This is a genomic window from Pseudomonas sp. BC42 (assembly GCF_021560055.1).
Classification (GTDB): Bacteria; Pseudomonadota; Gammaproteobacteria; order Pseudomonadales; family Pseudomonadaceae; genus Aquipseudomonas.
On the sequence record NZ_CP091067.1, the window covers coordinates 621465 to 734023 of the forward strand.

The 112559-nt window shown below is 59.4% G+C and carries 109 protein-coding genes, 6 tRNA genes and 3 rRNA genes (1 of these 118 only partly in view); 81 read left to right on the forward strand and 37 right to left on the reverse strand.

Annotated features, from left to right (window positions below; translation table 11 throughout):
* On the reverse strand, nt 1-1002 hold the 5' portion of the coding sequence (gene dnaG / locus L1O02_RS02875) for a DNA primase (protein WP_108545169.1). Its footprint begins 972 nt before the window's first position; 1002 of the gene's 1974 nt are visible here — the first part of the coding sequence; its start codon is at nt 1000-1002; its stop codon lies beyond the left edge, outside the window.
* Here dnaG and L1O02_RS02880 point away from each other — a divergent pair.
* Nucleotides 1001-1147, forward strand: coding sequence for a hypothetical protein (locus L1O02_RS02880; protein WP_159426288.1), 147 nt, complete (start codon nt 1001-1003; stop codon nt 1145-1147). The two genes, dnaG and L1O02_RS02880, sit on opposite strands and share 2 nt — an antisense overlap.
* A gap of 336 nt (nt 1148-1483) precedes the next feature.
* On the opposite strand, the gene rpsU is transcribed toward L1O02_RS02880, so the two are convergent.
* Nucleotides 1484-1699 (reverse strand): 30S ribosomal protein S21, encoded by a 216-nt coding sequence (rpsU, locus tag L1O02_RS02885; protein ID WP_002551877.1) that lies wholly within the window; start codon nt 1697-1699, stop codon nt 1484-1486.
* 200 nt (nt 1700-1899) lie between these two features.
* On the opposite strand from rpsU, the gene tsaD reads away from it, so the two are divergent.
* Nucleotides 1900-2925: a tRNA (adenosine(37)-N6)-threonylcarbamoyltransferase complex transferase subunit TsaD gene (gene tsaD, locus L1O02_RS02890; protein ID WP_060841382.1), complete on the forward strand. Its 1026-nt coding sequence runs from the start codon at nt 1900-1902 to the stop codon at nt 2923-2925.
* Between the two features lie 45 nt (nt 2926-2970).
* Here tsaD and plsY read toward each other — a convergent pair whose 3' ends face one another.
* Nucleotides 2971-3540, reverse strand: coding sequence for a glycerol-3-phosphate 1-O-acyltransferase PlsY (gene plsY / locus L1O02_RS02895; protein WP_060841381.1), 570 nt, complete (start codon nt 3538-3540; stop codon nt 2971-2973).
* 74 nt (nt 3541-3614) lie between these two features.
* Here plsY and folB point away from each other — a divergent pair, with 74 nt between their 5' ends.
* Both folB and folK read left to right on the forward strand, forming a co-directional pair.
* On the forward strand, nt 3615-3968 hold the full coding sequence (folB, locus tag L1O02_RS02900) for a dihydroneopterin aldolase (protein WP_060841380.1): 354 nt from the start codon (nt 3615-3617) through the stop codon (nt 3966-3968).
* Nucleotides 3959-4474: a 2-amino-4-hydroxy-6-hydroxymethyldihydropteridine diphosphokinase gene (gene folK / locus L1O02_RS02905; protein ID WP_060841379.1), complete on the forward strand. Its 516-nt coding sequence runs from the start codon at nt 3959-3961 to the stop codon at nt 4472-4474. Before folB ends, folK begins: the two co-directional genes overlap by 10 nt.
* Nucleotides 4475-4526: 52 nt before the next feature.
* Here the strand turns inward: folK and L1O02_RS02910 are convergent, their stop codons facing one another.
* The 11 genes from L1O02_RS02910 to L1O02_RS02960 all read right to left on the reverse strand — a co-directional run bounded on the left by L1O02_RS02910 (nt 4527) and on the right by L1O02_RS02960 (nt 18655).
* Nucleotides 4527-5756: a multifunctional CCA addition/repair protein gene (locus L1O02_RS02910; protein WP_060841378.1), complete on the reverse strand. Its 1230-nt coding sequence runs from the start codon at nt 5754-5756 to the stop codon at nt 4527-4529.
* A gap of 65 nt (nt 5757-5821) precedes the next feature.
* On the reverse strand, nt 5822-7384 hold the full coding sequence (locus L1O02_RS02915; protein WP_060841377.1) for a SpoVR family protein: 1563 nt from the start codon (nt 7382-7384) through the stop codon (nt 5822-5824).
* The gene (locus L1O02_RS02920; RefSeq protein WP_060841376.1) at nt 7381-8652 is read right to left on the reverse strand and encodes a YeaH/YhbH family protein; all 1272 of its coding nucleotides are present in this window, start codon (nt 8650-8652) and stop codon (nt 7381-7383) included. The genes L1O02_RS02915 and L1O02_RS02920 overlap by 4 nt, the downstream gene beginning before the upstream one ends.
* A gap of 118 nt (nt 8653-8770) precedes the next feature.
* Nucleotides 8771-10693 (reverse strand): PrkA family serine protein kinase, encoded by a 1923-nt coding sequence (locus L1O02_RS02925; protein WP_011063831.1) that lies wholly within the window; start codon nt 10691-10693, stop codon nt 8771-8773.
* 299 nt (nt 10694-10992) lie between these two features.
* Nucleotides 10993-11322 (reverse strand): thiosulfate sulfurtransferase GlpE, encoded by a 330-nt coding sequence (glpE, locus tag L1O02_RS02930; RefSeq protein WP_060841375.1) that lies wholly within the window; start codon nt 11320-11322, stop codon nt 10993-10995.
* A gap of 33 nt (nt 11323-11355) precedes the next feature.
* The gene (locus L1O02_RS02935; RefSeq protein ID WP_108545145.1) at nt 11356-12225 is read right to left on the reverse strand and encodes a symmetrical bis(5'-nucleosyl)-tetraphosphatase; all 870 of its coding nucleotides are present in this window, start codon (nt 12223-12225) and stop codon (nt 11356-11358) included.
* The gene (gene apaG, locus L1O02_RS02940; RefSeq protein WP_060841373.1) at nt 12225-12605 is read right to left on the reverse strand and encodes a Co2+/Mg2+ efflux protein ApaG; all 381 of its coding nucleotides are present in this window, start codon (nt 12603-12605) and stop codon (nt 12225-12227) included. The genes L1O02_RS02935 and apaG overlap by 1 nt, the downstream gene beginning before the upstream one ends.
* Before the next feature lie 126 nt (nt 12606-12731).
* Nucleotides 12732-13544, reverse strand: coding sequence for a 16S rRNA (adenine(1518)-N(6)/adenine(1519)-N(6))-dimethyltransferase RsmA (rsmA, locus tag L1O02_RS02945; RefSeq protein WP_108545146.1), 813 nt, complete (start codon nt 13542-13544; stop codon nt 12732-12734).
* Nucleotides 13541-14530 (reverse strand): 4-hydroxythreonine-4-phosphate dehydrogenase PdxA, encoded by a 990-nt coding sequence (gene pdxA, locus L1O02_RS02950; protein WP_235759520.1) that lies wholly within the window; start codon nt 14528-14530, stop codon nt 13541-13543. The genes rsmA and pdxA overlap by 4 nt, the downstream gene beginning before the upstream one ends.
* A complete protein-coding gene (gene surA / locus L1O02_RS02955; protein WP_042942111.1) occupies nt 14527-15843 on the reverse strand; it encodes a peptidylprolyl isomerase SurA in 1317 nt (438 codons plus the stop codon). Before surA ends, pdxA begins: the two co-directional genes overlap by 4 nt.
* Nucleotides 15824-18655, reverse strand: coding sequence for an LPS-assembly protein LptD (locus tag L1O02_RS02960; RefSeq protein WP_108545148.1), 2832 nt, complete (start codon nt 18653-18655; stop codon nt 15824-15826). Before L1O02_RS02960 ends, surA begins: the two co-directional genes overlap by 20 nt.
* Before the next feature lie 130 nt (nt 18656-18785).
* On the opposite strand from L1O02_RS02960, the gene L1O02_RS02965 reads away from it, so the two are divergent.
* The 3 genes from L1O02_RS02965 to L1O02_RS02975 are packed head-to-tail and all read left to right on the forward strand — an operon-like array spanning nt 18786 to nt 21251.
* Complete coding sequence (locus L1O02_RS02965) at nt 18786-19811, forward strand: phosphotransferase (RefSeq protein WP_108545149.1); 1026 nt, start codon at nt 18786-18788, stop codon at nt 19809-19811.
* The gene (gene murU / locus L1O02_RS02970; RefSeq protein ID WP_108545150.1) at nt 19808-20482 is read left to right on the forward strand and encodes an N-acetylmuramate alpha-1-phosphate uridylyltransferase MurU; all 675 of its coding nucleotides are present in this window, start codon (nt 19808-19810) and stop codon (nt 20480-20482) included. The genes L1O02_RS02965 and murU overlap by 4 nt, the downstream gene beginning before the upstream one ends.
* Nucleotide 20483: 1 nt before the next feature.
* A complete protein-coding gene (locus tag L1O02_RS02975) occupies nt 20484-21251 on the forward strand; it encodes a TerB family tellurite resistance protein (RefSeq protein ID WP_108545151.1) in 768 nt (255 codons plus the stop codon).
* A 60-nt stretch (nt 21252-21311) separates the two neighbouring features.
* Here L1O02_RS02975 and L1O02_RS02980 read toward each other — a convergent pair whose 3' ends face one another.
* Nucleotides 21312-22301 (reverse strand): alpha/beta hydrolase family protein, encoded by a 990-nt coding sequence (locus tag L1O02_RS02980; RefSeq protein ID WP_108545152.1) that lies wholly within the window; start codon nt 22299-22301, stop codon nt 21312-21314.
* Between the two features lie 74 nt (nt 22302-22375).
* Here L1O02_RS02980 and L1O02_RS02985 point away from each other — a divergent pair, with 74 nt between their 5' ends.
* The 14 genes from L1O02_RS02985 (at nt 22376) to L1O02_RS03050 (ending at nt 37812) form a co-directional block, all read left to right on the forward strand.
* On the forward strand, nt 22376-24775 hold the full coding sequence (locus L1O02_RS02985) for a sensor histidine kinase (protein WP_060841366.1): 2400 nt from the start codon (nt 22376-22378) through the stop codon (nt 24773-24775).
* 13 nt (nt 24776-24788) lie between these two features.
* Nucleotides 24789-25418 (forward strand): response regulator transcription factor, encoded by a 630-nt coding sequence (locus L1O02_RS02990; protein ID WP_060841365.1) that lies wholly within the window; start codon nt 24789-24791, stop codon nt 25416-25418.
* A 261-nt stretch (nt 25419-25679) separates the two neighbouring features.
* A complete protein-coding gene (locus L1O02_RS02995; RefSeq protein WP_060841364.1) occupies nt 25680-26804 on the forward strand; it encodes an ABC transporter ATP-binding protein in 1125 nt (374 codons plus the stop codon).
* Nucleotides 26805-26847: 43 nt separating this feature from the next.
* The gene (locus tag L1O02_RS03000; protein WP_060841363.1) at nt 26848-27891 is read left to right on the forward strand and encodes an ABC transporter substrate-binding protein; all 1044 of its coding nucleotides are present in this window, start codon (nt 26848-26850) and stop codon (nt 27889-27891) included.
* 148 nt (nt 27892-28039) lie between these two features.
* Nucleotides 28040-29287 carry an ABC transporter permease gene (locus L1O02_RS03005; RefSeq protein WP_060841362.1) on the forward strand — a complete coding sequence of 416 codons (1248 nt, stop codon included), beginning with the start codon at nt 28040-28042 and terminating at the stop codon, nt 29285-29287.
* A 13-nt stretch (nt 29288-29300) separates the two neighbouring features.
* Entirely contained in the window at nt 29301-30125 is an 825-nt protein-coding gene (locus tag L1O02_RS03010) for an ABC transporter permease (RefSeq protein WP_016963813.1), read from the forward strand.
* Nucleotides 30126-30267: 142 nt separating this feature from the next.
* Nucleotides 30268-31416, forward strand: a complete 1149-nt coding sequence (locus L1O02_RS03015) for an iron-containing alcohol dehydrogenase (RefSeq protein WP_108545153.1) — start codon at nt 30268-30270, stop codon at nt 31414-31416.
* An 80-nt stretch (nt 31417-31496) separates the two neighbouring features.
* A complete protein-coding gene (gene rpe / locus L1O02_RS03020; protein ID WP_060841360.1) occupies nt 31497-32171 on the forward strand; it encodes a ribulose-phosphate 3-epimerase in 675 nt (224 codons plus the stop codon).
* Entirely contained in the window at nt 32168-32986 is an 819-nt protein-coding gene (locus L1O02_RS03025) for a phosphoglycolate phosphatase (protein WP_060841359.1), read from the forward strand. Before rpe ends, L1O02_RS03025 begins: the two co-directional genes overlap by 4 nt.
* Nucleotides 32987-33057: 71 nt before the next feature.
* Nucleotides 33058-34545, forward strand: a complete 1488-nt coding sequence (gene trpE, locus L1O02_RS03030) for an anthranilate synthase component I (protein WP_108545154.1) — start codon at nt 33058-33060, stop codon at nt 34543-34545.
* Between the two features lie 12 nt (nt 34546-34557).
* Nucleotides 34558-35151: an aminodeoxychorismate/anthranilate synthase component II gene (locus L1O02_RS03035; RefSeq protein WP_060841357.1), complete on the forward strand. Its 594-nt coding sequence runs from the start codon at nt 34558-34560 to the stop codon at nt 35149-35151.
* 9 nt (nt 35152-35160) lie between these two features.
* Nucleotides 35161-36210 (forward strand): anthranilate phosphoribosyltransferase, encoded by a 1050-nt coding sequence (trpD, locus tag L1O02_RS03040; RefSeq protein ID WP_016963746.1) that lies wholly within the window; start codon nt 35161-35163, stop codon nt 36208-36210.
* Entirely contained in the window at nt 36207-37043 is an 837-nt protein-coding gene (trpC, locus tag L1O02_RS03045) for an indole-3-glycerol phosphate synthase TrpC (RefSeq protein WP_060841356.1), read from the forward strand. Before trpD ends, trpC begins: the two co-directional genes overlap by 4 nt.
* A 67-nt stretch (nt 37044-37110) precedes the next feature.
* Nucleotides 37111-37812 carry a lipoate--protein ligase family protein gene (locus L1O02_RS03050; RefSeq protein WP_108545155.1) on the forward strand — a complete coding sequence of 234 codons (702 nt, stop codon included), beginning with the start codon at nt 37111-37113 and terminating at the stop codon, nt 37810-37812.
* Here the strand turns inward: L1O02_RS03050 and crp are convergent.
* Complete coding sequence (gene crp, locus L1O02_RS03055) at nt 37809-38453, reverse strand: cAMP-activated global transcriptional regulator CRP (RefSeq protein WP_060841354.1); 645 nt, start codon at nt 38451-38453, stop codon at nt 37809-37811. The two genes, L1O02_RS03050 and crp, sit on opposite strands and share 4 nt — an antisense overlap.
* Nucleotides 38454-38687: 234 nt before the next feature.
* Between crp and L1O02_RS03060 the strand changes: the two genes are divergently transcribed.
* A complete protein-coding gene (locus L1O02_RS03060; protein ID WP_009045862.1) occupies nt 38688-39110 on the forward strand; it encodes an OsmC family protein in 423 nt (140 codons plus the stop codon).
* A 73-nt stretch (nt 39111-39183) separates the two neighbouring features.
* Here the strand turns inward: L1O02_RS03060 and coq7 are convergent, their stop codons facing one another.
* The 6 genes from coq7 to hemJ form a co-directional block, all read right to left on the reverse strand.
* Nucleotides 39184-39831, reverse strand: coding sequence for a 2-polyprenyl-3-methyl-6-methoxy-1,4-benzoquinone monooxygenase (coq7, locus tag L1O02_RS03065; RefSeq protein WP_011063796.1), 648 nt, complete (start codon nt 39829-39831; stop codon nt 39184-39186).
* Nucleotides 39832-39965: 134 nt separating this feature from the next.
* Complete coding sequence (locus L1O02_RS03070; protein ID WP_016963742.1) at nt 39966-40304, reverse strand: histidine triad nucleotide-binding protein; 339 nt, start codon at nt 40302-40304, stop codon at nt 39966-39968.
* A gap of 69 nt (nt 40305-40373) precedes the next feature.
* Nucleotides 40374-41162: an SDR family oxidoreductase gene (locus tag L1O02_RS03075; RefSeq protein WP_060844779.1), complete on the reverse strand. Its 789-nt coding sequence runs from the start codon at nt 41160-41162 to the stop codon at nt 40374-40376.
* A 61-nt stretch (nt 41163-41223) separates the two neighbouring features.
* The gene (locus L1O02_RS03080; protein ID WP_060841352.1) at nt 41224-42141 is read right to left on the reverse strand and encodes a DUF805 domain-containing protein; all 918 of its coding nucleotides are present in this window, start codon (nt 42139-42141) and stop codon (nt 41224-41226) included.
* 96 nt (nt 42142-42237) lie between these two features.
* Complete coding sequence (locus tag L1O02_RS03085) at nt 42238-43206, reverse strand: nitronate monooxygenase family protein (RefSeq protein WP_060841351.1); 969 nt, start codon at nt 43204-43206, stop codon at nt 42238-42240.
* Between the two features lie 32 nt (nt 43207-43238).
* Nucleotides 43239-43670, reverse strand: coding sequence for a protoporphyrinogen oxidase HemJ (gene hemJ / locus L1O02_RS03090; RefSeq protein ID WP_060841350.1), 432 nt, complete (start codon nt 43668-43670; stop codon nt 43239-43241).
* 135 nt (nt 43671-43805) lie between these two features.
* On the opposite strand from hemJ, the gene argC reads away from it, so the two are divergent.
* Together argC and erpA are read left to right on the forward strand one after the other, a co-directional pair.
* Nucleotides 43806-44840, forward strand: a complete 1035-nt coding sequence (gene argC / locus L1O02_RS03095) for an N-acetyl-gamma-glutamyl-phosphate reductase (RefSeq protein ID WP_108545156.1) — start codon at nt 43806-43808, stop codon at nt 44838-44840.
* Between the two features lie 169 nt (nt 44841-45009).
* On the forward strand, nt 45010-45360 hold the full coding sequence (erpA, locus tag L1O02_RS03100) for an iron-sulfur cluster insertion protein ErpA (RefSeq protein WP_011063789.1): 351 nt from the start codon (nt 45010-45012) through the stop codon (nt 45358-45360).
* A 70-nt stretch (nt 45361-45430) separates the two neighbouring features.
* Here the strand turns inward: erpA and L1O02_RS03105 are convergent, their stop codons facing one another.
* Together L1O02_RS03105 and L1O02_RS03110 are read right to left on the reverse strand one after the other, a co-directional pair.
* On the reverse strand, nt 45431-46522 hold the full coding sequence (locus tag L1O02_RS03105; RefSeq protein WP_235759522.1) for an anhydro-N-acetylmuramic acid kinase: 1092 nt from the start codon (nt 46520-46522) through the stop codon (nt 45431-45433).
* Nucleotides 46523-46525: 3 nt separating this feature from the next.
* Nucleotides 46526-47947, reverse strand: a complete 1422-nt coding sequence (locus L1O02_RS03110; RefSeq protein ID WP_060841347.1) for a peptidoglycan DD-metalloendopeptidase family protein — start codon at nt 47945-47947, stop codon at nt 46526-46528.
* Between the two features lie 209 nt (nt 47948-48156).
* Here L1O02_RS03110 and tyrS point away from each other — a divergent pair, with 209 nt between their 5' ends.
* The 55 genes from tyrS to bfr all read left to right on the forward strand — a co-directional run bounded on the left by tyrS (nt 48157) and on the right by bfr (nt 91162).
* Nucleotides 48157-49356, forward strand: coding sequence for a tyrosine--tRNA ligase (gene tyrS, locus L1O02_RS03115; protein WP_108545158.1), 1200 nt, complete (start codon nt 48157-48159; stop codon nt 49354-49356).
* 552 nt (nt 49357-49908) lie between these two features.
* A 16S ribosomal RNA gene (locus L1O02_RS03120) occupies nt 49909-51447 on the forward strand.
* Between the two features lie 123 nt (nt 51448-51570).
* Nucleotides 51571-51647, forward strand: a tRNA-Ile gene (locus L1O02_RS03125).
* Nucleotides 51648-51657: 10 nt separating this feature from the next.
* Nucleotides 51658-51733 (forward strand) — tRNA-Ala (locus tag L1O02_RS03130).
* Nucleotides 51734-51954: 221 nt separating this feature from the next.
* Nucleotides 51955-54846: ribosomal RNA gene (locus tag L1O02_RS03135) — 23S ribosomal RNA — on the forward strand.
* A 148-nt stretch (nt 54847-54994) separates the two neighbouring features.
* Nucleotides 54995-55110 (forward strand): 5S ribosomal RNA (gene rrf, locus L1O02_RS03140).
* Together the 16S, 23S and 5S rRNA genes with 2 tRNA genes alongside form the textbook arrangement of a ribosomal RNA operon.
* Before the next feature lie 205 nt (nt 55111-55315).
* Nucleotides 55316-56275, forward strand: coding sequence for a bifunctional biotin--[acetyl-CoA-carboxylase] ligase/biotin operon repressor BirA (birA, locus tag L1O02_RS03145; RefSeq protein ID WP_108546610.1), 960 nt, complete (start codon nt 55316-55318; stop codon nt 56273-56275).
* Nucleotides 56276-56331: 56 nt separating this feature from the next.
* Entirely contained in the window at nt 56332-56778 is a 447-nt protein-coding gene (locus L1O02_RS03150) for a hypothetical protein (protein WP_060841344.1), read from the forward strand.
* Between the two features lie 142 nt (nt 56779-56920).
* Nucleotides 56921-57005: transfer RNA gene (locus tag L1O02_RS03155), tRNA-Tyr, on the forward strand.
* A 24-nt stretch (nt 57006-57029) separates the two neighbouring features.
* Nucleotides 57030-57103 (forward strand) — tRNA-Gly (locus L1O02_RS03160).
* A gap of 26 nt (nt 57104-57129) precedes the next feature.
* Nucleotides 57130-57205: transfer RNA gene (locus L1O02_RS03165), tRNA-Thr, on the forward strand.
* Nucleotides 57206-57289: 84 nt separating this feature from the next.
* Entirely contained in the window at nt 57290-58483 is a 1194-nt protein-coding gene (gene tuf / locus L1O02_RS03170; RefSeq protein WP_060841339.1) for an elongation factor Tu, read from the forward strand.
* A gap of 54 nt (nt 58484-58537) precedes the next feature.
* Nucleotides 58538-58613: transfer RNA gene (locus L1O02_RS03175), tRNA-Trp, on the forward strand.
* Nucleotides 58614-58658: 45 nt separating this feature from the next.
* Nucleotides 58659-59027 carry a preprotein translocase subunit SecE gene (gene secE, locus L1O02_RS03180; RefSeq protein WP_016968680.1) on the forward strand — a complete coding sequence of 123 codons (369 nt, stop codon included), beginning with the start codon at nt 58659-58661 and terminating at the stop codon, nt 59025-59027.
* A gap of 9 nt (nt 59028-59036) precedes the next feature.
* Complete coding sequence (gene nusG, locus L1O02_RS03185; protein ID WP_002555501.1) at nt 59037-59570, forward strand: transcription termination/antitermination protein NusG; 534 nt, start codon at nt 59037-59039, stop codon at nt 59568-59570.
* 118 nt (nt 59571-59688) lie between these two features.
* On the forward strand, nt 59689-60120 hold the full coding sequence (gene rplK, locus L1O02_RS03190; protein WP_003176435.1) for a 50S ribosomal protein L11: 432 nt from the start codon (nt 59689-59691) through the stop codon (nt 60118-60120).
* Nucleotides 60120-60815: a 50S ribosomal protein L1 gene (gene rplA / locus L1O02_RS03195; protein ID WP_011063782.1), complete on the forward strand. Its 696-nt coding sequence runs from the start codon at nt 60120-60122 to the stop codon at nt 60813-60815. Before rplK ends, rplA begins: the two co-directional genes overlap by 1 nt.
* A gap of 198 nt (nt 60816-61013) precedes the next feature.
* Nucleotides 61014-61514, forward strand: coding sequence for a 50S ribosomal protein L10 (gene rplJ / locus L1O02_RS03200; protein ID WP_016968679.1), 501 nt, complete (start codon nt 61014-61016; stop codon nt 61512-61514).
* 80 nt (nt 61515-61594) lie between these two features.
* Complete coding sequence (gene rplL / locus L1O02_RS03205; RefSeq protein WP_060841342.1) at nt 61595-61960, forward strand: 50S ribosomal protein L7/L12; 366 nt, start codon at nt 61595-61597, stop codon at nt 61958-61960.
* Nucleotides 61961-62181: 221 nt separating this feature from the next.
* Nucleotides 62182-66255, forward strand: a complete 4074-nt coding sequence (gene rpoB / locus L1O02_RS03210) for a DNA-directed RNA polymerase subunit beta (protein ID WP_016968678.1) — start codon at nt 62182-62184, stop codon at nt 66253-66255.
* Nucleotides 66256-66319: 64 nt separating this feature from the next.
* Nucleotides 66320-70519, forward strand: coding sequence for a DNA-directed RNA polymerase subunit beta' (rpoC, locus tag L1O02_RS03215; RefSeq protein WP_060841341.1), 4200 nt, complete (start codon nt 66320-66322; stop codon nt 70517-70519).
* Between the two features lie 201 nt (nt 70520-70720).
* Entirely contained in the window at nt 70721-71092 is a 372-nt protein-coding gene (gene rpsL / locus L1O02_RS03220; protein ID WP_003186084.1) for a 30S ribosomal protein S12, read from the forward strand.
* Between the two features lie 111 nt (nt 71093-71203).
* Nucleotides 71204-71674, forward strand: a complete 471-nt coding sequence (gene rpsG, locus L1O02_RS03225; RefSeq protein WP_007925959.1) for a 30S ribosomal protein S7 — start codon at nt 71204-71206, stop codon at nt 71672-71674.
* 30 nt (nt 71675-71704) lie between these two features.
* Nucleotides 71705-73852 (forward strand): elongation factor G, encoded by a 2148-nt coding sequence (fusA, locus tag L1O02_RS03230; RefSeq protein WP_060841340.1) that lies wholly within the window; start codon nt 71705-71707, stop codon nt 73850-73852.
* Nucleotides 73853-73886: 34 nt separating this feature from the next.
* On the forward strand, nt 73887-75080 hold the full coding sequence (gene tuf / locus L1O02_RS03235) for an elongation factor Tu (RefSeq protein ID WP_060841339.1): 1194 nt from the start codon (nt 73887-73889) through the stop codon (nt 75078-75080).
* A 140-nt stretch (nt 75081-75220) separates the two neighbouring features.
* Nucleotides 75221-75532, forward strand: a complete 312-nt coding sequence (rpsJ, locus tag L1O02_RS03240) for a 30S ribosomal protein S10 (RefSeq protein WP_003186070.1) — start codon at nt 75221-75223, stop codon at nt 75530-75532.
* Between the two features lie 80 nt (nt 75533-75612).
* Nucleotides 75613-76248 (forward strand): 50S ribosomal protein L3, encoded by a 636-nt coding sequence (gene rplC, locus L1O02_RS03245; protein WP_007924205.1) that lies wholly within the window; start codon nt 75613-75615, stop codon nt 76246-76248.
* Between the two features lie 12 nt (nt 76249-76260).
* Nucleotides 76261-76863 (forward strand): 50S ribosomal protein L4, encoded by a 603-nt coding sequence (gene rplD / locus L1O02_RS03250; RefSeq protein ID WP_007924200.1) that lies wholly within the window; start codon nt 76261-76263, stop codon nt 76861-76863.
* Nucleotides 76860-77159: a 50S ribosomal protein L23 gene (gene rplW, locus L1O02_RS03255; protein WP_002555488.1), complete on the forward strand. Its 300-nt coding sequence runs from the start codon at nt 76860-76862 to the stop codon at nt 77157-77159. The genes rplD and rplW overlap by 4 nt, the downstream gene beginning before the upstream one ends.
* Before the next feature lie 14 nt (nt 77160-77173).
* Nucleotides 77174-77998, forward strand: a complete 825-nt coding sequence (gene rplB / locus L1O02_RS03260; RefSeq protein WP_011063775.1) for a 50S ribosomal protein L2 — start codon at nt 77174-77176, stop codon at nt 77996-77998.
* Between the two features lie 16 nt (nt 77999-78014).
* Nucleotides 78015-78290 (forward strand): 30S ribosomal protein S19, encoded by a 276-nt coding sequence (gene rpsS, locus L1O02_RS03265; RefSeq protein WP_002555486.1) that lies wholly within the window; start codon nt 78015-78017, stop codon nt 78288-78290.
* A 13-nt stretch (nt 78291-78303) separates the two neighbouring features.
* On the forward strand, nt 78304-78636 hold the full coding sequence (rplV, locus tag L1O02_RS03270; protein ID WP_003103908.1) for a 50S ribosomal protein L22: 333 nt from the start codon (nt 78304-78306) through the stop codon (nt 78634-78636).
* A gap of 13 nt (nt 78637-78649) precedes the next feature.
* The gene (gene rpsC, locus L1O02_RS03275) at nt 78650-79336 is read left to right on the forward strand and encodes a 30S ribosomal protein S3 (RefSeq protein WP_007924192.1); all 687 of its coding nucleotides are present in this window, start codon (nt 78650-78652) and stop codon (nt 79334-79336) included.
* A gap of 12 nt (nt 79337-79348) precedes the next feature.
* Complete coding sequence (gene rplP / locus L1O02_RS03280; protein WP_003228729.1) at nt 79349-79762, forward strand: 50S ribosomal protein L16; 414 nt, start codon at nt 79349-79351, stop codon at nt 79760-79762.
* The gene (gene rpmC, locus L1O02_RS03285; protein WP_002555481.1) at nt 79762-79953 is read left to right on the forward strand and encodes a 50S ribosomal protein L29; all 192 of its coding nucleotides are present in this window, start codon (nt 79762-79764) and stop codon (nt 79951-79953) included. The genes rplP and rpmC overlap by 1 nt, the downstream gene beginning before the upstream one ends.
* Before the next feature lie 2 nt (nt 79954-79955).
* A complete protein-coding gene (gene rpsQ, locus L1O02_RS03290) occupies nt 79956-80222 on the forward strand; it encodes a 30S ribosomal protein S17 (protein WP_003194644.1) in 267 nt (88 codons plus the stop codon).
* A gap of 23 nt (nt 80223-80245) precedes the next feature.
* Nucleotides 80246-80614, forward strand: coding sequence for a 50S ribosomal protein L14 (gene rplN / locus L1O02_RS03295; protein ID WP_002555479.1), 369 nt, complete (start codon nt 80246-80248; stop codon nt 80612-80614).
* Nucleotides 80615-80625: 11 nt separating this feature from the next.
* Nucleotides 80626-80940, forward strand: coding sequence for a 50S ribosomal protein L24 (rplX, locus tag L1O02_RS03300; RefSeq protein ID WP_007896770.1), 315 nt, complete (start codon nt 80626-80628; stop codon nt 80938-80940).
* A gap of 20 nt (nt 80941-80960) precedes the next feature.
* Nucleotides 80961-81500: a 50S ribosomal protein L5 gene (rplE, locus tag L1O02_RS03305; protein WP_003210069.1), complete on the forward strand. Its 540-nt coding sequence runs from the start codon at nt 80961-80963 to the stop codon at nt 81498-81500.
* 13 nt (nt 81501-81513) lie between these two features.
* Nucleotides 81514-81819: a 30S ribosomal protein S14 gene (gene rpsN / locus L1O02_RS03310; RefSeq protein ID WP_003228726.1), complete on the forward strand. Its 306-nt coding sequence runs from the start codon at nt 81514-81516 to the stop codon at nt 81817-81819.
* 208 nt (nt 81820-82027) lie between these two features.
* Nucleotides 82028-82420, forward strand: coding sequence for a 30S ribosomal protein S8 (gene rpsH / locus L1O02_RS03315; protein WP_011063773.1), 393 nt, complete (start codon nt 82028-82030; stop codon nt 82418-82420).
* Nucleotides 82421-82432: 12 nt separating this feature from the next.
* Nucleotides 82433-82966: a 50S ribosomal protein L6 gene (gene rplF / locus L1O02_RS03320; RefSeq protein WP_016966733.1), complete on the forward strand. Its 534-nt coding sequence runs from the start codon at nt 82433-82435 to the stop codon at nt 82964-82966.
* 10 nt (nt 82967-82976) lie between these two features.
* The gene (gene rplR / locus L1O02_RS03325; protein ID WP_003186037.1) at nt 82977-83327 is read left to right on the forward strand and encodes a 50S ribosomal protein L18; all 351 of its coding nucleotides are present in this window, start codon (nt 82977-82979) and stop codon (nt 83325-83327) included.
* Between the two features lie 3 nt (nt 83328-83330).
* The gene (rpsE, locus tag L1O02_RS03330; RefSeq protein WP_007924184.1) at nt 83331-83831 is read left to right on the forward strand and encodes a 30S ribosomal protein S5; all 501 of its coding nucleotides are present in this window, start codon (nt 83331-83333) and stop codon (nt 83829-83831) included.
* A 2-nt stretch (nt 83832-83833) separates the two neighbouring features.
* Nucleotides 83834-84010: a 50S ribosomal protein L30 gene (gene rpmD, locus L1O02_RS03335; RefSeq protein WP_003176408.1), complete on the forward strand. Its 177-nt coding sequence runs from the start codon at nt 83834-83836 to the stop codon at nt 84008-84010.
* Nucleotides 84011-84013: 3 nt separating this feature from the next.
* Nucleotides 84014-84448 (forward strand): 50S ribosomal protein L15, encoded by a 435-nt coding sequence (rplO, locus tag L1O02_RS03340; RefSeq protein ID WP_007924183.1) that lies wholly within the window; start codon nt 84014-84016, stop codon nt 84446-84448.
* Nucleotides 84449-85777, forward strand: a complete 1329-nt coding sequence (gene secY, locus L1O02_RS03345; protein WP_007924182.1) for a preprotein translocase subunit SecY — start codon at nt 84449-84451, stop codon at nt 85775-85777.
* A gap of 24 nt (nt 85778-85801) precedes the next feature.
* The gene (rpmJ, locus tag L1O02_RS03350) at nt 85802-85918 is read left to right on the forward strand and encodes a 50S ribosomal protein L36 (protein WP_002555468.1); all 117 of its coding nucleotides are present in this window, start codon (nt 85802-85804) and stop codon (nt 85916-85918) included.
* 130 nt (nt 85919-86048) lie between these two features.
* Complete coding sequence (gene rpsM / locus L1O02_RS03355) at nt 86049-86405, forward strand: 30S ribosomal protein S13 (protein ID WP_003186020.1); 357 nt, start codon at nt 86049-86051, stop codon at nt 86403-86405.
* A gap of 30 nt (nt 86406-86435) precedes the next feature.
* On the forward strand, nt 86436-86825 hold the full coding sequence (rpsK, locus tag L1O02_RS03360) for a 30S ribosomal protein S11 (RefSeq protein WP_007924177.1): 390 nt from the start codon (nt 86436-86438) through the stop codon (nt 86823-86825).
* Between the two features lie 18 nt (nt 86826-86843).
* Nucleotides 86844-87464, forward strand: a complete 621-nt coding sequence (rpsD, locus tag L1O02_RS03365) for a 30S ribosomal protein S4 (RefSeq protein WP_011063772.1) — start codon at nt 86844-86846, stop codon at nt 87462-87464.
* A 22-nt stretch (nt 87465-87486) separates the two neighbouring features.
* The gene (gene rpoA, locus L1O02_RS03370) at nt 87487-88488 is read left to right on the forward strand and encodes a DNA-directed RNA polymerase subunit alpha (RefSeq protein WP_007970428.1); all 1002 of its coding nucleotides are present in this window, start codon (nt 87487-87489) and stop codon (nt 88486-88488) included.
* A 42-nt stretch (nt 88489-88530) separates the two neighbouring features.
* Nucleotides 88531-88917 (forward strand): 50S ribosomal protein L17, encoded by a 387-nt coding sequence (gene rplQ / locus L1O02_RS03375; RefSeq protein ID WP_007924175.1) that lies wholly within the window; start codon nt 88531-88533, stop codon nt 88915-88917.
* A 176-nt stretch (nt 88918-89093) separates the two neighbouring features.
* The gene (locus L1O02_RS03380; RefSeq protein WP_016966732.1) at nt 89094-90542 is read left to right on the forward strand and encodes a catalase; all 1449 of its coding nucleotides are present in this window, start codon (nt 89094-89096) and stop codon (nt 90540-90542) included.
* 155 nt (nt 90543-90697) lie between these two features.
* Nucleotides 90698-91162, forward strand: coding sequence for a bacterioferritin (gene bfr / locus L1O02_RS03385; protein ID WP_060841335.1), 465 nt, complete (start codon nt 90698-90700; stop codon nt 91160-91162).
* Between the two features lie 116 nt (nt 91163-91278).
* Here bfr and uvrA read toward each other — a convergent pair whose 3' ends face one another.
* The gene (gene uvrA, locus L1O02_RS03390) at nt 91279-94113 is read right to left on the reverse strand and encodes an excinuclease ABC subunit UvrA (protein WP_060841334.1); all 2835 of its coding nucleotides are present in this window, start codon (nt 94111-94113) and stop codon (nt 91279-91281) included.
* A gap of 178 nt (nt 94114-94291) precedes the next feature.
* Between uvrA and L1O02_RS03395 the strand changes: the two genes are divergently transcribed.
* Together L1O02_RS03395 and L1O02_RS03400 are read left to right on the forward strand one after the other, a co-directional pair.
* Nucleotides 94292-95686 carry an MFS transporter gene (locus L1O02_RS03395; protein ID WP_060841333.1) on the forward strand — a complete coding sequence of 465 codons (1395 nt, stop codon included), beginning with the start codon at nt 94292-94294 and terminating at the stop codon, nt 95684-95686.
* A 9-nt stretch (nt 95687-95695) separates the two neighbouring features.
* A complete protein-coding gene (locus tag L1O02_RS03400; protein ID WP_011063767.1) occupies nt 95696-96205 on the forward strand; it encodes a single-stranded DNA-binding protein in 510 nt (169 codons plus the stop codon).
* An 83-nt stretch (nt 96206-96288) separates the two neighbouring features.
* On the opposite strand, the gene L1O02_RS03405 is transcribed toward L1O02_RS03400, so the two are convergent.
* The 12 genes from L1O02_RS03405 to L1O02_RS03460 form a co-directional block, all read right to left on the reverse strand.
* Nucleotides 96289-97341, reverse strand: a complete 1053-nt coding sequence (locus L1O02_RS03405; RefSeq protein ID WP_235759524.1) for a hypothetical protein — start codon at nt 97339-97341, stop codon at nt 96289-96291.
* Between the two features lie 14 nt (nt 97342-97355).
* A complete protein-coding gene (locus L1O02_RS03410; protein WP_060844768.1) occupies nt 97356-99182 on the reverse strand; it encodes a hypothetical protein in 1827 nt (608 codons plus the stop codon).
* A gap of 3 nt (nt 99183-99185) precedes the next feature.
* Nucleotides 99186-100472, reverse strand: coding sequence for a hypothetical protein (locus L1O02_RS03415; protein ID WP_108546128.1), 1287 nt, complete (start codon nt 100470-100472; stop codon nt 99186-99188).
* A gap of 13 nt (nt 100473-100485) precedes the next feature.
* Nucleotides 100486-101427, reverse strand: coding sequence for a hypothetical protein (locus L1O02_RS03420; RefSeq protein WP_108546129.1), 942 nt, complete (start codon nt 101425-101427; stop codon nt 100486-100488).
* Between the two features lie 66 nt (nt 101428-101493).
* Nucleotides 101494-103923 (reverse strand): hypothetical protein, encoded by a 2430-nt coding sequence (locus L1O02_RS03425; protein WP_060841328.1) that lies wholly within the window; start codon nt 103921-103923, stop codon nt 101494-101496.
* A gap of 11 nt (nt 103924-103934) precedes the next feature.
* The gene (locus tag L1O02_RS03430) at nt 103935-105122 is read right to left on the reverse strand and encodes a hypothetical protein (protein ID WP_060841327.1); all 1188 of its coding nucleotides are present in this window, start codon (nt 105120-105122) and stop codon (nt 103935-103937) included.
* Nucleotides 105101-106546, reverse strand: a complete 1446-nt coding sequence (locus L1O02_RS03435; RefSeq protein WP_060841326.1) for a nucleotide pyrophosphatase/phosphodiesterase family protein — start codon at nt 106544-106546, stop codon at nt 105101-105103. Before L1O02_RS03435 ends, L1O02_RS03430 begins: the two co-directional genes overlap by 22 nt.
* Nucleotides 106536-107774 (reverse strand): metabolite traffic protein EboE, encoded by a 1239-nt coding sequence (gene eboE / locus L1O02_RS03440; protein ID WP_060841325.1) that lies wholly within the window; start codon nt 107772-107774, stop codon nt 106536-106538. Before eboE ends, L1O02_RS03435 begins: the two co-directional genes overlap by 11 nt.
* Complete coding sequence (locus L1O02_RS03445; protein WP_060841324.1) at nt 107771-108655, reverse strand: TatD family hydrolase; 885 nt, start codon at nt 108653-108655, stop codon at nt 107771-107773. Before L1O02_RS03445 ends, eboE begins: the two co-directional genes overlap by 4 nt.
* A gap of 53 nt (nt 108656-108708) precedes the next feature.
* A complete protein-coding gene (locus L1O02_RS03450) occupies nt 108709-109476 on the reverse strand; it encodes an EboA domain-containing protein (protein ID WP_060844763.1) in 768 nt (255 codons plus the stop codon).
* Nucleotides 109473-110357, reverse strand: a complete 885-nt coding sequence (locus L1O02_RS03455) for a UbiA family prenyltransferase (RefSeq protein WP_060841322.1) — start codon at nt 110355-110357, stop codon at nt 109473-109475. Before L1O02_RS03455 ends, L1O02_RS03450 begins: the two co-directional genes overlap by 4 nt.
* Complete coding sequence (locus tag L1O02_RS03460; RefSeq protein WP_108546131.1) at nt 110354-112237, reverse strand: 3-dehydroquinate synthase; 1884 nt, start codon at nt 112235-112237, stop codon at nt 110354-110356. The genes L1O02_RS03455 and L1O02_RS03460 overlap by 4 nt, the downstream gene beginning before the upstream one ends.
* Nucleotides 112238-112559: the final 322 nt, after the last annotated feature.

The window sequence follows — 112559 nt, forward strand, 5'->3', positions numbered from 1 at the left end:
GTCCTGCAGGCAGCTCAGGGTGGCTTCCAGGGCGCGCCAGGCGGCCTTGCGTCCGGCCTGGTCGCCGTCGAAGCAGAACAGTACGTTGGGCACGATGCGGAACAGGCGCTTGAGGTGTTCCTCGCTGGTGGCGGTGCCCAGGGTCGCGACGGCATTGCGCAGCCCTTGCTGGGCCAGGGCAATCACGTCCATGTAGCCCTCGACGACGATGATTTCGTCGAGGTTGCGGTTGTTCTTGCGGGCCTCGTACAGGCCGTAGAGTTCCTGGCCTTTGTGAAACACCGGGGTTTCCGGGGAGTTCAGGTACTTGGGTTTGTCGTCCCCCAGCACCCGGCCGCCAAAGGCAATGATCCGGCCGCGGGTATCGCGGATGGGAAACATCACCCGGTCGCGAAAGCGGTCATAGCGTTTGCCGGTCTCGGCGTTTTCAATCAGCAGGCCGGCGTCGATCATGGCTTTTTGCTGCAGGGTGTCGCTGCTCAGATGCTTGAACAGGTTGTCCCAGCCGGGCGGGGCGAAGCCCAGGCCGAAGTCGCGGGCGATCTCGCCGGTGAGGCCACGTCCCTTGAGGTAGTCCACCGCCGCCTTGCGTGCCGGGTGGCTTTTCAGGGCCTGGCGATAGTAGTCGGCAGCGGCAGTGAGCAGGGGATAGAGCGGGGAGTCCGTGGGCTGTCGGGGTTTGCGCTGGCCGCGAGTGCTTTCCTCGCGGGGAATCTCCATGCCGGCGGCTTTCGCCAGTTCCTCGACGGCCTGGGGGAAGTCCAGGTTGTCGTGGTCCATGATGAAGCCGAGGGCGTTGCCGCCCGCGCCACAGCCGAAGCAGTAGTAGAACTGCTTGTCGGGGCTGACGCTGAAGGAAGGGGTCTTTTCCTTGTGGAACGGGCAACAGGCGGTGTAGTTCTTGCCGGCTTTCTTGATCTGCAGGCGCGAGCTGACGACATCGACGATGTCGGTGCGGTTCAGAAGGTCGTCAATAAAGCTCTGGGGAATGAGCCCGGCCATGGCGTTCTCGTCATCACTGCGGGAAAAAATAGCCCTGGCGACGCTGTCGAAAGACCGGATGCAGCGAGGCGTGAAGGTTGCGCGGCTCGGTCCGGGTTTTCGGCGTGATCGCAGTCGGGAAGTGTATCTGCCGAACGTCCACTGACGTTAGTTTCTATCAGTATTCGACTATTTGAAGGTATTGCGCTGAGTCCGACAGTGGCCTTTGGGTGGCCTCGGATAGCTCATTAAGCGGGCGCCGGAGAAGTGCGCCTTGGGCTGATCGTCTGTAGGAATCAGTAAGGGTGTGCTCGTCAGTAGCCTTGGAAGGCTCGTCAGAAAAGACGTGCACCGCTGGCAAGAGCCAGGTCTGACGTGGTGAAGCAGATTCGTCTGGGTCGCATGGGCGGCTTCGACGGTGAAGCATCAAGCGTATTCCGCAAATGCCATTAGCCCGGCTGAGGGCCGGGCTTGGCAGAAGCTTGCAGCGAACGTCTGTGTATTAGTACAGACGTACGGCGCGGCGCTGTTCGCGCTGAACTTTCTTGGCGTGACGCTTAACAGCAGCAGCTGCTTTGCGCTTACGCTCGGAAGTCGGCTTCTCGTAAAATTCGCGGCTACGAACTTCAGCCAGAACACCGGCTTTTTCGCAGGAGCGCTTGAAACGACGCAGAGCTACGTCGAAGGGTTCGTTCTCTTTAACTTTGACGGCTGGCATCCAGAGCTACCTTCATTCATTACCGGGGTCAACGTTCTCGTCGCAAAAATCGCGGCTGAGGTCGTCGGTTTTTAAGGGTTGCGGATGTTAACCCCTCAACGCTCGGAATGCAAAGCCTCTGATCGAAAACCGCTGGTCGGGCGCGGGAGTGGCGACTATTATGCGCGCCTTCGAATTCAGCCTCTACAAGGCGCAAACCCATGCTAGTACTGGGATTAGAAACCTCCTGCGACGAAACCGGCGTCGCGCTTTACGACAGCGAGCGCGGCCTTTTGGCCGATGCGCTGTTCAGCCAGATCGACCTGCACCGCGTCTACGGCGGCGTGGTGCCGGAGCTGGCTTCCCGTGATCACGTCAAGCGCATGCTGCCGCTGATCCGTCAGGTTCTGGCTGAGGCCGACTGTGTGCCCACCGAGATCGATGCCATTGCCTATACGGCCGGTCCCGGCTTGGTCGGCGCGCTGCTGGTCGGGGCTTCCTGCGCCCAGGCGCTGGCGTTCGCCTGGGGCATTCCAGCCCTGGGCGTGCATCACATGGAAGGTCACCTACTGGCGCCAATGCTGGAAGAGCAGCCACCGGAATTCCCGTTCGTCGCCTTGTTGGTGTCCGGCGGTCATACCCAGCTGGTTCGGGTCGATGGCATCGGCCAATACGAGCTGCTGGGCGAGACGCTGGATGATGCGGCGGGCGAGGCGTTCGACAAGACCGCGAAGATGATCGGTCTGAATTATCCCGGCGGCCCTGAAATTGCGCGCCTGGCCACTCAAGGCGTACCGGGGCGGTTTGTCTTCCCCCGGCCGATGACCGATCGTCCTGGCCTCGATTTCAGTTTCAGCGGCTTGAAGACCTTTGCCCTCAACACCTGGCAGCAGTGCGTCAGCGCTGGAGACGACGGTGAGCAAACCCGTTGCGACATCTCCCTCGCGTTCCAGCAGGCAGTGGTGGAGACTTTGACCATCAAGTGCAAGCGCGCACTGAAGCAGACCGGCCTCAAGCGCTTGGTGATCGCCGGGGGCGTGAGCGCGAACAAGGCCTTGCGCGAGGCTCTGGAAAAGATGCTCGCGGAGATGAGCGGCAATGTGTTCTATGCTCGCCCCCAGTTCTGCACCGATAACGGCGCGATGATCGCCTTTGCCGGTTGTCAGCGTTTGCAGGCCGGGCAGCAGGAAAGCCTGGCAATCACTGTGCAGGCGCGTTGGCCGATGGAGCAGTTGTCGGCCCTTTAGAGGGTGCGCGGCGGCGTAAGCTTGAGTCTTTTGATCGTCGAGGACTTAGAAATGCCGTTCGCGGCCGGCAAACAGGTCGCGTAGATTGCCGCGATGGCGCCAGACGATCAGCAGCGTCAGTACGCTCATCGGCAGCAGCGCTTCGGGCGCCTGCCAGGCCAGCAGCGGCAGGGTCAGGGGCGTGGCGATCAGGGCGGCCAGTGAGCTGGTACGGGTGAGGTAGAAGGTCAGCGCCCAGGCGGCGACGGCCAGCAGGGCGGCTGGAGGATAAAGCCCCAGCAGCATGCCGGCGGCGGTGGCGACACCTTTGCCGCCGCGAAAGCGGAAGTACAAAGGGAACAGGTGGCCAAGGACGGCGTAGAGTCCGACCCAGGCCTGTTGTTGCAGCGAGAGTCCCGCAAGGTGCGCGATCAGCACGGGCACCAAGCCCTTGCAGAGATCCCCCAGCAGGGTCAGGACTGCGAGTTTCTTGCCGGCCAGGCGCAGCATGTTGGTGGCGCCGGCATTACCCGAGCCACTCATTCGCGGATCGGGATTACCCGTCAGGCGGCTGAGCAAAATGGCGAAGGACAGAGAGCCAAGCAGGTAGGCGAGAATCGCCAGTAACCAAAACATGCTAACTATTCCGGGCGAGGACGCCCTGATTCTAACGGCGCATTGCGCCCTTGTCGTGCTGCGGAGAAGAGTGCTTGGACAGAGTGTTTATCGAAGGACTGGAAGTGGACACCGTGATTGGAGCCTACGACTGGGAGCGTGGCATCCGACAGTGCCTGCGTCTTGATCTGAGCTTTGCCTGGGATAATCGCCCGGCCGCCGCTGGGGATGATCTGACGCTGGCGCTGGATTACGCCAGCGTTTCCACGCGGATCCAGGCGTTTGCCGAGCAGGCCCAGTACCAGTTGGTGGAAACCTTTGCCGAGCGTCTTGCCGAAGTGCTGATGAGCGAATTCCATATTCCGTGGCTGCATTTGAAACTGACCAAGCCGGGTGCCGTTCCGGCTGCCGCGGGCGTGGGCGTGGAGATCGAGCGCGGATGTCGCTGACTCAGGTGTTTCTGGGGCTCGGTAGCAATATCGAGCGTGAAGTTCACCTGTGCGCCGGGCTTGATGCCCTGGCCGGCTTTCTGGTGGATATGCGTTGCTCGGCGGTGTTCGAGAGCCAGCCGGTGGGGATCAAGAGCGGCCCGTTCTTCAATCTGGTGGTGTCGGGCTATACCGATCTGCCGTTGATTGAACTGGATCGGCGCTTGAAGTTCATCGAGGCGGACAACGGCCGCTATGCTCCGGACCGCAAAGGCTTGCCGCTGGACATCGATGTGCTGCTGTATGGCGATCTGACCGGCAATTTCGATGGTCTGATCCTGCCTCGGGCAGAGATCCTGAAGAATGCCTTCGTGCTTTGGCCGTTGTCGCTGATGGCCCCTGAGCGAGTGCATCCGCTGGCCGGCAAGAGCCTGGCGGCGCTCTGGCATGAAGCGCAGATCGATCAGGTGTTGGCGCCGGTGCCGTTCGAATGGCGGGGCCGGCAACTGACGCCTCCCGGGCTTTAGTCCCCAGCCTCGGCTCGTGAGGCGGGCAAGGCTTGTGCCTTGCCCGCGGGGCTCAAGGTGTGGGCGGCTCCTTGTAGGCCTTGAGCGCTTTCAGTCGTTCCAGTCTCAGCGCTTCGCCCAGTGCCGGGCCTTTGAAGCCTTGCTCAAGCAACGGCTGGACCGCCACTGCCCGGGCCACATTGGCCGCGCCGCGCAGATAGTCCGCTTGGGGGTAGGGGCGCGACTCCAATCCCAACCGTCCGCGGGCATCCATCTCGCAAGCGGCAATGAACTCTTCGAAGCGCTGCGGGCGACGGAACACGTCAAAGCTTTGCAGCAGCTCTAGCAGTGTCGAGGCCTTCAGTTCCTGCGCCTTGTGGGCGTGGGTGTGGTACTGGCCTACCAGCAATGCCAGTTCCTGGCATTCCCGTGGCACCTTGAACCGCTCGCTGACGGCCTTGATCAGCTCCAGACCCTTGTGTTCGTGTCCGATGTGCCGTGGCCACTCCTGCTCGGGGGTAAGGCCTTTGCCCAGGTCGTGCAGCAGGCAGGCCCAGCGTACCGAGAGGGGCTGATGGTGCAGTGCCGCTTGCTGCAAAACGCTGAGGGTGTGCAGGCCGGTGTCTATCTCCGGATGGTGCGCGGCTGGCTGGGGAACGCCGAACAGGGCGTCGACCTCGGGCATCAGCACCGCCAGGGCACCGCAGTCCCGGAGCACCTGGATGAAGACCTGGGGCTGTTCTTCCATCAGGGCCCGGGAAATCTCCTTCCAGCTGCGCTCCGCGGTGAGGGCCTGCAGCTCGCCTGACTCACTGAGTTCTCGCATCAGTTCGAGCGTCTCTGCGGCCACCCTGAAACCCAGGCCGGCATAGCGCGCGGCGAATCGCGCTACCCGCAGTACTCGAAGGGGATCTTCGGCGAATGCCGGGGAAACATGACGTAACAGCCGTTCTTGAAGATCCTTCTGGCCGTTATATGGGTCGGTCACGACACCCTGATCATCCTCGGCCATGGCGTTGATCGTCAGGTCGCGGCGAATCAGGTCTTCTTCCAGGGTGACTTCCGGGCTGGCGTGGAAGGTGAATCCGCCGTAACCCCGTCCGCTCTTGCGCTCGGTTCGGGCCAGGGCGTATTCCTCGCCATTCTTGGGGTGCAGAAACACCGGAAAATCGGCGCCAACCGGGCGAAAGCCCTGAGCGATCATGTCTTCTGCGCTGGCACCGACTACCACCCAATCGATATCGGTGACCGGCCTGCCCAGCAAGCGATCGCGTACTGCGCCGCCGACTTTGTAAATCCGCATAAAAAACCTCCGTTAGCGCGACAGAATAACTCTTGTGTCGCGCTGACGGAGGACTGTTGTTGGACTCAGAGGTGGATGACTGCCAGGTCCAGCCGACCGTAGTCGTTTTCGTTGTGATCGCTTCTTGGCGGGACGTGATGGGTTTTCACCACTTGATCGCCCTGCAGGGTTTCCAGGTGAATGTCGAAGCCCCACAGGCGGTGCAGGTGCTTGAGTACCTCGTCGGTGGAGTCGCCAAGGGGTTTGCGATCATGTTGCTGGTGGCGCAGGGTCAGTGAGCGGTCGCCGCGGCGGTCGATGCTCCAGATCTGCACGTTGGGTTCCCGGTTGCCCAGGTTGTATTGCGCGGCCAGGGTTTCGCGGATGATCCGATAGCCGCTTTCGTCATGGATCGCCGGCACCAGCAGGTCGTCCTTCTGGTCGTCGTCCATGATGCTGAACAGCTTGAGATCACGGATCACCTTGGGTGACAGGTACTGCAGGATGAAGCTCTCGTCCTTGAAGCTGCTCATGGCGAATTTGATGCTCGACAGCCAGTCGGTGCCAGCCAGTTCCGGGAACCAGCGACGGTCCTCTTCCGTGGGTTCCTCGCATATGCGGCGGATGTCGCGGTACATGGCAAAGCCCAGGGCGTAGGGATTGATGCCGTTGTAGTAAGGACTGTCGAAGCCCGGCTGGTAAACCACGCTGGTATGGGAGGCGAGGAATTCCATCATGAAGCCGTCGGTCACTAGGCCTTCGTCATACAGGTCATTCATCAGGGTGTAGTGCCAGAAGGTTGCCCAGCCCTCGTTCATTACCTGGGTCTGGCGCTGCGGGTAGAAGTACTGGGCGATCTTGCGCACGATGCGCACGATCTCCCGCTGCCAGGGCTCCAGCAGGGGGGCGTGCTTTTCAATGAAGTACAGGATGTTTTCCTGAGGCTCGGCGGGGAAGCGAGCATTGTCCTTGTCGCTGTATTTGTCCGCGCCTTTGGGAATGGTGCGCCACAGATCGTTGATCTGTTTCTGCAGGTGCTCTTCCCGGTCCTTCTGGCGGCGCCGTTCTTCCTCGGCGGAGATCGGGTAAGGCCGCTTGTAGCGATCGACGCCGTAGTTCATCAGGGCATGGCAGGAGTCCAGCAGATCCTCCACGGCATCGATGCCATGGCGCTCCTCGCACTGCATGATGTACTGCTTGGCGAACACCAGGTAATCGATGATCGAGCTGGCATCGGTCCAGGTGCGGAACAGGTAGTTGCCCTTGAAGAAGCTGTTGTGGCCATAGCAGGCATGCGCAACGACCAGGGCCTGCATGCAGATGGTGTTCTCCTCCATCAGGTAGGCGATGCAAGGGTCTGAGTTGATCACGATCTCGTAGGCCAGTCCCATCTGCCCGCGGCTGTAGGACTTTTCGGTGCTGAGAAAGTGCTTGCCGTAGGACCAATGGTGATAACCCAAGGGCATGCCAACCGAGGCATAGGCATCCATCATCTGCTCGGCGGTGATCACTTCGATCTGGTTGGGGTAGGTATCCAGGGCATAGCGAGCCGCGATACGGCTGATTTCGCGGTCGTAGGCCTGGATCAGCTCGAACGTCCATTCCGAGCCGGTGGAGATAGGTTGGCGCTTCTGCTCTCTGGCGGTCATGTCACTAACCTGCGCTGGAAGAGTTCACGGAAGACCGGATAGATATCGCCGGCCGAAACCAATTGTTGCTGGGCGAACGTGTCGGAGAAGGCCTCGGCGATACGTTCGTATTCGAACCACAGGGCCTGGTGCTCTCGTGGAGTGATCTCCACGTAGGTGTAGTACTGCACGAAAGGCATGATCTGGTTGATCAGGATGTCGCGGCAGATGGGCGAGTCATCGTTCCAGTTGTCGCCGTCGGAAGCCTGTGCGGCGTAGATGTTCCATTCGTTGCTTGGATAGCGCTCGGCCATGATCTCCTGCATCAGTTTCAGGGCACTGGAGACAATGGTCCCGCCGGTTTCCCTGGAATAGAAGAACTCTTCCTCGTCCACTTCACGGGCACTGGTGTGATGGCGGATGAAAACCACGTCGATCTTGTCGTAGTTGCGCTTGAGGAACAGGTACAAAAGGATGAAGAAGCGTTTGGCAATGTCCTTGGTGGCCTGGGTCATGGAGCCGGAGACGTCCATCAGGCAGAACATCACCGCCTTGGAGCTGGGGTTGGGCTGTTTCACCAACAGGTTGTACTTGAGGTCGAAGGTGTCGAGAAAAGGCACGCGATGAATGCGCGCGCTAAGGCGTTCGATTTCTGCTTCAAGTTCCTGAATATCGCCGAAGTTGTCCGGTTCTTCGCGTTTCAGGCGTTCCAGCTCTTCTTTCACCTCCCGCAGCTTGGCCCGGCTGCTGCCGGACAGGGCAATGCGTCGGGCGTGGGCCGAGCGCAAGGTGCGGATGATGTTGATCCGCGACGGGTTGCCTTCGTTGCTGATCCCCGCTCTCACGGTCTTGAAGGTGTCGGTGCCGGTCAGGTTGCGTTTGACCAGGTTGGGCAGTTCCAGGTCTTCGAACATGAACTCGAGGAATTCTTCCTGGGTAATCTGGAAGACGAATTCGTCCATGCCTTCGCCGGAGTTGCCGGCCTTGCCGCGGCCGCCGCCACCGCCGCCGCCCTGAGGCCTGGCGATATGTTCGCCGGCGGTAAATTCCTTGTTCCCGGGATGGACCACGGTCTGCTTGCCGCCACGGCCGTGGTGCAGCACCGGTTCGTCGATATCCCGCCCGGGAATGCTGATTTGTTCGCCGTGCTCCATGTCGGTGATGGAGCGGCGGCTGACGGCCTCTTCGACGGCCTTTTTAATATGGTCACGGTAACGCCGCAGGAAGCGCTGGCGGTTCACCGTGCTCTTGTTCTTGCCGTTGAGACGTCGGTCGATCACATAGCTCATGGGCCCCTCCGGGGAGCTTCAAGACATAAGCCTCAAGCCGCAAGCGGCGTAGCGGCGGGGCCCGGGAGGGCTCCGCAGCATCGCGCTTGCAACTCGTAGCTAGAAGCTTGCAGCTGCATCACTGCGATTTTCTGACCCGCAGATACCATTCGGACAGCAGCCGAACCTGTTTGTCGGTGTAGCCGCGCTCGACCATTCGTGTGACGAAGTCGTTGTGTTTCTGTTGATCCTCCTTGCTGGCCTTGGCGTTGAAGCTGATGACCGGCAGCAGGTCCTCGGTGTTGGAGAACATTTTCTTCTCGATGACCACCCGCAGTTTTTCGTAGCTGAGCCAGGTGGGGTTCTTGCCGTTGTTGTTGGCCCGGGCACGCAGGACGAAGTTGACGATCTCGTTGCGGAAATCTTTCGGGTTGCTGATGCCGGCCGGTTTTTCGATCTTCTCCAGCTCCTCGTTGAGGGCCACGCGATTGAGGATCTCGCCGGTTTCCGGATCGCGGTATTCCTGATCCTGAATCCAGAAGTCTGCATAAAGCACGTAGCGGTCGAAGATGTTCTGGCCGTACTCGCTGTAGGACTCCAGGTAAGCGGTCTGGATCTCCTTGCCGATGAACTCGATATAGCGCGGCGCCAGGTATTCCTTGAGGAAACGCAGGTAACGCTCGCGGGTTTCCGCCTGGAACTGTTCCTGCTCGATCTGCTGTTCCAGCACGTACAGCAGGTGCACCGGGTTGGCCGCCACTTCATGGGGGTCGAAGTTGAAGACTTTCGACAGGATCTTGAAAGCGAACCGGGTCGACAGGCCATTCATCCCTTCATCTACGCCGGCGCTGTCGCGGTATTCCTGGATCGACTTGGCCTTGGGATCGGTGTCCTTCAGGTTTTCACCGTCATAGACCCGCATCTTCGAGTAGATGTTGGAGTTCTCCGGCTCCTTGAGGCGCGACAGCACAGTGAACTGCGCCAGCATTTTCAGGGTGTCGGGGGCGCAATGGGCCTTGGCCAGGGAGCTGTTGAACAGCAGCTTGTCGTAGATCTTCACCTCATCGGTGACGCGCAGGCAGTAAGGCACCTTGACGATATAGATCCGGTCGATGAAGGCTTCGTTGTTCTTGTTGTTGCGGAAGGTGTGCCACTCCGATTCGTTGGAGTGGGCCAGCAGGATGCCGGTGAAGGGGATCGCCCCCAGTCCCTCGGTGCTGTTGTAGTTGCCTTCCTGGGTGGCGGTCAGCAATGGGTGCAGCACCTTGATGGGGGCCTTGAACATCTCGACGAATTCCATCAGGCCCTGGTTGGCCCGGCACAGTGCCCCGGAGTAGCTGTAGGCATCGGCATCGTTCTGCGGGAATTCTTCCAGCTTGCGGATATCCACCTTGCCGACCAGTGCCGAAATGTCCTGGTTGTTCTCGTCCCCGGGCTCGGTCTTGGCCACGGCGATCTGGTTGAGAATCGACGGGTACAGCTTCACCACGCGGAACTGGCTGATGTCACCGCCAAACTCCGACAGGCGCTTGGTGGCCCAGGGCGACATGATGGTGTTGAGATAGCGCCGGGGAATGCCGAAGTCTTCTTCGAGAATCGCGCCATCTTCCGTGGCGTTGAACAGCCCCAGTGGCGATTCGAAGACCGGGGAACCCTTGATGGCGTAGAAGGGCACTTTTTCGATCAGTTGCTTGAGCTTCTCGGCCAGGGACGATTTACCACCGCCCACCGGACCCAGGAGGTAGAGGATCTGCTTCTTCTCTTCCAGGCCCTGAGCGGCATGTCGGAAGTAGGAGACGATCTGGTCGATGCATTCTTCCATGCCATGGAAGTCTTCAAAGGCCGGATAACGCCGGATCACCTTGTTGGAAAAGATTCGTGACAGCCTCGAGTTGGTCGAAGTGTCCAGCAGTTCCGGCTCGCCGATGGCCAATAGCAGGCGTTCGGCGGCGGATGCGTAGGCGCTTCGGTCCTTCTTGCACAGCTCCAGGTATTCCTGCAGTGAGAACTCTTCCTGGCGTGTGGATTCGAAGCGCTGTTGGAAGTGGCTAAAAATACTCATGACGTCACCTCGCTCGATACGTTGAGCCGGCGTCGGATCAGTCAGTCAAGTGCTGGCGAGCAACTGAAAATCCAGTTGCCGTTTACCCCCCAGAACACTTCCAAAGCTATCGACCTTGAAAGCTAGTACCGATGACCCACTCGCCGGTGTACCGGCTCTCCCCTGATTTGGATGGCCTGAGGCTAAGGATAGTTCGGAATCCGGGAGGTCAAGGCGAGATGGGGAATTAGTTGCGCACTACCGTTCGTCCGGTGGCGCGTCAGCCCACGTAGTACGCGGGCTGGAGCTGAGGAAAAAAATTATTCGGCGCCGCCTTGGGCGGTTTCCGTCGGGTAGGTGCTGCGCCACAGCTCGAAGCCGCCGTCGAGGCTGTAGACATCGGAAAAACCCTGGCTCACCAGATACGCGGCGGCGCTCTGGCTGGAGTTTCCGTGATAGCAGACCACCACCAGCGGGGCGTCCAGATCGGCGTTGCGAATGAAGTCGGAAATGGAGTGATTATCCAGATGCTGCGAGCCGCTGATATGGCTCAGGGCATAGGTTTGCGGGTCGCGGATGTCCACCACCACGGCACCTTGCTCGCGCAGCGCCTGGGCCTGTTCTGGGGGAATGCGTTTGAATTCGCTCATGGCGGGCTCCTGGAGCTTGATAGTCAGCGCCGACTAGCGCTTTGCCGAGACAGGCAAGGGGTTGGGGGAAGGGTGTGCGGCGTGTCCCTGAGCATCGCAATCACAGGTCAGGCGCACGCCGCTGTCGACATTCAGCAGGGTCATGGCGCCGCCCCAGACGCAGCCGCTGTCGAGGGCGAAAATGCCGGGTTGGTTGCTATGGCCTTCCAGGGCCGCCCAGTGGCCGAAGATGATCTTCAGGTCCCGGGTCTTGCGCTCCTTGTGACTGAACCAGGGGGCATAGCCCGCCGGGGCGGTATCCAGTCCTTCCTTGCTCTTGAGATCGAGCTTGCCCTCGCTGGTGCAGAAGCGCATGCGGGTGAAATAGTTGGTGATGACCCGCAGGCGGGTCACGCCTTTGAGGTCACTGTCCCATTTCGCCGGGTCGTTGCCGTACATGCCGTCCAGAAAGGGTTCGAAGAGGTTGTCGTCGCGCAGCGCCTCTTCCACCTCGGCGGCGCATTTGAGGGCCTTTTTCAGCGACCACTGAGGGGCGATGCCGGCATGCACCAGGGCCACATGGCGGGCTTCGTCGTAGTGCAGCAGTTTTTGCTGGCGCAACCACTGCAGCAGCTCTTCGCGGTCGGGGGCCTCAAGGATCTCGCGCAAGGTGTCGGACTTTTTCAAGCGCTCGATGTTGCGCCAGGCGGCCAGCAGGTGCAGGTCATGATTGCCCAGCACGCAGACCAGCGAATCGCGGATCGAGTACAGGTAGCGCAGGGTTTCCAGCGACTGCGGGCCACGGTTGACCAGGTCGCCCACCAGCCACAGGCGATCCCGGGCCGGGTCGAAGGCGACTTGTTCAAGCAGGCACTGCAGTGGCTCCAGGCAGCCTTGCAGGTCGCCGACAGCGTAAGTTGCCATCAGTGCAGGGCTCCGGGGACCGCCAGGCGGAAGGGCGCGATGATGGCGTCGAACTGTTTGCCGTCTTCGGCGAGCATCTGGTAGCTGCCCTGCATGTTGCCGACCCGGGTGGTCATCACGGTGCCGCTACTGTAGGTGTGGCTTTTGCCGGCGGCGATCAGCGGTTGCTGGCCAACCACGCCGGCGCCGCGCACTTCTTCCACGTGACCGTCGCCGTCGGTGATCACCCAGTGCCGGGACAGCAGCTTGGCCGGGAGCGAGCCATTGTTATGAACGGTGATGGTGTAGGCGAATGCGAAGCGGTTCTGCTCGGGTTGCGATTGGTCTGCCAGAAAGCGGGTGACGACGCTGACATCGACCTGATAACGAGGATCGGACATGCAAGAGGCCTTTAAAGCAAAGCGGGGCGCGGGACAAAGCTGATGGAGGTCAGTCTAGGTCAAGTACCGGGTAGTAAACCAGACATCCTGTCCGGCGTCCTACCCGATCTCGGGCAGAGGTAGCGCTCAGTCGGCAGCAGGCTTGGGCTGGTCGGCCAGCTGATCGGCCAGGCGCACGAAAGCGGCCAGGTCCAATTGCTCGGGGCGCAGGCTGCCGTCGACGCCGGCGGCTTCGATTTCGGCGCTGCTGAGGAGGGCCTTGAGGGTGTTGCGCAGGGTCTTGCGGCGCTGGTTGAAGGCTTCGCGCACGATGCGTTCCAGCAGTCGGTGATCCTTGGCCGGGTGTGGCAGTACCGCATGGGGCACCAGGCGCACGATGGCCGAGTCGACTTTCGGTGGCGGGTTGAAAGCGCCGGGACCGACATTGAACAGGTGTTCCACGCGGCAGTGATACTGGACCATGATCGACAGGCGGCCCCAGTCACCGCCGCCGGGTCCGGCTGCCAGACGTTCGACCACTTCCTTTTGCAGCATGAAGTGCATGTCGCGGATCAGCCCGGCGTTCTGCAGCAGGTGGAAGATCAGCGGAGTGGAGATGTTGTAGGGCAGGTTGCCGACCACCCGCAGGCTGCTTGGCGCCGCGCCCAGGGTGTTGAAGTCGAACTTCAGGGCATCGCCCTGGTGCAGGTTGAAGTTGCTCTTGCCAGCGAACTGCTGGTTGAGGATCGGGATCAGGTCCTTGTCCAGCTCCACCACATCCAGATGCGCGCCGCTGCCCAGCAGGCCTTCGGTCAGGGCGCCCTGGCCCGGGCCGATTTCCAGCATGCGGTCTTCGGGTTTGGCGTGGATGGCCCGCAGGATGCGGTCGATGACGCCGGCGTCGTGCAGGAAGTTCTGACCGAAGCGCTTGCGCGCCCGGTGTTGGTATTGCTCGCTCATAAACGGTTCTCGGCCATCTGGTAGGCGGTTTCCAGGGCGACCTGCAGGCTGCCGGTGTCGATCTTGCCGCTGCCTGCCAGATCCAGGGCGGTGCCATGGTCGACGGAGGTGCGGATGATCGGCAGGCCGAGCGTCACATTGACGGCCGCGCCGAAGCCTTTGTATTTCAGCACGGGCAAGCCTTGGTCGTGGTACATCGCCAGCACTGCGTCGCAGTGCTCCAGATATTTGGGGGTAAACAGAGTGTCGGCTGGCAATGGACCGCGCAGGTCCATGCCTTCATTGCGCAGGCGCTCTAGGGTAGGTTCGATGATGTCGATTTCTTCGCGGCCCAGGTGTCCGCCTTCACCGGCATGAGGGTTGAGCCCACACACCAGGATGCGTGGCTGGGGGATGCCGAACTTATGCTGCAGGTCGGCATGCAGGATCCGTGTGACCCGCTCCAGGCGCTCGACGGTGATGGCGTCGGCAATCTCCCGCAAGGGCAGGTGGGTGGTCACTAGAGCCACGCGCAGGCCACGGGTGGCCAGCATCATCACCACTTGTTCGGTGTGGGTCAGGTCCGCGAGAAATTCGGTATGCCCGGAAAAGGCGATTCCGGAGTCGTTGATCACGCCCTTGTGCACGGGGGCCGTGATCATGCCGGCGAAGTGCCCATCCAGGCAGCCCTGGCCAGCGCGGGTCAGGGTTTCCAGGACGAAGGCGGCATTGGCCTGGTCCAGCTGGCCGCTGATTACCGGTTTGCCCAGGGGCGTGTCCCAGACATACAGGCTGTTTGCGGGGGCGGGTTGACTCGGCAGTTGCTCCAGGGTCACCGGCAGCAGATTGACTGCCACACCCAGTTGCGCGGCCCGCTCAAGAAGCAGGTCGCGGCTGGTAATGGCAATCAGGGGGTAAGGCTGGTGTTGCGAGGCGAGCAGCAGGCATAGGTCAGGACCTATACCCGCCGGTTCGCCGGGTGTCAGAGCGAAACGTCTGGGTTTCACTGTGCCGCCTGTTCAGCGCCAGGCAGTTTGATTTCGACGTAGGCCTCGTCACGGATCTGTCGCAACCAGGTCTGCAGCTCTTCGTCGTACTTGCGGTTGCGCAGGACGGTCATGGCTTGTTGCTCACGGGCCTGGCTGGTGCTGTCGGTGGCGCGACGGCCAAGGACTTCCAGTACGTGCCAGCCATAAGGACTCTTGAACGGCTTGGACAGCTGACCTTGTGGGGTCTTGGCCATCACTTCGCGGAATTCCGGTACCAGGGCGTTCGGGTCGATCCAGTTCAGATCACCGCCGTTGAGTGCCGAGCCTGGGTCTTCGGAGTAGCTTTTCGCCAGTTCGGCGAAGTCTTCGCCGGCTTCGATGCGCTCATAGAGCTTCTGCGCTAGGCGCTTGGTCTCTTCTTCGCTGCGAATTTCGCTTGGCTTGATCAGGATGTGGCGTACATGCACTTCGTCACGCACCTGATTGCCGCCACCGCGCTTGTCCAGCAGCTTGAGGATGATGAAACCGCCTGGGGTGCGTGCTGGCTGGGTGATGTCGCCAACGGCCATTGCGCTCAGTTCGCGGTCGAACGGTGGAGGCAGTTGAGCGGCTTTACGCCAGCCCATGTCGCCGCCTTCCAGGGCGTTATCACTGCCGGAGCGGGCAATCGCCAGTTGGGCGAAGTCCGCACCTTGCTTGAGTTGCTGGTACACGTCCATGGCCTGGCGGGCGGCACTCTGAATCGCTTCGGAGTTGGCGCTTTCCGGGGTCGGGATCAGGATATTGGCCAGGTGCAGTTCTTCGGAGAGCTGCATCTTGCCCAGGTCCGAGGCCAGGAAGTTCTTCACCTCCTGCTCCGACACCTGAATGCGTTCGGCCACACGGCGTTGACGCACGCGGCTGATGATCATCTCGCGGCGAACCTGATCACGCGCGTCTTCATAAGACAGGCCATCGTGAGCCAGGGCGGCGCGGAACTGCTCGATGCTCATGCTGTTGCGCTGGGCAATGGTGCCGATGGCCTGGTTCAGCTCTTCATCGGTGATGCGGATGCCGGAACGCTCGCCAATCTGCAGTTGCAGGTTTTCAACGATCAGGCGCTCCAGAACTTGCTGTTCCAGAACGCTGGTAGGTGGCACGCCACCGCCACGCTTGGCGATGGTTTGCTGGACTTCGTGAACCCGCTGGTCCAACTGGCTCTGCATGACCACGTCGTTATCGACGATGGCCACGACCTTGTCGATGGACTGCACCGCGGCGCTGGCCGCGGTACTCAGGAACAGCGCGCCCAGCATCAGCGGGCGCAGACAATCAGAAAGCTTGGTCTTCACGTTCACGATAACCTTGGATGCCTTTGTCGAGGAAGCTCTCTACTTTGGTGCCCATGACGCCACCGAGACCCTTCAGAACAATTTGGAGGAAGATGCCGCGGTCGCCTTTCTCGTTTTCCGGAGCGTTCTGACTGAACTCGTCATACTTGACCCAGTAACGGCTGATCAGGCGCAGTTTCCAGCAGCAGTTGTCGTATTCGAAACCACCGAAGGCCTCGAGCGTGCGGTTACGGTTGTAGTCGTACTGCCAACGGCTGATGGCGTTCCATTGCGGCACGATCGGCCAGATCACCGAGAAGTCATGCTGCTGGATCTTGTAGTAGTCCTTCACGTAGCCAGGCTGGCCCGGAGTGCCGTAGTCGCCGCCCATTTTCCAGGTGCCGCTGTTCTGGTCATAGCGGATCTGGTCGTTGCGGTAGCGATAGCCGGCGTTGATGACCTTGTTCGGGTTGTCTTCAGGCTGGTAGTGGAGCATCGCACTGCCGGAACGCGGGCTGTGGCTGTCCGGGTCCCAGTTGTAGTCGGCAGTGGTACGCCAGTCGCGGTTGTAGCGGTATTCGTATTCAAGCGCGTAAGGCGAGACGTTGGACTTGGCATCCGCACGGGTGCGGTAGTCGATACCCGGGAGCTGGACGGTGCGGTCCTTGAAGTACAGAGCCTGGCCGACGCTGATGCGTTGACGCTGGAAGCCGTTGTCCTCGATCCAGCGGCTGGTTACACCCAGGGACAACTTGTTCTCGTCGCCGACACGGTCGGAGCCCGAGAAGCGGTTGTCGCGGAACAGCGAGGCGTAGTTGAAGGTGTATTCGCCGGTATCGAACACCGGGATGTCCTTCTGGTCTTCCTCGGGTACATAGAGGTAGAAGGCGCGCGGTTCCAGGGTCTGGCGGTAGTTCTTGCCAAACCATTGGGTGTTGCGGTCGAAGTACAGGCCACCGTCGAGGCTGGCGATTGGGACGCCGCGGTTCTGCGAGCTCTTGTAGGACTCGCCCAATGCCGAGGCGTTGTTTCTATTGCTGACCAAGTCGCCTTTGCCTTGCGCATCCAGATCAAGATTGTACTGGGTGTACATGTACTTGAGGGACGGTGTCAGGTAGCCGTAGCTCCAGTTCAGCGGCAAGCTGACGCCAGGCTTGAGGTTCAGGCGGTCACCGTTGGAACGGGCCAGCCCGGCAACGTTTTCATCCAGGCGGCGAGTTCCGATTGCAATGCCATTAGCATCGAATGGGCCGCCGTCCTTGTCAAAGTAGTTGCCTTTCCTCAGGTCGCGCTCGAAGCGCACCAGCTCGGTCTCGTAGGTGAAATCCAGACCTTGTGGGTGATATGGCAAGGCACCGTTGAAAGTGATTTGCGGCAGGCGGTTGTACGGGGTGATGTTGGACACGCTGGCCAGCTCGTACGCCTGTACGTTGAGGCGAGCGGTGTAGTCATCACCACGATAGGTCACGGCACCTTGCTGGTTGACGTAGTCGGTGGACGACTTCACGCCGAGCTGATCGGTCTGCAGATCCTGGAAGTAATAAGGATCGCTGATCTTGGTGTAGTCGACCTCGGTCATCAGACGCGAATCAAGCCCGCCCTTGTGCTGCCAGTTGAGCATGTAGCGGGTTTTTTCGTAGTCGGTCTGCTTGCTGCGATCGGTATCGTCGTCGTTGAGGTAAGCCGCGCCGAACTGACCTTCGCTGCTCTTGGTCAGGTAGCGGAATTCGCCTTCCATCAACAGGCCGCGCTTGGCCATGTAGCGTGGGTACAACGTGGCGTCGTAGTTAGGTGCCAGGTTGAAGTAGTACGGCGTGACCAGCATGAAGCCGGTGTCGCCACCACTGCTGATGCTCGGTGGCAGGAAGCCGGACTGGCGACGGTCGTCGATCGGGAAGTAGATATACGGGGTGTAGAGCACCGGAATATCTTTGACCCGCAAGGTGACGTTGGTCGCAGTACCGAAGCCGGTGGCCGGGTTCAAGGTGATGTTGTTGCCCTTGAGCTGCCAGGCGTTGCTGTTCGGTTCGCAGGTGGTGTACGTACCATCCTTGAGGCGGATGATGGCGTTTTCCGCACGCTTGGCGTACAGCGCGCTGCCCCGCACCCGCGACTTGTGCATCACGTATTCGGCGTTGTCGACCTTGGCTTCACCGGTGTCGAGTTGCACGTCGGCGTGGTCGCCGACCATCAGCGTGCCGTTGTCGCGAATCCGTACGTTGCCGCTCAGTTCGCCACGGTTCTCGGCCTGGTACAGGTTGGCCTCGTCGGCCTCGACCTGCATGCTGCCCTGGCGCATGACCACGTCACCGGCCAGGGTCGCCACTTGTGCTTCCTGCTGATAACGCGAGGCCTTGGCGCCGATAAAGGTCGGGGCGTCACTTTTATTCGTCTTGTCATTCATGCCAGGACGAATCGGTTCGATATAGGAACCAGAGCAGTAAGGACCGGTCTCGGCCAATTGAGCGGCGGTGAGCTTCTCACGCGGCACCCAGTCGAGGTGGCTGTAGTCCGCACTGCGGGATTTCAGTCCACGGCCTTTGGCTTCGGTCACCAGCGTCGGCTTGTCGCCGCTGGCTGCTTCGCCCGCAGCGCCGGCATCAGCCGCTGTAGCAACGCTGGAGCTGACCGAGTTGGCGTCGTGAACCGGCCGTGGAGGCAGTTGGGCTGCGCTGGTTTTCGGCGCACAGGCCCAGCCACCCGAAGCAGAGACTGAGCAGTCATACTGTTCCGCAGCGACCACGAAGGAAGTGGCTAGAGGTTGCAGGGCCAGCAAACCGCCGGTAACCAGCAACGGGAATTTTTTACGAAACGCGGGGGATTTCAATGCCATCTTATTAGTCCGGGCTTCCTGCGTGCCATCTGCCCGCGGTGTGGGCCGCACGCCTCTCGATGGTCTGAAAAAGATGCTGGATAATAAAGCATGACCCGCTTGACGGCTAGCGCCGTCGGAGACCCTTGTAATGCCTGACCAAGATGTACGCTTGCAACACCTGAAAGTTTGGCTCGATGAGCAGTTGGCGATTGTTTACGCAGAGCAAGGCTGGGGCGAAGTGCCCCCGGCGGCATTGACCGCGGCCAGTAGCGACGCGAGTTTCCGCCGTTATTTCCGTTGGCAGGGTGCTGACCGCAGCTTTGTGGTCATGGATGCGCCGCCCCCCCAGGAAAATTGCAAACCCTTCGTGGATATCGCCCATTTGCTGGCGACTTCAGGCATCAACGTGCCGAAAATTTATGCACAGGATCTGGCGCGCGGCTTTCTGCTGCTCAATGACCTGGGCAACAAGACCTATCTCGACGTGATCGACGAGCACAACGCCGACGCGCTGTTTGACGACGCATTGCAAGCGTTGCTGGCGTTTCAGCAACTGCCGATGGAGGCGCCGCTGCCCAGTTACGATGTGGCTCTGCTGCGTCGTGAGCTCGAGCTGTTTCCCGAGTGGTACGTCGGACGCGAGCTGGGGATCACCTTCAGCGCGCAGCAACGTGAACAGTGGCAGCGGGTCAGCGATCTGTTGATCGACAGCGCGCTGGCGCAGCCCAAGGTGCTGGTGCACCGCGACTACATGCCGCGCAACCTGATGCTCAGTGAACCGAACCCGGGGGTTCTGGATTTTCAGGATGCGGTCTACGGTCCCGTGACCTATGACGTCACGTGCCTGTTCAAGGATGCCTTCCTCAGCTGGCCGGAGCCTCGGGTCCATAGCTGGCTCAGCGACTATTGGAATCGCGCCCGGGCGCTGGAAATTCCCGTGCAGGACGATTTTGCAGCCTTTCTGCGTGCCAGCGACCTGATGGGCGTGCAGCGTCACCTCAAGGTGATCGGGATCTTCTCGCGGATCTGCCATCGCGACGGCAAGCCGCGGTACCTCACGGATGTGCCGCGCTTCCTTGCTTATATAGAAGCGGTACTGGCCCGCCGTCCCGAGCTGGCCGAACTTGCGCAATTGCTGTGCAGCCTGCGCCAGTCCGCGGGGAGTGAGGCATGAAGGCGATGATTCTGGCGGCCGGCAAAGGCGAGCGCATGCGCCCCCTGACCCTGACCACCCCCAAGCCATTGTTGCCGGTGGCTGGCGTCCCTCTGATCGAATACCACCTGCGGGCCCTGGCTCGGGCGGGCTTTCGCGACATCGTCATCAATCACGCCTGGCTCGGCCAGCAGATCGAGGATGCGTTGGGCGATGGCCAACGCTGGGGCCTGAACATCCGCTACTCGGCTGAAAGCGAGCCGCTGGAAACCGCAGGCGGAATCTTCCAGGCCCTGCCATTGCTGGGTGACCAACCGTTCCTGGTGGTCAATGGCGATATCTGGACCGATTACGACTTCGCCACATTACGCCGCCCGCTGACCGGGCTTGCTCACCTGGTCATGGTGGACAACCCGGCTCATCACCCCAGCGGTGGTGATTTCTGCCTGGAGGACGGGATGTTGCACGACGCTCGCCCTGGAGTGGCGGCCCTGACCTTCAGCGGTATTTCGGTCCTGCATCCCGACTTGTTCCAAGACTGCGTGGCCGGTCCTTCCAAGCTCGCGCCACTGCTGCGCGAGGCCATGGCCCGGGACCAGGTCAGCGGCGAGCACATGCAGGGACAGTGGATCGACGTCGGCACGGTCGAGCGCCTGGCGCAGGTTGAGCGCCTGCTGCAAGCGAGTCGCTGATATGTGGTGGCCAGGGACTCTGATCGGAGCCGGAGCGGGTTTTGCAATTGCCAGCATTCCGGGGGCCATGCTTGGGGCATTGTTGGGGCAGGCGCTGGACCGGCGTCTGCAACTGCACAGCTGGGCACATGTGCGTGAGCGTCTGGGTGGACCCTCTGCGTTGCGCAACGATGAACTGTTGTTCGTGCTGTTGGGGCGCCTGGCGAAAAGTGACGGTCGGGTGGTGGATGGGCACATTCAGCAAGCACGCCAGGAAATGCGCTCGCTGGACATGAATGAAGCAGCACAGCGCAGGGCCATAGCGGCGTTCAACCGGGGCAAGTCGGGCAATGATCGTCTGCGCGGCTATCTGCGGCGCCTCAAAGCCCAGCCCCACGCTGCGGAAGGGGTGCTGCGTGCCTGCTGGCGCATGGTCTGGGCCGATGGCCGGGTAGGGCCGGCGGAGCGTGAACTGATCCAGCTCTGGGGCAAGTGGCTGGGCTGGACGTCGGAGCAGATCCAGGCCCTGGCACAGGAGTATGGTCCGGCAAGACGCGCGCTGGCCGAAGCGCCGTTGACCTATCAGGAGGCGCTACGCTTGCTGGGGGTCGCCGCCACCAGCGAGCCATCGCAGATCAAGCGCGCCTATCGACGACTGCTCAGCCGCCATCACCCGGACAAGATTGCCGGCAGTGGCGCCAGTACGGAGCAGATACGTGAGGCCACGGAAAAGACCCGGGAGCTGCACAGTGCCTATGCCCTGATCCGCCAGCGCCGGGACTTTCGCTGAGATCGATAAGCCTGGGCCGCGCCGCCGTCGTCGTTACTCAGGCGATGGCGGCCGGTGCCTTCAGCTGTCGGTCGGTTGTGGGTTCAGCCAGCCGCGGACTCGGCGGAACAATTGCTCTTGCTGGGCGGCAGCATTGCCCGGCACGGCCTTGAGCGGGATCTGGCTGAAGTTCGAATGCTTCAGGCGCTTGCTGGCCTGCAGCCGCTCCAGCGCGGCTTTCTGCGCGGCGCTCTTGTCGGCGTAGAAAAAGTCCGCAGTGGCCAATTTCAGGGTCGGTGTCAGTTCCGCCAGTTGGGGCTTGCCGTTGGCCGGTGCTTGAGCGGCCACCATCACCAGTTTTTGCACTTGCGAGGGCTGCTTCTCGCTCAGGTAACGGGCAGCCCAGTAGGCGCCCGTGCCGTGGCCCAGAAGCACGATGCTGCGCGCATTCTGTTGTTCGGCGAAGGCCAGGGCCGCGTCGATCCGGGTAAAGATACGCTCGGCATCGGCCTTGACCTGTTCCTCGGTACTTTCCGCGACGACACGGTCGGCCACGTCGGTGTCGCCGCCGGCCACCTGTTCGATGGGCTTGGCTTCAGTGCTGGCGTCCTTGGCGGTGTTGCTCTTGTCGGTGGGGGCTGGAGCCGCCTCGACTACCCGCGGCTGGGCCGCTTCGCTGAGCATGTCCGGCAGGGTCAGGCTCAGGCTGCCCCAGTCGGTGTCCGGCAATTTGTTGCGCAGTGGCGCCACGGCTTGCGGCCAGTCAGCGGTTTCACCGGCGCCGGGGAGGATAATCACCACGCCCTTGGGGTCGCTGGTGTTGGCCGGCTTCCACAGGGCCAGGAAGGTGTCACCGCCGGCTTGCAGTTGTTGCTGCTCCTGGGCCGGCAACTGACGTGCCAGGGCGCTGGCGTCTTCCTGGCTGCGCTCGGGCAGGGGTTGGCGTTGCGCCGGTTGTTCCTCGGGAGCCTTGGTTTCCGGAGCCGGATCGGCGGCTTGTGCAGAAAAGGTCCAGGGCAGGATCAGCGACAGGCACAATGCAGGCAGTGCCGAGCGGTGGACAAGGGGCATCGGATATTCCAGGCCAGAAGTAATTCCGGCAGCCTAATGGGTTGGTCAGTATTTGTCAGGGTGTGAGACTTCAGATGATGCTTTTTCGCTGCCTTTTGCTTATCGGCTGTGTCTGCCTTCCCTTGATAGGCTGGGCGGCGCCCACGTCTCCCGGGCCCATGGCGGCCTTGAGCCAGGAGCAGCGGCAATGGCTTGAGCAGCACCCGGAATTGCGCGTGGGGCTGGTGCTGCAGGCGCCCTTCGCTCAGTACGACCGGCGCCTGCAGCGCTTGTCCGGCGCCAACGTCGAACTGATGCAGGCGTTGGCCCAGGCGCTGAAGATCGAGCTCAGCTGGCGCAACTTCCCTGATCAGGCGCAACTGGAAAGAGCTTTGCGCGACGGCGAAGTGGACATGGCTCCGGGCCTGACCCAGACACCTGCCGGCCTGCGCCTGTGGCTGTTCAGCGACCCTTACATGCGCGTGCCGCAACTGGTGGTGGGGGAGCGCAAGGGGGCGGGCGCGGTCGAGCTGGAAAAGCTCGACAGCCAGGCCCGGGTCGCGGTGCGGATGCCCAGCGCGGTGGCCGACTACCTGCGTCAGACCTATCCCAATCTGAACCTGCAAGGGGTGCCCCTGGAGCGCCAGGCCCTGCAGTTGCTGCTGAGCCAACAGGCCCGTTATGCGGTAGTGGACGAGGCCCAGCTCAGTCGCCTGTCGGGGGAGGCGGAGTTCGCCGGGCTGGCGGTGGTGGGCGACATTGGCCTGCCGCAGCTGTTGCGGGTGGCGACCCGGCGCGACTGGCCGGAGCTGGCCAGCATCGTCGAAAGAGCCCTGCATGCGATTCCGGCCAAGGATCTGGAACAACTCCACAGTCGCTGGCTGCAGCCCAAGTACCCGCGGCTGGGGCAGTCCCCCGGCGTCTGGCAGAACCTCAGCCTGCTGTTGGTGATCCTGCTGTTGGCCAGCCTGGCGATCGTCTTCTGGCAGCGCCGTCAGCAACGCACCCTGGAGCAGCGGCTGTTGGCGGCTCGCGAGGACATCGCCCTGCGCGCCGCCAGCGAGGAAGCCCTGCGCCTGACGCAGTTTTCCATCGACCAGAGCACCGTGGGCATTCTCTGGGTCAACTGGGACAGCCACGTGCGCTACGCCAACCGCGCCGCCGAGGAGATGCTCGGCTATCCGGCGGGCGGGGTGATTGACCGGCCGTTGATCGATTTCGAACCCAACCTGCACATGGATCGTTGGCTCAACCTGTGGAAACGGGCCCGGGCCAGCGAGGAGGGCGTACAAAGCTTCGAGACGGAGTGTGTGCGCGCTGATGGCAGTATCCTGCCGGCGGACGTGTCATTGAGCTTCCTGCGCTTTCGCGACAGCGAGTACCTGGTGGTCTATCTCAACGACGTCACCGAGCGCCGGCGGGCCCTGGCGGCCCTGCGTGAAAGCGAAGCGCGCCTGCAGGGCATTGCCGCCAACGTTCCGGGCCTGGTGTTTCGCCTGGAACGGGCGCCGGTCACCGGGCAGATCGACTTTGCCTACATCAGCGAAGGCAGCGAAACCCTGGTGGGCTACCCACCGGCGGTACTGGCTCACCGGGACACCGGCCTGCGCAGCCTGGTGCACCCGGACGACAAGGCCAGCTACCACCAGACCCAGGACCAGGCCCTGGATACCGACAGCGACTGGTCCTGGCAGGGCCGCATCCTGACCCGTCAGGGCCAGCAGCGCTGGGCCGAGATCAAGGCCATTACCCGGCGCCTGGATGACGGCGCCTTCGTTTGGGACGGTATCGTCTGGGACATCAGCGAAAGCAAGCGCATCGAGCTGGAACTGGCCAGCTCCCGGGAGCAATTGCGCGAGCTGTCGGCGCACCTGGAGAGCGTGCGCGAGGAAGAAAAGGCCCGCATTGCCCGGGAAGTCCATGACGAACTGGGGCAGATGCTTACCGTGCTCAAGCTGGAAACGTCCATGTGCGAGCTGGCCTATGCCCAGCTCGACCCGGGCCTGCATGAGCGCCTCAACAGCATGAAGCGCCTGATTGCCCAGTTGTTCCAGCTGGTGCGAGACGTGGCCACCGCCCTGCGGCCGCCGATCCTCGATGCGGGCATTGCTTCGGCCATCGAATGGCAGGCCCGGCGGTTCGAGGCACGGACCCAGATTCCCTGCCTGGTGCAGGTGCCGGACAACCTGCCGCGTTTGAGCGACGCCAAGGCCATCGGCCTGTTCCGCATCCTCCAGGAGGCCCTGACCAATGTCATGCGTCATGCCCAGGCGCATACTGTGGAACTGTCCCTGACCCTGGAAGGCGCGGAACTGTGCATGAGCATCAGCGATGACGGTCTTGGTTTCGACACCGCTTCGGCACGGCCAACCTCCTTTGGGCTGGTGGGCATGCGCGAGCGGGTGCTGATCATGGGCGGCAGCCTGGTGCTGCAAAGCGAGCAGGGCGAAGGCACCACCTTGAGCGTCCGGGTGCCCCTGGATCCAGAACAATAACGAGGAGAAGCGCGTGATCCGTGTACTGGTAGCCGAAGACCACACCATTGTCCGCGAGGGCATCAAGCAGCTGATCGGATTGGCCAAGGATCTCACCGTGGTGGGGGAGGCGAGCAACGGCGAGCAACTGCTGGAAACCCTGCGCCAGGTGAGCTGCGAGGTGGTGCTGCTGGATATCTCCATGCCCGGGGTGAACGGTCTGGAGGCGATTCCGCGGATTCGCGCGCTGAACAACCCGCCGGCGATTCTGGTGCTGTCGATGCACGATGAGGCGCAGATGGCCGCCCGGGCGTTGAAGATCGGCGCTGCCGGCTACGCCACCAAGGACAGCGACCCGTCGCTGCTGCTGACCGCGATCCGCAAGGTGGCCTCGGGCGGGCGCTACATCGATCCGGATCTGGCGGACCGTATGGTCTTCGAAGTCGGTCTGACCGACGCCCGCCCCTTGCATTCGCTGCTGTCCGAGCGCGAATTCTCGGTCTTCGAACGCCTGGCCCAAGGGGCCAATGTCAACGACATCGCCCAGCAACTGGCGCTGAGCAGCAAGACCATCAGCACCCACAAGGCGCGGCTGATGCAAAAGCTCAACGTCACGTCCCTCGCTGAGCTGGTGAAGTACGCCATGGAGCACAAGCTGCTCTGACACCTGCTCCAGTGCTCTCTTCACCTCCCGGGGAGGGCACTTATCCATTTGCGACATCCCCGCCCTCAGGCTTTTGCCGTTTCTTGCCGCTTGCAGCGTGTCGCTGGCCACTGCCCTTACCCAATCCCGCCATCCTTGTAGGGCAATCCCTACAGACAACCTTCCAGGCGGCTGAGGCGAATCTCTCCTGAGCCCCGATTTGCGTGACCTGCGCGCTCCACTAGGCTTGCTCCACAGCCGTCTAAAACAAAAGGTGTGGGTATGAGCGAGGTCGTTTCAAGCGCTGGGGCCAACGATGTTCTGGTCAGTTTTCGTGGTGTGCAGAAGAGCTACGACGGCGAGAACCTGATCGTCAAAGACCTCAACCTGGAAATTCGCAAAGGCGAGTTCCTCACCCTGCTGGGGCCGTCCGGCTCCGGCAAGACCACCAGCCTGATGATGCTGGCCGGTTTCGAAACCCCGACCGCCGGCGAGATCCAGCTGGCCGGCCGCGCCATCAACAATGTGCCGCCGCACAAGCGCGACATCGGCATGGTGTTCCAGAACTACGCCCTGTTCCCGCACATGACCGTGGCCGAGAACCTCGGCTTTCCGCTGTCGGTGCGGGGCCTGGGCAAGACCGACATCAGCGAGCGGGTCAAGCGCGTGCTGAGCATGGTCCAGCTCGATGCCTTCGCCCAGCGCTATCCGGCGCAACTGTCCGGCGGCCAACAGCAGCGGGTGGCCCTGGCCCGCGCCCTGGTGTTCGAGCCGCAGCTGGTGCTGATGGACGAACCCCTCGGCGCCCTCGACAAGCAGTTGCGCGAACACATGCAGATGGAGATCAAGCACCTGCACCAGCGCCTGGGCGTGACCGTGGTCTACGTGACCCACGACCAGGGCGAAGCCCTGACCATGTCCGACCGGGTGGCGGTGTTCCATCAGGGCGAGATCCAGCAGATCGCTCCGCCGCGGACCCTCTACGAAGAACCGAAGAACACCTTCGTCGCCAACTTCATTGGCGAGAACAACCGTCTCAACGGCCGCCTGCACAGCCATAACGGCGAGCGCTGCGTGGTGGAGCTGGGGCGTGGCGAGAAAGTCGAAGCGCTGGCGGTGAACGTCGGCCGCATCGGCGAGCCTGTGACCCTGTCCATCCGGCCGGAGCGCGTGAGCCTCAACGGCTCCAGCGAAAGCTGCGTCAACCGCTTCTCCGGGAGGGTGGCGGAATTCATCTATCTGGGCGACCACGTCCGGGTGCGCCTGGAAGTCTGCGGCAAGAGCGACTTCTTCGTGAAACAGCCGATTGCCGAGCTCGATCCTGCGCTGGCAGTGGGTGACGTGGTGCCGCTTGGCTGGCAAGTCGAGCACGTTCGCGCGCTTGACCCGCTTCTAGAGGCGAATTGATCGCCCCCCTGCAACACCAACCTGCACGTGGAGAACACAATAAATGTTGAGATCCCTGAAATTCACCGCCCTGGCATTGGGCATGATGGGTGCGGCGCACGCCATGGCGGCGGGCCCGGACCTGACCGTGGTGTCCTTTGGCGGGGCGAACAAGGCGGCTCAGGTCAAAGCCTTCTACGCACCGTGGGAAGCAGCGGGCAACGGCAAGATCGTCGCTGGTGAATACAACGGCGAGATGGCCAAGATCAAGGCCATGGTCGATACCAAGAGCGTGTCCTGGGACCTGGTGGAAGTGGAATCCCCTGAACTGTCCCGTGGTTGCGACGAGGACATGTTCGAGCAACTGGACCCGGCGCTGTTCGGCAAGAGCGAGGATTACGTCAAGGGCGCTATCCAGCCGTGCGGCGTGGGCTTCTTCGTCTGGTCCACAGTGCTGGCCTACAACGCCGACAAGCTGAAAGCAGCCCCCAGCAGCTGGGCCGACTTCTGGGACACCAAGAAATTCCCGGGTAAACGCGGCCTGCGCAAGGGCGCCAAGTACACCCTGGAATTCGCCCTGATGGCCGACGGCGTCGCGCCCAAGGATGTGTACAAGGTGCTGGCCGGCAAGGACGGTCAGGATCGTGCCTTCAAGAAACTCGATGAGCTCAAGCCCAACATCCAGTGGTGGGAAGCTGGCGCCCAGCCGCCGCAGTACCTGGCTTCCGGCGACGTGGTCATGAGTTCGGCCTACAACGGCCGAATCGCCGCAGTGCAGAAGGAAAGCAACCTGAAAGTGGTGTGGAACGGCGGCATCTACGACTTCGACGCCTGGGCCATTCCAAAAGGCCTGGACAAGGCTCGCGCCGAAGCGGCGAAGAAGTTCATCGCCTACTCGGTCCAGCCGCAACAGCAGAAAACCTATTCGGAAAACATCGCCTACGGTCCTGCCAACACCCAGGCCGTGCCGCTGCTGGCCAAGGACATCCTCAAGGACATGCCGACCACCCCGGAAAACATCGCCAACCAGGTGCAGATCGACGTCAGCTTCTGGGCTGACAACGGCGAGCAGCTGGAACAGCGCTTCAACGCCTGGGCAGCCAAGTAACCACCCCCTGCCGTTGTAGGAGCGAGCTTGCTCGCGAAGGCGTCATCAGCATCAACCCTGATGTTGAAGGATGCCCTTCGATTTGCGGCCAAGCCCGCTCCTGCCGCCTGGTGGCTTGTATTCGAAAGATCGATTCGCGGAGTTTGTCATGACCATCACCGTTCCCCTGAACGCGGTCACCGGCCCGACCTTGAAGCAGCGGCTGGCCCGTGCCGAGCGGGTCAACCGCTGGAAGGCGCAGGCCTTGATCGCGCCCCTGGTGCTGTTTCTGTTGCTGGTGTTCCTGGTACCGATCGTGGCGCTGCTGTACAAGAGCGTCGGCAACCCGGAAGTGGTCGGCGGCATGCCGCGCACGGTGGCGGCCGTGAGTGCCTGGGACGGTCGTGGCCTGCCCGGCGAAGGGGCCTACAAGGCCTTGAGCGAAGACCTGGCGGACGCCCGCAAGAATCAGACCCTGGGCGACCTGTCCAAGCGCCTGAACATGGAACTGGCCGGCTACCGCAGCCTGCTGACCAAGACCGCCCGCGCCTTGCCGTTCAAGGCCGAGCCCGAATCCTATAAAGAAGCCATGGAAAGCCTGGACGAGCGCTGGGGCGACCCGGCCTATTGGCAGGCGATCCGTCGCAACACCAGCAGCCTGACCCCTTACTACCTGCTGGCGGCGGTGGACCATCGCATCGATGATCTGGGCGAACTGGCCCCGGCCACCCCGGACCAGGCCATCTACCTGGACATCTTCGCCCGGACCTTCTGGATGGGCCTGGTGATCACCGCCATCTGCCTGGCCCTGGCCTATCCCCTGGCGTACCTGCTGGCCAACCTGCCGGCACGCAAGAGCAACCTCTTGATGATCCTGGTACTGCTGCCGTTCTGGACCTCGATCCTGGTGCGGGTTGCGGCCTGGATCGTGCTGCTGCAATCCGGTGGCCTGATCAACAGCGCGCTGCTGGCCATGGGGGTGATCGACAAGCCCCTGGAGCTGGTGTTCAACCGCACCGGGGTCTACATCTCCATGGTGCACATCCTGCTGCCGTTCATGATCCTGCCGATCTACAGCGTGATGAAAGGCATCTCGCCCACCTACATGCGTGCGGCGATTTCCCTGGGTTGCCATCCGTTCGCCAGCTTCTGGCGGGTGTACTTCCCGCAGACTTACGCCGGGGTCGGCGCCGGTTGCCTGCTGGTGTTCATCCTGGCCATCGGCTACTACATCACCCCGGCATTGCTGGGCAGCCCGAACGATCAGATGGTCAGTTACTTCGTCGCCTTCTACACCAACACCAGCATCAACTGGGGCATGGCCACGGCCCTGGGCGGCCTGCTGTTGCTGGCGACCGTCGTGCTCTATCTGATCTACAGCTGGCTGGTGGGCGCCAGCCGCCTGCGCCTGAGCTAAGGAGAGAATCGAAATGCTGAGCCCCTACATGTCTCCCGTCGAACGGGTCTGGTTCTACAGCTTGCGGATTCTCTGCGGCTTGATCCTGTTGTTCCTGGTGTTGCCGGTGCTGGTGATCATCCCGCTGTCGTTCAACTCGGGCAGCTTCCTGGTGTACCCGTTGCAGGGGTTCTCGCTGCACTGGTATCAGGACTTCTTCGCCTCCGCCGAATGGATGCGGGCCCTGAAGAACAGCATCATCGTGGCCCCGGCCGCCACGCTGCTGGCCATGGTCTTCGGCACGCTCGCGGCCATCGGCCTGACCCGTGGCGACTTTCCCGGCAAGGCGCTGGTCATGGCCCTGGTGATTTCGCCGATGGTGGTGCCGGTGGTGATCATCGGTGTCGCCAGCTACCTGTTCTTCGCGCCGCTGGGCATGGGCAACAGTTTCTTCTCGCTGATCATCGTGCATGCGGTGCTCGGGGTGCCTTTCGTGATCATCACCGTGTCGGCGACCCTGCAGGGCTTCAACCATAATCTGGTGCGCGCCGCGGCGAGCCTCGGGGCTTCGCCCTTGACCACCTTCCGCCGGGTGACCTTGCCGTTGATCGCGCCCGGGGTCATCAGTGGCGCGCTGTTCGCCTTTGCCACCTCGTTCGACGAGGTGGTGGTGACCCTGTTCCTGGCCGGTCCGGAGCAAGCGACCCTGCCACGGCAGATGTTCAGCGGCATCCGTGAAAACCTCAGCCCGACCATTGCCGCGGCGGCGACGCTGCTGATCGCCTTTTCGGTGATTCTGCTGCTGACCCTGGAATGGCTGCGCGGACGCAGCGAGAAGCTGCGCACCGCCCAGGTGTAGACCCTTCGCTTTCCTCGCCCGGGCCACTGACTGTGCTCCCGGGCGAGGGGCAGCAGGGCATTCGTCCGCTGAATAGGCGACAACCGATAATCCACGTCTACGCTTGTGCCAGCTTCCACCTTCTATATAAGAGGCTGCGCACATGAGTATTTCCTCTTTCAAGATCGCTCATAAGCTGCTCACCGGCAGTACCGCCATCGAGCAACTGGCTGCTGAACTGACCCGCCTGGATGTCGACAATCCGCTGATCGTCACTGATGCCGCGCTGCTCGAGTCGGGCACGGTGGCGCTGGCGTTGGCCCATCTGGGGGAGCGCGATTACGAGATCTTCGACCGGGTGCTGCCCGATCCGGAAATCGCCATCGTCGAAGACTGCATGCAGGTTTACCGCGAAGGCGGGCATGACGGTCTGATCGGGCTGGGGGGCGGCAGCGCCATCGACATTGCCAAGAGTGTCGCGGCCTATGCCGGCTATCACGGCGCCCTGGAAGACCTGTTCGGCATCGATCAGGTGCCGCGCAAGGGGCCGCCGCTGATCGCCATCCCCACCACCGCCGGCACCGGTTCGGAAGTCACCAACGTGGCGATACTGTCCGACAGGGCCGCGCAACTGAAGAAGGGCATTGTCAGCGACTACCTGTTGCCGGACGTGGCCCTGGTCAGTCCGCAGATGACCCTGACCTGCCCCCGCAGCGTGACCGCCGCCAGTGGCGTCGATGCCCTGGTACACGCGATTGAAGCCTATCTGTCGCTGAGTGCCTCCGCGATCACGGATGCCCTGGCCATAGGCGCCATCAAGCTGATCGTCAAGGCACTGCCCAAGGCCTTTGCCAATCCGGCCAACCTGCAGGCCCGGGAGAATATGGCCACCGCCAGCCTGATGGCGGGCATGGCCTTCGGCAATGCCGGGGTGGGGGCGGTGCATGCGATGGCCTATCCCCTGGGTGGCCGTTTCCATATGTCCCACGGGGTCAGCAATGCCTTGCTGCTGCCCTATGTCATGACCTGGAACAAGATGGCCTGTGTCGAGCGTATGCAGGATATCGCCGACGCCATGGGGGTGCAGACCGCGCACTTGAGTGCCGGCGAGGCCGCCGATCGGGCCGTGGAGGCGATGACCGCCCTGTGCGCCGCGGTGGAGATTCCCAGTGGCTTGCGCAGCTTTGGCGTGCCCGAGGAGGCAATTCCCGCCATGGCCGTGGAGGCCGCGGGGATCGAGCGTCTGATGCGCAACAATCCGCGCAAGCTGAGCCCCGCCGATATCGAGAAGATCTATCGCGCGGCTTACTGAACATCGCGGTTACGGTGTGCGCCCCAAAGCATGAGGTATACAATGCGCGCCATCGTGATTCCGCTCAAAAAAGGTGCGTCATGCAGCCCTTCGCTATTGCTCCGTCGATTCTCTCCGCCGACTTCGCCCGTCTGGGCGAGGAAGTGGACAATGTCCTGGCCGCTGGTGCCGATATCGTCCACTTCGATGTCATGGACAACCACTATGTGCCGAACCTGACCATCGGCCCGATGGTCTGCTCGGCGCTGCGCAAGTACGGGATCACCGCGCCGATCGATGCGCACCTGATGGTGACCCCGGTGGACCGCATCATCGGCGACTTCATCGAGGCGGGCGCGACCTACATCACCTTTCACCCGGAAGCCACCCTGCACGTGGATCGCTCCCTGCAGATGATCCGCGAAGGCGGTTGCAAGGCGGGCCTGGTGTTCAACCCGGCAACCCCGCTGGACGTGCTCAAGTACGTGATGGACAAGGTCGACATGGTGCTGCTGATGAGCGTCAACCCGGGTTTCGGCGGGCAGAAGTTCATTCCTGGGACCCTCGACAAGCTGCGTGAGGCACGGGCCCTGATCGATGCCTCCGGCCGTGATATCCGCCTGGAGATCGACGGTGGGGTGAACGTCGGCAACATCCGTGAGATCGCCGCAGCAGGCGCTGACACCTTTGTTGCCGGCTCGGCGATCTTCAATGCGCCGAACTACCGGGAAGTCATCGAGAAGATGCGCGCCGAACTGGCGCTGGCGCGCTCATGAGCGCATTTGAGCAGCTGTTCCCGGGGCGTCTGCCGCGGCTGGTGATGTTCGACCTGGATGGCACTCTGGTCGATTCGGTGCCGGACCTCGCGGCCGCCGTGGATCAGATGCTGCTCAAGCTGGGGCGCAAGCCTGCGGGTATCGACGCGGTGCGCGAGTGGGTCGGCAATGGCGCGCCGATGCTGGTGCGCCGGGCCCTGGCCAACAGCCTGGAGGCCCAGGACGTCGACGATGTCGAGGCCGAGCACGCTCTTGAGCTGTTCAATGCGGCCTATGAGGACAGTCATGAGCTGACCGTGGTCTATCCCGGCGTGCGCGAAACCCTCAAGTGGCTGCACAAGCAGGGCGTGGAAATGGCCCTGATCACCAACAAGCCCGAGCGTTTCGTCGCCCCCTTGCTGGATCAGATGAAGATCGGCCGGTATTTCCGCTGGATCATCGGTGGCGACACCCTGCCGCAGAAGAAGCCGGACCCGGCGGCGCTGTTCTTCGTGATGAAGATGGCCAGCGTGCCGGCCTCGCAGTCGCTATTCGTCGGCGACTCGCGCAGTGACGTGCTGGCGGCCAAGGCCGCGGGGGTCAAGTGCGTGGCGCTGAGCTACGGCTATAACCATGGTCGGCCGATTGCCGAGGAATCCCCGGCGCTGGTGATCGACAACCTGCGGGCGCTGATCCCCGGTTGCTTAGAACCTGCCGCTGAGATAACGTTGCCCGACGCTGTTCCATCCCCTTCTGGAAATTCCATCGTGGTGGTCACTCGCAAACTCTGGATGAAAGTCATCAAGGCCTTGGCCCGTTGGCGTTGGCGCGCCTGATTTTTGTCTGGCCGGCCCTGCCGGCGTGTTTGCATACCTGACTGTTAGACCCTCAAGCCACGAGGCATCCCATGATTCGCGAAGAATTCCTGCGTTTGGCCGCAGCCGGTTACAACCGTATCCCGCTGGCCTGCGAAACCCTTGCCGACTTCGACACGCCGCTGTCGATCTACCTGAAACTGGCCGATCAGCCCAACTCCTACTTGCTGGAGTCGGTGCAGGGCGGCGAGAAGTGGGGGCGCTATTCGATCATTGGCCTGCCGTGCCGCACCGTATTGCGTGTGCAGGGGCACCGGGTCAGCGTGACCCATGACGGGGTCGAGATCGAAAGCCATGAAGTGGCCGATCCACTGGCCTTCGTCGAGGAATTCAAAGCCCGCTACAACGTACCGACCATCGCCGGCCTGCCGCGTTTCAACGGCGGCCTGGTGGGGTACTTCGGTTATGACTGCGTGCGTTATGTCGAGCCGCGCTTGGGCCAGTGCCCGAATCCGGATCCGATCGGCGTGCCGGATATCCTGCTGATGGTTTCCGACGCAGTGGTGGTGTTCGACAACCTGGCGGGCAAGATGCACGCCATCGTGCTGGCCGATCCGAGCCAGGACAATGCGTTCGAAGCCGGCCAGGCGCGTCTGCAGGAGTTGCTGGCACAGCTGCGCCAGCCGATCACCCCACGCCCCGGGCTGGATTTCAGCAAGCAGTCGGCGGCGGAGCCGGTGTTCCGCTCCAGCTTCACCCAGGGCGACTATGAGCGCGCGGTGGACACTATCAAGGAGTACATCCTGGCCGGTGACTGCATGCAGGTGGTGCCGTCCCAGCGCATGTCCATCGATTTTTCGGCCGCGCCCATCGACCTGTACCGGGCGCTGCGCTGCTTCAACCCGACGCCTTACATGTACTTCTTCAACTTCGGTGACTTCCATGTCGTGGGCAGTTCGCCGGAGGTGCTGGTGCGGGTCGAGGACAACCTGATTACCGTGCGGCCGATTGCCGGCACCCGTCCGCGGGGCGCAACCGAGGAAGCCGACCTGGCCCTGGAACAGGACCTGCTGTCGGACGACAAGGAAATTGCCGAGCACCTGATGCTGATCGACCTGGGACGCAACGACACCGGTCGCGTATCCGAAATCGGTAGCGTGAAGCTCACCGAGAAGATGGTCATCGAGCGTTATTCCAACGTGATGCACATCGTCTCCAACGTCACCGGTCAATTGAAGGCCGGGCTGACAGCGATGGATGCCCTGCGGGCGATCCTGCCGGCGGGGACGTTGTCCGGGGCGCCGAAGATCCGGGCCATGGAAATCATCGACGAACTGGAACCGGTCAAGCGCGGCATCTACGGCGGCGCCGTGGGTTACTTCGCCTGGAACGGCAACATGGACACCGCGATTGCCATTCGCACCGCGGTGATCAAGAACGGTGAGCTGCATGTACAGGCCGGCGGCGGGATTGTTGCCGACTCGGTGCCGACCCTGGAGTGGGAAGAGACGCTGAACAAGCGTCGCGCAATGTTCCGTGCCGTGGCACTGGCTGAACAAACCCCCGCATCCAAGGCTTGAGGAGTTTCCACTATGTTGCTGATGATCGATAACTACGACTCCTTCACCTATAACGTCGTCCAGTACCTGGGCGAGTTGGGTGCCGAGGTCAAGGTGGTGCGCAATGACGAGCTGACCGTGGCTGAAATCGAGGCGCTCAAGCCTGAGCGCATCGTGGTTTCGCCCGGTCCTTGCACACCCACCGAAGCCGGTATCTCCATCGAGGCGATCAAGCATTTCGCCGGCAAGCTGCCGATTCTCGGCGTGTGCCTGGGTCACCAGTCCATCGGCCAGGCCTTTGGCGGCCAGGTGGTACGTGCCCGGCAAGTGATGCACGGCAAGACCAGCCCGGTGTTCCATCGTGACCTGGGGGTATTCAGCGGCCTGAACCTGCCGCTGACGGTGACCCGCTACCACTCGCTGGTGGTCAAGCGGGACAGCCTGCCCGACTGCCTCGAAGTCACTGCCTGGACTCAACTGGAAGACGGTTCCGTCGACGAGATCATGGGGCTGCGCCACAAGACATTGAATATCGAGGGTGTGCAATTTCACCCCGAGTCTATTCTCACCGAGCAGGGCCACGAGCTGTTCGCCAACTTCCTCAAACAGAGCGGCGGCACGCGCTAAGGACTTTTCATGGATATCAAGACTGCCCTGAGCCGTATTGTCGGCCATCTGGACCTGAGCACCGACGAGATGCGCGATGTGATGCGCGAGATCATGACCGGTCAATGCACCGATGCGCAGATTGGCGCCTTCATGATGGCCATGCGCATGAAAAGCGAAAGCATCGACGAAATCGTCGGCGCGGTGTCGGTGATGCGCGAGTTGGCGGACAAGGTCGAGCTCAAGACCCTCGACGGTGTGGTGGATGTGGTAGGCACCGGCGGTGACGGTGCGAACATCTTCAACGTGTCCACGGCTTCTTCTTTTGTGGTGGCGGCGGCCGGCTGCACGGTCGCCAAGCATGGCAATCGCGCGGTGTCCGGCAAGAGCGGCAGTGCCGACCTGCTGGAGTCGGCCGGGGTCTACCTGAACCTGACGCCGGTCCAGGTGGCTCGCTGCATCGACAACGTCGGTATCGGCTTCATGTTTGCCCAGTCTCATCACGGCGCCATGAAATATGCCGCTGGCCCGCGTCGCGACCTTGGTCTGCGCACCCTGTTCAACATGCTTGGCCCGCTTACGAATCCGGCCGGTGTGAAACATCAGGTGGTGGGCGTATTCACCCAGGCGCTGTGCCGGCCATTGGCCGAGGTTTTGCAGCGCCTGGGCAGCAAGCATGTGCTGGTGGTGCACTCCCAGGATGGCCTGGACGAGTTCAGCCTGGCTGCACCGACCTATGTGGCCGAGCTGAAGAATGACCAGATTACCGAGTACTGGGTGCAGCCCGAGGACCTGGGCATGAAGAGCCAGAGTCTGTTTGGCCTGGTGGTGGAGAGCCCGGCGGCGTCCCTGGAGCTGATTCGCGATGCCCTGGGACGACGCAAGACCGAGCATGGCCAGAAGGCCGCCGAAATGATTGTGCTCAATGCCGGTGCGGCGCTGTATGCCGCGGATCATGCCAGCAGCCTGAAAGAGGGCGTGGCCCTGGCTCACGATGCCTTGCACACGGGCCTGGCCCGGGAAAAGCTTGAGGAACTGGGCGCCTTTACCGCGGTGTTCAAGCAGGAGAATGAAGGATGAGTGTGCCGACTGTTCTGGAAAAGATCCTCGCCCGCAAGGTGCAGGAGGTTGCCGAGCGTAGCGCGCGTGTCAGCCTGGCCGAGCTGGAAACCCTGGCGCGAGCCGCCGATGCCCCGCGTGGCTTCGCCAAGGCTCTGCAGGAGCAGGCCAAGCTCAAGCAACCGGCGGTGATCGCCGAGATCAAGAAGGCATCCCCCAGCAAAGGTGTGATCCGCGAGAACTTTGTGCCGGCGGACATTGCCAGGAGTTATGAGAAGGGCGGCGCCACCTGCCTGTCGGTGCTCACCGACGTCGACTTTTTCCAGGGCGCCGATGCTTACCTGCAACAGGCTCGGGCTGCCAGCAAGTTGCCGGTTATCCGCAAGGATTTCATGATCGATCCCTATCAGATCGTCGAAGCCCGTGCCCTGGGGGCCGACTGTGTGCTGCTGATCGTGGCCGCGCTGGATGACGCGCGAATGGCCGAGCTGGCCGCTGTGGCCAAAGGCGTTGGCCTGGATGTGCTGGTGGAAGTGCACGATGGCGATGAGCTGGAGCGGGCACTGAAAACCCTCGACACGCCGTTGGTGGGGATCAACAACCGCAACCTGCACACCTTCGATGTCGACCTGGAAACCACCCTCGACCTGCTGCCGCGGATTCCCCGCGACCGCCTGGTGATTACCGAGAGTGGCATTCTCAATCGTGCCGATGTTGAGCTGATGGAAATCAGCAACGTCTATTCGTTCCTGGTGGGCGAGGCGTTCATGCGCGCCGAGAGTCCGGGCAGCGAGCTGCAACGCCTGTTCTTCCCTGAGCGCGGCGTCCCGGTCAGCGGTTCGACCCTGGACTGAACCTGAAACACTGAACAAGCCGGCGATGCCGGCTTTTTCATATCCACTGCCAAGGACTTTCCCTGTCATGACTCAACCCCTTGCCTTGACCGTCGAAGCCGGCCTGCAGGCCGAGCAGGATCTGCTGGCTCAGGTGTGTGCCACAGAGCAGGAGTTTGGCCTGCTGTTCTGGCAACCCAGTGACCGGGCGCTGGTGATGCCGCGGCGCCTGAGCCGCCTGCCCGGATTCGAGCAGGCTTGCCAGGTGTCGGCTGTCAATGGCTGGCCGGTGTTGCTGCGGGAAACCGGTGGCGAGCCGGTGCCGCAGTCGGCGGCCACGGTGAACATTGCGCTGGTCTACGCGCCGCCGCGTAGCGAGGGGGATCAGGGGCGGATTGAAACGGCCTATCGACGCTTGTGCCAACCGATTTGCGACCTGCTCACTGAGCTGGGAGGCAATCCGTCGTTGGGAGAGGTGGACGGTGCCTTTTGCGATGGGCGCTTCAACGTCAATCTGGACGGTCGCAAACTGGTCGGCACTGCCCAGCGCTGGCGTCAGAGCAAGGGCGGGCAGCGGCCGGTGGGGCTGGTACACGGAGCCTTGTTGCTGGATAACGAGCGCGCCTCAATGGTAGAAGCGGTCAATAGCTTCAATCAGGCCTGTGGACTGGAGCAGCGTTGCCGGGCCGAAAGCCATATCGCCTTGCATGAGGCTTTTGCCGCCCCCGATGCCATCGGCCGGCTGGACAGTCTCTACCGCGAGATGCTCAAGGGCTTTCTGCCGGGTTAGCGGGTGCCGAACACCACCATGGTCTTGCCTTTGACGTGAACCAGATTGCGTTCTTCCAGGTCCTTGAGGACGCGGCCGACCATCTCCCGTGAACAGCCGACGATCCGGCCGATCTCCTGGCGGGTGATCTTGATCTGCATGCCGTCCGGATGGGTCATGGCATCCGGTTGCTTGCACAGCTCCAGCAAGCAGCGGGCAACCCGTCCGGTCACATCGAAGAACGCCAGATCGCCGACCTTGCGCGTGGTGTTGCGCAGGCGCTGGGCGATCTGTCCGCTCAGCACGTACAGAATGTCCGGATCGATCTGCGACAGCTCTCGGAACTTGGCATAGCTGATTTCCGCCACTTCACATTCCACCTTGGCGCGCACCCAGGCGCTGCGTTGCTGCTCCTGCCCGGCCTCTTCGAACAGCCCCAGCTCGCCGAAGAAGTCCCCAGCGTTGAGGTAGGCAATGATCATCTCCCGGCCGTCGTCGTCTTCGATGAGGATGGTCACCGACCCCTTGATGATGAAGTACAGGCTGTCGGACACGTCGCCGGCGCAGATGATGTTGCTCTTGGCCTGGTACCGGCGGCGTTGACAGTGCATCAGCAACTTGTCGAGATTTTTGATCCTGGAGGTGGGGGCAATAGCAACCATGGTTGTATCCCGAAAAGACTGCACGGTATGAGGTGTTTGTTATGGGGCGAACAGCGAAGCTGTTTGACGCTGGCGATGCGCCATTCATTTGGCGTCAGCTTAACAGACACATCCTAAGCGGATTTAAGATTTTTCTTGGTAAGGATCGGCAATAGGCCTGCAGCGGGCAAAGCGCGGCCCGAGCAAAACCCTGTGCTAAGCTGGCGACCCTTTTTTAGCAGTGGAGTCTTGGCGATGAAGGCACGCATCCAATGGGCTGGCGAAGCCATGTTCCTCGGTGAGTCGGGCAGCGGTCATGTCGTGGTGATGGACGGCCCACCAGAAGCCGGTGGACGTAATCTGGGTGTTCGCCCCATGGAAATGCTCCTGTTGGGCGTGGGCGGTTGCAGCAACTTCGATGTGGTCAGCATTCTGAAGAAGTCGCGCCAGGCCGTGGAAAGTTGCGAGGCCTTCCTCGACGCCGAACGCGCGACCGAAGATCCCAAGGTCTTCACCAAGATTCACATGCACTTCGTGGTCAAGGGGCGGGGCTTGAAGGAAGCCCAGGTCAAGCGCGCTATCGAGCTGTCGGCCGAGAAATACTGCTCGGCCTCGATCATGCTCGGCGCCGCTGGCGTGGCCATCACTCACGATTACGAAATCGTCGAGCTCGGCTGATTGGCGTCGATTGTTTCGGGCAAAGCAAAGGGCGCTCATGGAGCGCCCTTTTTTGTCAGCGGCAGTAGCGGGGTCAGATCCGGTAGGTGCTTTTGGTCATGACCTTGGCCAACAGGCTCATGCCGAACTTGACCGGTGCCGGGAAGCGAAAGCCGCCGGCTTCAAGGGCAGTTTCGGCGTGGTGTTCTTCGTCGATCCGCATCTGCTCGAGAATGGCTCGGGACTTTTCGTCCTCGGCCGGGAGCTGTTCCAGGTGCTCGTTCAGGTGTTTGCAGACCTGATCTTCAGTGGCAGCGACGAAACCCAGGCTGACCTTGTCGCTGATCAGGCCGGCCGCTGCGCCGATGCCGAACGACAGGCCGTAGAACAATGGATTGAGCACACTGGGATGGCTGCCCAGCTGACGGATGCGCTGTTCGCACCAGGCCAGGTGGTCGATCTCTTCTTCGGCGGCATGCTCCATGGCCTGGCGTACCTGGGGCAGCTTGGCGGTCAGCGCCTGGCCCTGGTACAGCGCCTGGGCACAGACTTCCCCGGTGTGGTTGATGCGCATCAGGCCGGCAACGTGCCGGGTGTCCTCGTCACTCATCTGCGCTTCCGGCTGCACGATGGCCGGCGACGGGCGATAAGGTTGGCCACTGAACGGCAACAGCGTGCGCATGGCCATATCGGCCTGCAGCAGCAGGCGGTCAATCGGCGAGTAGTGACGTTGGGTAGTCATGCTTATCTCCGGGAAGAATCACGGCGGCCAGTTTACTCCAATCGATGGGGCGAAAACTGCGCTGGATCAGCGCACCCTCGTCGCAGACCGGACGAGAGGGCGCCGTGCAGGGGGCGTGGGTGGGGCAGGGGCAATCAGCCCGGAGGCCAGTTCATCTGACGTTGACCCAGCACATGCATGTGAATGTGGTAGACGGTCTGTCCGCCGAGCTCATTGCAGTTCATCACCACCCGGAAGCCGTCTTCACAGCCTTGTTCCTTGGCCAGTCGCTGGGCGGTGAACAGAATATGTCCGGCCAGGGCCTTGTCGTCCTCGGTGAGGTCGTTGAGGGTGCGGATGGGCTTTTTCGGAATCACCAGGAAGTGCACCGGCGCTTGCGGGGCGATGTCGTGGAAGGCCAGAACCTGGTCGTCCTCGTAGATAATCTTCGCGGGTATTTCTCTGTTGATGATCTTGGTGAACAGAGTATCCACAGCTGTTTCTCCATTGGGTTGGTCCGGGCTGAGTGTACTCAGGCTCATCCTGTGCGCCCAGCCCGGCATCTAACGTGGGCAATAGGCCCGATTGACGTAACCGACGATCTTGCGGGTCAGCCAGCGCGAGCCGAGGCGGCTGCTGAAAGCCATCCAGCGGTTCAGGCGGCCGGGAATGATGATGGCGCGGTTCTTCTCCAGCGCGCGGACCGCGTACAGGGCCACTTCCTCGGGGCTCATGAGCAGTTTGCTGTCGTTGAGCCTTTGAGTGTCCATTTGTGCCGTGCGGAAAAAGCCCGTGCGAGTCGGGCCGGGGCACAGCACCGAGACCTTGACGGCGCATTTCTTCAGTTCTTCGCGCAGGCCTTCGGAGAAGTGCAGGACATAGGCCTTGCTGGCGTAGTAGGTGCTCATCCACGGGCCCGGATAGAAGGCGGCTACCGAGGCGACGTTGAGAATCTGTCCGCCGCCCAGCAGCGCCATGCTGTTGCCCAGGGCATGACACAGGCGGGTCAGGGCGAGGATGTTGACCTCGATCAGGTCCTGTTCGGTCATCCAGTCCTGGGCCAGGAAGGGGCCGCAGGTGCCGATGCCGGCGCAGTTGACCAGCAGATCGATCTGACGCTCGCCTTCCTCCAGTTCCAGCAGGAAGCCGGACAGGCGCAAGGGCTCCCCCAGGTCGCAGGCGCGAAACAGCACTTCGACACCAAAACGTTGGGTCAACTCCAGGGCGATGCTTTCCAGCTGATCACGCTGGCGGGCCACCAGAAGCAGGTTGCGCCCACGCCGGGCCAGTGCTTCGGCCAGGGCCAGGCCTATGCCGCTGGAAGCGCCGGTGATCAGAGCGTAACGGGTCATGCATTTCTCCATCGCAACGGCCGGTCGCCTGCGACAGGAAGGGTCGCAGGCTCGGACGCGTTTATTCTTGCTCGGATTCTACAGGGGCCGCGGCGCTGTCGGCGGGTTCAGCATCTTCGTCAACGCTGCCGGAGTCGACGCTTTCGCTGTAGCTGGTTTCGCTGTAGCGATCTTCCAGAGAACTCAGGCCACCGGCCACCATGCCAACGATCAATGCCACGATCAGTACCACCCACATCCACGACAGGACCTTGACCGCAGTGGTATTGGGCGGTGGTGGGGCGCCGTAGCGGTTGGCGACGTTGCTGCCCGGGCTGACCATCAGCACCAGGGGGAAGATGCTGCCGACGATTGGCACGAAGTTCAGCAGCCACAGCCAGCCGGACCAGCCCAGGTCATGCAGGCGCTGCACGCTGATCTGGATGCTGACGACGATGAAACCGATGAACACCACGATGCCGCCGACGATCCCCACTCCAGTGAGGAGCGTGGAGTTGAGCACAGCAGCGGAAAGAATGCCGAAGAACGCACCGACTCCGACCACGGCCAGCATCGCGACCGTCAGGACCAGGGTCCAGGCCAGGTAGCGCAGGCGACCGATGCGGCCTTCGAAGCTGAAGACATTGAGTGTGGCGTATTGCGGCAGAGCTTCGCCGACCGTGGCTTGGGGAGGCGCGTAGGGCGACTCGCTGATCGGCGCCGGGCTCGGGGCATGGGTGACTGCGTCCAGGTTCAGGTCCAGTGCCTGTTCAGCTTCGATACGGGCGTCGATCCCGGCGTTTTTCAGGGCTTCCAGGTAGCGCTGGGCATCCGCTTGGGTCAGATCGCGTTTGAGCTCTACCCGTTGGCCGCTGAACAGACGCTCCACTGCGGCAGCATCGCTTTTGAACAGTTCGGCCAGGTTCAGTTGGGCGGTGGACTTCTCGACGCCGGGCAGCAGCGCGCCGTCGAAAACAATCTTGTAGCGAGTTTCGCTCATGGGGGGCATCCCTGTCTTTTGAAAAGAAGGCTTACATAAAAGGCGGCTAGTTTAAGGCCAGCGCCCCCCCGCTGGCCAAAAAACAATGAGAACGGGTTAACGTGGCCAGCGATTGCCCAACTGCGCGGCGCGTGCCTGGGCGGCCTGGTATTCGCTGTCCAGGCGGGCGATCAATTGATCGACGCTGGGCAGGTCGTCGATTTCGCCTACGCCTTGGCCGGCCGACCAAACGGTTTTCCAGGCCTTGGCCTCGTCGCTGATGGGCTTGAGCTTGGAACCGAAGTTGATTTCACCCTTGCCCTGCAGGGCAGCCAGGTCGAAACCGGCATTCTCCAGGCTTTGGCGCATGAAACTGGCGGGCACCCCGGACACGGCGGCGGTGTGCACGATGTCCGCAGCGCGGGAGCTGAGCAGCATCTCCTTGTAGGCGTCCGGTGCATGACTTTCGCGGGTGCCGATAAAGCGTGTACCCAGATACGCCAGGTCGGCACCGAGCAATTGAGCGGCGAGAATCTCGTGGCCGCGGTTCAGGCAGCCGGCCAGCAGCAGGGTCTTGTCGAAGAACTGACGGATTTCGGCGATGAGGGCGAAGGGGCTCCAGGTGCCAGCATGGCCGCCGGCCCCTGCGGCGACGGCGATCAGTCCATCGACTCCGGCTTCTGCGGCTTTCTCCGCGTGCCGGCGCGTGGTCACGTCATGGAACACCAGGCCGCCGTAGCTGTGTACGGCGTCCACGACCTCCTTGACCGCTCCCAGGCTGGTGATGACGATCGGCACCTGGTGTTCGATGCAGATCTGCAGGTCCGCCTGCAGGCGCGGATTGCTGTTGTGCACGATCAGGTTCACCGCGTAGGGGGCAGGGTTCTCCAATTTGTCCAGCCCCGCCTCGATCTCTTCGAGCCAGGCCTTGAAGCCACTGCTTTCGCGCTGGTTCAGGGCCGGGAAGCTGCCGACCACGCCATTGCGACAGCAGGCCAGGACCAGTTCGGGGTTGGAGATCAGGAACATCGGCGCCGCCACCAGGGGCAGGCGCAGGTGTTGCTCGAGCAGAACGGGCAGTGACATTGGAGTACCCCCAGGCAAGTGACTAGTCAGTGTTAGAACGGCCTGACAACGACCAAAATTACGATAGCCAGCAATAGCAGAACCGGTACTTCATTGAACCAGCGATAAAAGACATGGCTGCGGGTGTTCTCGCCACGGGCGAAGCGTTTCACTTGAGCGCCGCACATGTGGTGATAGCCGATCAGGATCACCACCAGGGTCAGCTTGGCGTGCATCCAGCCGCCCTGGCCGAAGTAGGCGCTGGGGTTGAGACTGATCAGCCAGATGCCGAAGATCAGCGCCGCGATCATCGCCGGGCCCATGATGAAGCGGTACAGCTTGCGCTCCATCAGGCAGAAGCGCTCGCGGCTGACGCTGTCTTCGCTTTGGGCGTGATAGACGAACAGGCGTGGCAGGTAGAACAGGCCGGCAAACCAGCAGACCACGCTGACGATATGAAAGGCTTTGAGCCATAGATAGAGCATTTTTAGTTATTCCCAGATTCACGGTGGCGAAGATAGTAGAGGGTAGAGCGGCCGCACGTCACCTTGACGGTTGTCGCAGGGGCGCGCCGCCCCTATTATCGGCAGCTTTCCAGTGGGTTCGTTGAGGGCAGGTTTATGGTCAAGGTCGGTATCGTCGGCGGCACGGGTTACACCGGTGTCGAACTGCTGCGTCTGTTGGCACAGCATCCGCAAGCGCGAGTGGAGGTCATCACTTCGCGATCCGAAGCCGGCCTGGCCGTCGCCGACATGTATCCGAACCTGCGCGGTCACTATGACGGCCTGGCCTTCAGCGTGCCGGACATCAAGACCCTGGGGGCTTGCGATGTGGTGTTCTTCGCCACGCCTCACGGGGTAGCCCATGCCCTGGCCGGGGAGTTGCTGGCGGCGGGAACCAAGGTCATCGACCTGTCGGCGGACTTCCGTTTGCAGGATGCCGATGAGTGGGCCAAGTGGTACGGCCAGCCACACGGCGCTCCCGAACTGCTGGATGAGGCGGTCTACGGCTTGCCGGAAGTCAACCGCGAGCAGATCAAGAAGGCTCGGCTGATCGCTGTTCCGGGCTGCTATCCAACCGCTACCCAGCTGGGCTTCCTGCCGCTGCTTGAAGCGGGGCTGGCTGATGCGTCGCGTCTGATCGCCGACTGCAAGTCGGGTGTCAGCGGCGCCGGCCGTGGCGCCAGCGTGGGTTCGCTGTACTCGGAAACCTCTGAGAGCATGAAGGCCTACGCGGTCAAAGGGCATCGTCACTTGCCGGAAATCCGCCAGGGCTTGCGTCGGGCGGCGGGCAAGGATGTAGGTCTGACCTTCGTTCCGCATTTGACGCCGATGATTCGCGGTATTCACTCCACGCTCTACTCGACGGTGGTTGACCGTTCGGTTGATTTGCAGGCGTTGTTCGAGAAGCGCTATGCCAACGAACCCTTTGTCGATGTGATGCCAGCGGGCAGTCATCCTGAAACCCGTAGCGTGCGTGGTGCCAACGTGTGCCGGATCGCGGTGCATCGTCCGCAGGACGGTGATCTGGTGGTGGTGCTGTCGGTCATCGACAACCTGGTCAAGGGCGCTTCGGGCCAGGCGGTGCAAAACCTCAACATCCTCTTTGGCCTGGATGAGCGTCTGGGGCTGTCCCACGCGGGCATGCTGCCTTAAGGCCGTTTTAGCGTTGAACACAAAGGCCCGTCTGACGGGCCTTTGTGCGTTATGCGGGTAGCTTTACGACTATTGATATACCGTAACAATAGTTGACCGCTTTTCTAGGAGAAGCGGATAATGCGCGTCATTACGCAGTATGGCGGCTTAACGCCGGGAGATAGTCAGCATGAGCGTTGAATCCTTCACCCCCACGGCTTTGCAATTCACTCAAGGTGCAGCGCACAAGGTGAAGACCCTGGTCGACGAAGAGGGTAATGATCGCTTGAAGCTGCGCGTATTCGTTACGGGCGGCGGTTGTTCGGGGTTTCAGTACGGTTTCACTTTTGATGAGGAAGTGGCCGAGGATGACACCATCGTTGAGCGCGAGGGTGTGAGCCTGGTGGTGGACCCCATGAGTTTCCAGTACTTGGCCGGTGCTGAGGTGGACTACCAGGAAGGCCTGGAAGGTTCGCGTTTCGTGATCAAAAACCCCAATGCCACCACTACCTGTGGTTGCGGGTCATCGTTTTCGATCTGATCGATCGCTCAAAGCCATTCGCCTAGCGCCGCAGGGTCTGATGATCCTGCGGCGTTTTGCTGTCTGGTGTTCAAGCAGGGTAGATAGCGCCCAGTATCCGCAGGCCGCGGGCGCCGGTAACGCTGGGGCGGTTGGCGGCAATGCCTTCCATGCTGCAATGGGCCAGCCAGGCGAAGGCCATGGCCTCGACCCAGTCGGGATCCACGCCATATACAGCGGTGCTGCTCACCCGTGTCCCGGGCAGTAGGGCCGCGAGGCGCTGCATCAGGGCATTGTTGTGGGCGCCACCGCCACAGACCAGAAGCTCCTGGGTGTCGCTCTGTGCCGCCTGCAGCGAGTGAACGATGGTCAGTGCGGTCAGTTCCAGCAGGGTGGCTTGCACATCTTCGGCGGGAAGCGGAGGGTGCTGTGCCAGCTGCCGTTGCAGCCACTGCAGATTGAATACTTCGCGCCCTGTGCTCTTCGGCCCCTGGGTAGCGAAGAACGGGTCGCTGAGCAGGGTTGTCAATAAGGACTGGTCGAGCTGGCCGCTGGCTGCCCACTGGCCGTTGCGGTCAAAGGTTTCTGCGCGTTGATCCTGTATCCAGGTGTCGAGCAGTACATTGCCTGGGCCGCAATCGAAGCCGGTCACCGGTTTGTCCGTCTCGATCAGGCTCAGGTTGCTGAAGCCGCCAATGTTCAGAACTGCGCGGTTTCCTGTACGCCGTTCGAACAGGGCTTCGTGGAAGGCCGGGACTAGTGGTGCCCCTTGGCCGCCGGCGGCTACATCGCGGCTGCGAAAGTCACTGACGACGCTTATACCGGTGAGCTCTGCAAGCAGTGCCGGGTTGCCAATCTGTACAGTAAAACCGCGGCTCGGTTCATGACGTACTGTCTGGCCGTGACTGCCAATGGCGCGAATGTCCCCAGCTTGCAGTTGTTGCTGTTGCAGAAGGCTATGGATGCCCTGGGCAGCCAGCTTGACCCAATGTTGCTGGGCCATGGCGGAGCGGGCGATCTCGTCTGGGCCGCTGGCGCACAAGCTCAACAGCTCGGCGCGCAGGGACTCTGGCATGGGGATGTAGTGGGTGGCGATCAGTCTGATCGCCGGATCCTGCTCGATCAGGGCGATGTCCAGGCCATCAAGGCTGGTTCCGGACATGACTCCTATATAGCGCGCCATGGTTCAGCGCTTGCTCGAGGCCAGCATCGTGGCCTTTTCCTGCTCCATTCGAGCCATCAGAGGCTGGCTCTGCTGGAGGAAACGAGCACGTTCTGCCTTGGCGATCGGGTCGGCCATTGGCAGTTTCTGGCCCAGCGGGTCTACGTGGACGCCATTGACCTGAAACTCGTAATGCAAGTGTGGGCCGGTGGACAGGCCTGTGGTGCCGATATAGCCAATGACCTGACCCTGCTTCACCGAGCCGCCGGTCTTGACACCTTTGGCGAAGCCTTGCATGTGGCCATACAGCGTGCGGTAGGTATTGCCGTGCTGGATGATCACGGTGTTGCCGTAACCGCCGCGGCGACCTGCCAGCAGGACCTTGCCGTCGCCGGCGGCCTTGATGGGGGTACCCCGCGGAGCGGCATAGTCGACGCCCTTGTGAGCGCGGATCTTGTTCAGGATTGGATGCTTGCGCCCCATGGAGAAGCGTGAGCTGATGCGGGCAAAGTCCACTGGCGTGCGGATGAACGCCTTGCGCATGCTGTTGCCGTCTGCGGTGTAGTAGCTGCTTGAGCCTTGTTTGTTGGTGTAGCGCACTGCGGTGTAGGTTTTGCCACGGTTGGTGAAGCGCGCGGAGAGGATATTGCCGGTCCCGACCACTTTGCCGTTGGCCACCCTCTGCTCATAGATCACGTCAAACTCGTCACCCTGGCGAATGTCCTGAGCGAAGTCGATGTCGTAGCCGAAAATGCTCGCCATATCCATGGTCAGGCTATGGGACAGGCCAGCACGGGCCGCAGACTGTGAAAGCGAACTGTTGATCACGCCGTGAACGTAGGCTGAGCGCACTACTGGCTTGGTGATCACTCGGTTGAAGGTAAAGCCTTTGGGGCCCTTGGTCAGCGTGATGGTTTCCAGGTCGCTGACTTTTGTGTGCAGGTTGTTCAGTTGGCCGTCTGGAGTCAGTTCGAACTCCAGTTTCTGGCCATGTTTGAGCTGAGAAAACTGTTTGGCTTGCTTGTCGCTAGCCAGTATTTCGTGCACCGAGGTGGCGGGCAGGCCAACCTTCTCGAACAGCGTGGACAGGGTGTCGCCCTTGGTGACTGTTACTTCTCTGTGGCCTGGAGCTTTTGCTTCTTCCACGACGGCGGGCGCAGGCTTGCTTTCTGCGGTTTCCGTGGTGTCTTCCGGGGTGTTTTCGATCTGTGCGAAAGGTGAGGCTACTGCTTCAGTTGTGGCTTGTTCCGTAGATGCAGCGTCTTGATCTTGTGTGAGTTGCTCGATCGGGCTTTCCAGATCAAGGCTCAAGGTGGTTTTTTTGGCTTCAACATCACTGGAAGGGAATACCAGCAGAGCCAGACTTAGAAGGGCTGCTATGCCGCTTGCGGCGAGCAGGTGGCTCTTCGGATAAAGCGGTGGCGCTTTAGACGGTTCGGTGGTCATAGGTAATTTGACTTTGAAAAGATGAAATGGAAAAGATGAATGACATGATGAAGATGAAATAACTGTATAAAATATAACCAAATCATCTGTGACGCAAGCGCGCGGACACTCTGTTCTCTGAATGCACCCGTACGCCGGGCAAAACTTGTAATTAGTCCGTGATCTTGTATGGTTGGTTCCCTTTTGAATCTGAGCCTTGCGGGTCTGTTATGAAGTCGGTTGAAGAGCAGCTAGCGCTGATCAAGCGTGGTGCGGAAGAGTTGTTGGTCGAGTCCGAGTTGATCGAGAAGCTCAAGCGTGGCGTGCCGCTGCGTATCAAGGCCGGCTTCGATCCGACTGCGCCGGATTTGCACCTTGGGCATACCGTGCTTATCAATAAGCTGCGTCAATTTCAGGATCTGGGTCATCAAGTGATCTTCCTGATTGGCGACTTTACCGGGATGATCGGTGATCCAAGTGGCAAGAGTGCCACTCGTCCGCCGTTGACTCGCGAGCAGGTTCTGGAAAATGCCGAGACCTATAAAAGCCAGGTCTTCAAGATTCTTGATCCAGCCAAGACTGAGGTGGCTTTCAACTCGACTTGGATGGACAAGATGGGGCCGGCGGACTTCATTCGTCTGACTTCTCAATACACGGTTGCGCGCATGCTCGAGCGCGATGACTTCGATAAGCGCTACTCGACCAATCAGCCGATCGCTATCCATGAGTTTTTGTATCCGCTGGTTCAGGGGTACGACTCGGTTGCGCTGCGTGCTGATGTCGAGCTGGGTGGTACCGATCAGAAGTTCAACCTGTTGATGGGGCGTGAGCTGCAGCGCGGTTATGGTCAAGAGGCGCAATGCATCCTGACCATGCCGTTGCTTGAAGGGTTGGATGGGGTCAAGAAGATGTCCAAGTCCTTGGGCAACTACGTGGGTATCCAGGAAGCGCCAGGGGTTATGTATGGCAAGTTGGTTTCCATTCCTGATGCGTTGATGTGGCGTTATTTCGAGCTGCTCAGCTTTCGTTCGATGGAAGAAATCGATGCATTCCGCGCTGATGTCGAGGCGGGTGCGAATCCGCGTGACATCAAGATCAAGCTGGCTGAGGAAATTGTTGCGCGCTTCCATGGTGAGGAGGCGGCTGCAAGTGCTCATCGTGCTGCGGGCAACCGCATGAAGGATGGCGAACTGCCAGAGGATCTGCCGGAGATCGAGCTGACGGCCACTGAGGATATGCCGATTGCTGCTGTCCTTAATAAAGCTGGGCTGGTTAAGAACGCTGCAGTGGCGCGTGACCTTCTGGGTTCTGGTGGTGTGCGCGTGGATGGCGAAGTTGTTGATCGCACCTTTATATATGTATTGGGCGCGACGCATGTTTGTCAGGCCGGCAAGAAGGCATTTGCGCGCATTACGCTCAAATCCGAATAAAACAGAAAATAGGTGTTGACGGCGAGTTATATGTCTCTATAATTCGCCCCACTTCCGGCGCAGTCGAAACGGAAAACTCCTTGAGATTCAACGAGTTACGCAGTTTTCGGCAGCGGTTACGCTTCAGTTCATCGAAGCCAGAAGCAGTTAGTAAGGCAGTGTGTTTTCGCCTTGTTAACGATTCGATCATCTCGGTCGAAAGCGGTTAAAAAGAGGTGTTGACAGCAGCGTGTAACGCTGTAGAATTCGCCTCCCGCTAACGAGAGATCGAAAGCGCAAGTGGTTGAAGTTGTTGAGGAAATCTTCAAAAACTTCTAAAAAAATCGCTTGACAGCAAATGAGGCTGCTGTAGAATGCGCGCCTCGGTTGAGACGAAAGATCTTAACCAACCGCTCTTTAATAACTGAATCAAGCAATTCGTGTGGGTGCTTGTGTGGTCAGACTGATAGTCAAAAAGATTATCAGCATCACAAGTTACTCCGCGAGAAATCAAAGATGTAACCAACGATTGCTGAGCCAGGTTTAGGGTTTTCTCAAAACCCAAAGATGTTTGAACTGAAGAGTTTGATCATGGCTCAGATTGAACGCTGGCGGCAGGCCTAACACATGCAAGTCGAGCGGCAGCACGGGTACTTGTACCTGGTGGCGAGCGGCGGACGGGTGAGTAATGCCTAGGAATCTGCCTGGTAGTGGGGGATAACGTCCGGAAACGGGCGCTAATACCGCATACGTCCTACGGGAGAAAGTGGGGGATCTTCGGACCTCACGCTATCAGATGAGCCTAGGTCGGATTAGCTAGTTGGTGAGGTAATGGCTCACCAAGGCTACGATCCGTAACTGGTCTGAGAGGATGATCAGTCACACTGGAACTGAGACACGGTCCAGACTCCTACGGGAGGCAGCAGTGGGGAATATTGGACAATGGGCGAAAGCCTGATCCAGCCATGCCGCGTGTGTGAAGAAGGTCTTCGGATTGTAAAGCACTTTAAGTTGGGAGGAAGGGTACTTACCTAATACGTGAGTATTTTGACGTTACCGACAGAATAAGCACCGGCTAACTCTGTGCCAGCAGCCGCGGTAATACAGAGGGTGCAAGCGTTAATCGGAATTACTGGGCGTAAAGCGCGCGTAGGTGGTTTGTTAAGTTGGATGTGAAAGCCCCGGGCTCAACCTGGGAACTGCATCCAAAACTGGCAAGCTAGAGTATGGTAGAGGGTGGTGGAATTTCCTGTGTAGCGGTGAAATGCGTAGATATAGGAAGGAACACCAGTGGCGAAGGCGACCACCTGGACTGATACTGACACTGAGGTGCGAAAGCGTGGGGAGCAAACAGGATTAGATACCCTGGTAGTCCACGCCGTAAACGATGTCAACTAGCCGTTGGGAGCCTTGAGCTCTTAGTGGCGCAGCTAACGCATTAAGTTGACCGCCTGGGGAGTACGGCCGCAAGGTTAAAACTCAAATGAATTGACGGGGGCCCGCACAAGCGGTGGAGCATGTGGTTTAATTCGAAGCAACGCGAAGAACCTTACCAGGCCTTGACATCCAATGAACTTTCCAGAGATGGATTGGTGCCTTCGGGAACATTGAGACAGGTGCTGCATGGCTGTCGTCAGCTCGTGTCGTGAGATGTTGGGTTAAGTCCCGTAACGAGCGCAACCCTTGTCCTTAGTTACCAGCACGTTATGGTGGGCACTCTAAGGAGACTGCCGGTGACAAACCGGAGGAAGGTGGGGATGACGTCAAGTCATCATGGCCCTTACGGCCTGGGCTACACACGTGCTACAATGGTCGGTACAAAGGGTTGCCAAGCCGCGAGGTGGAGCTAATCCCATAAAACCGATCGTAGTCCGGATCGCAGTCTGCAACTCGACTGCGTGAAGTCGGAATCGCTAGTAATCGCGAATCAGAATGTCGCGGTGAATACGTTCCCGGGCCTTGTACACACCGCCCGTCACACCATGGGAGTGGGTTGCACCAGAAGTAGCTAGTCTAACCTTCGGGGGGACGGTTACCACGGTGTGATTCATGACTGGGGTGAAGTCGTAACAAGGTAGCCGTAGGGGAACCTGCGGCTGGATCACCTCCTTAATCGACGACATCAGCTGCTTCATAAGCTCCCACACGAATTGCTTGATTCATTGAAGAAGACGATAGAAGCAGCTTTAAGCTCCAAGCTGATAGCTCCAAGCTAACAGTTACAAGCTCGAAATTGGGTCTGTAGCTCAGTTGGTTAGAGCGCACCCCTGATAAGGGTGAGGTCGGCAGTTCGAATCTGCCCAGACCCACCAATTTTGTTATGGGGCCATAGCTCAGCTGGGAGAGCGCCTGCCTTGCACGCAGGAGGTCAGCGGTTCGATCCCGCTTGGCTCCACCATAAACTGCTTCTGAAAGCTTAGAAATGAGCATTCACATTGAATGTTGATTTCTAGTCTTTTGATTAGATCGTTCTTTAAAAATTTGGGTATGTGATAGAAAGATAGACTGAACGTTACTTTCACTGGTAACGGATCAGGCTAAGGTAAAATTTGTGAGTTAAATTGCAAATTTTCGGCGAATGTCGTCTTCATAGTATAACCAGATTGCTTGGGGTTATATGGTCAAGTGAAGAAGCGCATACGGTGGATGCCTTGGCAGTCAGAGGCGATGAAAGACGTGGTAGCCTGCGATAAGCTTCGGGGAGTCGGCAAACAGACTTTGATCCGGAGATCTCTGAATGGGGGAACCCAGCCATCATAAGATGGTTATCTTGTACTGAATACATAGGTGCAAGAGGCGAACCAGGGGAACTGAAACATCTAAGTACCCTGAGGAAAAGAAATCAACCGAGATTCCCTTAGTAGTGGCGAGCGAACGGGGACTAGCCCTTAAGTGGCTTTGAGATTAGCGGAACGCTCTGGAAAGTGCGGCCATAGTGGGTGATAGCCCTGTACGCGAAAATCTCTTAGTCATGAAATCGAGTAGGACGGGGCACGAGAAACCTTGTCTGAATATGGGGGGACCATCCTCCAAGGCTAAATACTACTGACTGACCGATAGTGAACTAGTACCGTGAGGGAAAGGCGAAAAGAACCCCGGAGAGGGGAGTGAAATAGATCCTGAAACCGTATGCGTACAAGCAGTGGGAGCAGACTTTGTTCTGTGACTGCGTACCTTTTGTATAATGGGTCAGCGACTTATTTTCAGTGGCGAGCTTAACCGAATAGGGGAGGCGTAGCGAAAGCGAGTCTTAATAGGGCGTCTAGTCGCTGGGAATAGACCCGAAACCGGGCGATCTATCCATGGGCAGGTTGAAGGTTAGGTAACACTGACTGGAGGACCGAACCGACTACCGTTGAAAAGTTAGCGGATGACCTGTGGATCGGAGTGAAAGGCTAATCAAGCTCGGAGATAGCTGGTTCTCCTCGAAAGCTATTTAGGTAGCGCCTCATGTATCACTGTAGGGGGTAGAGCACTGTTTCGGCTAGGGGGTCATCCCGACTTACCAAACCGATGCAAACTCCGAATACCTACAAGTGCCGAGCATGGGAGACACACGGCGGGTGCTAACGTCCGTCGTGAAAAGGGAAACAACCCAGACCGTCAGCTAAGGTCCCAAAGTTATGGTTAAGTGGGAAACGATGTGGGAAGGCTTAGACAGCTAGGAGGTTGGCTTAGAAGCAGCCACCCTTTAAAGAAAGCGTAATAGCTCACTAGTCGAGTCGGCCTGCGCGGAAGATGTAACGGGGCTCAAACCATACACCGAAGCTACGGGTATCACGTAAGTGATGCGGTAGAGGAGCGTTCTGTAAGCCTGTGAAGGTGAGTTGAGAAGCTTGCTGGAGGTATCAGAAGTGCGAATGCTGACATGAGTAACGACAATGGGTGTGAAAAACACCCACGCCGAAAGACCAAGGTTTCCTGCGCAACGTTAATCGACGCAGGGTTAGTCGGTCCCTAAGGCGAGGCTGAAAAGCGTAGTCGATGGAAAACAGGTTAATATTCCTGTACTTCTAGTTATTGCGATGGAGGGACGGAGAAGGCTAGGCCAGCTTGGCGTTGGTTGTCCAAGTTTAAGGTGGTAGGCTGGAATCTTAGGTAAATCCGGGGTTCTAAGGCCGAGAGCTGATGACGAGTTACCTTTTAGGTGACGAAGTGGTTGATGCCATGCTTCCAAGAAAAGCTTCTAAGCTTCAGATAACTAGGAACCGTACCCCAAACCGACACAGGTGGTTGGGTAGAGAATACCAAGGCGCTTGAGAGAACTCGGGTGAAGGAACTAGGCAAAATGGCACCGTAACTTCGGGAGAAGGTGCGCCGGTGAGGGTGAAGGACTTGCTCCGTAAGCTCATGCCGGTCGAAGATACCAGGCCGCTGCGACTGTTTATTAAAAACACAGCACTCTGCAAACACGAAAGTGGACGTATAGGGTGTGACGCCTGCCCGGTGCCGGAAGGTTAATTGATGGGGTTAGCTAACGCGAAGCTCTTGATCGAAGCCCCGGTAAACGGCGGCCGTAACTATAACGGTCCTAAGGTAGCGAAATTCCTTGTCGGGTAAGTTCCGACCTGCACGAATGGCGTAACGATGGCGGCGCTGTCTCCACCCGAGACTCAGTGAAATTGAAATCGCTGTGAAGATGCAGTGTATCCGCGGCTAGACGGAAAGACCCCGTGAACCTTTACTATAGCTTTGCACTGGACTTTGAATTTGCTTGTGTAGGATAGGTGGGAGGCTTTGAAGCGTGAACGCCAGTTTGCGTGGAGCCATCCTTGAAATACCACCCTGGCAACTTTGAGGTTCTAACTCAGGTCCGTTATCCGGATCGAGGACAGTGTATGGTGGGTAGTTTGACTGGGGCGGTCTCCTCCTAAAGAGTAACGGAGGAGTACGAAGGTGCGCTCAGACCGGTCGGAAATCGGTCGTAGAGTATAAAGGCAAAAGCGCGCTTGACTGCGAGACAGACACGTCGAGCAGGTACGAAAGTAGGTCTTAGTGATCCGGTGGTTCTGTATGGAAGGGCCATCGCTCAACGGATAAAAGGTACTCCGGGGATAACAGGCTGATACCGCCCAAGAGTTCATATCGACGGCGGTGTTTGGCACCTCGATGTCGGCTCATCACATCCTGGGGCTGAAGCCGGTCCCAAGGGTATGGCTGTTCGCCATTTAAAGTGGTACGCGAGCTGGGTTTAGAACGTCGTGAGACAGTTCGGTCCCTATCTGCCGTGGACGTTTGAGATTTGAGAGGGGCTGCTCCTAGTACGAGAGGACCGGAGTGGACGAACCTCTGGTGTTCCGGTTGTCACGCCAGTGGCATTGCCGGGTAGCTATGTTCGGAAAAGATAACCGCTGAAAGCATCTAAGCGGGAAACTTGCCTCAAGATGAGATCTCACTGGGATCTTGAATCCCCTAAAGGGCCGTCGAAGACTACGACGTTGATAGGTTGGGTGTGTAAGCGCTGTGAGGCGTTGAGCTAACCAATACTAATTGCCCGTGAGGCTTGACCATATAACACCCAAGCAATTTGCTTAAGAAGCGAGTTGCGGTGTGTGAAGACGAAACGAACCGAAAGTTTGCACCGCTCACAAAGCACACAAACCTATTACATACCCATTCGCTGGCACGTTGCACAAGCAACGGACTGGCTACCGAATTTCTTGACGACCATAGAGCGTTGGAACCACCTGATCCCATCCCGAACTCAGAAGTGAAACGATGCATCGCCGATGGTAGTGTGGGGTTTCCCGATGTGAGAGTAGGTCATCGTCAAGATTAAATTCCGAAACCCCAATTGCGAAAGCAGTTGGGGTTTTGTTTTTGCGCTGCAGAAAAGTTGCGCTGCTGCGGCCGGCCATGACCGCTCGGCTACGGTTGCCAGCGCTTCGATCTCCCTCTGAAGCCCTTTGCCTACGGTGATTTCTATGCAATGGCTTGGGGCATAGCTATCATTCCAGCCTCATTGTAAGGCGGAGCTTGCATGTCGACGTTGTTAGAGCTTCTTAAGGATGGGCAATTTCACTCAGGGCAAGCCCTTGGGTGTGCGTTGGGTGTTACTCGTAGTGCTATATGGAAGCAATTACAGCTTCTTGAGGCGGAGTTGGGGCTCGATATTCATAAGGTGCGAGGCCGTGGTTACCGACTGGCCTCCCCCATTACGTTGTTAAGCGCAGAGAAAATTAATCGTCTTTCTCCCGATGCCCCCTGGGCGGTCCAGGTTTTTGATTTTCTGGACTCGACAAACGCCGAGGCGCTGCGCTCGATCGAGCGTGGATGTATTGCTCCCTTCCTGGTTCTAGCTGAGCGACAAACAGCGGGGCGCGGTCGGCGCGGTCGTAAGTGGGTCAGTCCCTTCGCTGAGAACATTTACTACAGCCTTGTGTTGCGAGTTGATGGTGGTATGCGGCAGTTGGAGGGGCTGAGTCTGGTTGTGGGCCTGGCTGTGATGCAGGCTCTTCGAGGCTGTGGCGTTCCAGGTGCGGGGCTGAAATGGCCAAATGATGTCTTGGTCGGTCAGAAAAAGATTGCTGGAATACTTCTTGAGTTGGTGGGTGATCCTGCAGATGTATGTCATGTCGCCATTGGTGTTGGGATCAATGTGAACATGCAAGGTTCTGAGGAGGTCGATCAGGAATGGACTTCGGTAAGGCTCGAGTCTGGCAAGATCATGGATCGAAATCAGCTTGTCGCTCGTCTGGGCGAGGTTCTGGCCGCTTATCTGGAGCGTCATCGCTTGCAGGGGTTTTCAGCTATCCAGCATGAGTGGGAGCAAAACCACCTATGGCAGGGGCGCGCAGTGTCTCTGATAGCGGGTGTAACTAAAGTTGATGGGGTCGTTCTGGGAGTTGATCGCCAGGGAGGGCTGCGCCTTAAGGTGGGGGGCGAGGAAAAGGTATATAGCGGTGGAGAGCTTAGTTTGAGGTTGCGCGACGACTCTTGAGCTCTGGCTAGCGCTAATTGGATTGGCTGTGGCGCGTCCGCTGTCGTGAGGTGTTTATGCGTTGGTTGTTTCTGCTGTTATTGGTACTCAATGTTTTCTACTACGTCTGGCATCAGCAGGAGGCCCCGCTTCGGGCAAAAGAAGTGATGCCGCTCTCACTTTATCGAGGATCCCAGCAGGATATTCGACTGCTGAGCGAGTCTACTGACGCGGTCGAGCGACGTGATAAGGGGCGGGTGGCGGATGCGGAGGCAGGTTGTCTGTATCTGGGCGGCTTTGTGCGTCGAGAGTCGGCTCAGGGGCTTGAGCGGCGTCTCGGTGAGTTGGGTGTCGAGGTCAAATTGCAGGCTTTGAATGCCCCAGGTTCATCAGGTTTTTGGTTGCGCATATCTCCTGAAAGCAAGCATCTAGTGGATGATCCTCAGTTGCTGAGCCTTGCTAAGGAATTCAATGAGTTAAAACATAAAATAATGCCGTGTGAGGGGGTTGCAACTGTCGAATAGGTTGCATAGAATGGCGCCCGCTCCGCAGTGAAGACCTCTTGAGGTTGAAGCTAAAGAGTTAGGTCAACGCAGCTAACCTCAAGATTTAATTGAGAAAATGCTTGACAGAAGGGTGGCATAGTATAGAATGCTGCCTCGCTTAGGAGGGGTTCCCGAGCGGCCAAAGGGATCAGACTGTAAATCTGACGTCTACGACTTCGAAGGTTCGAATCCTTCCCCCTCCACCAGATTTAGCGAGAGCTGCAGGCTCCGCGGGTATAGTTTAGTGGTAGAACCTCAGCCTTCCAAGCTGATGATGCGGGTTCGATTCCCGCTACCCGCTCCAAGTTTGCGGATTTTGCAAAGTGTTTTGCTCTTGTAGCTCAGTTGGTAGAGCACACCCTTGGTAAGGGTGAGGTCAGCGGTTCAAATCCGCTCAAGAGCTCCATATAACAAGGCAGATATGAAAATATCTGCCTTTGTTTTAATGGCTTGTGTGAGTTGCTTAATTCTTCTCCTAGGGGTGATTTCGATGGCTAAGGAAAAGTTCGAACGTAATAAGCCGCACGTTAACGTGGGTACTATCGGTCACGTTGACCACGGTAAAACCACTCTGACTGCTGCTCTGACTCGCGTTTGCTCCGAAGTTTTCGGTTCGGCTCGTGTTGACTTCGACAAGATCGACAGCGCCCCAGAAGAAAAGGCTCGTGGTATCACCATCAACACTGCTCACGTAGAGTACGATTCGCACATTCGTCACTACGCGCACGTTGACTGTCCAGGTCACGCCGACTACGTCAAAAACATGATCACCGGTGCTGCCCAGATGGACGGCGCGATCCTGGTTTGCTCGGCTGCCGATGGTCCGATGCCACAAACTCGTGAGCACATCCTGCTGTCCCGTCAGGTAGGCGTTCCGTACATCGTTGTCTTCCTGAACAAGGCTGACATGGTTGACGACGCTGAGCTGCTGGAACTGGTTGAGATGGAAGTGCGCGATCTGCTGAGCACTTACGATTTCCCAGGTGACGACACTCCGATCATCATCGGTTCGGCTCTGATGGCTCTGAACGGCCAAGACGACAACGAAATGGGTACCACCGCTGTTAAGCGTCTGGTAGAAACTCTGGACACCTACATCCCAGAGCCAGAGCGTGCTATCGACAAGCCGTTCCTGATGCCAATCGAAGACGTATTCTCGATCTCCGGTCGTGGCACCGTGGTAACTGGCCGTGTTGAGCGTGGTATCGTTCGCATCCAGGAAGAAGTTGAGATCGTTGGTCTGCGCGACACTCAGAAGACTACCTGCACTGGCGTTGAAATGTTCCGCAAACTGCTCGACGAAGGTCGTGCTGGCGAGAACTGCGGCGTTCTGCTGCGTGGTACCAAGCGTGACGACGTTGAGCGTGGTCAGGTTCTGGTTAAGCCAGGCACCGTTAAGCCTCACACCAAGTTCACCGCTGAAGTTTACGTTCTGAGCAAAGAAGAAGGCGGCCGTCATACTCCGTTCTTCAAAGGCTACCGTCCACAGTTCTACTTCCGTACTACTGACGTGACTGGTAACTGCGAGCTGCCAGAAGGCGTTGAAATGGTAATGCCAGGTGACAACATCCAGATGACTGTCACTCTGATCAAAACCATCGCGATGGAAGATGGTCTGCGTTTCGCTATCCGTGAAGGCGGTCGTACCGTCGGCGCCGGTGTCGTGGCCAAAGTCATCGAATAAGCTCTTGAAATATCTCCATCGGGCCGACATAATGGTCGGCCTGATTTTGTTTTTAGGTCAGTAGCTCAATTGGCAGAGCGACGGTCTCCAAAACCGTAGGTTGGGGGTTCGATTCCCTCCTGACCTGCCAGATTCACTCAATGTGTCTGGCTTTCTTTTCACAGGATCTTCATAGATGACTCCTAAAGCTGAAGCTCAAGGCTCTCGCTTCGATCTGCTCAAGTGGCTCGTTGTGGTCGCTTTGGTGATTGTTGGTGTTGTTGGCAATCAGTACTACTCTGCTTCGCCGATCCTGTACCGTGTCCTAGCGCTGCTTGCTATTGCTGCTGTTGCTGCCTTTGTTGGTCTGCAAACTGCAAAGGGCAAGTCGTTCTTTGTGCTGGTTAAGGAAGCGCGCACTGAGATTCGTAAAGTCGTATGGCCTACTCGCCAAGAAACCACGCAAACCACTTTGATTGTTGTGGCTGTGGTTCTGGTTATGGCGTTGCTGTTGTGGGGGCTAGATTCCCTGCTCGGCTGGCTTGTTTCCTTGATTGTTGGCTAAGGGTGTCCCGTGGCTAAGCGTTGGTACGTTGTGCATGCTTACTCGGGTTACGAGAAGCATGTAATGCGCTCGTTGATCGAGCGTGTGAAGCTGGCTGGCATGGAAGATGGCTTCGGCGAAATTCTGGTTCCCACTGAAGAAGTGGTTGAGATGCGTAACGGCCAGAAGCGCAAAAGTGAGCGTAAATTCTTTCCAGGCTATGTGCTGGTTCAGATGGATATGAATGAGGGTACTTGGCACTTGGTCAAGGACACCCCTCGTGTGATGGGCTTTATCGGTGGTACTGCCGATAAGCCGGCTCCTATTACTGATAAGGAAGCGGAGGCGATTCTGCGTCGTGTTGCTGACGGCAGTGATAAGCCTAAGCCCAAGACCCTGTTTGAGCCTGGTGAAGTGGTTCGTGTTACTGACGGTCCATTCGCTGACTTTAATGGCACGGTCGAAGAAGTTAACTACGAAAAGAGCCGTATTCAGGTGGCTGTGCTCATTTTCGGTCGCTCTACTCCGGTAGAGCTAGAGTTCAGTCAGGTCGAGAAGGCATAACTGGACGAGAATCCCATACCCCGCAGCCTTAGGCTGTGGGGTTTTGTCGTCACTGGGATAAACGCGCAAGTAACCGGGGAGCCTTTCTAGGCGTCTGAACCCGTAATTGGAGTGCCTCATGGCTAAGAAGATTACTGCTTACATCAAGCTGCAAGTTAAGGCCGCTCAGGCCAACCCAAGCCCGCCCGTTGGTCCAGCTCTGGGTCAGCACGGCGTGAACATCATGGAATTCTGCAAGGCTTTCAACGCCCGTACTCAGGGTCTTGAGCCAGGTCTGCCGACTCCTGTGATCATCACTGTTTACAGTGACCGCAGCTTCACTTTCGAAACTAAGAGCACCCCTGCTTCGGTTCTGCTGAAGAAAGCTGCTGGTCTGACCAGCGGTTCCGCTCGTCCGAACACCGTTAAGGTTGGCACCGTTACCCGTGCTCAGCTGGAAGAGATCGCGAAAACCAAAAACGCGGATCTGACTGCAGCTGATATGGATGCAGCCGTGCGTACTATCGCCGGTTCTGCTCGTAGCATGGGCCTTAACGTGGAGGGTGTGTAATGGCTAAGCTGACCAAGCGCCAAAAGGCTATCGCCGGCAAGATTGAAGCAGGCAAGGCCTACAACTTCGTAGAAGCCGCCGCTCTCCTGACCGAGCTGTCGACCGTTAAGTTCAGCGAGTCCGTAGACGTTGCTGTGAACCTGGGCGTAGACCCGCGTAAATCTGACCAGGTCGTTCGTAGCGCTACTGTGCTGCCGCACGGCACTGGCAAGACTGTACGTGTAGCTGTGTTCACCCAGGGTCCAGCTGCTGAAGCTGCTCTGGCTGCCGGTGCAGACCGCGTAGGTATGGATGATCTGGCTGCCGAAATGAAAGGCGGCGACCTGAACTATGACGTAGTTATTGCTTCCCCGGATGCAATGCGCGTTGTAGGTCAGCTGGGTCAGGTTCTGGGTCCTCGTGGCCTGATGCCTAACCCGAAAGTCGGTACCGTTACTCCAGACGTAGCTTCGGCAGTCAAGAACGCCAAGGCTGGTCAGGTTCGTTACCGCACCGACAAAAACGGCATCATCCACACTTCCGTTGGCAAGGTCGGCTTCGACGCGGTCAAGCTGAAGGAAAACGTTGAAGCCCTGATCGCTGACCTGAAGCGTATCAAGCCAGCTTCTTCGAAAGGCATCTACGTCAAGCGCGTTACCCTGAGCACCACTATGGGCCCAGGTCTGGTCATCGACCAGGGTTCGCTGGACGTATAAGACACAAGCGGATGCAAGTGATTGCATCCGCTGAAAAATTGGGGTCCCTGCCTGGCGGGGGCTATCCAAGACCGTAGGCGACGCAAGTCTTAAACCTCAAGCCTACGCAGATGGTGCTCCCGGTTCCTTACCGAATCAGACACCAAAACGACATCCAGCTCCGGTTGGATGAAACGGTAACAAGCAGGAGTTAAACCCGTGGCAATTAAACTCGAAGACAAGAAGGCCATCGTCGCTGAAGTCAACGAGGCTGCCAAAGTCGCTCTGTCTGCTGTTGTGGCTGATGCCCGCGGTGTGACAGTAGGCGCAATGACCGGACTCCGTAAAGAGGCCCGCGAAGCTGGCGTTTACGTACGTGTTGTACGTAACACCCTGCTCAAGCGCGCTGTTGAAGGCACTCAATATGACGTGCTCAACGACGCGTTCGTCGGCCCTACCCTGATTGCATTCTCCAAGGAACATCCGGGCGCTGCCGCTCGTATTTTCAAAGAGTTCGCAAAGGGTCAGGACAAGTTCGAGATCAAGGCAGCTGCGTTCGAGGGCAAGTACCTCGCAGCAAACGAGATCGACGTGTTGGCTTCGCTGCCAACTCGCGACGAAGCTATTGCGAAGCTGATGAGCGTGATTCAAGGCGCTACCAGCAAGCTGGCTCGTACTCTGGCGGCTATTCGCGACCAGAAAGAAGCTGCTGCTGCCTAAGGCACCGCAAGCCCTTTCAAAATCATATGTTTAATTTGATGGCTGCGTAGGCTGTCACCCCAATACAGGAATTTATAGTCATGTCTCTGACTAACGAGCAAATCATCGAAGCAATCGGCCAGAAAACCGTTCTGGAAGTTGTTGAGCTGATCAAGGCAATGGAAGAAACCTTCGGCGTTACCGCTGCTGTTGCCGCCGCTGGCCCAGCTGCTGCTGCCGCTGTTGTTGAAGAGCAAACTGAATTCAACGTCATGCTGACCGAAGCTGGCGAGAAGAAAGTTAACGTGATCAAGGCTGTACGTGAACTGACCGGTCTGGGCCTGAAAGAAGCCAAGGCTGTAGTTGACGGCGCTCCTGCCATGGTTCTGGAAGCTGTTGCTAAAGAAGCAGCTGAAAAAGCCAAAGCAGCTCTGGAAGAAGCAGGCGCTAAAGTCGAGCTCAAGTAAGCATCGACTTTGTGTCTCCAGCCCAAGCGTTAAGCGAACGGCTGATGGCTGGTGGCTTTTGCCACCGGCCTTTTTCCGTTATTGGCGACCGACTGGGTCGGTGCCTTTAACGTGCTGTAACCCACCCTGTGCGGTGGCGCAAACCAAAGGGTTTGCACGATTTTCTGGCTGCTCCCGTCGGGAGAAGCCGAATAAGCAGGTGACCAAGCTGGGGAACGCTGATGGCTTACTCATATACTGAGAAAAAACGTATCCGCAAGGACTTTAGCAAGTTGCCGGACGTCATGGATGTGCCGTACCTCCTGGCCATCCAGCTGGATTCGTATCGTGAATTCTTGCAAGCGGGAGCGACTAAAGATCAGTTCCGCGACGTGGGCCTGCATGCGGCCTTCAAATCCGTTTTCCCGATCATCAGCTACTCCGGCAATGCTGCGTTGGAGTATGTCGGTTATCGCCTGGGCGAACCGGCGTTTGATGTTAAAGAATGCGTGTTGCGTGGTGTGACTTACGCCGTACCTTTGCGGGTAAAAGTCCGTCTGATCATTTTCGACAAAGAATCGTCGAACAAAGCGATCAAGGACATCAAAGAGCAAGAAGTCTACATGGGTGAAATCCCCCTGATGACTGAGAACGGTACCTTCGTAATCAACGGTACCGAGCGTGTAATCGTTTCCCAGCTGCACCGTTCCCCTGGCGTATTCTTCGACCACGACCGTGGCAAGACGCACAGTTCCGGTAAGCTGCTTTACTCTGCGCGGATCATTCCGTACCGCGGTTCGTGGCTGGACTTCGAGTTCGACCCGAAAGACTGCGTGTTCGTCCGTATCGACCGTCGCCGCAAGCTGCCTGCGTCGGTTCTGCTGCGCGCGCTGGGTTACACCACTGAAGAAGTGCTGGACGCTTTCTACACCACCAACGTATTCCATGTGAAAGGCGAGAGCCTGAGCCTGGAGCTGGTGCCTCAGCGCCTGCGTGGTGAAATTGCCGTTCTGGACATCCAGGATGACAAGGGCAAGGTTATTGTCGAGCAGGGTCGTCGTATCACCGCTCGTCACATCAACCAGCTGGAAAAAGCCGGTATCAAGGAGCTGGATGTACCTCTGGACTACGTCCTGGGTCGTACCACCGCCAAGGCTATCGTGCACCCGGCGACCGGCGAAATCCTGGCAGAGTGCAACACCGAGCTGAACACTGAAATTCTGGCAAAAATCGCCAAGGCTCAGGTTGTTCGCATCGAAACTCTGTACACCAACGACATCGACTGCGGTCCGTTCGTTTCCGACACTCTGAAGATCGACTCCACCAGCAACCAATTGGAAGCGCTGGTCGAGATCTATCGCATGATGCGTCCTGGCGAGCCGCCGACCAAAGATGCAGCCGAGACGCTGTTCAACAACCTGTTCTTCAGCCCTGAGCGCTATGACTTGTCCGCCGTTGGCCGGATGAAGTTCAACCGTCGGATCGGTCGTACCGAGATCGAAGGTTCTGGCGTGCTGTGCAAAGAAGACATCGTTGCCGTACTGAAGACTCTGGTCGACATCCGTAACGGTAAAGGCATCGTCGATGACATCGACCACCTGGGTAACCGTCGTGTTCGCTGCGTAGGCGAAATGGCCGAGAACCAGTTCCGCGTTGGCCTGGTACGTGTAGAGCGTGCGGTCAAAGAGCGTCTGTCGATGGCCGAAAGCGAAGGCCTGATGCCGCAAGACCTGATCAATGCCAAGCCAGTGGCGGCGGCAGTGAAAGAGTTCTTCGGTTCCAGCCAGCTGTCGCAGTTCATGGACCAGAACAACCCGCTCTCCGAGATCACCCACAAGCGTCGTGTCTCTGCACTCGGCCCAGGTGGTCTGACCCGCGAGCGCGCAGGCTTTGAGGTTCGTGACGTACACCCGACTCACTACGGTCGTGTATGCCCGATCGAAACGCCGGAAGGTCCGAACATCGGTCTGATCAACTCCCTGGCGGCCTATGCGCGCACCAACCAGTATGGCTTCCTTGAGAGCCCGTACCGTGTGGTGAAAGACGCTCTGGTTACCGACGAGATTGTGTTCCTGTCCGCCATCGAAGAGGCCGATCACGTGATCGCCCAGGCTTCGGCGACCATGAACGACAAAGGTCAACTGATCGATGAGCTGGTAGCTGTTCGTCACTTGAACGAATTCACTGTCAAGGCGCCGGAAGACGTCACCTTGATGGACGTTTCGCCGAAGCAGGTAGTTTCGGTTGCAGCGTCGCTGATCCCGTTCCTCGAGCACGACGACGCCAACCGTGCATTGATGGGTTCCAACATGCAGCGCCAGGCTGTACCGACACTGCGTGCCGATAAGCCGCTGGTAGGTACCGGCATGGAGCGCAACGTTGCCCGTGACTCCGGTGTTTGCGTTGTGGCTCGTCGTGGCGGCGTGATCGACTCGGTCGATGCCAGCCGTATCGTGGTTCGTGTTGCGGATGACGAAGTTGAGACTGGCGAAGCCGGTGTTGATATCTACAACCTGACCAAGTACACCCGCTCCAACCAGAACACCTGCATCAACCAGCGTCCGCTGGTGAGAAAGGGTGATCGGGTGCAGCGCAGCGACATCATGGCCGATGGTCCGTCCACCGACATGGGTGAGCTGGCACTGGGTCAGAACATGCGTATCGCGTTCATGGCATGGAACGGCTTCAACTTCGAAGACTCCATCTGCCTGTCCGAGCGTGTGGTTCAGGAAGACCGCTTCACCACGATCCACATCCAGGAACTGACCTGCGTGGCTCGTGACACCAAGCTTGGCCCAGAGGAAATCACTGCAGACATCCCGAACGTGGGTGAGGCTGCACTGAACAAGCTGGACGAAGCCGGTATCGTTTATGTAGGTGCTGAAGTTGGCGCAGGCGACATCCTGGTCGGTAAGGTCACTCCGAAAGGCGAGACTCAACTGACTCCGGAAGAGAAGCTGCTGCGTGCGATCTTCGGTGAGAAAGCCAGCGACGTTAAAGACACCTCCCTGCGTGTGCCTACCGGTACCAAGGGTACTGTCATTGATGTACAGGTCTTCACTCGTGACGGCGTTGAGCGTGACGCTCGTGCTCTGTCCATCGAGAAGAGCCAGCTCGACGAGATCCGCAAGGATCTGAACGAAGAGTTCCGCATCGTGGAAGGCGCGACCTTCGAACGTCTGCGCTCCGCTCTGGTCGGCCATAAAGCCGAAGGCGGCGCCGGTCTGAAGAAAGGCCAGGAAATCACCGACGAAGTTCTCGACGGTCTTGAGCACGGCCAGTGGTTCAAACTGCGCATGGCTGAAGATGCTCTGAACGAGCAGCTCGAGAAGGCTCAGGCCTACATCGTTGATCGCCGCCGTCTGCTGGACGACAAGTTCGAAGACAAGAAGCGCAAACTGCAGCAGGGCGATGACCTGGCTCCAGGCGTGCTGAAAATCGTCAAGGTCTACCTGGCAATCCGTCGTCGCATCCAGCCGGGCGACAAGATGGCCGGTCGTCACGGTAACAAGGGTGTGGTCTCCGTGATCATGCCGGTTGAAGACATGCCGCACGATGCCAATGGCACCCCGGTCGACGTCGTCCTCAACCCGCTGGGCGTACCTTCGCGTATGAACGTTGGTCAGATTCTCGAAACTCACCTGGGCCTCGCGGCCAAAGGTCTGGGCGAGAAGATCAACCGCATGGTTGAAGAGCAGCGTAAGGTGGCGGAGCTGCGCACCTTCCTGGACGAAATCTACAACCAGATCGGCGGTCGCAATGAAGATCTGGACAGCTTCTCCGATCAGGAGATTCTGGATCTGGCGAACAACCTGCGCGGCGGTGTGCCAATGGCCACTCCGGTGTTCGACGGCGCCAAGGAAAGCGAAATCAAGGCCATGCTGAAACTGGCGGACCTGCCAGAGAGCGGCCAGATGCAGCTGACCGACGGCCGTACCGGCAACAAGTTTGAGCGTCCAGTTACCGTTGGCTACATGTACATGCTGAAACTGAACCACTTGGTAGACGACAAGATGCACGCTCGTTCTACCGGTTCGTACAGCCTGGTTACCCAGCAGCCGCTGGGTGGTAAGGCGCAGTTCGGTGGTCAGCGTTTCGGGGAGATGGAGGTCTGGGCACTGGAAGCATACGGTGCTGCATACACTCTGCAAGAAATGCTCACAGTGAAGTCGGACGATGTGAACGGTCGTACCAAGATGTACAAAAACATCGTGGACGGCGATCACCGTATGGAGCCGGGCATGCCCGAGTCCTTCAACGTGTTGATCAAAGAAATTCGTTCCCTCGGCATCGATATCGATCTGGAAACCGAATAACACGTGACGCGAATCGAGAGCGGGGCAGGATTGCCCGCTCTCTGCTCCGCCAGGAGGAAAGGCCTTGAAAGACCTACTGAATTTGCTGAAAAACCAGGGTCAAGTCGAAGAGTTCGACGCCATCCGTATCGGATTGGCCTCGCCTGAGATGATCCGTTCGTGGTCGTTCGGTGAAGTTAAAAAGCCGGAAACCATCAACTACCGTACGTTCAAGCCTGAGCGTGACGGCCTGTTCTGCGCCAAGATCTTTGGCCCGGTAAAGGATTACGAGTGCCTGTGCGGTAAGTACAAGCGCTTGAAGCATCGCGGCGTGATCTGCGAGAAGTGCGGCGTTGAAGTTGCACTGGCCAAGGTTCGTCGTGAGCGCATGGCGCACATCGAGCTGGCCTCGCCAGTTGCCCACATCTGGTTCCTGAAATCCCTGCCGTCCCGTATCGGCCTGCTGATGGACATGACCCTGCGTGATATCGAGCGCGTTCTCTACTTCGAGAGCTACGTTGTTATCGATCCAGGCATGACCACCCTGGAAAAGGGTCAGCTGCTGAACGACGAGCAGTACTTCGAAGCGCTGGAAGAGTTCGGTGATGACTTCGACGCCCGCATGGGTGCCGAGGCTGTCCGCGAGCTGCTGCACGCTATCGACCTGGAGCACGAGATTGGCCGTCTGCGTGAAGAGATTCCGCAAACCAACTCGGAAACCAAGATCAAGAAGCTGTCCAAGCGTCTGAAGTTGATGGAGGCCTTCCAAGGCTCCGGCAACCTGCCAGAGTGGATGGTGTTGACCGTTCTGCCGGTTCTGCCGCCAGATCTGCGTCCACTGGTTCCGCTGGATGGCGGTCGCTTTGCGACTTCCGACCTCAACGACCTGTATCGTCGAGTGATCAACCGTAACAACCGTTTGAAGCGCCTGCTGGATCTGTCCGCTCCGGACATCATCGTGCGCAACGAAAAACGTATGTTGCAGGAAGCCGTCGACGCCTTGCTCGACAACGGTCGTCGTGGCCGCGCTATTACCGGTTCGAACAAGCGTCCTCTGAAATCCCTGGCTGACATGATCAAGGGTAAGCAAGGTCGTTTCCGTCAGAACTTGCTCGGTAAGCGCGTTGACTACTCCGGTCGTTCGGTAATTACCGTAGGTCCGACCCTGCGTCTGCACCAGTGCGGTCTGCCGAAGAAGATGGCTCTCGAGCTGTTCAAGCCGTTCATTTTCGGCAAGCTGGAAATGCGTGGCCTGGCCACGACCATTAAAGCTGCCAAGAAGATGGTCGAGCGCGAGCTGCCAGAGGTTTGGGACGTTCTCGCTGAAGTGATTCGCGAACACCCAGTGCTTCTCAACCGTGCACCGACCCTTCACCGTCTGGGCATCCAGGCGTTTGAACCGGTACTGATCGAAGGTAAGGCTATCCAGCTGCACCCTCTGGTCTGTGCGGCGTACAACGCCGACTTCGACGGCGACCAAATGGCCGTGCACGTTCCGCTGACGCTGGAAGCCCAGCTGGAAGCGCGTGCGTTGATGATGTCGACCAACAACATTCTGTCGCCAGCCAACGGTGAGCCAATCATCGTTCCGTCGCAGGACGTTGTATTGGGTCTGTACTACATGACCCGTGAAGCGATCAACGCCAAAGGCGAAGGTCGTGTGTTCGCCGACCTGCAGGAAGTCGACCGCGTATTCCGCGCCGGCGAAGCTGCTCTGCACGCCAAGATCAAGGTTCGTATCAACGAAACCGTCAATGATCGCGATGGCGGCAGCGTGAGCACCACCCGTATCGTCGACACAACTGTCGGCCGTGCGCTGCTGTTCCAGGTTGTGCCAAAAGGCCTGTCTTTTGACGTCGTCAACTTGCCGATGAAGAAGAAAGCGATCTCCAAACTGATCAACCAGTGCTACCGCGTGGTGGGTCTGAAAGAGACCGTGATCTTCGCTGACCAGTTGATGTACACCGGTTTTGCTTACTCGACCATTTCCGGCGTTTCGATCGGCGTTAACGACTTCGTTATCCCGGATGAAAAAGCCCGCATCATCGGTGCTGCCACCGACGAAGTGAAGGAAATCGAGAGCCAGTACGCCTCCGGCCTGGTAACCCAGGGCGAGAAGTACAACAAAGTGATCGACCTTTGGTCGAAGGCTAACGACGAAGTATCCAAGGCGATGATGGCCAACCTCTCGAAAGAGAAGGTCATTGACCGTCACGGCGAAGAAGTCGAGCAAGAGTCGTTCAACTCGATGTACATGATGGCTGACTCGGGTGCGCGGGGTTCCGCTGCACAGATCCGTCAGTTGGCCGGTATGCGTGGTCTGATGGCCAAGCCGGACGGCTCCATCATCGAAACGCCGATTACTGCGAACTTCCGTGAAGGTCTGAGCGTACTCCAGTACTTCATCTCGACTCACGGTGCTCGTAAAGGTCTGGCGGATACCGCGTTGAAAACTGCGAACTCCGGTTACCTGACTCGTCGTCTGGTAGACGTGGCGCAGGATCTGGTTGTAACCGAGATCGATTGCGGCACCGAGCACGGTCTGCTGATGACTCCGCACATTGAAGGCGGTGACGTTGTAGAACCTCTGGGTGAGCGCGTTCTGGGTCGTGTTATCGCCCGTGACGTATTCAAGCCGGGTACCGAGGACGTCATCGTTCCTGCGGGCACTCTGGTCGACGAGAAGTGGGTTGAGTTCATCGAGCTGAACAGCATCGACGAAGTAATCGTGCGTTCGCCGATCAGCTGCGAAACCCGTTATGGCATCTGCGCCAAGTGCTACGGTCGCGACCTGGCTCGTGGTCACCTGGTGAACATCGGTGAAGCGGTTGGCGTAATCGCTGCCCAGTCCATCGGTGAGCCGGGTACCCAGTTGACGATGCGTACGTTCCACATCGGTGGTGCGGCAAGCCGTACCTCGGCAGCGGACAGCGTACAGGTGAAAAATGGCGGTACCGTCCGTCTGCATAACCTGAAGCACGTTGAGCGGGTGGATGGTCACCTGGTTGCCGTGTCGCGTTCGGGCGAGCTGGCAATTGCCGACGACTTCGGTCGTGAGCGCGAGCGCTACAAGCTGCCTTACGGTGCTGTGATTTCGGTGAAGGAAGGCGATAAGGTCGACGCTGGTGCCATCGTGGCCAAGTGGGATCCGCACACTCACCCAATCGTTACCGAAATGAAAGGTACCGTGACCTACGTGGGCATGGAAGAAGGCATCACGATCAAGCGTCAGACTGACGAATTGACCGGTATGACCAACATTGAAGTACTTGACGTCAAAGACCGTCCAGCTGCCGGTAAGGACATTCGTCCAGCCGTGAAGATGGTGGGTATGGATGGCAAGGATCTGCTGCTGCCAGGTACCGACGTACCGGCCCAGTACTTCCTGCCGGCTAACGCCCTTGTGGGTGTTGCCGACGGTGCGCAGATTGCGATCGGTGATGTTATCGCTCGTATTCCGCAAGAAACTTCGAAGACCCGTGACATCACCGGTGGTCTGCCGCGTGTTGCCGACTTGTTCGAAGCTCGTCGTCCGAAGGAAGCCTCGATTCTGGCTGAAGTCAGCGGCACCATCGCGTTCGGTAAAGAGACCAAGGGCAAGCGCCGTCTGGTCATCACTCCGAACGACGGTAGCGATCCGTATGAGGAGCTGATTCCGAAGTGGCGTCACCTGAACGTCTTCGAAGGCGAACAAGTGAACCGCGGCGAGGTTATTTCCGACGGTCCGAGCGATCCACACGACATCCTGCGTCTGCTGGGTGTGAGTGCGCTGGCCAAGTACATCGTTAACGAGATCCAGGACGTTTATCGTCTGCAGGGCGTGAAGATCAACGATAAGCACATCGAGACCATCCTGCGTCAGATGCTGCGTAAAGTTGAGATTGCCGAATCCGGCGACTCCAGCTTCATCAAGGGCGACCAGATGGAACTGACTCACGTACTGGTAGAAAACGAGCGTCTGAGCGCTGAAGACAAGTTCATCTCCAAGTTCACCCGCGTACTGCTGGGTATTACTAAGGCGTCCTTGTCCACTGAGTCGTTCATCTCGGCGGCCTCTTTCCAAGAGACCACTCGTGTTCTGACCGAAGCAGCAGTGACCGGCAAGCGCGACTACCTGCGCGGCCTGAAGGAAAACGTGGTCGTGGGTCGTCTGATCCCGGCCGGTACCGGCCTGGCTTACCACAGTGAGCGTAAGCGCCGTCGTGATGCAGACAAGCCACTGCGTGTAAGCGCAAGCGAGGTCGAAGCAGCACTGACTGAAGCGCTGAACTCCAGCGGTAACTGAGGTCTGCAGTAGATTGAGATGAGGCCCCGGTTTTTCCGACTGAGAATCGAGACATTTTTTGCCGCGGTTCACTGATCGGAGAGGCCGGGGCCTTGCCTTGACTGGGGACGGGATCCTCTTTAGACTCTTGTACCCCTAAATTTGGTGGAGCTCCTGCTCTGCCATTTTGTTTATGTCGAAAGACAACAGTGGAGCTAGTAGATGGCAACTATCAACCAGCTGGTACGTCAGCCGCGTAAGCGTATCGTCGAGAAATCCGACGTGCCTGCGCTGCAGAACTGCCCGCAACGTCGTGGCGTGTGCACTCGCGTGTATACCACTACGCCGAAAAAACCTAACTCGGCACTGCGTAAAGTATGCCGTGTGCGTCTGACCAACGGTTTCGAGGTTTCCTCGTACATCGGTGGTGAAGGCCACAACCTGCAAGAGCACAGCGTCGTTCTGATTCGCGGCGGTCGTGTAAAAGACTTGCCAGGTGTTCGTTATCACACCGTTCGCGGCTCCCTGGATACCTCCGGCGTTAAAGGTCGTAACCAAGGTCGTTCGAAGTACGGTACCAAGCGTCCGAAGTAATCGGCCGTTTTGCAGTTTTTAATTATATTGAGTCGATAAGAGTAAGGTCGGGCACGCGTCCATTGGATCAACTGTCCCGAGCTAACCTGAAGACCGTTTGAGGGCTTATCAATGCCAAGACGTCGCGTAGCAGCCAAACGTGAGATTCTGGACGATCCGAAATACGGAAGCCAGATCCTCGCCAAGTTCATGAACCACGTAATGGAGAGCGGCAAGAAAGCCGTTGCCGAGCGTATCGTTTATGGCGCGCTGGAAAAAGTTAAAGAGCGCAAGAACAGCGATCCCCTGGAAATCTTCGAGAAAGCTCTCGACGCCATCGCTCCGCTGGTCGAAGTGAAGTCGCGCCGTGTAGGCGGTGCTACTTACCAGGTTCCGGTCGAAGTTCGTCCGTCCCGTCGTAACGCTCTGGCAATGCGCTGGTTGGTAGACTTCGCCCGCAAGCGCGGCGAGAAGTCTATGGCTCTGCGTTTGGCTGGCGAACTGCTGGACGCTGCCGAAGGCAAAGGTGCTGCAGTTAAGAAGCGTGAAGACGTTCACCGTATGGCTGAAGCCAACAAGGCTTTCTCGCACTACCGCTTCTAATCTCAGCATCATTCATTTTGCGAGGGCTTTATGGCTCGTACTACAGCAATCAACCGCTACCGTAACATCGGTATCTGTGCCCACGTTGACGCGGGCAAGACTACCACTACCGAGCGGATCCTGTTTTACACAGGTCTCAGCCACAAGATGGGTGAGGTGCATGACGGCGCTGCTACCACCGACTGGATGGTGCAGGAGCAGGAGCGTGGTATCACCATTACCTCCGCTGCTGTAACTACCTTCTGGAAAGGTTCGCGCGGCCAATACGATAACTATCGTGTCAACGTTATCGATACCCCAGGCCACGTAGACTTCACCATTGAAGTAGAGCGCTCTCTGCGCGTACTCGACGGCGCGGTCGTTGTGTTCTGCGGTACTTCCGGTGTTGAGCCTCAGTCCGAAACCGTATGGCGTCAAGCCAACAAGTACGGCGTCCCACGTGTTGTTTACGTGAACAAGATGGACCGTGCTGGTGCTAACTTCCTGCGCGTTGTTGGTCAGATCAAGAATCGCCTGGGCCACACCCCGGTTCCGGTTCAGCTGGCTATCGGCGCTGAAGATAACTTCGAAGGTCAGGTTGATCTGATCAAGATGAAGGCTATCTACTGGAACGACGACGACAAGGGTACTACCTATCGCGAGGAAGAAATTCCTGCTGATATGCTGGACCTGGCTACCGAGTGGCGCTCCAACATGGTTGAAGCCGCTGCTGAAGCCAACGAAGAGCTGATGAACAAGTACCTTGAAGAAGGTGACCTGACTCCAGAAGAGATCAAGGCTGGCCTGCGTGCGCGCACCCTGGCGAGCGAGATCGTTCCGGCTGTCTGCGGTTCTTCGTTCAAGAACAAGGGTGTTCCCCTGGTTCTCGACGCCGTTATCGACTTCCTGCCTGCTCCTACCGAGATCCCGGCGATCAAGGGCATCCACCCGGACCTCATCGAGAAGCCGAAGGATGAGCTGGTAGAGGCGGATTACGACGAGCGTCACGCTGATGATGCTGAACCGTTCTCGGCTCTGGCATTCAAGATCGCTACCGACCCGTTCGTTGGTACTCTGACTTTCGTGCGCGTTTACTCGGGCTTCCTGAGCTCGGGCGACTCCGTGATCAACTCGGTCAAGGGCAAGAAAGAGCGCGTTGGTCGTATGGTGCAGATGCACGCCAACCAGCGTGAAGAGATCAAGGAAGTACGTGCAGGCGATATCGCTGCCCTGATCGGCATGAAGGACGTCACCACTGGTGATACTTTGTGCGATCTCGACAAGCAGATCATTCTTGAGCGTATGGACTTCCCTGAGCCTGTAATTTCGGTGGCAGTAGAGCCGAAAACCAAGCAGGACCAGGAGAAGATGGGTATTGCACTGGGCAAACTGGCTCAGGAAGACCCGTCGTTCCGCGTCAAGACTGACGAAGAGACTGGTCAGACCATCATTTCCGGTATGGGTGAGCTGCACCTGGATATCCTCGTTGACCGCATGAAGCGCGAGTTCAACGTCGAAGCCAACATCGGCAAGCCGCAGGTTTCGTACCGCGAGAAGATCACCAAGAGCAACGTTGAGATCGAAGGCAAGTTCGTTCGTCAATCGGGTGGTCGTGGTCAGTTCGGTCACTGCTGGATCCGTTTCTCGGAGCCGGACGTCGACGCGAGCGGCAACATCACCGAAGGTCTGGTCTTCACCAACGAAGTTGTTGGTGGTGTGGTTCCTAAGGAATACATCCCGGCTATCCAGAAGGGTATCGAAGAGCAGATGAAGAACGGCGTCGTTGCCGGCTATCCGCTGATCGGCCTGAAGGCTACCGTGTTCGATGGTTCCTACCACGACGTCGACTCCAACGAGATGGCGTTCAAGGTGGCGGCCTCCATGGCGACCAAGCAGCTGGCCCAGAAGGGCGGCGGTGTTGTGCTCGAGCCGATCATGAAGGTTGAAGTAGTAACCCCAGAGGACTACATGGGTGACGTGATGGGTGACCTGAACCGTCGTCGTGGTCTGATTCAGGGTATGGATGACTCGGTGTCCGGCAAGGTGATCCGCGCCGAGGTACCACTGGGTGAAATGTTCGGTTATGCAACTGACGTTCGTTCCATGTCTCAGGGTCGCGCGAGCTACTCCATGGAATTCTCCAAATACGCCGAAGCTCCGTCGAACATCGTCGAAGCTCTCGTTAAAAAACAAGGCTGATTCAGTCTCCCCTTTAGGCTAGGAGTTTATTGTCGTGGCTAAAGAAAAATTTGAACGTAACAAACCGCACGTCAACGTTGGCACCATCGGTCACGTTGACCACGGTAAAACCACTCTGACTGCTGCTCTGACTCGCGTTTGCTCCGAAGTTTTCGGTTCGGCTCGTGTTGACTTCGACAAGATCGACAGCGCCCCAGAAGAAAAGGCTCGTGGTATCACCATCAACACTGCTCACGTAGAGTACGATTCGCACATTCGTCACTACGCGCACGTTGACTGCCCAGGTCACGCCGACTACGTCAAAAACATGATCACCGGTGCTGCCCAGATGGACGGCGCGATCCTGGTTTGCTCGGCTGCCGATGGTCCGATGCCACAAACTCGTGAGCACATCCTGCTGTCCCGTCAGGTAGGCGTTCCGTACATCGTTGTCTTCCTGAACAAGGCTGACATGGTTGACGACGCTGAGCTGCTGGAACTGGTTGAGATGGAAGTGCGCGATCTGCTGAGCACTTACGATTTCCCAGGTGACGACACTCCGATCATCATCGGTTCGGCTCTGATGGCTCTGAACGGCCAAGACGACAACGAAATGGGTACCACCGCTGTTAAGCGTCTGGTAGAAACTCTGGACACCTACATCCCAGAGCCAGAGCGTGCTATCGACAAGCCGTTCCTGATGCCAATCGAAGACGTATTCTCGATCTCCGGTCGTGGCACCGTGGTAACTGGCCGTGTTGAGCGTGGTATCGTTCGCATCCAGGAAGAAGTTGAGATCGTTGGTCTGCGCGACACTCAGAAAACTACCTGCACTGGCGTTGAAATGTTCCGCAAACTGCTCGACGAAGGTCGTGCTGGCGAGAACTGCGGCGTTCTGCTGCGTGGTACCAAGCGTGACGACGTTGAGCGTGGTCAGGTTCTGGTTAAGCCAGGCACCGTTAAGCCTCACACCAAGTTCACCGCTGAAGTTTACGTTCTGAGCAAAGAAGAAGGCGGCCGTCATACTCCGTTCTTCAAAGGCTACCGTCCACAGTTCTACTTCCGTACTACTGACGTGACTGGTAACTGCGAGCTGCCAGAAGGCGTTGAAATGGTAATGCCAGGTGACAACATCCAGATGACTGTCACTCTGATCAAAACCATCGCGATGGAAGATGGTCTGCGTTTCGCTATCCGTGAAGGCGGTCGTACCGTCGGCGCCGGCGTCGTAGCCAAAGTCATCGAGTAATCGACGACTCATGAAGAAGCCCCCGCTTGCGGGGGCTTTTTTATTGGGTTGACACTCTGTGGGGCCGTCTATAGAATTGCGCCTCCTTTTAACGGGCGTATTGCGCCCGGTGGGAATAGCAGCCTGGAGTCTGAAATCCAATGCAAAATCAGCAAATCCGTATCAGGTTGAAGGCTTTCGACCATCGCCTGATCGACCAATCCACCCAGGAAATCGTGGAAACCGCGAAACGTACTGGTGCTCAAGTGCGTGGTCCAATTCCACTGCCTACCCGTAAAGAGCGGTTCACCGTTCTGGTCTCTCCGCACGTCAACAAAGACGCGCGTGACCAGTACGAGATCCGTACTCATAAGCGTGTCCTGGACATCGTCCAGCCAACGGATAAAACCGTTGACGCACTTATGAAGCTTGATCTTGCGGCAGGTGTGGAAGTGCAGATCAGCCTCGGCTAAGACTCGGTCTTAGTCGTGTAACGCTCTGAAATGGGCGGCCATAGCGGGTGAAAGCCCCGTACACTCATGAGGTTTACAACATGACTATTGGTGTAGTCGGTCGTAAATGCGGTATGACCCGTATTTTCACCGAAGAAGGTGTCTCCATTCCGGTCACGGTCATTGAGATCGAGCCGAATCGCGTCACCCAGTTCAAAACTGAAGAAACCGATGGCTATCGTGCAGTGCAAGTCACTGTAGGTGAGCGTCGTGCTTCGCGCGTGACTGCTGCTCAAGCAGGTCACTTCGCTAAAGCGAACGTTGCTGCTGGTCGTGGCGTTTGGGAATTCCGTCTTGAAGAAGGCGAATACCAAGCTGGCGATCTGATCAATGCAGAAATCTTCGCAGCTGGCCAACTGGTAGATGTTACCGGTCAGTCGAAAGGTAAAGGCTTCGCCGGTACCATCAAGCGTTGGAATTTCCGCGGTCAAGATAACACCCACGGTAACTCCGTTTCCCACCGCGTCCCGGGCTCTATTGGCCAGTGCCAGACTCCTGGTCGTGTATTCAAGGGCAAAAAAATGTCCGGTCATATGGGCGCTGAGCGCGTGACCGTGCAGTCCCTGGAAGTAGTGCGCGTCGACGCTGAACGCAATCTGTTGTTGGTCAAGGGTGCTGTTCCTGGCGCTACTGGCGGCAACCTGGTTGTACGTCCGGCGGCCAAGGCTCGCGGTTAAGGGGAAGCTGACATGCAATTAAATGTAAATGACGCTCAAGCGATCGAAGTTTCCGAACTGACATTTGGCGGCGAATTCAACGAGACGCTGGTTCACCAAGCAGTCGTGGCCTACATGGCCGGCGGCCGTCAAGGTAGCAAGCAGCAAAAGACCCGTTCCGACGTTTCCGGTGGCGGCAAGCGCCCATGGCGTCAGAAAGGTACTGGCCGTGCTCGTGCCGGTACTATCCGTAGCCCAATCTGGCGTGGCGGCGGTACCACTTTTGCAGCTCGTCCTCAGGATCACTCCCAGAAGCTGAACAAGAAGATGTATCGCGCAGCAATGCGTTCCATCCTTGCTGAGCTGGTGCGTACTGATCGTCTGGTCGTGGTTCAGGATTTCGCTGTTGAAACTCCGAAGACCAAAGATCTGCTGGGCAAACTGAACAACATGAGCCTGACCGACGTTCTGATCGTGTCGGACGCTGTTGATCAGAACCTGTACCTGGCTGCTCGTAACCTGCCTCACGTTGATGTACGTGACGTGCAAGGTTCCGATCCAGTTAGTCTGATCGCATACGACAAAGTGTTGATCACTGTGTCGGCCGTGAAGAAATTCGAGGAGCTGCTGGGATGAACCAGGAACGCGTATTTAAAGTTCTGCTTGGCCCGCACGTTTCCGAGAAGGCTACGGTTCTGGCAGACAAGAAAGGCCAGTTCGTTTTCAAGGTTGCTACTGATGCAACCAAGCTGGAAATCAAGAAGGCCGTCGAAAGCCTGTTCAGCGTGAAAGTGGAGCGCGTTACTACCCTGAATGTTCTGGGTAAGAGCAAGCGTACCGCTCGCGGTCTGGGCAAGCGTAATGACTGGAAGAAGGCAGTTATCTCCCTTCAGCCAGGCCAAGATCTCGATTTCAGCAGCAGTGCTGAGTAAGGAAGGGGTGCATCATGGCAATCGTTAAATGCAAACCGACTTCCCCTGGCCGCCGTTTTGTGGTCAAGGTGGTCAACCAGGAGCTGCATAAAGGCGCTCCTCACGCACCGCTGCTCGAGAAGAAGTCGAAGTCTGGTGGTCGTAACAACAATGGCCGTATTACCACTCGTCACGTTGGTGGTGGTCATAAGCAGCATTACCGTCTGGTCGACTTCCGTCGCAACGACAAAGATGGCATCGCTGCCACTGTCGAGCGTATCGAATACGATCCAAACCGTACTGCTCACATCGCTCTGCTGCTGTACGCAGATGGCGAGCGTCGCTACATCATCGCCCCTAAGGGTGTGAGTGCTGGCGACCAGCTGATCGCAGGTGCTTTGGCGCCGATCAAGCCGGGCAACGCTCTGCAACTGCGCAACATCCCAGTTGGTAGCACCGTACACGGCATCGAACTGAAGCCAGGTAAAGGCGCGCAAATCGCTCGTTCGGCTGGTGCTTCGGCTCAGCTGGTCGCTCGCGAAGGTGTCTACGTGACCCTGCGTCTGCGCTCTGGTGAAATGCGTAAAGTGCTGGCTGAGTGCCGTGCGACCCTGGGCGAAGTCTCGAACTCCGAGCACAGCCTGCGTTCGCTGGGTAAAGCTGGTGCCAAACGCTGGCGTGGCGTTCGCCCAACCGTTCGTGGTGTTGCCATGAACCCGGTTGACCACCCACATGGTGGTGGTGAAGGTCGTACCTCTGGTGGTCGTCATCCGGTATCGCCATGGGGCTTCCCGACTAAGGGCGCGAAGACTCGTGGTAATAAGCGTACCGACAAAATGATCGTCCGTCGTCGCAAGTAAATAGAGGGATACGACAGTGCCACGTTCTCTGAAAAAAGGTCCTTTTATTGATCTTCACCTACTGAAGAAGATCGAAGTGGCGGCGGAAAAGAACGATCGCAAACCAGTTAAGACCTGGTCGCGCCGTTCCATGATCCTGCCACAAATGGTCGGTCTGACCATTGCTGTGCATAACGGTCGTCAACATGTTCCAGTTCTCGTGAACGAAGACATGGTCGGCCACAAACTGGGCGAGTTCGCCGGTACCCGTACATATCGCGGGCACGTGGCTGACAAGAAAGCCAAGCGTTAAGGGGTAAGGAATGATGGAAGTAGCCGCTAAGTTGTCGGGCGCTCGAATCTCCGCCCAGAAAGCCCGCTTGGTCGCCGACCAGATCCGCGGGAAGAAGGTGGGCGAAGCGCTCAACCTGTTGGCTTTCAGCAGTAAGAAAGCCGCCGAGATCATGAAGAAAGTGCTGGAGTCGGCCGTAGCCAACGCCGAGCATAACGAAGGCGCAGACGTTGATGACCTGAAGGTCTCCACCGTTTTCGTCAACGAAGGGCGTTCGCTGAAGCGCATCATGCCACGTGCCAAAGGCCGTGCTGATCGCATCGTCAAGCGGTCTTGCCATATCACTGTCAAGGTTGCTGACAAGTAACGGAGTCGAAGAGATGGGTCAGAAAGTACATCCCATTGGCATTCGCCTGGGAATCGTCAAGGAGCACACCTCCGTCTGGTACGCAGACGGTCGGACTTATGCGGACTATTTGCTCGCAGATCTGAATGTGCGTGAGTATCTCCAAGACAAACTAAAAAGCGCGTCCGTAAGCCGTATCGATATCCATCGTCCGGCTCAAACTGCACGCATCACCATCCACACCGCTCGTCCCGGCATCGTGATCGGCAAGAAAGGTGAAGATGTTGAGAAGCTGCGTCAGGACCTGACCAAGCAAATGGGTGTGCCTGTGCACATCAATATCGAAGAGATCCGCAAGCCGGAGCTCGACGGTATGCTGGTTGCGCAGAGCGTAGCTCAGCAGCTGGAGCGTCGCGTAATGTTCCGTCGTGCTATGAAGCGCGCTGTACAGAACGCCATGCGCATTGGTGCCAAAGGCATCAAAATCCAAGTGAGCGGTCGTCTCGGCGGTGCTGAAATCGCACGTACTGAATGGTATCGCGAAGGTCGTGTGCCACTGCACACCCTGCGTGCCGATATCGACTATGCCACCTACGAAGCTCACACCACTTACGGTGTGATCGGTGTGAAGGTTTGGATCTTCAAAGGCGAAGTAATTGGTGGTCGCCAAGAAGAGCTGAAGCCGCAAGCACCTGCGCCTCGTAAAAAAGCTGCTAAGTAAGGGGTACGCCAAATGTTGCAACCAAAGCGTACGAAGTTCCGCAAGCAAATGACCGGCCACAACCGTGGTCTGGCATTGCGCGGTAGCAAAGTCAGCTTCGGCGAGTTCGCGCTGAAGTCTGTTGCTCGTGGTCGTCTCACCGCTCGTCAGATCGAGTCAGCGCGTCGTGCTCTGACCCGTCACGTAAAACGTGGTGGCAAGATCTGGATCCGTGTATTCCCGGACAAGCCTATTTCCAAAAAACCACTCGAAGTTCGGATGGGTAAAGGTAAGGGTAACGTCGAATACTGGGTTGCCCAGATTCAGCCAGGCAAAGTCCTGTATGAAATCGAGGGTGTTTCTGAAGAGCTGGCGCGTGAGGCTTTCGCCCTGGCTGCTGCAAAGCTGCCGCTCGCCACCTCCTTTGTTAAACGGACGGTGATGTGATGAAAGCGAATGAACTTCGTGAAAAATCCGCACAGCAGCTGAACGAGCAACTGCTCGGCCTGCTGCGCGACCAGTTCAATCTGCGTATGCAGAAGGCAACTGGCCAGTTGGGGCAGTCTCATCTGCTCTCGCAAGTTAAGCGTGACATCGCTCGCGTGAAGACTGTGCTCAACCAGCAGGCAGGTAAGTAATCATGGCTGAAGCCGAAAAAACTGTCCGTACGCTGACTGGCCGTGTTGTCAGCGACAAGATGGACAAGACCATCACCGTTCTGATCGAGCGTCGCGTTAAGCACCCTATCTACGGTAAATACGTTAAGCGTTCGACTAAGCTGCACGCGCACGACGAAACCAATCAGTGCCACATCGGCGACAAAGTCACTATTCGTGAAACTCGTCCGATGGCCAAGACCAAGTCTTGGGCCCTGGTTGATGTTCTCGAACGCGCTGTGGAAGTCTAAGGGCTAGGGGTCGGAGAAATTATATGATTCAGACTCAATCCATGCTCGATGTGGCCGATAACAGCGGCGCTCGCCGCGTTATGTGCATCAAGGTGCTGGGTGGCTCCCATCGTCGTTACGCTGGTATCGGTGACATCATCAAAGTGACCGTCAAGGAAGCAATTCCTCGCGGTAAGGTGAAGAAAGGCCAAGTGATGACTGCTGTTGTAGTCCGCACTCGCCACGGTGTTCGTCGTGCAGACGGCTCCATCATCCGCTTTGATGGCAACGCTGCTGTTCTGTTGAACAACAAGCAAGAGCCGATCGGCACCCGTATCTTTGGGCCAGTGACCCGTGAACTTCGTACTGAGAAGTTCATGAAGATCGTCTCGCTCGCCCCAGAAGTGCTGTAAGGAGATCCGACATGCAAAAGATTCGTCGTGACGACGAGATCATCGTGATCGCCGGCAAAGACAAAGGTAAGCGCGGTAAGGTGCTTAAGGTTCTGGCTGATGACCGTCTGGTCGTCGGTGGCCTGAACCTGGTCAAGCGTCATACCAAGCCTAACCCGATGTCGGGCGTACAGGGCGGTATCGTCGAGAAAGAAGCGCCACTGCACGCTTCCAACGTCGCCATTTTCAACGGCGAAACCAACAAGGCTGACCGCGTTGGTTTCAAAGTAGAAGACGGCAAAAAAATTCGTGTCTTCAAGTCGACCCAAAAAGCGGTTGATGCTTGAACACTGCTAGGTAGAAGACCATGGCACGACTAAAAGAGATTTACCGGAAGGAAATCGCTCCGAAACTTAAGGAAGAACTTAAGCTTTCGAACGTGATGGAAGTTCCGCGCGTTACCAAAATCACCCTGAACATGGGTCTGGGCGAAGCGATCGGCGACAAAAAAGTCATCGAGCATGCTGTTGCTGACCTGGAAAAGATCACCGGCCAGAAAGTCGTTGTGACCTACGCTCGTAAATCCATCGCTGGCTTCAAAGTCCGCGAAGGATGGCCGATCGGCGTCAAAGTGACCCTGCGCCGTGAGCGTATGTACGAGTTCCTGGATCGTCTGCTGTCGATCTCCCTGCCTCGGGTTCGCGACTTCCGCGGCCTGAATGCCAAGTCCTTCGACGGTCGTGGCAACTACAGCATGGGTGTCAAAGAGCAGATCATTTTCCCGGAAATCGATTACGACAAGATCGATGCTCTCCGCGGTCTGGACATTACCCTGACCACCACTGCTAAGAACGATGACGAAGGCCGCGCTCTGCTGCGTGCTTTCAAATTCCCGTTCCGCAACTGATTGGAGTAGGAAAATGGCCAAGAAGAGCATGAAAAACCGTGAGCTGAAGCGTCAGCTCACCGTTGCCAAGTACGCCACCAAGCGTGCAGCGCTGAAAGCTATCATCGTGGATCTGAACGCAAGTCCAGAAGCTCGTTGGGAAGCTACCGTAGCTCTGCAGAAGCAGCCACGTGACGCCAGCGCCTCGCGCATGCGTAACCGCTGCCGCCTGACTGGTCGTCCGCACGGCGTTTACCGCAAGTTCGGCCTGGGCCGTAACAAGCTGCGTGAAGCTGCAATGCGTGGTGACGTACCAGGTCTGGTTAAAGCCAGCTGGTAATAGCTATCGAAGTCGCGGTGTTCGGGCTCGCAAGATCCCGATCGCCGGTGGCCTTGAGCGTGAATCAAGCCCCTTTTGGGGCTTGATTCATTTCTGGGGTGTGTCTAGAATGACCGGCTCGCCTGAGCCCGTGTTTTTTTGCCCGGAATTTCTCGGCGACAGTTGTAGCCGCAAGGCTAATTCTTTTTGTATCAGGAGCATCTAGCCCATGAGTATGCAGGACCCGTTAGCGGACATGCTAACTCGAATCCGTAATGCCCAGATGGCTGAAAAGTCCGTCGTAAGCATGCCGTCTTCCACGCTGAAGGTGGCTGTAGCAAAAGTCCTGAAGGACGAAGGTTACATCGCGGGTTATCAGATCAGCAGCGAAATCAAGCCTCTGCTGTCCATCGAGCTGAAGTACTTCGAAGGCCGTCCGGTCATCGAAGAAGTGAAGCGCGTTAGCCGTCCAGGCCTGCGTCAGTACAAGTCCGTTGAAGAGCTGCCGAAAGTTCGTGGCGGTCTTGGCGTGTCTATCGTCTCCACCAACAAAGGTGTGATGACTGATCGTGCTGCGCGCGCTGCCGGTGTCGGCGGCGAAGTTCTTTGCACTGTGTTCTAAGGGGGGATAAGCATGTCTCGCGTCGCTAAGAACCCCGTTAAGCTGCCAGCTGGTGTCGAAGTTAAATTCGCCGGCCAACAGCTTTCGGTGAAGGGTGCCAAGGGCACTCTCGAACTGAACGTTCACTCGTCCGTTGAAATTGTTGAGGAAGCTGGTGAGCTGCGTTTCGCTGCTCGCAATGGCGATCAACAAACTCGTGCAATGGCCGGTACCACTCGTGCTCTGGTAAACAACATGGTCCAAGGCGTAAGCCAAGGCTTCGAGCGCAAGCTCCAGCTGGTCGGTGTTGGTTACAAGGCACAAGCAAAAGGCACAGTGCTGAACCTGGCCCTCGGCTTCTCGCATCCAGTGGATTACGAACTGCCGGAAGGCATCACCGCTGAGACTCCTAGCCAGACCGATATCCTGATCCGGGGCATCGATAAGCAGCTGGTAGGTCAAGTGGCCGCTGAGATCCGCGACTTCCGTCCACCAGAGCCTTACAAAGGTAAAGGTGTGCGCTACGCGGACGAAGTCGTCCGTCGTAAAGAAGCCAAGAAGAAGTAGGGCATAGCAAATGACCGACAAAAAAGTTACTCGACTGCGTCGCGCTCGCAAAGCACGCCTGAAAATGCACGAACTCGAAGTCGTGCGTCTCTGCGTGTTCCGCTCTTCGCAGCACATCTACGCCCAGGTCATTTCGGCCGACGGCAACAAAGTCCTGGCAAGTGCCTCGACTTTGGATAAAGAACTGCGTGATGGCGCCACTGGCAACATCGACGCGGCCACTAAGGTTGGCCAGCTGGTCGCTACGCGTGCAAAAGCCGCTGGCGTCTCGCAGGTGGCTTTCGACCGCTCTGGCTTCAAGTACCACGGCCGCGTCAAGGCGCTGGCTGATGCTGCTCGTGAAGCTGGGCTGGAGTTCTAAGTTATGTCAAATAACGACCAAAAGCGCGACGAAGGCTACATCGAGAAGCTGGTTCAAGTTAACCGCGTAGCCAAAACCGTTAAAGGCGGCCGTATCTTCACTTTCACCGCGTTGACCGTGGTTGGTGATGGTAAGGGCCGTGTTGGCTTCGGCCGTGGCAAGTCGCGTGAAGTGCCTGCTGCGATCCAGAAGGCAATGGAAGCTGCTCGCCGCAACATGATCCAAGTTGATCTGAACGGCACCACTCTGCAATACGCTATGAAGTCCGCTCACGGCGCTTCCAAGGTGTACATGCAGCCTGCATCTGAAGGTACCGGTATCATCGCTGGCGGCGCTATGCGTGCTGTTCTCGAAGTTGCTGGTGTTCAGAACGTTCTGGCCAAGTGCTATGGCTCGACTAACCCAGTAAACGTGGTTCACGCCACTTTCAAGGGTTTGAAAGCAATGCAGTCCCCTGAATCCATTGCCGCCAAGCGTGGCAAAAGCGTCCAGGAGATCATCTGATCATGGCTACCGTTAAAGTAACGCTGATCAAAAGCATGACCGGCCGTATCCCTAACCACAAACTGTGCGTTAAGGGTCTGGGTCTGCGTCGCATCGGTCACACTGTAGAAGTCCAGGATACTCCCGAGAACCGCGGGATGATCAACAAGGCTTACTACATGCTGCGTGTCGAGGGTTAATCGATGAAACTCAATGATCTGAGTCCAGCGCCGGGTTCCCGTCGCGAAAAGCATCGTCCGGGCCGTGGTATCGGTAGTGGTTTGGGTAAGACTGGTGGCCGTGGTCACAAAGGTCAGACTTCCCGCTCCGGTGGTACCATTGCTCCAGGCTTTGAAGGCGGTCAACAGCCGCTGCATCGTCGCCTGCCAAAGTTCGGTTTCGTTTCCCTGAAAGCCATGGACCGCGCAGAAGTGCGTCTGTCCGAGCTGGCTAAAGTGGAAGGCGACATCGTCACTGTGCAGTCCCTGAAAGATGCCAACGTGATTAACCAAAACGTCCAGCGTGTGAAAATCATGCTGTCCGGCGAAGTTACTCGCGCTGTGACCATCAAGGGTATCGCCGCCACCAAAGGTGCGCGCGCGGCTATCGAAGCAGCTGGCGGCAAGTTCGAGGAATAAATGGCTAAGCAAGGTGCTCTCTCTGCGCTCGGCAAAGGCGGTATGTCTGAACTCTGGGCTCGTCTGCGTTTTCTGTTCCTGGCGATTATCGTCTACCGAATAGGCGCACACATCCCGGTACCAGGTATCAACCCTGACCGACTCGCAGACCTGTTTCGACAGAATGAGGGGACCATTCTTAGCTTGTTCAACATGTTTTCCGGCGGCGCGCTGGAACGGATGAGCATCTTTGCGCTGGGGATCATGCCGTATATCTCGGCATCGATCATCATGCAACTGATGACAGCCGTCAGCCCGCAGCTGGAGCAGTTGAAGAAGGAAGGTGAAGCTGGCCGTCGCAAGATCAGCCAGTACACCCGCTACGGCACTGTCGTCCTAGCTCTGGTTCAGGCCATCGGCATGTCCGTTGGTCTGGCGGGGCAGGGCGTTGCGTTCACTGGTGACTTTGGCTTCCATTTCGTCGCGGTATCCACTTTTGTGGCTGGTGCGATGTTCATGATGTGGCTGGGTGAGCAGATTACTGAGCGTGGTGTTGGCAACGGTATCTCGATGTTGATTTTCGCAGGTATCGTCGCCGGTCTTCCGAGAGCGATCGGGCAGTCTTTCGAGTCTGCACGTCAGGGTGATATCAATATTTTTGCCCTGGTTGCGATCGGTTTGCTGGCAGTAGCGATTATCGGTTTCGTGGTGTTCATTGAGCGTGGCCAGCGTCGTATTGCTGTTCACTACGCCAAGCGTCAGCAGGGCCGTAAGGTGTTTGCTGCGCAGACCAGCCACTTGCCGCTGAAAGTGAATATGGCCGGTGTTATTCCTGCTATCTTCGCGAGCAGCATTTTGCTGTTTCCGGCTTCGTTGGGTGCCTGGTTCGGTCAGTCTGAAGGTATGGGCTGGTTGCAGGACATCTCGCAGTCGATCGCTCCTGGTCAGCCGTTGAATATTCTGCTGTTTAGTGCAGGGATTATTTTCTTCTGCTTCTTCTATACGGCGTTGATGTTCAATCCGAAAGACGTAGCGGAAAACCTGAAGAAGTCCGGTGCCTTTATTCCGGGCATCCGTCCAGGTGAGCAGTCGGCGCGCTACATTGATGGCGTACTGACCCGCTTGACCATGTTCGGTGCTCTATATATGACGGCCGTGTGCCTGTTGCCCCAGTTCCTGGTGGTTGCTGCAAACGTTCCGTTCTACCTTGGCGGGACCTCGTTGCTGATCGTGGTCGTGGTTGTTATGGACTTTATGTCGCAAGTACAATCGCACCTCGTTTCCCACCAGTACGAATCCCTGATGAAGAAAGCCAACCTGAAGGGTTACGGCAGCGGAATGCTGCGCTAATCCATAAGGTTCGAGGAGTTGGTGATGAAAGTTCGTGCATCGGTGAAAAAGCTGTGCCGTAACTGCAAGATTATTCGCCGCGAAGGTGTTGTTCGAGTAATTTGCAGCGCGGAACCGCGTCACAAACAGCGCCAAGGCTGAGTGTGATTGTGCTTCAAGCCCGGCAGCTAGTGCGCTGCCGGGTTGATTATTTGTTATTACAGCGATATTATCTCGCGCCCTATTTCTTGGCTTCCGGGGCGTAGGTAGCTGTCAATTGGAGTCCCACTGAATGGCCCGTATTGCAGGCGTTAACATTCCAGATAACAAGCATACTGTTATCTCGCTGACCTACATCTATGGTGTTGGTCGCACTACTGCACAGAAAATCTGTGCGGTGACTGGGGTCAACCCAGCTGCGAAGATCAAGGATCTGAGCGACGAGCAAATTGAACAGCTGCGTGGCGAAGTGGCGAAGTTCACCACTGAAGGTGACCTGCGTCGCGAAATCAACATGAAAATCAAACGCTTGATGGATCTGGGCTGCTACCGCGGTCTGCGCCATCGTCGTGGTCTTCCAGTGCGCGGTCAGCGTACCAAGACCAACGCGCGTACTCGCAAAGGTCCGCGTAAGCCGATCCGCAAGTAATCGCACCAGCGAATCGACAGGAATTTAGTCATGGCAAAACCTGCTGCTCGTCCTCGTAAAAAGATTAAAAAGACAGTGGTTGATGGCATCGCCCACATCCACGCGTCTTTCAACAACACCATCGTGACCATCACCGACCGTCAAGGTAACGCTCTTTCCTGGGCAACCTCCGGTGGTTCGGGTTTCCGCGGTTCTCGCAAGTCCACCCCGTTTGCTGCTCAAGTAGCTGCTGAACGTGCTGGTCAAGCTGCGCTGGAATATGGCCTGAAGAACCTCGACGTTAACGTCAAGGGCCCAGGTCCAGGTCGTGAATCCGCAGTCCGCGCTTTGAACGGCTGTGGCTACAAGATCGCCAGCATCACCGACGTGACGCCAATCCCGCACAACGGGTGCCGTCCGCCGAAGAAGCGCCGCGTGTAATCCAGGAGATTGTAAAGAATGGCTCGTTACATTGGTCCAAAATGCAAACTGGCTCGTCGCGAAGGCACCGATCTCTTCCTGAAGAGCGGCGTGCGCGCGATCGAATCCAAGTGCAACATCGAAGCAGCTCCTGGCATCCACGGCCAGCGTCGTGGTCGTCAGTCCGACTACGGTACTCAGCTGCGTGAAAAGCAAAAAGTCCGTCGTATCTACGGCGTACTTGAGCGTCAATTCAGCGGCTACTACAAACAAGCAGCTGGCAAGAAGGGCGCAACCGGCGAAAACCTGTTGCAACTGCTCGAATGCCGTCTGGACAACGTTGTATACCGCATGGGCTTCGGTTCTACTCGTGCCGAGTCCCGTCAGCTGGTATCGCACAAGTCGATCAGCGTAAACGGTCAGACCGTTAACGTTCCGTCCTACCAGGTTCGTGCTGGTGACGTGGTCGCTGTTCGCGAGAAAGCAAAAAATCAACTTCGCATTGTCCAAGCTCTCGATCTGTGTGCTCAACGTGGCCGCGTAGAATGGGTAGAAGTAGACACTGAGAAGAAGTCGGGCGTTTTCAAGAACGTTCCAGCTCGCAGTGATCTGTCCGCCGACATCAACGAAAGCCTGATTGTCGAGCTCTACTCCAAGTAAGGGCTAGAAAATAGGTGCATCCATGCAGATTTCGGTAAATGAGTTCCTGACACCCCGCCACATTGATGTGCAGGTTGTCAGTCCAACCCGCGCCAAGATCACTCTCGAGCCTCTCGAGCGTGGCTTTGGCCACACCCTGGGCAACGCGCTGCGCCGCATCCTGTTGTCCTCAATGCCCGGCTGTGCAGTAGTCGAGGCCGAGATTGACGGTGTGCTCCACGAGTACAGCGCCATCGAAGGTGTACAGGAAGACGTAATTGAAATCCTGTTGAACCTTAAAGGTCTGGCTATCAAGCTGCACGGCCGTGACGAAGTTACGCTGACCTTGTCGAAGAAGGGTTCGGGGGTGGTTACCGCTGCCGATATTCAGCTGGATCATGATGTCGAGATCGTTAACCCCGATCACGTAATCGCTAACCTGGCGTCTAACGGCGCCCTGAACATGAAGCTCGTAGTAGCTCGTGGTCGTGGTTATGAACCGGCCGACTCGCGTCAGAGCGATGAAGACGAAAGCCGCAGCATTGGTCGCTTGCAGCTCGACTCTTCGTTCAGCCCGGTTCGCCGCATCGCATACGTGGTGGAAAACGCCCGTGTCGAGCAGCGTACTAACCTGGACAAGCTGGTTATTGATCTGGAAACCAACGGTACTCTGGATCCTGAAGAGGCTATCCGTCGTGCTGCAACCATCCTGCAACAGCAGTTGGCTGCGTTCGTCGACCTCAAAGGTGACAGTGAGCCAGTGGTAGTCGAGCAGGAAGACGAGATCGATCCGATCCTGCTTCGCCCGGTTGACGATCTGGAACTGACTGTACGTTCGGCTAACTGCCTTAAGGCGGAAAACATTTACTACATCGGCGACCTGATTCAGCGTACCGAAGTAGAACTGTTGAAGACTCCGAACCTGGGTAAGAAATCCTTGACCGAAATCAAGGACGTTCTGGCCTCCCGCGGTCTGTCCCTCGGCATGCGCCTCGACAACTGGCCGCCTGCAAGTCTTAAGAAGGACGACAAGGCGACTGCCTGATCGTCGTAATCACCGAACGTTGTGTTTGGTAAGGAATGAACCATGCGTCATCGTAAAAGTGGGCGTCACCTGAGCCGCACCAGCTCGCACCGCAAGGCCATGTTCCAGAACATGGCGGTGTCGCTGTTCGAGCACGAGCTGATCAAAACTACACTGCCGAAAGCTAAAGAACTGCGCCGCGTTGCCGAGCCGCTGATCACTTTGGCCAAGACAGACAGCCTGGCTAACCGCCGTCTGGCTTTCGACCGTACTCGTTCGAAAGCTATCGTTGGTAAGCTCTTCAACGACCTGGGCAAGCGTTACGCTACCCGTGAGGGTGGCTACCTGCGCATCCTCAAGTGCGGTTTCCGCGCTGGCGACAACGCTCCTATGGCGTACGTTGAACTGGTTGATCGTGCTGTCGGCGGTGAAGCTGTATCCGCTGAGTAAGACGTCAGTCTGAAACAAGGAACCGGGCCTAGTGCCCGGTTTTTTGTGTCTGCATGTATTAGATATTTCTATCGTTAACTAATGTGTAATGCATTGGATGTTGTAACACTGGTGATCAATACTCCTTGTCAGCCGATTAGCCGGCAGTTTCACAGACTGACAGAGGAAGATTGTGCATGAGCCAGACCAAAACTCTTACAACCGCTAGTGGCGCTCCTGTCGCTGACAACCAGAATTCCCGCTCCGCCGGCCCTCGGGGCCCGCTGCTTCTCGACGATTTTCACCTGATCGAAAAGCTTGCCCATTTCAACCGTGAGAATATTCCTGAGCGTCGTGTGCACGCCAAGGGCTCGGGTGCCTATGGCACTTTCACTGTCTCTCGCGATATCACCCAATACACCAGCGCGAAGCTGTTTGAAGCAGTTGGCAAGAAGACTCCGACCTTCCTGCGTTTCTCCACCGTGGGCGGTGAACGTGGATCGGCTGATACCGAGCGTGACCCTCGCGGCTTCGCCCTCAAGTTCTACACGGAGGAAGGCAACTGGGACATCGTGGGCAACAACACCCCGGTATTCTTCATTCGCGACCCACTGAAGTTTCCCGACTTTATCCACACCCAGAAACGCCTTCCCCAGAGCAATCTGAAAAGTGCCCAGATGATGTGGGATTTCTGGTCGCACTCGCCTGAGGCCTTGCACCAGGTGACCATCCTGTTTTCCGATCGCGGTATTCCAGACGGCTACCGTCATATGCACGGCTTTGGCAGTCACACCTACAGCCTGATCAACGCCAAGGGAGAGCGGCACTGGGTCAAGTGGCACTACAAGACCAAGCAGGGCATCAAGAACCTCGCGCCGGCAGAGGCGGCACGCTTGGCCGGTACCGACCCGGATTACGCTCAGCGCGACCTGTTCAATGCGATCGAGCGCGGCGATTTTCCGAAGTGGAGCGTGTGCATTCAGATCATGACTGAGGCACAAGCCGCGGCGCACTACGAGAACCCGTTTGATGTGACCAAGACCTGGTCGCAGAAGGAGTTCCCGTTGATTGAGGTGGGTGAGTTGGAGTTGAACCGCAATCCGCTGAACTACTTTGCCGAGGTCGAACAGGCCACCTTTGGCCCAAGTAACATGGTGCCAGGTGTCGGGCTTTCGCCGGATCGTATGCTGCAGGGCCGGGTATTCGCTTACGCCGATGCGCACCGCTACCGCGTGGGCACCAACCACCAGCAGTTGCCGGTGAACGCTCCATTGAGTCCGGTAAACAGCTACCAGCGCGACGGCTCCATGGCGTTCGGAAGCAATGGTGGTGCTGCGCCGAACTACGAGCCCAATAGCTACAGCGATGCCCCGAAGCAGGCTCCACGCTACGCAGAGCCGCCCTTGGCGCTTAGCGGTGCGGCAGACCGCTACGATCATCGTGAAGACACCGACTATTACAGTCATGCAGGGGCTCTGTTCCGCCTCATGAACGATGAGCAGAAGGCTCTGTTGATCAACAACATTGCCGGTGCCATGACCGGGGTAACGGCTGATGTGGTTGATCGTCAGTTGCAACATTTCTACAAGGCTGACCCGGCTTACGGCGAGGGTATCGCCAAAGCTTTGGGCGTATCGCTCAAGTAAGTCTAAATAAGAAGCAGAACCGCCCTCATTAGGGCGGTTTTTGCGTTATTTCTACTGGTTTTCTCGGATATTCTTCACTTTTATGGCTCTTTCTAAGTGACCTGCAAGTCAGCTTGGTTCAAACTACCCACTTTCAAGCAGGGAGATTTAGGGCGATGCAAGGTCACCCGGACGTAATCGATTACCTCAACACGTTGCTGACGGGCGAACTGGCAGCACGCGACCAATATTTCATTCATTCGCGGATGTACGAGGACTGGGGCTTCACCAAGCTCTACGAGCGTATCAACCACGAAATGGAAGAAGAGGCGCAACACGCCGATGCCCTGATACGCCGCATTCTGATGCTCGAAGGCACACCGCGCATGCGCCCCGACGATCTCGATACCGGAACCACGGTGCCGGAGATGCTGGCCAGCGACCTGCGTCTGGAATACAAGGTCCGCGCCGCGCTGTGCAAAGGCATCGAGCTGTGCGAGCTGCACCAGGACTATGTCAGCCGCGACATTCTGCGTATCCAGTTGGCAGATACCGAAGAAGATCACACCTACTGGCTGGAGAAGCAGTTGGGCCTGATCAAATCCATCGGTCTGGAAAACTACCTGCAGTCGCAGTTCTGATTGCGTGAGGTTTGGTTGCCGTTCGCGAGCGAGCTCGCTACTACGGGAAACGCAGCAATCCATAGAGTTAAAAAAGCCCCTGGCACTGTGAAGTGCCAGGGGCTTTTTCATGGGCCTCAGGCGCGGTCGCGAGTCAGCAACGGCTTGAGGTAATGCCCGGTGTGGGATTGGGGCATTTCCGCAACCTGCTCCGGGGTACCGACGGCGATGATCTGGCCGCCTTTGGAGCCGCCTTCCGGCCCCAGGTCCACCAGCCAGTCGGCGGTCTTGATCACATCCAGGTTGTGTTCGATCACCACCACGGTGTTGCCGTGATCGCGCAGGCGGTGCAACACGTCCAGCAGTTGCTGGATATCCGCGAAGTGCAGGCCAGTGGTCGGCTCGTCGAGGATATACAGGGTCTTGCCGGTGTCGCGCTTGGACAGCTCACGGGACAGCTTGACCCGCTGGGCTTCGCCGCCGGACAAGGTGGTCGCCGACTGGCCAAGCTTGATGTAGGACAGGCCCACATCCATCAGTGTTTGCAGTTTGCGCGCCAGGGCCGGAACCGGATCGAAGAATTCACGCGCTTCCTCGATGGTCATTTCCAGCACTTCGTGGATGTTCTTGCCCTTGTACTTGATCTCCAGCGTCTCGCGGTTGTAACGCTTGCTCTTACACACGTCGCAGGGCACGTAGATGTCCGGCAGGAAGTGCATCTCCACCTTGATCAGACCATCACCCTGACAGGCTTCGCAGCGGCCACCCTTGACGTTGAAGGAGAAGCGGCCAGGGCCATAGCCCCGGGAACGGGACTCCGGAACGCCGGAAAACAACTCGCGAATCGGGGTGAACAGCCCGGTGTAAGTCGCCGGGTTGGAGCGCGGAGTACGACCGATCGGGCTTTGATCGATGTCCACCACCTTATCCAGGTGCTGCAGGCCGTTGATGCTGTCGTGCGGTGCCGCTTCCAGAGTGGTGGCACCGTTGAGCGCCGTGGCGCTCAGGGGGAACAGGGTGTTGTTGATCAGCGTCGATTTGCCCGAGCCGGATACCCCGGTAACGCAGGTCAGCAGACCAATCGGAATTTCCAGGTCGACATTGCGCAGGTTGTTGCCGCGCGCGCCCTTGAGGGTCAGGGAAAGCTTCTTGTTGCGCGGCGTGCGCTTGGCCGGCACCACGATCTTCACCCGGCCGGACAGGTACTTGCCGGTCAGGGAGTCCGGGTGCGCCATGACTTCTGCCGCAGTACCTTCGGCAACGATTCGGCCGCCATGCACACCGGCGCCCGGGCCGATGTCCACTACGTAGTCGGCCAGGCGGATCGCGTCTTCATCGTGCTCGACCACGATGACCGTGTTGCCGATATCCCGCAGGTGCTTCAGGGTGCCCAGCAGTCGGTCATTGTCCCGCTGGTGCAACCCAATGGATGGCTCGTCGAGGATGTACATCACCCCCACCAGGCCGGCACCGATCTGGCTGGCCAGGCGGATACGCTGGGCCTCGCCGCCGGATAAGGTATCGGCGCTGCGATCCAGGGTCAGATAGTCGAGCCCCACGTTCACCAGGAATTGCAGGCGCTCGCGGATCTCCTTGAGGATCTTGTCGGCGATTTCGCCGCGTCGCCCGGTGAGCTTCAAGGTACCGAAGTAGTCGGTGGCATCGCCGATGGGCAGGCTGGTGACCGCCGGCAGGGTTTTCTCGCCGACCCAGACATGACGGGCCTCGCGGCGCAGGCGCGTGCCGCGGCAGTCCGGGCAGGGCTGGGTGCTGAGGAACTTGGCCAGTTCCTCACGCACCGTGGCCGACTCGGTTTCCCGGTAGCGTCGCTCCAGGTTCGGCACTATCCCTTCGAACGGGTGGGAGCGCTTGACGATATCGCCGCGGTCGTTGAGGTACTTGAAGTCGACATTCTGCGTACCGCTGCCCTGCAGGATGACTTTCTGCTGGTCCGCCGGCAGCTGGTTGAACGGCACCTCCAGGCTGAACCCGTAATGCGCAGCCAGCGAGCCGAGCATCTGGAAGTAATAGACGTTGCGCCGGTCCCAGCCGCGAATCGCGCCTTCGGCCAGGGTCAGTTCGCCATTGACCAGACGCTTGATGTCAAAGAACTGCTTGACCCCCAGGCCATCGCAGGTCGGGCAGGCGCCGGCCGGGTTGTTGAAGGAGAACAGCTTGGGTTCCAGCTCGCTGATGGCGTGGCCGCAGATCGGACAGGCAAAGCGTGCGGAGAAGATCATCTCTTCCCCCGGCTCGTCGTCCATCGGCGCCACCAGGGCAATGCCGTCAGCCAGCTTCAGTGCGGTCTCAAAGGATTCCGCCAGGCGTTGCTGCAGATCGCCACGCACCTTGAAGCGGTCGACCACCACATCGATGGAATGCTTCTTCTGTTTATCTAGCTTCGGCAACTCGTCCAGCTCGAACAGCTTGCCGTTGACCCGCGCGCGGACAAAACCCTGGGCCCGCAGCTCTTCGAAGACCGACAGGTGTTCACCCTTGCGCTCGCGAATCACCGGGGCCAACAGCATCAGCTTGCTGCCTTCGGGCTGGGCCAGCACCAGATCGACCATCTGGCTGACGGTCTGGGCTTCCAGCGGGATGTCGTGATCGGGGCAGCGCGGAGTACCGACGCGGGCATAGAGCAGGCGCAGGTAGTCGTAGATTTCGGTAATGGTGCCGACAGTGGAGCGCGGGTTGTGGGAGGTGGATTTCTGCTCGATGGAAATCGCCGGCGACAGACCTTCGATGGTGTCCACATCGGGCTTTTCCATCATCGACAGGAACTGTCGGGCATAGGCCGACAGCGACTCGACATAGCGGCGCTGGCCTTCGGCATACAAAGTGTCGAAAGCCAGGGACGACTTGCCGGACCCAGACAGCCCGGTGATGACGATCAACTTGTCCCGCGGCAGGGTCAGGTCGATGTTCTTCAGGTTGTGGGTGCGGGCCCCACGAATCAGAATCTTGTCCAAAAGTGGCCTCGATCGGCGGGCGTAAAGGCAGGAGTATAAAACCAAATACTGGATGGATGCACACTATCGTGCGTGGCTTTTTCGGTTGCCGCTCAGGGCTGCGCGGCAAAGCGTCGCCATATACCCCCTCTACCGATCCGACTGGTAGAATCGCCGCCGGTTCACACGAGGTTTTTCCATGCACGATCCCCACAGCGAACGCATGAGCGGCAGCGAGACCCGCGCAGCAAGCGGCCTGGCCCTGGTGTTCGCCTTCCGTATGCTTGGCATGTTTATGGTACTGCCGGTCCTGGCAACCTATGGAATGGATCTCGCAGGAGCGACCCCGGCCCTGATCGGCCTGGCCATTGGTGCCTATGGCCTGACCCAGGCGATTTTCCAGATTCCCTTCGGGATCATTTCCGATCGCATCGGGCGCCGCCCGGTGATCTACCTGGGGCTGATCGTGTTCGCCCTGGGCAGCGTGCTGGCGGCTAATGCCGACTCGATCTGGGGCGTGATCGCCGGCCGGATCCTGCAGGGCGCCGGGGCGATTTCCGCAGCGGTGATGGCGTTGCTCTCGGACCTGACCCGGGAACAGCATCGGACCAAGGCCATGGCCATGATCGGCATGACCATCGGCGTCTCCTTTGCCGTCGCCATGGTGGTCGGCCCGCTGCTGACCCGCAGCTTCGGCTTGTCCGGGCTGTTCCTGGCCACCGGTGGCATGGCCCTGGTGGGGATCCTGATCATTGCCTTCATGGTGCCGCGCGCCACCGGGCCCCTGCAGCACCGCGAGTCCGGAGTGGCGCGTCAGGCGCTGATTCCCACCCTCAAGCATCCGGACCTGCTGCGCCTGGACCTGGGGATCTTCGTGTTGCACGCGATGCTCATGTCGAGCTTCGTTGCCTTGCCCCTGGCGCTGGTGGAAAAAGCCGGCTTGCCCAAAGACCAGCATTGGTGGGTGTACCTCACCGCACTGCTGATCTCCTTCTTCGCCATGATCCCGTTCATCATCTACGGCGAGAAGAAACGCAAAATGAAACGAGTTCTGTTGGGCGCGGTCAGTACGCTGCTGCTCACCGAGCTATTCTTCTGGGAGTTCGGCGACAGTTTGCGGGCGTTGGTGATCGGCACCGTGGTGTTCTTCACCGCGTTCAACCTGCTGGAAGCGTCCTTGCCGTCGCTGATCAGCAAGGTGTCGCCAGCAGGCGGCAAGGGCACGGCGATGGGGGTGTATTCCACCAGCCAGTTCCTCGGTTCGGCACTGGGCGGCATCCTCGGCGGCTGGTTGTTCCAGCATGGCGGTTTGTCGGTTGTGTTCCTTGGAGGGGCAGGTCTGGCTGCACTCTGGCTAGCCTTTGCTGTTACCATGCGCGAGCCCCCGTATGTGACGAGCCTGCGCTTGCCGTTATCGCCCGAAGCGATCCGCGAAGCCGGCCTGGTCGAGCGCCTGAAGGCCGTTGTTGGGGTAACAGATGCCGTAGTGGTGGCCGAAGAAGCCGCCATTTACATCAAATTGGACACCGAATTATTGGATCGCACGACCCTCGAGCAGCTGGTCAATCCAGCGCCGTCGGCGCGCGAAGCCTAGGAGAACGTTATGGCCCGTGGGGTTAACAAAGTCATATTGGTCGGCACTTGCGGCCAGGATCCCGAAGTTCGCTACCTGCCCAACGGTAACGCCGTGACCAACCTGAGTCTGGCCACCAGCGAGCAGTGGACCGACAAGCAGACCGGTCAGAAGGTCGAGCGCACCGAATGGCACCGTGTGTCGATGTTCGGCAAGGTGGCCGAGATCGCCGGCGAGTACCTGCGCAAAGGTTCGCAGGTCTACATCGAAGGCAAGCTGCAGACCCGCGAGTGGGAAAAAGACGGTATCAAGCGCTACACCACCGAGATCATTGTCGACATGCAGGGCACCATGCAGCTGCTGGGCGGCCGTCCACAGGGCGACCAGCAGGGCCAGGGCGGCATGTCCAACTCGGCACCGCGTCCTCAGCAGTCCCGTCCTGCGCCGCAACCGCAGCGTGAGTCGCGTCCGGCACCACAGCAGGCCGCTCCGCAGCCGGCACCGGACTTCGACAGCTTCGATGACGATATTCCGTTCTGAACCACCGCTTTTCAGCGTTCAGCACCGATGAAAAAGGGGCCCTGCAGGGCCCCTTTTTTATGCCTGGCTGATCAGGCGCAGGCTCATGGCTGCACCCGGCGCAAGCGCCCGTTCAGGGCCACCACCTGCTGATCCGCCGTGGGAATCGGGCGTCCGCTCAGGCCCATGCCTTCGCTCACCAGCACGGCATTCGCCACGCAGCACAGGTTGGACGGCGTATCCAGGCCCTGGGCCAGTACCTGCACCGAGCGTTGCTGCAGGTCGCAGCGCAGCAGGCGTCCGCTGAATCGGGCAAAGCCGCCGTGCAAGGTCTCGCCGGACCAGTCGGGCTGCAGGGGTTGCAACAGCCGGTCGCACAGTTCCAGCACCAGAATCCGTCCCTGCGGGTCCAGCGCCAGTCCGGTGGGCAGTTGCAGCCCGCGAATCAGCACCTCGATCCTGCCGCTGGCGGGCCAGACCCGAATCACCTGGCCGGCCTTGTCGGCGAAGTCGATGCCCTTGCGCGCCGGATCGCGATGCAATTCTCCGGAGAACAGGCTGATCAGCACCGCATCGGTCTGCGCTTCGTGGACCAGGGTCACGGGGACCGCTTCCTGGCCCTGATCCAGATCGGGCAACTGGGCCAGCACCTGTTCGCCGTCCTCGGTGAACTCCACCAGCTGGTTGGTATCGGGCTTGACCGCCAGCCAGCTGTGACGCGAGGGGTGATAGCACAACGAATTGAGGTTGCCGCGGCTGTGAAACACCGGCTCGGGCGGGCGGTATTGCAGGTCCAGCAGTTTGGAGCCGGCCACGTAATCGGTCTGGCTGGCCAGGTAGCGGCCGGCACCGAAGGCGATGTCCGACAACCCCATGATCTCGTCGCGCAGCATCCGCGCCTGCATGTTCATCGAGCGAAAGCCCTCGGCCAGGACCTCGGGCGGCAAGTAGGCGCCGGGGGCCTGGGGATCAGGTCGCAGGCGACTGATGCGACCACTGAATGCCTGGTCCGGCAGGCCTGAGCCAGCCTCCACCAGCAGCAGGCTGCCATCGTCTTCCACGCAGATACCGCGAGGGTTCAACAGCCCCTCGGCGATGATGCTGCTTGGGCACGACAGCCGTTGCGGCTGGGCGGGAATGAGTAAAGCAACGGGCATGATCGTCTCCTTGTTCAAGGCTGCCAGGGGGTGCCATTGAGATAGGCCGTCAGCAGGGCGCGCTGGCTCGGCGACATCGAGCGCACCACCGACATGTACAAGGTGGTGTTCTGATACTCGGGCGATATCCGGGCCAGGATCGCCTGCTTGTAGCCCATGACCGCGTCGGGCTGGTTGAGCTGGATGTAGCGCGACATGGCAGGGAAGGCCAGGTAATGGAAGCGCAGCACGTTTTGATACGCCTGTTCCCAGGTGACGATGCTGCCGGCGGGAATGCCGAAGTCGCTCCAGGCATATTTGCGAAAGTTGCTGAAGCTTTGGGTCAGGGGATTGCCGCCGATGCTGTAGGTCAGGGTGGTGAAGCCGGCCTGAGTCCTGGACCCGGCGACGGGGACGACGCTGAAGCTCGCCGAAGGCTGGCCGGCGGTCACGGTGATCGCGCTCGGCAGCTCCAGGAAGTCCCAGTAGCGCAGGGCCTGATAGACCGAGGTCGCCGAGGCCTGAATGCGGATCAGCGTATCCTGCTGCACCGGGGCTCCCAGGTAACGGACTTGCAAGGTGACCTGCACGCCGGGGCTGTCCGGGTCGAGGTAGGTGTTGCGCTGATCGCTGTAGACCCGGTACGGGCACTCCGGGGCCGATAGGGCTGGATTGCGGGCACTCCCGGGAGCGCTGATGCACAGGGGCGTGCTCTGCACCAGTTGGGTCTGGGCGGTGTCCAGGGGCACGTCGATGATGCCGCCGTAGCGGTAGTAGTCCTGCAGGATCGGGGCGCTGGGCTCGAAGCTCGCCAGGGCGCTCGTGCCCGCGGCGATGGTGACGGTCCCGTAGTCGGCGTTGGGGCCGATGGGGCTGGTGATATCGTCACGCACGGCCCTGAACCTCTGCTTGGGGATCAGGTTGACCATGTCGATGCTCAATAGCCCGTTGGCCACCTCGGCGTAGGCGACGCTGGTGATGTTCAGGTCCTCGTCGGCGTTGATGATCTGGCGGCCCGGCGGGCAGATCTGCGGTTCATCGGCGTAGGCCGTGGCCAGGGTGCCGATGACCCGGCCGATGCTCGGGTTGGGGCTGAACTGGTTGGCGGCGTAATCCGCGTTCAGTTGCTCGGTGGTCAGGGTCGGGCACATTTCGAACATCACGAAACGCAGCACGATCCCGGTGGCGTTGGGCGCTTCGATCAAGGCCTTGAGCCCGGCGCTGTCCTTGTTGTAGCTGACGATGCTGCTCAGGGGGAACGTCAGTTGAAAGGTGCCGCTGCCGTGAAAGGAGCCGGGGGAATCCATCTTCCCGGGCTCCAGGACTCGAGTGTTGACATCAAAACTGCTGCAGACCGCGTTCCAGCGGATCAACAGTTGGGGACTGTCGCTGCCGCCGATCTGCAAGCCGCCGACAAAGATCTGGGTGGTGGTGGTTGCCGTGGGATCCAGGTCGACCATCATCGGGCCGGAATACGGACCTTGTCCGGTGCCTGGCGTCACCGATCCCAGCAGGTACACCGGCTGGCCCACCAGATCCCCTTCCAGCGCAATGTGCCCCGGGGTGCCCTGGGAACTGATCAGTGCGTTGTGCAGGGTCACCACGTGGTCGCCGTAGTGGTTCCAGCCGCCGGCGGTGTAGCGGCTGTCGGAATCGATCCTGGGGTCCGGGGCGTTGATCAATTCAAACAGCTTGTCATCGCTGTAGGTCCGGGCCTGTTCCGCCACGGTGGAGGTGGTGAGGTCGAACAGGTCCAGGGACGATTCGATGCCATCGGGCAGGGTTGGCGAGTTGTTCGGCACGCTGACGTCGGTGGAGATGCCGCCCCAGAAGTTCAGTCGGGGTCCGTTCAATATGCTCATGGTCTATTCCTTATCCTTGGCGACGCTGGTGACGGGGGCATGGGCGAATCTGAACAGGAAGGAGAAGTCGCTCTTGTACTGGCTGTTGAGCGGTGTCGCCATGGAGTGACAGTTCATGCAACTGCTGTTGGGCTGGATGTAGCTCTCCATGGTGACGTTGGCCGACAGCGATGGCGTTGGCTGCCCCAGCGGGTTGCCCGGATTGTCCGGCGACTGGGGGCGTTGGGTGGTGATCAACTGGTAGTACTTGAACACGCTCTGCTGTACCTGCGGATTGCCCTGGTACTGGGTATTGATCTGCTGGGTCGCGTCGGCGATCGGGGTGACCCGGTTCAGCGGGTCCGGGGTGCTGAAGCTGGTGCCGGGTTTGGGCGTGCAGACCATTTTCCCGGCCTGCTGCTGCCACAGGCAGGGGGATTGGTTGAGGCGGTCGGCGGGGGCCTTGGCGTTGAAGTAGGAGTAGAAGATCCCCGAGACCGGCTGGTCCACCCACTTGCCCTCGATCCTGGCCTTGGGAGGCACGTTGTCGACCTGCTCGAAGGTCGACCAGATCCACTGCGGGAAGCCCTCCACCTTGCTGATGATGTGCAGCCCCACCAGCCCCAGGTTGGCGGTCTTGGTGCCGTTGGGCCGTCCCTGGCTGTCGAACTTCGTCACCAGGGCTTTCATCGTCAGGTAGCGGCGGCTGTCGTCGGCGCTGGTGAGGATGCGCCAGCTGGCCTTGATCTCGCTGGCGTTGCTGGGAAAGTTGATGTTCTGCGCGGCATCGACGATCGCCGCGTTGTAGAAGTCGTTGGCGACGATGTAGTTGTAGGACACCTCGTTGGCGGCGATGTCGTAGTAGGTCGGGTTGCCGCGCTGATCGATCAGCCAGCCGCCCACGGCCTGGTTGTCCGACTGCACCACCTGGGTGTTCTTGAGCGCGGCGATGTTGATCAGGCTGAGGTTCCTGCGCGGCAGTTGCGAGTTCCAGGGGCCCGGGTTCTTGGCCCCGGGCAGAAAGGTTTCGCTGACGCTCTTGTAGGTCTGCCACACGGTATTGCCCGGGCTGCCCAGGGACTTGCTGCAATCGGCCACCCCGCGCTGCCCGGCCTTGGCCGGCCAGTTCAGGTTGATGAACATCTGCCAGCTGTATTGATCGAAGGCTGCTTGCGAGGCGCCGGCCGCGGGCACCACGGCGCTGGGTGGGCAAGTGGTCTGCGGTCCGGGTGCGCTGGGCTGCAGGGCATGGGCCGGCAGGCTGCCGAGGCCGAGCAGCAACAGGGCGGTGCAACGGTTCCAATGGTTCATGGCGCGGCTCCTGTCACTGCGGGGTGGGCGAGAGTTGGTTCCACTGCGGCCGGGCACCGTTTTTCAACGAGGGTGGCGGGTTGAAGAGCTGGCAGTCCGGTGGGTTGGCCGGGCACATCTTCGCCACCTGGTCCCAGGTCTTGGCCGGGTCCGGCTTCTCGTTGCGCCAGTTGCGATAGTTCTGGCTGACGATCGGTGCATTGGCGACGCTGGCATCGCCGGAGAAGTAGAACGACTGCGGATGCTGATAGGGCGGCTGGCCCTGGCCGTCGCTGGTGGCCTGCTTGTAGAAGGCGTAGCCGAACAGAATCGGACTCGGCTTGACCGGAATCTCCAGGGCGTAGGCCTGCACGCTGCCGTCCAGGTGCTGGCTGCGGGCGGCGCTGTAGGGCAGGTGCTTGATGAAGTCGCGGCGTGGCGGGTGGTTCATCGGCGAGAACATGCAGCAGGCCGGCATGTCCTTGGGCCGATCCTCGGGGTAGGTGAGGAAGTAGGCCTTGTTGCCCAGGGAGACGAAGGAGCAGGTGTAGTTGTTGTTCTTGATCGGGAAGATCGGCAGGCAGTACTTCTCGTAGTGCTCCATCATCGCCCCGGAACCGTCGCCGTCGGCCGGCACATAGTCGTTGTCGTAGTAGCTGGTGCCCTGGGACACGGTGTAGTCGGCAGGCTTGAGGGTGCTGGGCGGGCTGCTGTAGGGCGGCGGGTTGTTCTTGTAGTTGGCGGTGACCCGGTACATGGTCCAGTCGCTGACCCAGGTCGCCGGGTAGAGCGGATCGGCCGGATCGCCCGGGTGGCGCTTGGCGATGCAGTTGTTGGTCTTGGCGTCGCAGCCCTTGTTGTTGTGCACGCCCATGTTGAAGTAGACGTTATCGGGGTATTCCTGGGCCCAGGATGCCTGGCTGGCGCACAGCAGGGTGGCGGCCAGCAGCAGGCGCTTGAGTGGATTGGCGTTCATCTGACTCTCCTTTGCAAAGCCGGGCGACTCGGGTCGCCCGGTGTTCCAGTGCCTGAGCGTTGCGGCTCAACCTTGCTGATAGGCGTTGAGGTCGAGCGGGGTCGGTGGGTAGCCCGTGCTCACCAGATCCTTGGCCCAGATCTCCAGCACCTGGCGCCGGCTCTGGGGCAGGTCCCGGGTGATGGGCATGGCCAGGGTGCTGGCCTCCTGGTACTCCTTGCTGATCAGGGTGATGAACTGCTCGATCGCGCCCTCGATGCGCTGCAGGGAGTTGAGCGGCATGTACTTGTTCATGATCGGGTAGAGGTAATAGAAGGGCTGCAGGATTTGCGGAAAGATGAACTCTTTCCAGATCCGCACATTGGCGTCGTCGAACTGGTACACCCGGTTCCAGCAGTCGATGAAGTCCTTGAGCATCTGCGGCTCTTGCGGCAGCACCCGCAACGGCGAGAGGAAGTCGGTGAAGGCGTCGGTGTAGGAGAAGCTGAACGGAATGCCCGTCGGATCGTCCTGAATGAAAAAGCGCAGGGTGGGAAAGCCCGGCGCCACGGCTTGCACCGTCAACTGGGCGATGCCGTCGGCATTGGTCTTGATGCTGGTCAGGCTGTAGTTCACGGTGGCGCCCAGGCCGGCGTCATTGTCCAGCTTCCCGGTCATCGGCTGTGGCTTGTCGAACTTCAGGCACGGCCTCAGGTCGACGGCGGCCGGTGTTTTCAGGAACTCCTGATAGGTGATGGGGGTGCTTACCGGCTCATCGCACGCGGTAGCCTTGACGATCATGGCGCTCAGGCGCCTGCCGCTGCCCTCCCTGAACAGGCTCGGATGCTGCGAACTGTCGACGAACTGGGGCATGCCCGGCTCGTTCTTCGCTCGCATGTCGGGAAGGTCTTTGATCAGCACGAAGTCCGCCGGGTTGCTGAACGCCAGGTAGTAGTTGCTGGTGGTCAGCATGAAGGCGTTGTTGTACTCGGCGACCCACAAGGTGGTGCCGGCCGGCGCGGGCTTGCCGTTGTACTGCACCATGATGTTCAGCGTCCGGCTGTCACCGACGTCGATGAAACTGCCGCTCTCGATGACTTCCGCGGTCCACATCTGCTGTTGAGCGGCGATGGTGTCGGTGCCCTTGAGCCGCAGCGCCAGGTTGCCGTTTTTCAGCAGGGCCTGGGCGCCGGCATCGAGGGGCAGGTCCAACAGGCCGGAACGCTTGTCAAAGTTCGATTGCTGATACTGGTCGAAGCTGATGCCGGTCAGGGGCTCGAAGTTGCCGCCCTGCTGGACCCCCAACTCATAGTCGCCGACATGGAACTTGGCGGCGACCGGAATAGCGTTGTTGCGGCCATCCAGGTCAGGGGCGGCCGGAAGGTCATGGACAGCCGGGTAGCTCGGAAAGGTATTGCCCAGGTCCAGCGACAGCGTACTGCCGTTGAGCTGGGCGCTGAGCACGCCCAGGTTGACCACCTGTTCCGGCTTGTGGATCACCGTGTCGCCCGGAACCTTCTTGTAGAAGTCCACCGGGGTCAGGGGCGTCAGGCGCTGGCCGGCCGGGGCGGTGGGGAACTCGTTGTTGAGCCACAGGCCCAGGGTGCCGGCGGTGCGGCTGTAGGCCGGGTTGAAGAAGGTTTCGGTCGGGTTGTCCAGGCCTATTTGATAGAGCATCTGCAACCTGGACATGTCCCAGGGCGCCTGGGAGTGGCTGTTGACGATCTTGAAGTCGTTGAACAGGCCGTTCTTGTCGTAGACGGTCAGGTAGGTGGTGAACCTGAGCATCAGGCCCTGGGCGTCCTTGTTCTGCTCCATTTCATCCTTCAGGTTCTGCAGCAGTTGCGAACCGCCGAGGAACCAGTCCACCTGGTCTTTGGTAAAGCAGGTCTGCCAGGTACAGGTCACGTAGACCAGGCCGCCGAATGCCCCCCAATTGAAATCCAGGAAGCGGTTGAGCATGCGGCAGCCCTGTTTCAGGGTCACTCCGCAGGTGGTATCGCCCAGGGTGATCTTGTCGAAGTACAGCGCGGTGAAGGTGTTCTGCCAGGGGCTGATGTCGACAAAACGTGCCGCGGTCGGGCTCGGGTTACCGAAGGAATTGCCCAGCAGTTGGTAGGACTTGTTGATCAGCGGATCGTTGTCGATGTAGCTGTCGACCTTGGATTCCCCGCCGATGATCACCGAGCGAAACTGTTGATAATCCACGGTGCCGCAAGCGTTGTCGCCGAACAGGTCCCACTCGGCGGGAATCATCGGGTAACTGTTGGGATCGCCGTTGGTCGGCACCTGCAGCACATAGTCCGGGACATTCTGGTAGGCCAGCGGGGTGATGCCCCAGGGCATCAGCGTCTGCGGGGCATTCTTGTCGTTGATCCCGTACTCGCTCAAGAAACGCCAGTTCATCTGCATCTTCACCGCGTCGTACAGCGGCAGCACATCGTTGTTGTTGAAGGTCGGCGGGTTCCAGAACATGAAACCGTTGAGGTAGATCCGGGGAAAGTTCAAGACGCTCATGGTGGCTCTCCTTAGCGTTTCCACTGGGCGCGTTTGAGCGACCAGACGTAGTCCAGTTTTTGATAACCGACGAAGTCTTTGTCCGGCAGTACGCTGGTGGGGTAGAGGATTCCGCCTGTGTGGTCGATGTTGAACGAGAAGAAGTTGTTCTTCTGTGTCGAGTAGGCCGCGGTGCTGTGGCAAGCCAGGCACGAAGAGCTGCCCTGGAAGGCCGACTCCAGCTGGGAGTTGGCCAGCAGCTTGGGTTCGGCCTGGTGCTGGTCGTACTGCACGCCGATCAGTTCGTACTGGGCCAGGTTCGAATACTGCTGCTGGAAGCTGATGTTCACCGGTTTGGCGGCATCGGTGGGGCCGGTGATGTTGGTCATCGGCTTGGGTGGGGTGTCATTGGTGACGGTGTACTTGGGATTGTTGCGATTCTCGAAGGTGGTCCAGACCCAGTCCGGGGTCAGCTTGTTGATCACATGCATGCCGCTCAGGGCGGCGTAGCCCACCTGATACTGGCCGGTGCTGTCCACGTAGTAGGCCTGGGAGATGTAGTAGCCATCTTCGGCCAGCAGGGTCTTGAAGCCCTGGTCGGTGCCGATCCAGAACCAGGAGGTCTTCAGCTCCCAGGCGGTGGCCGGGAAATCCAGGTTGCTGGTCAGCTTGGCAAGGCCATCGCGGTTATAGACCTTGTTGGCCACGATGTAGTTGAAGGTGTCCTTGCCCATCATCAGGTGGAAACGCACCAGTTGTTCGTGCTTCGACGGCGGGACCGGGGCACCGCTGCGCATTTTCAAGGCCAGGCCATCGACCTGCTGAACGCCGTTCTGCGGGCTGCCAGCGGTGTCGTTGCCCAGGAACTGGAACAGCCCCTTGGGGTCCATGCCCTGCTTTTGCGCCAGCTCCGGCACCTCGCTCGGCAGATTCTCGCGCTCGGAGTAAGGCAGGGGCTCGGCGCCTTTCAACCGGTAGACCTGATCGGAAGGCTTGAAGGTCTCCCAGACCCGGAGGCCGCCGTTGCTGCCGTCGGCCTGGTTGAGGCAGACGAACCAGTTCCAGGCCATGGTTTCCGGGCTCTGCTTGAAGGTGCTCAGGGTTGTGCTCTGATCACCGTTGAAGGTGAGGAAGTTGTTGCAGTTGAACGGGCTGGTGGTCTGGGCCTGGGCTAGGCCGCTCAACACACTCAGCACGACTATAGGGATGGTTCGCCGCATGGAATCTCCTTGGCCTGAGCCGTATCGTCATTGGGGCGCCCTAGGAAATGCTCTAGGAGCAGGTGCTTTACCGCGGTGGCCGGCAGGTGGTCCGGCAGTGGTAAATCGCAGTCGGTGATCAGCAGGGGGCCCACCTCGGGGGTGCTCGGCAAGCGTCCGTGGCTGCCGCGAATCAGTGAGGTGTCCAGTGGAATCAGGTCCATGTAGTAGCGAAAGCCGAGCTTCTTCTGCAGCAGGCGCCGCGCTACCCGTAGCTTGGGAAAGCGGATCGCCGGGTCGATGAACAACTCCAGCGGGTCGTAGCCCGGCTTGCGGTGGATATCCACGGTGCGGGCGAAGTCCGGGGCCAGGCGATCGTCGAACCAGTAGTAGTAATCGAACCAGAAGCCCGCGGCGGCCACCGCCACCAGCTCGCCGCTGCGCGGGTGATCCAGCTGCCAGGCCCGCTGCTCGGTCTTGTCCAGCACCTGTTCGATGCCGGGCTGGCGCTGCAACAGCGCCTTGACCCGGGCGATGTCCTTGGGCTCGCGCACATAGATGTGGGCGATCTGGTGATCGGCCACGGCAAAGGCGGCGCTGGCGCCGGGATCGAGCAACTCCCAGCTCAGGGAGCGACGCACCTGCAACAGGCCCTGTTCACGCAGCACGCGGTTGATGGAGATCGACTGCTGTACCGCTTCGATGCCGTATTCGGACACCAGCATCACTGCCGCGCCCTGCTGCCGGGCAAAATCCAGCAGGCGCCCGACTTCATGGTCGATGGCCCGCACTTCATCGCTGATGGACGGATGCTCGGGGCCCAGGCGCTGCAGGCTGTAGTCCAGGTGCGGCAGGTAGATCAGCTGCAGGTGCGGCCGGTTGATCTGGAACTCGGCGATGGCGCAGTCGACGATCCAGCGGCTGGAGGCAATCCCCGCCGCCGGGCCCCAGAAACCGGGAAAGGGAAACTCGCCGATCTGCTGTTCAATGCGCTCGTGCAGTCCGGGCGGTGACGAATAGAGGCCGAACACTTTGCGCCCGTCAGCCGGGTAATGTGGCCGCGGAGTGATGGCCGCGTTCACCTGGGCATGCATGTTGAACCACCAGAACAGCTGGCTGCAGCGCAGGTCGGGGATCTGCCGCTGCAGGCTCTGCCAGATCTTCTCGCCCTGAATCAGCCCGTTGGGCTGCAGCCAGAAACGCACTTCGGCCTGATCGCGCCAGTACCAGCCGTTGCCGACGATGCCGTGTTCCGAGGGCGGCAAGCCGGTGAGGATCGAGGCCTGCACCGTCGAGGTCACGGCCGGGAACACCGGTTGCAGTCTGGCCATCCGCGCCCGTTGCAACAGGGCGTTGATGCGCGGCGTGGCCGGGCCCAGCAGGCTCGGCGTCAGGCCCACCACATTGATCAGCAGCAAGGGCTGGCGCAGGGTTTCAGAGGGCATGGGTGGGGGTCTCCATGAGCGACGCTTGCCCGTGCAGCAAGTGCCGTTGGCGCAGTTGTTCCTCGACCCATTGCAGTTCCGCAGCGATGCCGTGGAGCAGGGCCTGCTCGGTGTCCGGGCGCAAGGCGCCGGGCAGCACGTTCCAGCTGTAGGTCTCGACCTCCAGCACCGGCTGGAACTGTGGGTGGGCGGCTAGAAAGTCGAAGGTGCGCATCAGTGCCTGCTGGCTGCCATGGAGCTCCGGCAGCAGGAACTGCTGGCTGAACAGGGGCACATGGAAGTGGATCCGCAGCTCCGGGCAGTGCCCCTGCTGCGGCTGCGCCGCCTGCAGCGCCTTGGGCAGGTCGGCCCAGGCCAGCAGTTGCCCCGCGCGGTCCCGGGCCTTGACCTGATGCAGGTAGGTGGCTTCGACGAAGCTGCCCAAGGCCTGCAGCACCTGCTGGCGGCGTTGCGGGTCGCCCTCGGGCAAGTGGCAGATCAGCGCATTGGACAACTGGATCTTGCCCACCGGTATGCGCGCCTGCAGCAAGCGTTGCAGCGACTGGTAGCAGTCTTCGAAGACCACCGCCTGGTGGCAGACGTCGAAACACAGCGCCAGGTACTGATGGTGCGGGTCGCAGGTTTTCCAGCGTTGAAAGAAGGCGATGGCCTGATCGGTGTTTTCCAGGACGCAGTCCGGCTCCATTTCCAGGCACAGGAGGATCTTCTTGCCGCTGCGCCGATGCAGGCTGGCCAGCCCGGCGGTCAACTGCAACAGCTGAGCCTCGGCCTGTTGCTGCTGGGCAGCGTCCCACTGCGCGGCATAACCCAGGGGCACGCTGGAAATCACCCCCTGGGGACAGTCCAGGGGCAGGGCGGCAGCCAGCAGTTCCGCCAGTTGCAGGCTGTATTCCAGGCGCTGCGGCTCGGCCCAGGTCGGCCGATAGACCTCGGCCTTGACCGCGCCCTGATGGAATTGGCCATAAGGAAAGCCGTTGAGGGAGGTCAGGCGCAGCCCGCAGTCGTGGAGCAAGCCGAGGAACGCCTCGCGCGCTGCGGGCTGTTGCAATTCGCCGGCCGCCTGGGCGCTGATCCACAGGCCGCTGTCCTGCACCGCCAGCCCGCGCTGGCGGCGCACGCCCTGGAAGTGCTGCTGGATCGACGCCTGCAGATCGGCCACGCTCCGGGCCGGGTGCACGTTGCTGCAGTAGCCGACCTGCGCGGCGCTCCAACCGGCCCGGGCGCTCATTTGACCACCGGTTCCTGACCGCGCAGGGCCGAGTTGTCCTGCCACTGGCGGCGCTGGTCGATGGGCAGCGGGGTGCTCACCAGCTGTTTGTCCAACTGCCCGCTCTGGGCGAAGAAATCCACCGGGTTGTGGAACAGCACCTGTTCCACCTGGGCCTCGTTGAACCCGGCGGCGAGCATGGCCTGGCCGGTCTTGGGCACCTTGAGCGGATCACTGATGCCCCAGTCGGCGGCGCTGTTGACCACCATTTTCTCGGTGCCGTACTGCTGGAGCAGGGCCACCATGCGCTGTTCCGACATCTTGGTGTTGGGGTAGATCGAGTGCCCGCGCCAGCAATCGCTGTCCAGCACCAGGGGCAGGGTCAGTTCATTGAGGTGGTCGATGATCACCAGGTGCTCGGCAATGCCCACCTCGCGGATCACCGCCAGGGTGCGCTTGGTGCCGCCGATCTTGTCCCGGTGCGGGGTGTGCACCAGTACCGGCAGGTTGAACTGCCTGGCCAGTTCCAACTGCGCGGCGAGAAAACGGTCTTCCTCGGGGGTGATGTCGTCGTAGCCGATCTCGCCGACGGCCACCACGCCGTCCTTGACCAGGTAGCGCGGGAGGATCTCCAGCACCTCGTTGGCCACTGACAGGTCATTGGCCTCCTTGGGGTTCAGGCCAATGGTGCAGAAATGGTGAATGCCGAACATGCTGGCGCGAAAGCGTTCCCAGCCCAGCAGGGTGTCGAAGTAATCGATGAAGCTGCCGACGCTGGTACGCGCCTGACCTTGCCAGAAGGCCGGTTCGATGACTCCGGTGATACCGGCGGCGGCCATGTTCTGATAGTCGTCGGTGGTGCGGCTGACCATATGGATATGCGGGTCAAAGTACTTCGGCATGGTGAGTTCCTGATGCAGTGGTGAAAAATCGGTGCGGCCTGTCCCGGGGTGTTTCAGGCGCCGGGCGGCACGTGTTCGAGCCAGTGCGCGGGCAGCCGGCGCTGCTGGCACAAGCCGCGCAGGCGCTGGCACTGGGCCTGGCTCAAGAGTTCAAAGGCGATGGCCTGAGGCAGCGTGTCGCTGACGCTGCGGAACGCGGCCAACTGCTCTTCCATGTGTTCCAGGGCCAGCTGGTTGAGGTCGACGCTGCGGCGCTGGGCCAGGCCGACGATGCGTCCAGTGTCCAGGCCCATGCCCAGGGTCTTGAGCACCAACTGGTGGAAGGCCCGCTCGGGGTAGTGGCGGGCGGGGAAGGGGTTGTCCAGGGCGATGGCGGCGAACACTTCGCGGTTGTTGGTGCGCCCGGCCTGCAGCGCCAGCTCCAGGCTGCGGCCTTCGCTGTCCAGGTCATCCAGAACCTTGAGCAGCACGCTCTTCTCCTGGTCGTCCCCCCAGAGAAACAGCTGGCGCAGCAAGGCCAGTTGGTCGCTGCCGGCCTGTTGCTCCAGCAACTGCGCCAGGAGCAGGGCCCGGGCCAGCTGAATGCGCTCGTTGCCCGGGTCGGTGAGCGGCGCCGGCTGGCCAAGCCGGCGTTTGCACTGGCTGCTGAGCAGCACCAGGGTATTGGCCGAGGGCTGCTGCGCCAGTTGTTCCTGGGCCGCGTGCCACCAGTGCCGGCTCGGGTCGTCGAGCTGTCGTTCGAGTTGCCGGCGGCGTTCGGCAAAGGCTGCATGGCGCAGGGCAAGCGCAGGTGAGAGCGGGGAAATGACGTCCAGGTTCATGTCGGCTTGATCCAACGTTGAAGGTGGGGAAGCAGGAAGAACACCAGTACGCACAACAGACTGCCCAGGGGCTGATTGGCCAGGGCCAGCACCAGGGCGTCGAACAGCGGCAGGGCCGCCAGGCCAGCACCGATGAAGGCGCGGATCTGCCGCTGCCGTGGGTTGGCCAGGTGGCGCCGGTAGTGCCAGCCCAGCCAGCCCAGCCACAGCAGCAGGACCAGCCAGAACACGCCGTTGTCGGCGTAGAAGGCCAGCACCAGCGGGCTGAGCATCAGCAGCAGCGGCAGGCGGCTGAGCAGCTGGTTGCGGTGCTCCAGCCGGGCCAGGTAGGTCAGGCCGGCGATGTAGGTGCCCAGCAACGCGGCGCACAGCCACAGCGGTTGCGGTGGCAGCGCCAGGCAGGCGGCGGCGGTCAGGTACAGGGCCGAGCGGCAGCCGCCCATCAGCCAGACGCTGTGGGGATAGTTCTTGTGCAGCAGGTTGTAGGCGAGGATGAACAGCAGCAGCAATCCGGCACTGGCCAGCAGCCAGTGGGGCTGGGCGATCAGCTGGCTCAGGCCCAGCACCGCCAGGCTCGCCAGCAGCAACAGCGCGGCGGTGGCCAGGCTGACCTGGGTGCGAGTGACCAGGCCGAGAACAATCGGCCGCGGGTTCTGATGCCGGAGGTCCCAGTCGGCATCCAGCAGGTCGTTGAGCAGCATGCCGGCCAGGTACAGCGCCGAGAGCGCCACCAGCAGCAGGGTCCAGACCAGCGGTGAAGGTGGCGCCTGGGTGGTGGCGCTGCTGGCCAGCAGGGCGGCGGCCAGGGCGTTGGTCCACACCGTCGGCAGGTTGGAGACTCGGCCCAGGGTCAGCCAGGTGGTCAATGAGGAATGGCTCATCGGGCGCAGTCCTCGGTCCAGGCGAAGTCCGGGCCGCCGAAACTGGCCAGGCGCAACAGCGCCTGTTCCATCAGTGGCATGTCGATGTGATGCACATCGATGGAGTGTCCGAGGCGGTTGAGCATCGGGATCGACAGCTGGCCGCCCAGATGCTGGCGGAACTCCTCCAGGCCGATCAGGACCAGGGAGCGGCCCTGGGCATCCTTCAGGCCGAGCTCCGGTGGGCACAGGTTGAAGCCGAGCCGCTCCAGCAGTTGCAGCAGGCGCTGGGTCTCGGTGTCGCTCAGCAGGCCGCTGGCATTGGCATAGAGCGCGTCCAGGGCCATGCCCACCGCCACTGCCTCGCCATGGCGCAGACGATGCCGGCTGAGGTTCTCCAGCTTGTGCGCTGCCCAGTGTCCGTAGTCCAGGGGCCGGCCATTGCCCCGCTCGAAGGGGTCGCCGGCGCCGGTGATGTGCCCCAGGTGCAGTTCGGCACAGCGGTGGATGGCGTAGCGGCTGGCGCTGTGTTCGAAGGTGGCCAGGGCCTGGGCTTGCTGCTCCATCCATTGGAAGAACGCGGCGTCCTTGATCACCGCCACCTTCACCGCTTCGGCCAGCCCGGCGATCTGGTCCCGGGGCGACAGGCTGAGCAGCCACTGGAAGTCGTTGATCACCGCCGTGGCCGGGTAGAAGGCCCCCAGGAGGTTTTTCTGGGCAAAGGCGTTGATGCCGTTCTTGACCCCGATGCCGGCGTCGTTCTGGGCCAGCACCGTGGTCGGGATGCGGATCAGGCGCATGCCCCGATGGAAGGTGGCGCAGGCGTAGCCCACCGCGTCCAGCAGCGCGCCGCCGCCCAGGGCCAGCACATAGCAGTGGCGGTCCAGGCCGTGTTCGAGCATCTGGGCGTACAACTGCTGCAAGACCTCGGGGGTCTTGCTCAGCTCGCCTGCCGGCACCGGGATCGGCGCGGCCTGCAGGTGCAGGTCGGCGGCATGGGCGGTGAAGTAGGCGTCGATCTGTTGCGGCAACTGCGGGGAGCACTGCAGCAGTTGTTCATCGACGAAGACCAGCACTGTGGTGCGCCCCGCCCGCGGCTGGGCCAGTTGCTGGTGCAGGCAGGGGTTGTCGACCTGGAAGACGTGATCGGTGAACAGCACCGGGTAGTGGTAGCTCACCTCGAAGCGGCCTTCCAGGGCCTGTGCCTGATCGCTCCTTGCCGGGGCCTCGCGTGGCTTGAGCAGGCTGCGGGCGCCGAGGAACAGCCCCGGCAGGACCATGCTGGCGAGAATCGTCGCCAGCAAGGCGTTCTGTTCCACCAGCAGGCTGCCGATGGCCGCATAGGCCAGGGCCAGTCCGGCATTGGCCAGGGTGGTGACCAGCAGGAACTGGCGCAGTGGATAGCGCTGCATGCCGGCGGCCAGCACCGAGGTTTCCGCCAGCACCGGCACGCCACGCAGGCAGATCAGGGACAGGGTGCTGAGGCGATAGGCCAGTTGTCCGGGTTGCCAGCTTCTGAGTCCCAGCCAGGTGGACAACAGGCGAAAGTAACCGGCCCCCAGCCAGTAGCCCAGGGCGGCCCCCAGGCACAGCCCGATAAAGATCACCAGATAGCCGCCGATGGCGCCCAGGGCGGCCACGGCCAGCAGCGCGACCAGGCTCGAAGGCACCGGCAACAGCACATCCAGCGCCAACAGGGTGATCAACAGCAGGGCCAGACTGGTGCGTTGCACGGGATCGGTCGGGAGAAAGCCGCCGAGGTGATTCAGCAGTTGCTGGATCTGTTGCTCGAACAGCAGGAAGCTGGCAACCACCAGGGTCGAAAACAGCAATAAGGAAAGCCAGTAGTTTTCCGCCGTACCCTTCAGTGAGAAAGCACGAGGCAATGAGCTGCGCTTCATCAAGCGTCCCTCTTGATTGATATGACTAATTCCGTGTCAGTGTCAGCTGGGTCAGGCAGGGAGGGTGTCCGGTTATTCAATTCCTCGGCGGTTCTTATTGGTCTTCTGGCAGCAGAAGCGCACTTGTGTGGCGAGTAGCTATCAACTTAGTCAAGGCCACCGGATTTTCAAGCAGGCTCAAAGAAGTGGCCTGCAAGGAAAATATATGGCTCGTTGAGAAAGTCTGGACTAGATGGGTAAACAGCCTGGAAAACCAGCTGCTACGGGGGAGCGTGGTTGTCTTTGCGAGGCCTTTGCCTCAACAAATACGGGGTGCTGCGGC

Bases quoted from the DNA above. Each gene is read 5' to 3' on its own strand.
- L1O02_RS02915 (WP_060841377.1), bottom strand. From the start codon at position 7,384: ATGACCGCCAGAGAGCAGAAGCGCCAACCTATCTCCACCGGCTCGGAA.
- L1O02_RS03455 (WP_060841322.1), bottom strand. From the start codon at position 110,357: ATGAGCCATTCCTCATTGACCACCTGGCTGACCCTGGGCCGAGTCTCC.
- L1O02_RS03415 (WP_108546128.1), bottom strand. From the start codon at position 100,472: ATGAACCATTGGAACCGTTGCACCGCCCTGTTGCTGCTCGGCCTCGGC.
- rplV (WP_003103908.1), top strand. From the start codon at position 78,304: ATGGAAGTAGCCGCTAAGTTGTCGGGCGCTCGAATCTCCGCCCAGAAA.
- argC (WP_108545156.1), top strand. From the start codon at position 43,806: ATGGTCAAGGTCGGTATCGTCGGCGGCACGGGTTACACCGGTGTCGAA.
- fusA (WP_060841340.1), top strand. From the start codon at position 71,705: ATGGCTCGTACTACAGCAATCAACCGCTACCGTAACATCGGTATCTGT.
- tsaD (WP_060841382.1), top strand. From the start codon at position 1,900: ATGCTAGTACTGGGATTAGAAACCTCCTGCGACGAAACCGGCGTCGCG.
- trpD (WP_016963746.1), top strand. From the start codon at position 35,161: ATGGATATCAAGACTGCCCTGAGCCGTATTGTCGGCCATCTGGACCTG.
- bfr (WP_060841335.1), top strand. From the start codon at position 90,698: ATGCAAGGTCACCCGGACGTAATCGATTACCTCAACACGTTGCTGACG.
- L1O02_RS03425 (WP_060841328.1), bottom strand. From the start codon at position 103,923: ATGAGCGTCTTGAACTTTCCCCGGATCTACCTCAACGGTTTCATGTTC.
- rpsQ (WP_003194644.1), top strand. From the start codon at position 79,956: ATGGCTGAAGCCGAAAAAACTGTCCGTACGCTGACTGGCCGTGTTGTC.
- trpC (WP_060841356.1), top strand. From the start codon at position 36,207: ATGAGTGTGCCGACTGTTCTGGAAAAGATCCTCGCCCGCAAGGTGCAG.
- birA (WP_108546610.1), top strand. From the start codon at position 55,316: ATGTCGACGTTGTTAGAGCTTCTTAAGGATGGGCAATTTCACTCAGGG.
- L1O02_RS03105 (WP_235759522.1), bottom strand. From the start codon at position 46,522: ATGGCGCGCTATATAGGAGTCATGTCCGGAACCAGCCTTGATGGCCTG.
- L1O02_RS02935 (WP_108545145.1), bottom strand. From the start codon at position 12,225: ATGGCAACTTACGCTGTCGGCGACCTGCAAGGCTGCCTGGAGCCACTG.
- rplO (WP_007924183.1), top strand. From the start codon at position 84,014: ATGAAACTCAATGATCTGAGTCCAGCGCCGGGTTCCCGTCGCGAAAAG.
- rplW (WP_002555488.1), top strand. From the start codon at position 76,860: ATGAACCAGGAACGCGTATTTAAAGTTCTGCTTGGCCCGCACGTTTCC.
- L1O02_RS03000 (WP_060841363.1), top strand. From the start codon at position 26,848: ATGTTGAGATCCCTGAAATTCACCGCCCTGGCATTGGGCATGATGGGT.
- L1O02_RS03430 (WP_060841327.1), bottom strand. From the start codon at position 105,122: ATGCGGCGAACCATCCCTATAGTCGTGCTGAGTGTGTTGAGCGGCCTA.
- erpA (WP_011063789.1), top strand. From the start codon at position 45,010: ATGAGCGTTGAATCCTTCACCCCCACGGCTTTGCAATTCACTCAAGGT.
- L1O02_RS03435 (WP_060841326.1), bottom strand. From the start codon at position 106,546: ATGCCCTCTGAAACCCTGCGCCAGCCCTTGCTGCTGATCAATGTGGTG.
- L1O02_RS02910 (WP_060841378.1), bottom strand. From the start codon at position 5,756: ATGCGGATTTACAAAGTCGGCGGCGCAGTACGCGATCGCTTGCTGGGC.
- L1O02_RS03050 (WP_108545155.1), top strand. From the start codon at position 37,111: ATGACTCAACCCCTTGCCTTGACCGTCGAAGCCGGCCTGCAGGCCGAG.
- plsY (WP_060841381.1), bottom strand. From the start codon at position 3,540: ATGTTTTGGTTACTGGCGATTCTCGCCTACCTGCTTGGCTCTCTGTCC.
- rpsL (WP_003186084.1), top strand. From the start codon at position 70,721: ATGGCAACTATCAACCAGCTGGTACGTCAGCCGCGTAAGCGTATCGTC.
- rplC (WP_007924205.1), top strand. From the start codon at position 75,613: ATGACTATTGGTGTAGTCGGTCGTAAATGCGGTATGACCCGTATTTTC.
- L1O02_RS03420 (WP_108546129.1), bottom strand. From the start codon at position 101,427: ATGAACGCCAATCCACTCAAGCGCCTGCTGCTGGCCGCCACCCTGCTG.
- L1O02_RS03015 (WP_108545153.1), top strand. From the start codon at position 30,268: ATGAGTATTTCCTCTTTCAAGATCGCTCATAAGCTGCTCACCGGCAGT.
- L1O02_RS02975 (WP_108545151.1), top strand. From the start codon at position 20,484: ATGTGGTGGCCAGGGACTCTGATCGGAGCCGGAGCGGGTTTTGCAATT.
- L1O02_RS02960 (WP_108545148.1), bottom strand. From the start codon at position 18,655: ATGGCATTGAAATCCCCCGCGTTTCGTAAAAAATTCCCGTTGCTGGTT.
- rpsH (WP_011063773.1), top strand. From the start codon at position 82,028: ATGAGTATGCAGGACCCGTTAGCGGACATGCTAACTCGAATCCGTAAT.
- L1O02_RS03060 (WP_009045862.1), top strand. From the start codon at position 38,688: ATGAAGGCACGCATCCAATGGGCTGGCGAAGCCATGTTCCTCGGTGAG.
- L1O02_RS02985 (WP_060841366.1), top strand. From the start codon at position 22,376: ATGATGCTTTTTCGCTGCCTTTTGCTTATCGGCTGTGTCTGCCTTCCC.
- rplB (WP_011063775.1), top strand. From the start codon at position 77,174: ATGGCAATCGTTAAATGCAAACCGACTTCCCCTGGCCGCCGTTTTGTG.
- coq7 (WP_011063796.1), bottom strand. From the start codon at position 39,831: ATGACTACCCAACGTCACTACTCGCCGATTGACCGCCTGCTGCTGCAG.
- L1O02_RS03150 (WP_060841344.1), top strand. From the start codon at position 56,332: ATGCGTTGGTTGTTTCTGCTGTTATTGGTACTCAATGTTTTCTACTAC.
- rpsG (WP_007925959.1), top strand. From the start codon at position 71,204: ATGCCAAGACGTCGCGTAGCAGCCAAACGTGAGATTCTGGACGATCCG.
- rplF (WP_016966733.1), top strand. From the start codon at position 82,433: ATGTCTCGCGTCGCTAAGAACCCCGTTAAGCTGCCAGCTGGTGTCGAA.
- trpE (WP_108545154.1), top strand. From the start codon at position 33,058: ATGATTCGCGAAGAATTCCTGCGTTTGGCCGCAGCCGGTTACAACCGT.
- rplQ (WP_007924175.1), top strand. From the start codon at position 88,531: ATGCGTCATCGTAAAAGTGGGCGTCACCTGAGCCGCACCAGCTCGCAC.
- murU (WP_108545150.1), top strand. From the start codon at position 19,808: ATGAAGGCGATGATTCTGGCGGCCGGCAAAGGCGAGCGCATGCGCCCC.
- rpoB (WP_016968678.1), top strand. From the start codon at position 62,182: ATGGCTTACTCATATACTGAGAAAAAACGTATCCGCAAGGACTTTAGC.
- L1O02_RS03405 (WP_235759524.1), bottom strand. From the start codon at position 97,341: ATGCCCGTTGCTTTACTCATTCCCGCCCAGCCGCAACGGCTGTCGTGC.
- rpsM (WP_003186020.1), top strand. From the start codon at position 86,049: ATGGCCCGTATTGCAGGCGTTAACATTCCAGATAACAAGCATACTGTT.
- L1O02_RS03005 (WP_060841362.1), top strand. From the start codon at position 28,040: ATGACCATCACCGTTCCCCTGAACGCGGTCACCGGCCCGACCTTGAAG.
- rpmJ (WP_002555468.1), top strand. From the start codon at position 85,802: ATGAAAGTTCGTGCATCGGTGAAAAAGCTGTGCCGTAACTGCAAGATT.
- rplA (WP_011063782.1), top strand. From the start codon at position 60,120: ATGGCTAAGCTGACCAAGCGCCAAAAGGCTATCGCCGGCAAGATTGAA.
- rplN (WP_002555479.1), top strand. From the start codon at position 80,246: ATGATTCAGACTCAATCCATGCTCGATGTGGCCGATAACAGCGGCGCT.
- L1O02_RS03450 (WP_060844763.1), bottom strand. From the start codon at position 109,476: ATGAACCTGGACGTCATTTCCCCGCTCTCACCTGCGCTTGCCCTGCGC.
- L1O02_RS03400 (WP_011063767.1), top strand. From the start codon at position 95,696: ATGGCCCGTGGGGTTAACAAAGTCATATTGGTCGGCACTTGCGGCCAG.
- rpe (WP_060841360.1), top strand. From the start codon at position 31,497: ATGCAGCCCTTCGCTATTGCTCCGTCGATTCTCTCCGCCGACTTCGCC.
- rplR (WP_003186037.1), top strand. From the start codon at position 82,977: ATGACCGACAAAAAAGTTACTCGACTGCGTCGCGCTCGCAAAGCACGC.
- L1O02_RS03395 (WP_060841333.1), top strand. From the start codon at position 94,292: ATGCACGATCCCCACAGCGAACGCATGAGCGGCAGCGAGACCCGCGCA.
- glpE (WP_060841375.1), bottom strand. From the start codon at position 11,322: ATGAGCGAATTCAAACGCATTCCCCCAGAACAGGCCCAGGCGCTGCGC.
- rpsK (WP_007924177.1), top strand. From the start codon at position 86,436: ATGGCAAAACCTGCTGCTCGTCCTCGTAAAAAGATTAAAAAGACAGTG.
- rplK (WP_003176435.1), top strand. From the start codon at position 59,689: ATGGCTAAGAAGATTACTGCTTACATCAAGCTGCAAGTTAAGGCCGCT.
- rpsN (WP_003228726.1), top strand. From the start codon at position 81,514: ATGGCCAAGAAGAGCATGAAAAACCGTGAGCTGAAGCGTCAGCTCACC.
- rpsJ (WP_003186070.1), top strand. From the start codon at position 75,221: ATGCAAAATCAGCAAATCCGTATCAGGTTGAAGGCTTTCGACCATCGC.
- L1O02_RS03085 (WP_060841351.1), bottom strand. From the start codon at position 43,206: ATGTCACTGCCCGTTCTGCTCGAGCAACACCTGCGCCTGCCCCTGGTG.
- apaG (WP_060841373.1), bottom strand. From the start codon at position 12,605: ATGTCCGATCCTCGTTATCAGGTCGATGTCAGCGTCGTCACCCGCTTT.
- L1O02_RS03035 (WP_060841357.1), top strand. From the start codon at position 34,558: ATGTTGCTGATGATCGATAACTACGACTCCTTCACCTATAACGTCGTC.
- L1O02_RS03110 (WP_060841347.1), bottom strand. From the start codon at position 47,947: ATGACCACCGAACCGTCTAAAGCGCCACCGCTTTATCCGAAGAGCCAC.
- tuf (WP_060841339.1), top strand. From the start codon at position 57,290: ATGGCTAAGGAAAAGTTCGAACGTAATAAGCCGCACGTTAACGTGGGT.
- rplP (WP_003228729.1), top strand. From the start codon at position 79,349: ATGTTGCAACCAAAGCGTACGAAGTTCCGCAAGCAAATGACCGGCCAC.
- L1O02_RS02920 (WP_060841376.1), bottom strand. From the start codon at position 8,652: ATGAGCTATGTGATCGACCGACGTCTCAACGGCAAGAACAAGAGCACG.
- L1O02_RS02965 (WP_108545149.1), top strand. From the start codon at position 18,786: ATGCCTGACCAAGATGTACGCTTGCAACACCTGAAAGTTTGGCTCGAT.
- rpsC (WP_007924192.1), top strand. From the start codon at position 78,650: ATGGGTCAGAAAGTACATCCCATTGGCATTCGCCTGGGAATCGTCAAG.
- tyrS (WP_108545158.1), top strand. From the start codon at position 48,157: ATGAAGTCGGTTGAAGAGCAGCTAGCGCTGATCAAGCGTGGTGCGGAA.
- L1O02_RS02995 (WP_060841364.1), top strand. From the start codon at position 25,680: ATGAGCGAGGTCGTTTCAAGCGCTGGGGCCAACGATGTTCTGGTCAGT.
- L1O02_RS02980 (WP_108545152.1), bottom strand. From the start codon at position 22,301: ATGCCCCTTGTCCACCGCTCGGCACTGCCTGCATTGTGCCTGTCGCTG.
- L1O02_RS03075 (WP_060844779.1), bottom strand. From the start codon at position 41,162: ATGACCCGTTACGCTCTGATCACCGGCGCTTCCAGCGGCATAGGCCTG.
- L1O02_RS03380 (WP_016966732.1), top strand. From the start codon at position 89,094: ATGAGCCAGACCAAAACTCTTACAACCGCTAGTGGCGCTCCTGTCGCT.
- rpmC (WP_002555481.1), top strand. From the start codon at position 79,762: ATGAAAGCGAATGAACTTCGTGAAAAATCCGCACAGCAGCTGAACGAG.
- L1O02_RS02925 (WP_011063831.1), bottom strand. From the start codon at position 10,693: ATGAGTATTTTTAGCCACTTCCAACAGCGCTTCGAATCCACACGCCAG.
- L1O02_RS03080 (WP_060841352.1), bottom strand. From the start codon at position 42,141: ATGAGCGAAACTCGCTACAAGATTGTTTTCGACGGCGCGCTGCTGCCC.
- rplD (WP_007924200.1), top strand. From the start codon at position 76,261: ATGCAATTAAATGTAAATGACGCTCAAGCGATCGAAGTTTCCGAACTG.
- L1O02_RS03025 (WP_060841359.1), top strand. From the start codon at position 32,168: ATGAGCGCATTTGAGCAGCTGTTCCCGGGGCGTCTGCCGCGGCTGGTG.
- rpsE (WP_007924184.1), top strand. From the start codon at position 83,331: ATGTCAAATAACGACCAAAAGCGCGACGAAGGCTACATCGAGAAGCTG.
- rpmD (WP_003176408.1), top strand. From the start codon at position 83,834: ATGGCTACCGTTAAAGTAACGCTGATCAAAAGCATGACCGGCCGTATC.
- rpsU (WP_002551877.1), bottom strand. From the start codon at position 1,699: ATGCCAGCCGTCAAAGTTAAAGAGAACGAACCCTTCGACGTAGCTCTG.
- secY (WP_007924182.1), top strand. From the start codon at position 84,449: ATGGCTAAGCAAGGTGCTCTCTCTGCGCTCGGCAAAGGCGGTATGTCT.
- L1O02_RS03445 (WP_060841324.1), bottom strand. From the start codon at position 108,655: ATGCCGAAGTACTTTGACCCGCATATCCATATGGTCAGCCGCACCACC.
- L1O02_RS03460 (WP_108546131.1), bottom strand. From the start codon at position 112,237: ATGAAGCGCAGCTCATTGCCTCGTGCTTTCTCACTGAAGGGTACGGCG.
- L1O02_RS03010 (WP_016963813.1), top strand. From the start codon at position 29,301: ATGCTGAGCCCCTACATGTCTCCCGTCGAACGGGTCTGGTTCTACAGC.
- eboE (WP_060841325.1), bottom strand. From the start codon at position 107,774: ATGAGCGCCCGGGCCGGTTGGAGCGCCGCGCAGGTCGGCTACTGCAGC.
- rpoA (WP_007970428.1), top strand. From the start codon at position 87,487: ATGCAGATTTCGGTAAATGAGTTCCTGACACCCCGCCACATTGATGTG.
- hemJ (WP_060841350.1), bottom strand. From the start codon at position 43,670: ATGCTCTATCTATGGCTCAAAGCCTTTCATATCGTCAGCGTGGTCTGC.
- rplL (WP_060841342.1), top strand. From the start codon at position 61,595: ATGTCTCTGACTAACGAGCAAATCATCGAAGCAATCGGCCAGAAAACC.
- folK (WP_060841379.1), top strand. From the start codon at position 3,959: ATGTCGCTGACTCAGGTGTTTCTGGGGCTCGGTAGCAATATCGAGCGT.
- secE (WP_016968680.1), top strand. From the start codon at position 58,659: ATGACTCCTAAAGCTGAAGCTCAAGGCTCTCGCTTCGATCTGCTCAAG.
- crp (WP_060841354.1), bottom strand. From the start codon at position 38,453: ATGGTTGCTATTGCCCCCACCTCCAGGATCAAAAATCTCGACAAGTTG.
- rsmA (WP_108545146.1), bottom strand. From the start codon at position 13,544: ATGAGCGAGCAATACCAACACCGGGCGCGCAAGCGCTTCGGTCAGAAC.
- rplX (WP_007896770.1), top strand. From the start codon at position 80,626: ATGCAAAAGATTCGTCGTGACGACGAGATCATCGTGATCGCCGGCAAA.
- L1O02_RS02880 (WP_159426288.1), top strand. From the start codon at position 1,001: ATGGCGTTCTCGTCATCACTGCGGGAAAAAATAGCCCTGGCGACGCTG.
- rpsD (WP_011063772.1), top strand. From the start codon at position 86,844: ATGGCTCGTTACATTGGTCCAAAATGCAAACTGGCTCGTCGCGAAGGC.
- L1O02_RS03410 (WP_060844768.1), bottom strand. From the start codon at position 99,182: ATGAGCATATTGAACGGACCCCGACTGAACTTCTGGGGCGGCATCTCC.
- rplE (WP_003210069.1), top strand. From the start codon at position 80,961: ATGGCACGACTAAAAGAGATTTACCGGAAGGAAATCGCTCCGAAACTT.